A 115,343-nucleotide genomic window follows, 5' to 3' on the forward strand; every position below is an offset into this window, starting at 1 on the left:
GGAAAAATCGGTTTTCCCAACACTTAGTCCGGCCGAGGCATCCATGGTAATATGATTTCGCGGGTTGGAAGCGATTATAGCAGGAATTCCCAATCCGTCAGATTCACACAGGGCCTGAAGGTTGTTGGCCCATTGGGCAATAGTTTTGGCAGAGGGATTGGCTCTTAATATAAAGTGTCGTTCATGAAATTCGGTGACTGCTTTGGTGGTTCCTGCTGCAAACATATTGGGGTAATCAAGTTTGACGCGTGTAAACATATTTTGATCCATTACCAGATCGGATTCATTGAAGCCACTGGATACAGGCTCACTGGAGGTTGTTTGTTCAAACGTATGGTCGTTTTCCATCCGGGTGGTACTGATCAGCATAAAACCTGCTTTTTGTTTCAGGCTCATTCTGGTTACAAGGTCTTTGCTTCGCTCTGTAGATGATAAGCGCCAGTCTTCGTAAGGATCCAGTTTTCCATTTCGGTTCAGGTCTTTGAACTGAAGATTATCTACATTCAGGATTTTTGCTGAACGATGTCCCAACTCAGGTTGAGTTTTGGAGGTAGTTTTGGATTGATTACAAGCCATCATTGTGAGGGATGTTAATAATACTACTCCTACGCATGTAAATTTTTGATTTGCATTTTTCATAACTTTCAGATTTTTCAATTCTTTTAACAAGATTATCCATAAAAGCTATTTCAATCGTCTCAAAAAGTTTTTTTTTTGTAATGGGACGTCCCATCCGATCGGCTGGGACTTTTTCAAATTGCAAAACCCGCCTGAAAACCAACATATCCTGTTGATTTCAGTTTTGTAACTTTCGTTTAAAAGAGGAGGGTGTTTCTCCAGAGAATTCTTTAAATATTCTGTTGAAAGAGGATTTTGAATTGAATCCGGCATCAAAAGCCAGTCCCAGAAGGGTGATGTGACTGAGTTTGGGATCAATTACCAGTTGCTTAAATTCTTCTACTCTGAATTCATTGATAAGCTGGAAAAAGTTTTTTCCGATGGATTCATTGATAACCAGAGAAATATTCTGACGGGTAATGTTGAGATCGCGAGCCATTTGTTCCAGACTGTAATCCGGATTTAAATAGGGTTTTTGCAGGGTGAGATATTCCATGATTCTATTGGAAATTTCGGTCATCTCTTCACTGCTTAAACCCGATCGTCCCGATTTAATTTTTTTTGAGTTTCTTCTTTCTTCCTGATTTACGGGGGTGCCAGTGTAGATGACCGGTTGCAGTAATCCAAATATCAGCAGGATAAACCCCAGCAGGGCCAGGTTGAATTGATTGAACCAGAATACTTTTTTTCCGGGAGAAATGGGAATGAAATCGAAAAGAGGAATAAAGATCAGAAGTATATAACTGATAGAAATGATGGTTATTACAATCAAAAACCAGTCGAGTGTTATTTCCCTGGAGGTAAATGAAAAGTAATTTTTTATTTCTTTCCGGTGTTTGATCAGCATGAAAAATATAGCAACCAGGTAGCCGGTGATGGAAACGCTGATGGAGATATAGACCAGGAGAATCCTGTACGGCATTTGGGCACCATAGTAAAAAGAGGGTGCAAACGATTCATTGTATATCAGGAACCTGGACAAGCTGAACAGAACAAACGGAATCAGGTGTAAACTATGAATCCACTTGAATCTGAACTCAATTTTAATAATGCTTTGAATGTAAAAGAAAAAAATGGGACCATTTAAAAAAAGAAATGGGAGATAACCAATTCCGATAATTTCGGTTAGGTTACCGGGAATAATGAAGCCAATAAAATTGAGAACATTGATGCAATACCAAAGAGCCAGCAACCGATTGGAGGGATGTCCGGGTTTGAAAAAAACAAAGACCAGGGCACTCAGCAAAAATTGTATTGTCACCAGCTGCAACATAAATCTCAATTTAGATTAGTAAAAATATCAAAAATAACAAAAGCCGGTTGCAAACCGGCTTTTTAATTCTAATCTCTAACCTCTGATTTCCAATCTCTAATTATAGCTCCAGATCTACATCGTGCAGCTCATGCCAGGGCAATCCGCGTTGGTTGAGCTCTTCCAGAAACGGATCTGGATTAAACTCCTCTACGTTGAAAACGCCGGGTTTCTTCCACAATCCTTTGAGGAACATCATAGCACCAATAGTGGCGGGTACGCCGGTGGTATAACTGACCGCCTGGGTACCTGTTTCCTTATAGGCATCCTCATGGTCACAATTGTTGTAGATGTAGTAAGTTTTTTCTTTTCCGTCTTTTAATCCTTTGATGCGGCAACCGATGGATGTCTGTCCTTTATAGTTTTCGCCCAAATCACCGGGATTGGGCAATACGGCTTTCAGAAACTCAATGGGAATGATGTCCATGCCCTTGAATTGTACTGGTTCGATACCTGCCATACCGATGTTTTGAATCACACGCAGATGAGTCAGATATTCCTGACCGAAAGTCATCCAGAAACGGGCTCTTTTCAGCGTGGGGAAATTCTTTACCAGCGATTCCAGTTCCTCATGATAGATAAGGTATGACTCTTTGGGCCCAATTTCGGGATAATTCAGCGGTTTATGAATTTCGTGTGGCTCGGTGAGTTTCCATGCTCCGTTTTCCCAGTATTTTCCTTTCTGCGTCACTTCCCTGATGTTGATCTCGGGGTTGAAGTTGGTGGCAAAAGGTTTACCATGATCTCCTGCATTACAATCCACAATGTCGAGATAATGCAGTTCATCGAAATGGTGTTTGGCAGCATAAGCCGTAAATATGGACGTAACCCCCGGGTCAAAACCACAGCCCAGAATAGCGGTGAGTCCGGCTTCTTTAAACTTCTCCTGATAAGCCCATTGCCATTTGTATTCAAATTTGGCTTCTTCTTTGGGTTCATAATTGGCGGTGTCCAGATAGGATACACCTGTTTCCAGACAGGCATCCATGATGGTCAGATCCTGGTATGGAAGTGCAACATTAACTACCAAATCGGGTTTGTAATTGTTAATCAGTTCTATCAGTTCCGGCACATTGTCGGCATCTACTTGTGCCGTTTGAATGCGGTTTCCACCAATTTTTTCTGCTATAGCATCGCATTTGCTTTTTGTGCGACTGGCCAGCATTATTTCTGAAAAAACTTCAGGAATGGAGGCCATCTTATGGGCCACCACAGTGCCGACACCTCCGGCGCCAATAATTAAAACTTTACCCATTTCAGATTTACATTTTGTAATTTTAAAATACCCTTTTATTGTGGCAGCAAAGAAATGAATTTTTTTAATCTCTTTGCCGCATAGGGTGATTAATATAGCAATTTTATATTTTTACTGCGAATTTAAACCGTTAAAATAATGAATAACTTAATGAAAGGACTCCTGCTTTTGCTGGTGACAATTGTGTTTTTGTCTTGTCAGTTAGATGAAAATAAGCGGGTTGTAGGTTTTTACAATCTGGAAAACTTATTTGATACCATTGATGCACCGGATGTAAGAGATGAAGAATTTACGCCTGGAAGTGAAAAACAATGGGATGCCAACCGGTATGAGCGAAAGCTTCAAAATATGGCGGCTGTAATTTCCGGAATAGGCGCTGCAGAGGGAGTGGATGCACCTGCAGTGATGGGACTATGTGAAATGGAGAATCGGGGAGTGCTGGAAGATTTGGTGGTAACTGACCGGTTGAAGGCATTCAATTACGAGATTATCCACAAGGATTCCCCGGATAATCGAGGTATTGATGTGGCATTGATTTTCCGTCCGGATTTTTTTAAGCCTGAATCCTACCGTGCTGTTCCTTTGTTTATCGAAGATGAAGAGGGAGAACGACTTTTTACCAGAGATCAACTGGTGGTGACCGGCACATTCGATGGTGACCGGTTGCATTTTATTGTAAATCACTGGCCTTCCCGTTATGGTGGAAAGGAGAGGAGTATTCCGTTGCGAAATGCTGCTGCAGAATTGACCCGTTCACTGGTTGATTCTATTAAAGGGTTGGATGCAGATGCGCGTGTCATCATCATGGGAGACTTAAACGACGACCCGGTGGATGTTAGTGTGAAGAAATATCTTCGTGCAGGGGTTACTTCTCAGGATGTTAAAAGCGACAGTTTGTTCAACGCCACCGCTCCCTTGTTTTTTCAGGGACGGGGAACGTTATGTTATCGCGATTTTTGGAATTTATTTGATCAGATTATTGTTACGCCAAATCTGATGGATGCTAATTCCGGGAAACACCATATTGTTAAAACAGAAATTTACGATAAGCAGTACCTTCGTCAACAAGAGGGGGATTATAGTGGCTATCCTTTTCGGACTTTTGTAGGTGACTGGTATCATGGCGGGTACAGCGACCATTTTTCCAGCTATGTTGTGTTGAAGCAAAAGTAGGAATCGGTCTAAAACTCAATTCCCTTTCTTGCTTTTACATCCTTTTGATAATAGTGTCTGACCTCGTGCATCTCGGTGACGAGGTCAGCTTTTTCTATGAGTTCCGGTGGGGCGTAGCGACCGGTAATGACTATTTCTGTATTTTCCGGTACGTCATTAAGCATGGTCAGCACCTCTTCAGTTTTTATCAGGTGATAGTAAAGGGCTATGTTTAATTCATCCAGCACAATCAGGTCATATTTTCCTGATGCAATCAGTTTCTTAACAGTTTGCAAGCCTTTCTGAGCAGCCTTGTAATCTTCAGGTTCCGGATCCCGTTTAATAAAACACCGGCGTCCAAACAACTGATGATCTATCTGTGGTATTTGTTCATGGATGAGCGTAACTTCACTATAGGCCATCCCTTTTACAAACTGGCCAAAAAATATTTTCTTGCCTGCTCCTGCAGCTCTTACCATAAGTCCCAGTGCGGCTGTGGTTTTTCCTTTTCCGTTGCCTGTATATATATGAATCATGATGGCAAAGATAGGGAAATTTTGCATGAGGCATGGGGCCAGGGGCTATGAGCTGCGAGCTAACAGCCAAGAGGTAACCCATCCCTCATAGCTCGTTCCTCATCCTTCTACTGTCTGAAACGGACCTCAATTTCGTCAACCTCCTCCATCAGTTGGGCAAACTTCTCTGTATCGGTTTCTCCCATTTTGTAATGATAGGGAAACAAAACGGTTGGCTTTACCATTAGGGCGGCTTCTTTACACATTTCGGGATTCATGGTGTAGGGCAGATTCATGGGCAGAAAAGCGATGTCTATATTTCCGAGGTTGTTCATTTCCGGGATATTTTCGGTATCTCCGGCCACATAAACCCGGGTGTCTCCGAATTCAATGACATAGCCGTTTCCCCTGCCTTCGGGGTGGTAGGGGGTGCCATCGTCACGCATGTGGACAATGTTGTAAGCCGGAACAGCGCTGATTTTCCATCCCATACTTTCAGTTTCATCCCCGTTTTTTAGCACCTTACCCTTTTTGAGAGCATCGAATCCGGCCTGGTTGATGAATATAGGGGTGTTGTCTTTCGATATCAGTTCAATGGTTCCTGCATCTAAGTGGTCTCCATGCTCATGTGTAATAAGAATAAGGTCGGCTTTAGGCATGGATGTGTAATCACCCATTTGACCAAAAGGATCCACATGAATGATCTTGTTGTTGATCTCGAACCAGAGAGAGGCGTGACCGACGTGATGAATGGTAAGTGTCCCTCCGGAGGTTTCAAAACTATCCTTTTTAGTTTCCTGTGCATTGGAGGCAACGGTGCCTGTGAAAAACAAGGCAAGTATCACACTAAGCAGTTGTAAGGTATTCTTTTTCATAGTATTCATGTTTTTAATGTTCTCGTTATTATAACTGCTTTTTGGCGTAAATGTTTTGGGTTTGGGGGAGAATGAGCACAGGGCATGGTGCATGGTGCATGGTGCAACGGAGCCTGAGGGGCTCCCAGGTTTATAGCTGTTCGCCAAATTGTAGAAAACCGACGCTGAAAGTGTCGTATGTTTTAAGTGATAGTAAGATGTGATTGTCTGAATGAACGAAACGAGCATGGCAGCGATTGCCACAAGAGAACATGTATAAATTCCTGCATGCGAGTTCCATCCGACCTTAATTAATAAATTTTATACGGATGAAATAATATTTGGTACTCATACTTGTGATGAGTCACAGGAATAAGCCAAAAAAAAGGACACCAATACTGATGTCCTTTTAAAATTATATTGTTTCAGCTTTTTACTGCAAGCTTGCAATTTTATCTCCCTGGTATTTTCCGGCAGCCAGTTTCCCTTTGATTTCAGCGAAGGCTTTAACCGTAAATTCCACATCCTCGAGTGTATGTGCGGCAGTAGGAATCAGACGCAGCATAATTTGTCCTTTAGGAATGACGGGGTAAACAACGATGGAGCAGAAAAGATTGTAATTTTCACGCAGGTCCATGGTAAGATTGGTTGCTTCTGGTATCGTTCCGTTCAGGAACACAGGAGTAACCGGTGATTCAGTGACCCCAAGGTTGAAACCTTCTTCACGCAATCCTTTTTGGAGAGCTTTCACCACTTTCCACAGTTGTTCTTTCAGTTCAGGACTGTTTTTCAACAATTCCAGACGCTTCAAAGCCCCGATAACCATTGGCATGGGCAATGACTTGGCGAAAATCTGGGAGCGCATATTATAGCGCAGATATTGAATGACATCCTCCCGGCTGGCAACAAATGCACCAATTCCGGCCATTGATTTGGCAAATGTTCCGAAAATTACATCTACCTTATCTGTAACGCCGTAATGTTCGGCGACTCCGGCTCCGGTTGTTCCCATGGTTCCAAATCCGTGGGCATCGTCAACCAAAAGGCGGAAGTCATATTTTTCTTTCAGCGCAGTGATTTTATGCAAGTGACCCAAATCTCCTGCCATTCCGAAAACACCTTCTGTGATTACAAGGATACCACCTCCTGATTCCCGGGCACGGTTGGTAGCCATTTTTAGCATTTTGTCGCATCGCTCAATGTCGTTGTGCGGGAATACAAAGCTTTTTCCTCCTTTGGCCTTATGGAGAAAAATACCATCCATAATGCAGGCGTGCGACTCGGAGTCATAAACGATGACGTCTTTGCGGGTTGCCAGGGTATCAATAATAGAAACCATCCCCTGATAACCGAAGTTGAGCAGGTAAGCATCGTCTTTACCAACGAAGTCTGCAAGTGCACTTTCCAGCTCTTCGTGTTTGCTGGTATGGCCTGACATCATACGGGCTCCCATTGGATAACCAAGTCCCCATTCTTTAGCCGCATCAGCATCTGCTTTGCGAACTTCGGGATGATTGGCCAGGCCAAGATAGTTGTTCAGACTCCAGGTAAGAACTTCTTTTCCACGAAAAATCATGTGCGGATTTATCTCACCTTCCAGCTTTGGGAACGCGAAATAACCGTGGGCGTCTTTGCCATACTGGCCAAGTGGCCCCATGTTTTGACTTATTTTATCAAAAATATCCACTTTACTATAGCTTTTTAGATTTTACGGGCAAAGGTAATGTTTTTTGTTTATTTTTATTGTTCCTGCTAAAGGAAGTGTATTCTTGTGTTGATTATTTCTCTGTGGCCTGGTTTTTGATATCAATGAGCAGTCATTATAGAAAAAGAAAAAACACTTCAAGAACTGTTTTTTTAAAGTAAAACCGTATCTTTGCACGGAATTTTGTCAATACTTGTTTTGGTTATTGAACCTGATTCAGCAAATGCACAAAAAGCGCATATTTACAATGAAGAAATTGCTTTTATTATTGGCCGTTGTATTATTGGCCTCCTGTAGCGAATATCAGAAAATATTAAAAAGTACCGATTACGACCTTAAATATGAAAAGGCGTTGGAGTATTATGAGGAGGGCGATTATATGCGCGCTTCCACTCTGCTTCAGGAGCTGATTTCTGTTTTTATGGGAACTGCCCGGGCAGAAGAGGCTCATTATAAATATGCCAATTCGCTTTACAAAATGCGTGATTACATCAGTTCTGTTCATTTTTTCAGAGAATTTGTAAAAAAGTATCCAAATAGTGAATATGCTGAAGAGTCACAATTTATGGTGGGAGCCAATTATTATCAGATGTCTCCCAAGCCACGGCTGGATCAGACAGATACTCAGAACGCCATTGAATCGCTGGAATTGTTCCTGAGCTTGTATCCGCAGAGTGAAATGGCGGACGAAGCTGTTGTTATGATCGAAGAGATGGAGGAGAAACTGGTTTATAAATCTTATTTAAGTGCTAAACTTTATTATCACCTTGGCACTTATATGGGAAACAATTACCAGTCGGCCGTAATTACCGCCCGCAACAGTCTGGATGAATTTCCCGATACCGAGCATCGTGAGGAACTGTCTTTTCTGATTCTGGATTCACTGTTTATTCAGGCAACAAACAGTGTAAAGGAAAAGGAAGAAGATCGTTTGCGTCGTACGCTGGATGAGTATTATGCTTTCATAAATGAATTCCCCGAAAGTTCATACATGAAAGAGGCCAATAAGATTTTTGAAGATGTAACATCGATGTTAGAACCATATAACAATTAAATTTTCATTGCAATGGATTATAAAAAGTCAAATGCACCATTGAGTACTATTACCTGGGATACTCAGGAGATGTCGGCTCAAACCGGAAACATCTATGAGACGGTGATGATTATAGGTAAAAGGGCCAACCAGATTGGTGTTGAGATGAAAGAAGAGCTCAATAAAAAATTGCAGGAATTTGCTTCTTATACCGACAACCTGGAAGAGGTGTTTGAAAACAGAGAGCAAATTGAAATCTCCAAATTTTATGAGCGTCTTCCAAAGCCTTCTCTGCTTGCTGCTCAGGAGTATGAGGAAGGAAAGATTTATTATCGTAATCCCGCCAACGATAAGGCTGAAGACGAAGAATAGAGGATATCTCACAGAGGCTTCCCTGCTTTATGCGGGGAAGCTTTTGTTGTTTTCAGGATTGTTGAATCTGTTCTGCTTTTAAAAGAACATTAAATTCCCCGGATGCTGAAAGGAAAGAAGGTTATTTTAGGTGTTACCGGCAGTATTGCTGCCTATAAATCTGTTTTGTTACTTCGCCTTTTGGTGAAAGCTGGTGCCGAAGTTCAGGTGATTATCACTCCTGCCGGCAAGGAATTTATTACTCCGGTCACATTATCAGCCCTTTCGGGCAAAGCAGTACTCTCCGATTTTTTTGCCAATAGCGATGGCACCTGGCACAGCCATGTGGATTTGGGCTTATGGGCCGATATCATGGTCGTTGCTCCTGCAAGTGCCAATACCATGGGTAAAATGGTTAATGCCATTTGCGACAATTTGTTAATCACTACCTATCTTTCAGCCAAATGTCCTGTTCTTGTGGCTCCTGCAATGGATTTGGATATGTATGCCCATCCGGCCAATCAAAGGAATATTGAACAGTTGCGCACTTTTGGGGCTCACATTGTGGAGCCCGGCACCGGAGAATTGGCCAGTGGTCTTGAAGGAAAAGGACGAATGGAAGACCCGGAGGTAATTGTTCAGCGAATGGAGGAAATTCTGGGCAGTCAAAAAAAAAAGACTTTGACCGGTAAGAAGGTGCTTGTTACCGCAGGTCCTACTTACGAAAATATTGATCCTGTCCGTTTTATCGGAAATTTTTCATCCGGGAAGATGGGGTTTGCTATTGCTGAAGCCCTTGCCAACCGGGGGGCGGTGGTGCATCTGGTAGCAGGGCCGGTAGGTCTTTCGGTTTCCAATCAATTGATAGAACGAACCGATGTGGTTTCGGCAAAGGAAATGGACCAGGCCTGCCGGGAAATATTTCCGCAGTGTGATGCTGCTGTTTTTTCTGCGGCAGTGGCCGATTATTCGCCGGCCAATCTTTCTGCAGAGAAAATTAAACGAACCGGTGACGATTTGAATCTTCAACTTACACCCAATCCAGATATTGCTTCGAATATGGGGGCTCTGAAGAAAGCTCACCAGGTGACTGTTGGTTTTGCACTGGAAACTTCCAATGAAGAGGTCAATGCATTGAAGAAAATCGGGAAAAAGAATTTTGATTTCATAGTGCTTAATTCACCGAATAACGCCGGAGAGGGCTTTATGACCGACACCAACCGAATCACAATAATTCACAAAGACCATAAAAAAGAAAATTTTCCGTTAAAGAGTAAGAAAGAGGTTGCTGAAGATATTGCTTCAGCCCTGGAAAAAATTCTTTTGAAATGAGAAAACTGATTTTTGTATTTTTCTTTTTGCTGATGCCTCTGATGAAGGTTTCCGGACAGGAGCTGCGCTGCAATGTTCAGGTAGTTGCCCCGTCCGTTCAGGGAACCAATCGCAATGTTTTTCAGACATTGCGTGAAACCATCTATGAGTTCATGAACAATCAGCAATGGACCGGTCATGTGTATGAGAATTCTGAACGTATTGAGTGTACTTTCCATTTCACCATCGATGAGGTGATTGGAGTGGATCAGTTCAGAGGATCCTTGCAAATACAGGCTCGCCGGCCGGTTTACAATTCTGCATATTCCACTACCACATTAAATCTTAAGGATGATAATGTGGATTTCAGGTATGGTGAATATGAGCAACTTGTTTACAATAAAAACAATCTTGAATCCAATCTGGTGGCTCTTCTTGCCTATTATGCCAATATTGTTCTGGGGTACGATTATGATACTTTCAGTCCTGAAGGAGGAACTCCCTGGTTTGAGGAGGCTGAGCGTATTGTCGGGATGATGCAAAATGCCCGTGAAAGTGGATGGAAACAATTTGAAAGCCGGCAGAATCGCTACTGGCTGGTTGATAATCTGCTTGAAGAGGACCACAGGCCACTGAGGGAGTTTTATTATGAATATCATCGATCCGGTTTGGATCAAATGTCCGAAGATCCGGAGGAGGGAAGGGCTAATATTGCCGAATCGATGGATTTGTTGAAGAAAGTTTACCGAACCGATCCCAGTTCGTTTGCTTTGCAGGTGTTATTTGATGCCAAGCATCAGGAATTTGTAAATATTTTTTCGGAATCTTTCTCTATGGAGAAGGCGGAGGTGGTTAATACCCTCTCAGAAATCAATCCTACCAATTCGGATGCTTATCAGAAATTACTTAAAGATAATTGATGTAATATGCTGAAATCTTTATCCATAAAGAATTATGCGCTGATTGATAAGGCCGTTATCGAATTTGGTTCCGGTTTTACTGTTATTACAGGTGAAACGGGTGCCGGAAAGTCTATCATGCTTGGTGCGCTCGGCCTTGTGTTGGGGCAGCGGAGTGATGTTTCTGTAATTGGAGATAAAGAGAGTAAGTGTGTTATAGAGAGTGTTTTTGATGTATCGAAATACGGATTGCGGGTACTTTTTGAGGAAGAAGATGTGGATTATGAGGAGGAAACCGTTCTGAGGCGGGAAATTCTTCCTTCCGGAAAATCTCGTGCTTTTGTCAATGATACTCCGGTGAATTTGAATTTTCTGAAGTCTTTGTCCGACAAACTGATTGATGTCCATTCGCAACATCAGAACCTGCTATTGGGCGATAATCACTTTCAGTTAAATGTGGTGGATACTGTCGCTTCGAATAACCAAATAGTTGAAGGTTACCGCGAAGCATACCATAAATACAGGAAATTACTTTCGGATAAGAAAAAACTGGAAGAGCTCAACGCCCGTCAGCGTAATGATCAGGATTATTGGGAATTTCAGTTTAGGCAATTGGAGGAGGCCAACCTTCAGGCCGGAGAGCAGGCTGAGCTGGAGCGTGAGTTGGAAACGCTTGCACATGTGGAAGAGATAAAATCGGCATTGTCGCAGGCTGCGTTGGCACTTTATGAAAGTGAACAACCCATGGTTCAGGAGTTGTTTCATCTGAAAGAGACATTACAGCGTATTTCATCTTACCTGCCGCAGGGGGATGAATTGTCTGACCGAATGAATTCTGTTTACATTGAACTTAAGGATATTGCTGAGGAAATAACAGAACGTGGTACTGAGGTTGAGTTTGATCCGGGGCGTCAGCAGTTAATTCAGGAACGTTTGGATATGATCTATTCGCTTCAGCAAAAGCATCATGTTGATTCAGTGGAGGCACTTTTGGAAATAAGAGAGGATCTCTCTTCCAAACTTGAGCAGCTTGCTTCCTTTGATGAAGAGTTGGTACGTGTTGACAAAGAAATTGCTTCAGCCCTGAACATACTGCAGGATCTGTCAAAATCTTTGACAAAAAGCCGCGAAAAGGTATTCAAACAAATTGAGAATTTTATTCAGGGACAATTGCGTGAACTGGGGATGCCTAATGCCAGATTTTCTGTGTCCAACAAAAAAAATGCAGATTTTGGTCCTGAAGGTCAGGATGAGATCGCTTTTCTTTTTTCTGCCAACAAGAGTGCACAGTTGACCGATATTCCCAAAGTTGCTTCAGGAGGGGAAATTTCCCGGGTAATGCTATGTATCAAATCTCTTTTGTCCGATGCAAAGGGACTGCCAACCATCATCTTTGATGAGATAGATACCGGTGTCTCCGGTGAGATAGCTGACCGGATGGGACGCATTATGCAATTGATGGGGAAAAATATTCAGGTTATCAGCATCACACACCTTCCACAGATTGCCGGAAAAGGCAATCGTCACTTCAAAGTTTTTAAAACAGAAACTGATCATCAAACCATTTCCTCTGTTAAGTTGTTAAGTAATGATGAAAGAGTGAATGAAATTGCAGGCATGCTTAGTGGTTCCAGCGTTACGGATGCAGCTCTTGAAAATGCCCGCTTTTTGATGGAAAACTGATGTAAATAAGAAAAACACCCGCTTTTGGCGAAATTTCAACCAGAAAAGATGCTTTTTAATGTCTAATTGGTGTGTAATTTTGTTAAATGTCTTGTGCGGTCTTTTATGCAAGGTTTTGTGGGTCAGGAGTTAGACTTATTTTTAAATAGATTCTATAAATATAAGATGACCGGATTCTTTTACCGGCAGTGAATTTGCAATATATTTGCAGCCTGAAAAACATTTTACCGATATGGGAAATAACTTGTTAAAAGGGAAACGGGGGATTATTTTCGGCGCCCTCAATGATATGTCTATCGCCTGGAAAGTTGCCGAACTGGCCCACGAAGAAGGAGCCACTTTCACTTTGTCCAACACGCATGTGGCCTGCCGCATGGGGGAGGTGACCAACCTGGCAGAGAAAACAGGAGCAACCTTGCTTCCTGCTGATGCCACCAATGTTGAAGATCTTGAAAATGTTTTCAAACAATCAACAGAAATTCTTGGCGGCAAAATCGACTTTGTGCTGCATTCTATCGGGATGTCTCTTAACGTACGAAAGAAGAGAGTCTATCACGATCTGGACTATAATTATCTTCAGAAAACACTGGACATTTCCGCTATTTCATTCCACAAAATGTTGCAGGTGGCTTTCAAGCTGGATGCAATGAGTGAATGGGGATCTGTGCTTGCACTTTCTTATGTGGCCGCTCAGCGCACCCTTTACGGATACAATGATATGGCCGATGCAAAAGCTTTGCTGGAGTCTATCGCCCGGAGTTTTGGATATATTTTCGGCCGTGAGCGTAAAGTCAGAGTCAACACCATTAGCCAGTCACCTACTGTAACAACTGCCGGTAGCGGAGTAAAAGGATTTGACGGTTTGGTGGATTTCGCCGATCGTATGTCACCTCTTGGCAATGCCGATGCACAGGATTGTGCCAATTTCTGTGCCCTCATGTTCTCAGACTATGCTCGAAAAGTTACCATGCAAAATCTTTATCACGATGGAGGATTTGCCAGTATGGGGATGAGCATGCGCGCTATGAAGCAATACAATAAGAGTTTTGATTCCGGAGAGTTGAGCGACATGTATTAAATGAATGCCCCGATACTTGTTCCTGAACTCAGGTTGTTGTTTGTCAGGCTTTTAGTGTCGACGGGGGACCTTGGTTAAAAGATCAGGATTCAGATTTTTTTGATTTTACTGATTTTAACCACTAAGAATCTAACATTCTATTGTTTATATGGCCATTCCAATTTTTGGGAATGGCCTTTTTATTAAGTATATTTGGAGCCGATTTTCAAAGGATGTATTTATTTCAAAGATTAACCGGGACTGGTGATTTTTTTAACCAATCGGATAATCTCAGCAAAAGAATAAAGATAAATGGACAAATACCAGATTAACCACCTTAAAGAGTTGGAAGCTGAATCCATTTTTGTGATTCGCGAAGTTGCCGCCCAGTTTGAGAACCCGGTGATGTTATTCTCTGGCGGGAAAGATTCTATTGTGATGTTTCATCTGGCCCGAAAGGCTTTCTGGCCTGCCAAGGTGCCTTTTCCGTTGATGCATATCGACACGGGGCATAACTTCCCGGAGACAATAAAATACCGCGACGATTTGATGGAGAAAACCGGTGCCCGCTGTATTGTGAAATATGTTCAGGACACCATTGATCAGGGTAAAGCGGTAGAAGAAACAGGCGTAAATGCCAGTCGCAACAAAATTCAAACCATCACTTTGCTGGATGCCATCGAACAAGAGAAGTTTGATGCTGCCATGGGTGGTGGACGACGCGATGAGGAAAAGGCACGTGCCAAAGAGCGTTTCTTTTCACATCGTGACGAATTTGGTCAGTGGGATCCTAAAAATCAGCGTCCCGAACTCTGGAACCTTTTCAACGGTAAAAAAAATATGGGAGAGCATTTTCGTGTATTCCCCATCAGTAACTGGACAGAGATGGATGTCTGGCAATACATCTATATGGAAGAGATTGAGCTTCCATCGCTTTACTTTACCCACAAAAGAGAAGTGTTTCAGCGAGATGGTGTGTGGATGGCGAAGGCTCCTTTCATGCAACTCAAAGAAGGTGAGAAACTCGAAATGCGTGACGTTCGTTGCCGTACCATTGGCGATGTAACCTGTACCGGAGTTACTCTTTCTACGGCAAATAATCTTCAGGACATTATTCAGGAAGTGGCAGCAACCCGCGTTACAGAACGCGGTGGTCGGGCCGATGATAAACGTTCTGAATCCGCCATGGAAGATCGCAAACGCGAGGGATATTTTTAGGGTTCAGGGTTCTGAGTTCAGGGTTTCGAGTTGAATCTCAATAAAAAATAAATTAATAATTGATCATTGATAATTGATCATTGATAATTGAATAAAATGAGTGGAAAAGAATCCGGATATTTAGATATGGAGCTTTTGCGTTTTACCACAGCAGGTAGCGTGGACGATGGCAAAAGCACACTAATTGGTCGTTTATTGTTCGACTCTAAAGCCATTTTTGAAGACCAGATGGAAGCCATCGAAAAGGCAAGTCTTCGTTCGGGTGGCGAAGATGTAAACCTTGCTTTGCTGACCGATGGTCTGAAGGCTGAAAGAGAGCAGGGAATTACCATTGATGTGGCTTACCGATACTTTGCCACCCCCAAAAGGAAATTTATTATCGCCGATACTCCCGGGCATATCCAATACACACGGAATATGGTAACGGGTGCCAGTACGGCCAATGCAGCCATTATTCTGGTGGATGCACGTCATGGTGTTCTTGAGCAGACCCGCCGGCATACTTATATTGCTTCATTGCTCCAAATCCCGCATATCATCATCTGTGTGAATAAGATGGATTTGGTGGATTATAAGCAGGAGGTATTTGAGGAAATAAAATCTGATGTAGAGGCCATTTCTTCCAAGCTTAGTGTGAAAGATGTTCGTTACGTCCCCATTAGCGCCCTGGTAGGTGACAATGTGGTGGATCGCTCTAAAAATATGGATTGGTATGAGGGGCCAACCTTGATGTATCTTCTTGAAAATCTGCATATCGGAAGTGATATCAATCGTGACGACTTTAGGATGCCCGTACAGTATGTGATTCGTCCCCAGTCGAAAGATTATCCCGATTATCGTGGTTATGGTGGTCGTATAATGAGCGGTAGCCTCAATGTGGGTGATACTGTGAAGGTATTGCCATCAGGGTTTACTTCTAAAGTTAAAACCATCGACTTGTTTACTGAAAGTCTGCAGAAAGCCTTTGCTCCTCAGTCGGTTTCGGTACAACTGGAAGATGACATTGACATTAGTCGGGGAGATATGCTCGTTAAAGAAACCAACGGACATGAGCCGATCGTCAGCCAGGATATTGATGTGATGCTTTGCTGGTTCAATGAGCGGAAAATGATTCCGGGAGGTAAATATACTTTGCGTCAGACAAGTGCCGAAATGCGTTGTATGATTAAGAGTGTTGATTACAAGATGAATATCAATACACTTGAAAATGATCCTGATGATTTGGAGGTGAACATGAACGATATTGTTCGCGTGAAGCTTAGAACCACTAAACCTTTGTTCTACGATTCCTACAATGTCAATCGTAATACCGGAAGTCTGGTGCTTATTGATGAGACTACCAACGAAACAGTTGCCGCAGGAATGATTGTGTAACGCAATTTTTGAATGAATATATAAAGACCGTCAATACCGCAGGGTGTTGACGGTCTTTTTTTTGGACATATTGAGATGACTATTAATAAAAGTTAATTGCCGAAAACTATTTTGGTTTTTTTAGTTTTCGGCATACATTTGTTTTTCTCAAAATTACTGGATGGATATCAGAGAACGCATAATCACGGGAGCCGGTAAACTCTTTTATTCCAAAGGGATAAAGCGGGTTACGATGGATGATATTTCCACAGAGATTGGTATGTCCAAGCGAACCATTTATGAAAATTTCCGCGATAAGACCGAAATACTCCGTGCAACGGTGGATTTTCTGAGTGATAAACACCGTCAGGAGGTGGATCAGATGCAGAGTGGGTCAGGGAATGTGATGGAGGTAATCATTAAAATTCTTCTTTACGGTTTGAAAAGCATCGATTTGGTTTCTCCCATGTATCTGGAGGATATGCAGAAATTTTATCCACTGCTTTGGGAGGAGACGATTCAAAGGGGCCGGATATCTGCTCAAAAGCAGTTGCAGGATTTATTGGAACGCGGAAAAAAGGAGGGGCTTTTCAGGTCTGAAATTAACACCGGGTTGGTTGCCAGGATTTTTTATGAGCAACTGAACCTGATTCACAGCAATGAAGCTTTCCCTATCGAGGAGTTTCCACGTAAGGAGTTGTTCGAGAATATGTTTCTCAACTTTGCACGTGGAATCTCTACCCGCAAGGGTGTGGAGGTGATGGAGGAGTTGTTGGTAAGATCCAGTTATTGATTCATTGTTGGCAGGGGTGGTTCCCGGTTATTGACTGAAGTAAAAATCAGGACCGGACTGTTTTGGGTGACCATTTTTTATGTGCGAAGTTTTAGGATTTATAAAGAACTTGAGAATATGACACAAATGAGATCATTAGGAAAATTTTTTCTGCCGCTGGTTTTGAGTTTGTTGGTGTTTTCTGCCAAAACTATGGCTCAGGAAGAGGCCGGGAACGATACACTTTATCTTTCCATTGGGGAAGCAGTGGAGATTGCATTGTCGGATAACCCGGGAATAAAGGTAGCGGACAAGGAGATTACAAAAGTGGATTACTCCCGAAAAGAGGCCTGGGCTGGGCTTATCCCCTCTGTTTCTGCAGAAGGGAGCTACAACCGGAATGTAAAAAAACCGGTTATGTTTCTTTCGGAGGATATGGCTGCCGGGTTTGGAGGTAACACTACCATCGAGATTGGTTCGGACAACAGTTATTCCGGGGCCATCACAGCCGCCATGCCATTGTTTAATATGTCGCTGTTTCGTAACATTCAGATGACTGAGGTGCAAATGGAAAGCGCTCTTGAGTCGGCACGTCAGTCAAGAATAAATATGATCAGTGAGGTTAAAAAGGCTTATTTCAATTGTTTGTTGGCCAATGATTCTTACAATGTTATGAAACGCAGTATCCGGAACGCCCGGGAGAATTATGACAATATCAAACGGCTTTTTGAACAGGGAGCTGCGGCCGAATATGATGTGATTCGTTCCGAAGTACAGGTTCGGAATCTGGAACCGTCACTGACAGAAGCAAGAAACGGGCGTGAAGTGTCGGTTTTGATGCTAAAAATTTTATTGGGACTGGAGCGGGATATGCCTGTTAAGTTTAAGGAAGATCTGTTGACTTTTAATCAATTAATTGAAACCATGCCACCGGCACCACAGCAGGATATTTCCAACAATAGTGATATCAGGCAACTCAATGTTCAGGAACTTCAACTGGACAAACAGTTTGATCTTACAAGGGCACAACGTTTTCCGACATTGTCCGCTTTTGTCAATTTTCAGTATCAGACGCAGGCCAACCACTTCCGGTTTAATGAATATGAATGGGCAAAGCCTGTGGTTGCCGGTTTGCAGTTACAAGTGCCCATCTTTAGCGGGTTCTCAAAGCGTTATCAGGAGAAGCAGGTGGAAATCAGTATGGAACAACTTTCTTTTCAGCGCGAAAACGTGGAACGACAGGTTTCTGTGTCGGTTCTTAATGCACATTCACAAATGGAAGCTGCAGCCGAAAAGGTGGAGTCAGGAAAAGTGGGAGTTAAACAAGCCGAGCGAGGTTACAAAATTGCCCAAACCCGTTACGAAACAGGGGTGGGAACATTACTTGAGCTGAATGATGCAGAGGTGGCTCTCACCCAGTCACAACTGAATTTGAATCAGGCGCGTTTTGAGTTTTTATCTGCCCGGGCAGAGTATGAGAAACTTCTTGGTAATTCGTTGCCCGGGGAAAATTGAATTTCATCAATTAATAAAGTATTTAGGTCAGTAAACCAATAACTCATAATACAATAAGACATGAAAACCAGTGTGTTAAGCTATAAAGTTCTGTGGTTATCCATCCTTTTATCGGGTGCTGTGGCTTGTTCTGGACCGGCGGAAGAAAAAAATGAGGATTCTGCGGAAGAGATTAAGAAAGTGGAAACAGCCTTTTCCGAAATTAAAGAGGTGGATCAGAAAATGACTTTAACCGGAAATGTGGAGCCCTTGGAACAGAATATTATCAGTCCTTCCATGCAGCTGCGCATTCAGAAGATATTTGTTGAGGTCGGAGATCCTGTTCGAAAGGGACAATTGTTGGTGCAAATGGATCCGTCGCAGTTGGTTCAGACCCAGTTGCAACTGGCGCACCTGGAAAAGGAATTTGCCAGACTGGATACATTACACAAAGCGGGAAGTGTCTCTCAGCAACAACTTGATCAGATGCGCACTGAGCTTGATGTGACGCGATCTGCATATGAAAACCTGAAAGAAAATACCAGACTGGTTTCTCCCATAACTGGAATCGTTACCTCCCGAAATTTCGAAAACGGAGATATGTACTCCATGGCTAAGGGGGCTGGCATTCTTACTATTATGCAAATTAATCCCGTTCAGGTGGATGTGCATATTCCGGAAGCTTTTTTCCCGCTTGTTAAAAATGGAATGCCCGTTTCAATGGAACTGGATGTTTATCCTGAGGATGATTTTGAAGGAAAGGTTTATCTGAAATATCCGACCATTGATCCCAATACCCGCACTTTCACTGTCGAAACCAGGTTCTCCAATCAGGAAGAGAAGATTCGCCCGGGTATGTTTGGCCGTGTGAATATGGTATTTGAAACTCTGGAGCGGGTTACCGTACCCGATTTGGCAGTTCAGCGACAGCAGGGGACCAATGATAAGTTTGTATTTGTTGTGGAGGATGGCAAGGTAATCCGTCGCGTTGTGGAGTTGGGACGGAGAATTGATGATTTTTATGAAATAACCGGGGGGCTGTCTGCCGGTCAAGAAGTGGTTATAGCAGGTCATGCCGGATTGCTGGATCAGACACCCGTGGAAGTCGTCAAGTAACCAGGAAGGATGCCGGTGAAATGACAATCACAAAATATATAGAAAGTTCTGAGTCATCGTAGTGTCCTTTTTAATTGATTTATTAATCAGATAATTATCAGACAATGAGTATATACGAAAAGGCGGTAAAAAAGCCGATATCAGTGATTTTGATATTTGTCGGGGTAATCATCATGGGGATGTTTTCGCTTCGGTATCTTCCCATTGATCTCTATCCTGAAATTGACCCGCCCATTGTGAGTATTTTTACCTTCTATCAGGGTGCCAGTGCGGCAGATATTGAAACCAATGTTACCCGGATTCTGGAAGACAACCTAAATACGGTGAATAACCTTAAGGAGTTGACTTCCACATCAAAGGATAATACTTCTTTGGTGATGCTGGAGTTTGAGTGGGGAACCAATCTGGACGAAGCAACCAATGATATCAGGGATGCTTTGGGCAGGGTGGAATCCTATCTTCCCGAGGGAGTTGAGAAACCCATTATTTTCAAGTTCAGCACCAGTATGATTCCCATTATGCTGCTTTCTGCCACGGCGGAGGAGAGTTATCCTGCCCTCACAAAAATTCTGGATGAAGGAATTGTGAATCCGCTCAACCGCATCGAAGGGGTAGGGGCTGTCTCTTTATCCGGAGGTCCGAAGCGGGAGATACAGGTGAATGTTGATCCACGGAAAATTGAGGCATACAACATGTCTGTGGAACAAATTGGAGCGGTTATCGGTCAGGAAAACATTAATCTTCCAGGAGGTAACCTTGATATTGGGAGTCATCGGTATCCCGTGCGAGTGGAGGGAGAATTCAAATCAAGTGATGAACTGAAGCACCTGGTTTTGGGGAACTTTCAGGGACGCATCATTCGTTTGTCTGACGTGGCTACTGTAAAAGATACGCTGGCCGAAACAACCATCGACGAACGCGCCAATGGTCGTGTGGGGGCACGAATTGTGATTCAGAAGCAATCGGGTGCCAATTCGGTGGAAATTGCTCAGGAGGTGAGAGACCGATTGCCGGTGCTGATGAAAAATCTGCCACCGGATGTGGAGATTGAGACCATTTTTGATACCTCTGAGTTTATTGAAAACTCCATCAGCAGTCTGGCCAACACCGTGATGTATGCCGGGATCTTTGTGGTTCTGGTGGTTCTGTTTTTTCTGGGACGCTGGCGGGCAACCTTTATCATTATCTTAACGATCCCTGTTTCACTGATTGTTTCTTTTATTTACCTGTATGCAACAGGGAATACCTTGAATATCATTTCTCTGTCATCACTGTCTATTGCTATTGGAATGGTGGTGGATGATGCTATTGTGGTACTGGAAAATATAACCCACCACATTGAAAAGGGGAGTTCTCCCCGTGAAGCAGCCATTTACGGGACCAATGAGGTGGGGCTTGCCGTTGTGGCTACCACACTTACAGTTGTGGCTGTGTTCTTTCCTTTAACGCTGGTTCAGGGATTGAGTGGTATCATGTTTCGCCAGTTGGGAATGATTGTTACTTTGGTGGTGATTGTATCCACCATAGCCGCATTGACTCTTACACCCATGCTTTCTTCGCAGATGCTGCGACTGATGCCGCCGCGTAAAAAGGGAATTGCTAAAGCTGTATTTGGAACTTTTGAAAAATTTCTGGTATGGCTCGATAATGTTTACGAGAAAACACTCGGTTTTGCCGTCCGACATCGTGTGATGGTGGTTATTGTTTCCGTAATCATCTTTGTTGCCAGTATTTCACTGGTTTCATTAGTGGGAACGGAGTTTATTCCACCTGCTGACAATGCACGGATTGAGGCAACTGTTGAGCTTCCCATGAGTTTACGGCTGGAGAAAACTCAAAAAGTTGCCCGTGATCTGGAGAATATCTGGCAGGAGAAATACCCTGAGATAGAGGTAATTTCCACGAGTGCCGGTGTGGCAGACGAAGAAAATATTTTTTCGGCATTTGGAGAGAACGGGACCCACGTGATTAACTTCACCATGCGATTGTCCAACAGTTCGGAGCGTGAAAGAGATATTTATCAGATAGGAGATTTGATGCGTCAGGATTTGGACAGCGTTACTTTGCTCAAGGATTACACTGTTTCTCCGGGAGGTAGCGGAGGCGGTATGGGCAGCGGTGCCAGTACTGTTGAAGTTATTGTTTCCGGATACAATTTGGAGGAGACCGGAAAGGTAGCTGATCATTTTATGGAGAAATTAGAAGATATGGAGGGGCTTCGCGACGTTGATATCAGTCGGGATGATCCCAAAATGGAATATCAGCTGGTGCTTGATCGTGAGAAGCTTGGTATCTACGGACTTAACACAGCCACTGTTGCAAATGCCATGCGAAATCGAATCAACGGACTGATTGCAGCTCAATACCGGGAGGATGGTGATGAGTATGATGTGAGAGTTCGTTTTTCAGAACCCTTTAGGGAATCTATTGAATCTGTTGAAAATATTTTGGTTTATAATCCGCAGGGGGAAGCTATTCGGATCCGTGAAGTAGGAAGCGTGGAGGAATATATGGCGCCTCTTTCTATCGAGCGCAGAAACCGTCAGAGGGTAATTACCGTTACGGGATCTCTTTACGATGCTTCCATTACTGATGTAGTAAACGAGATAAATGCCGAAGTAGAACGAATGGATCTGCCACAGGGAGTGGGGATTGATATTGGCGGAACTGCAGAAGATCAGCAGGAATCCTTCGCAGATTTGGGTTTGTTGTTGGTTTTGATCATCATTCTGGTTTATATTGTAATGGCATCTCAGTTTGAGTCCCTGCGTTCGCCGTTTATTATCATGCTAACTCTGCCATTTGCTTTTACCGGAGTTTTTATTGCCCTCTTCATCACGGGTACTACGCTCAACCTCATTTCAATGATTGGAGGAGTGATGCTGGTGGGAATTGTGGTGAAAAACGGTATTGTGCTCATCGACTATATCAATTTGTTGCGCGACCGGGGTATGTCTTTGGTTCAGGCTGTGGTTGCCGGAGGTAAATCCAGACTACGACCCGTATTGATGACAACACTTACCACCATTCTGGGAATGTTGCCTTTGGCCATTGGCATTGGTGAAGGAGCCGAAATCTGGCGCCCTATGGGTGTTGCTATTATCGGGGGACTGACAGTTTCCACCATGCTTACATTGGTACTGATGCCTGTGGTTTACACCATGTTTGGTGCCAACCGCATGAAGAGTGAACGAAAACGAATCGCTAAACTGGAAGAAAGTATTTGAGGGTTGAGGGGTGAGGGATGAGTCCCCAAACTCAGAACCCCGAACTCAGAACTCCGAAACACAAAACTAATTAAGATGAAGACAGTATTTATCACATACAACCAGGCGCTTACTGAGAAAATCGAGCACATTCTTGATAAGCTTGCCATTCGTGGCTATACCCGATGGCCGCAGGTACAGGGACGGGGAACTAATGACGGGGAACCCCATCAGGGCACACATACCTGGCCGGCCATGAATGAGGCAATCATCACTGTTGTGGAAGAAGATCGTGTTGCCGGACTGCTGGAGCATCTGAATCACCTGAATGATAAGGCCGAAATGCAAGGGCTTAGAGCTTTTGTCTGGGATGCAGAGATCGGAGTTTAAAAGTGTTGGTAGTTTATTAAGCGGACACCAATGATCACCATATAAAAAGCAGGATTCCTTCATCTTGAAGAAACCCTGCTTTTTTCTATTCTCTAACTTCTATTCTCTAATTTCTAATTGCCATTCTCTAAGTCCTCTTCCCTACTCTAAAACCTCCACCCCAGAGTTACCGCCAAATGATGGTCTTTTGCAGTCATTTCGGCGGGTTGCTGAATGTCATCGGTCAATTCAGGCGAATAATACAGTGAGTGAATATAAGTTTCATGATTGTAGAGATAAGCCACATCAATGGTCATATTTCCGTTTCTGAAGCCAATACCTCCCGTAACATTGTAATGCTCGCCATCTGCATTCAGCAGGTTTTTATCCTGTTTGTAAGGATTCTGAAACATAGCGTAGCCACCCCGGAGTGATAACATCGGAGATACACGGTATTCGGCTCCGAATCTTAGATTGTGGGTTGCCCGGAATATTTCATTAATGGCGGTGTTGGTCGCATTAAACTGGGCTGTTTCGTTGATGTGGTTGTTTTTGCTGTTGTATTTCATGGATGAATAATCGGTGTATTCATAATCAACCGATACCAACCCTTTGGTTCCTATGATGTAGGCAAAACTACCAACGGCTTTTAGGGGGGTGCGGAAATTATAGGATATTTCGCCAAGATCAGAGGTTATCTCATAGTTGTCGGCATCGAAAAAATTTGCACGCGCTTTTGTATCATATTCCGTTTTCATTGAATAGTATGTCGGGGTATGCAGCGATGCCCCAATACGAATGCTGTTAATAGGTTTGTAGATGGCACCAATTTTAAAATTGAGACCTGTACCGGATGTCCGTTCATATTCGTCGAAGTAGAAATCATCCAGAATTTCAAATCCATTATCCAGTCTGTAATCAATGTATGCGTTGTAAACTTCATCACTACCCTGTTCGTAATGTTGAGTTTCAATTTTATTTTCAAGGGTAGCTATTCCCAGGCTGGCTCCCAAATAAAACTGATTGCTGAAGTTTGCACCAAAAGAGAAATCAAACAAGCCTGAATATCCCGATTCTGTCATCAGTTTCATTTGATTAACTCCGTTTACCGTACCCATCTCCAGGAATCCTTCCTCATTAATAAATTCAAAGGCCTGTATGTATTCATTAAGCTCACTGCCAGGGACCAATTCCGTCAGACGGGCGTCATACGCTATGCCTGTATAAAAATTATCCAGTTGCTGAGGTGCATAACCCAAAGAATTGTATGCGAAGGAGTGAAGTAGTGATGATTCAACGCCATCGGCCTGGATGAAACTTTTCCGGTTGTAATTATTGGTCCGGTTGTATCCGATTCCAAAATGAGTGCTGACCAGTCCGTTCTCAACTTCCCTCATCAGGCGGGATGTGCCTACATAGGAAATCTGATTAATTGGCACACTGAATTTATCGTCATTGGAAAGGTTTCCGTAGTAATCGCTTTCGGTTTGACCGAATATCAGGGAGGGGGTAAAGGAGAACTCACTGCTCCGATAAACGGCTATTCCTGCCGGGTTGATGCCAATGGCAGAGTAATCACCGCCAAGTGCCCCCATGGCACCACCAAGGCCAATGCTTCTGGCGGTTCCCGTAGGCTTTTGTGCGGAAAATCGCAAAGCATGATCCTCTGTTTGTGCATTGATGGAGGTGGTTATTAGCAATAATGCTGTTGCAAAATACAAATACTTTGTCATAGTCATAGGTTTGAAAGTTTCTCTCACGCAAGTCGATGTATGATTTGCGTGAGAGAGAAAATATTGTGTAACGAGCCTGGCAATGGTTGCCTCAAAAGAACCTATAGGCGTTTCTCTATGCGGGTTCTATCCGGCTTAAATAGTTGAAATAAATCCGGATGCAACAAGGATACCTGTCTTTATCGTCTTCCGCTGCGTACAGTACTTCCGCTGCTTGAACCGCTGCTGCTTCTGGATCCTGATGAGGAAGAACTACTTCCGGAATAGGACGATCTGCTTGAGCTGCTACTTGATCTGCTTGGCGTATAGCTACTGTTAGATGAGGAGCTACGCTGGGCAGGTGTGTAGGTGCTTCGTTGCACACTGGACCGCTGACGGGTGCTGCTGCCACTGTTGTATGTTCTTGTGGGAGTAGAGACCGACCGCTGTTGGGTTGAACTTCCGGTTTTCAATGAGCTTTCAGAGCGTGTTCTTGTATTGGTTCCTGTTGGCCGGGTGTATGTACTTGTCCTGTTGTACGATGGTTTGGAAGCGTTTTCCGGCTGACTGTAAGTCGGGGCGGAGCTTCTTCTTGTTCTGGATTGAACGGTTCCGGTTGAAGCTCCTGTACTTCTGTAGCGGGTTACACTTCTATCCTGAGAGTCCTGACCATCAGACTTAAGAGTGGCAGATCCCCTGATGATTCGTTGTGTGTTTCGATCCGGATTGGTAACTGTTGTACTTCCGTTTGAGTTACGAATAATTCGGGTGCCACTATCAGTTGTTCTGACGACACGTTCTTCACTTGTGGTACCCGTACGCTTAAGCGGAGTATAAGCACCACCTGATGATGTGTTGGAATATCTGGTGTTGGTTCCCATTGATGGTTTTATACCACGTTCCACATTTCTGTAATCTCTTTTACTGTCATTGCTATAATACCCGTGGTTGTAATAGGGTTGATGCCAATAACTGTAATATGAGTTGTGATAGTAAGGGCGATGATGGTAACCCCATCCGTAATAATAAGGGTCATAAAACGGATCGTAATATCCATATCCATACCAGGAGCTGTAAGAGGGATATCCCCAGGAGCTGTAACCAAACGACATGCTCCATGGACTTGACCACCGGTTGAAACGATAGGTGTCGTACCAGCGATTGCTCCAGGTAGGAAATGCATAGGCATAGTTTCCGTCCACATAAACATTCCAGTCGGGATCGTTGAAATAGACAAACTGGTTGTAAAGTGGTGAATAATATGGTATGCGATTAAATGGGCCGTGGAATCGAATCAGTCTTTCAGCATAATCACGGTCCATGCTGCTTCCATCGAAACCATCTACCCAATATCCGGTTTCATCGTTGTAATAAATCAATGTATCTACCTCTTCTGACTGGTCATCAGACAAAACAGATGCATATTTTTCCTGAATTTCAGAGAAGTCACGAACATCTTCCTGTTGACGGGCAATATTACTGTTTTCATATTCCCGAATCTGTCTGTTTTCTTCTCTTCTGGCTTGTTTTAGTTCCTCTTTGGCAATGGAAGGCACCGGAGCAAATGCCTGCTCACGGGTTTCCTGTGTCAAGTCCGGTGCATAGTAGATATCATCATAATACACTCCGGTTGATGCCATTTGGCCGGTAGTAGTGCATCCACCTGCCACTATCAGCAAAACAGCTGCGGTTGTTGTTAATAATAAGTTTTTCATAAGGCATCCTCCTGTTTGTTTCTGTTTTTTATGAAGCAAAATCTATACCAAAAGGTCATTTTTTTTGGTGAGTGTTAAAAAATGTTTTATGTTTCTTTGATTTGCTCCATTTTTTAAGGCTTCGTCCTATAAGTTGGACAGTACCGGTGCGGTTAGGTTTACTGGTCAAATAAAAAGGCCGGCAAGCATTGTAGTTGCCAGTCCTCCCACAGCAATGATGGATTCCATTACCGTCCATGATTGTAGTGTTTGTTTTTCGTTCATACGCAGATATTTTCCAACCAGCCAAAAGCCACTGTCGTTGACGTGCGATAAAAGGGTTGCTCCTGATGCGATGGACAATACTACCAGGGCCCGATGGGGATCTGTGAGCCCCATTTCCTGAATAAGTGGAGCCATAATTCCGGCAGCCGTAATCATCGCTACTGTTGCCGATCCCTGGGTTATTCTGACAATCGCTGCCAAAAGCCATGCCAGAAATATGGGAGGCAGAGAGGAGCCCGCCATTGATTCGGCCAGAATCTTCCCAATTCCGCTGTCCACCAGTACCTCTTTAAATACCCCGCCTGCTCCTGTTATTAAAATGATGATACCCGCCGGTCCAAGCGCTTTGGTGCTTAACTCTAAAACTTTATCCCGTGACATTCCTCTGCGAAGACATAAAAAATAGATGGCCAGTAAAGTTGCTATGATTAATGCTGAAAAAGGGTGCCCCAGAAACCGGATGGTATCGGTGAGTGCTGTTTTATTTAATATTCCCTGATCAACCAGAACTTCAGAGAGGGTATTCAATAAAATCAGGAATAGCGGAACACCTATTAAAAGGGCAATCAGTCTGAAGGAGGGCGGTTTCTGGGATATATCTTCCTGTGCCTTCTCTTTGGCAGAAATAATGTTTTCTTCCGGTGGTAAAACCATTATTTTCCTGGAAATATACTTGCCCCACACCGGCCCTGCAAGTACGGCTACCGGGAAGCCGAGGATAACTCCGAAAAGAATGACCCACCCCAATTGAACATTAATGATTTCTGCTACAGCCACCGGCCCCGGAGTTGGTGGTATGAAACTGTGGGTTACTGCCAGGCCGGCCAGTAACGGGATTCCGTAATACAATAATGATTTTTTGGTGTCACGAGCCATGGCATAAATGATGGGAACTAAAATGATGAATCCCACATCGAAGAACACAGGGATGGCTACGATGAATCCTGTTAGAACCATTGCTGAAGGAGCCCGTTTTTCTCCAAATTTTTTTATTAAAGAATGAGCCAGGGCTACAGCACCGCCGGAACTTTCCAGCATCTGCCCGAAAATGGCCCCCAAACCGACGACTGTGGCGACAAAGCCCAGTGTTCCTCCCATTCCATTCTGAATGCTGTTGATGACTGACTGGGGAGACATACCCGATAACAACCCCACATAGATGGAGACCATCAACAGGGATATGAAAGCACTGATTTTTAGTTTTAGTACTAAAAACAAGAGAACAGCAACTGCGGAAACAACAATAAAAATAATGTACGGGGTTGACATTTCAGGTTGTTTAGAGTTTTGTAATCCGGATTATTTCACATAAACATCATTCGTCTCTGTAAATTAGCATTGTAAAATAACAAAAAGTTTGCTCATTTTTATTATTTTCGTGCCGCTTTAAGGGCATCTTTTTGTATAGTTATTTCATATACTGAGGATGTTTTGAATAGAAATTTCACTTATGTTGGATGAACCGGTATTGGTGCTTTTTTCCGGTTTATCTGACACAAATATCTTAAATATATCATGGCAAAAGTTTTGACCCCAAGAAGTGAGAGTTATGCGCAGTGGTACAATGATTTGGTAATTAAAGCCGGATTGGCAGAGAATTCTGCTGTTCGTGGATGTATGGTTATCAAGCCCTATGGTTATGCAATTTGGGAAAAAATGCAGCGGGTGCTGGACGATAAGTTTAAGGAAACCGGTCATCAGAATGCATATTTCCCGTTGTTTATTCCAAAATCCTTTTTTAGTAAAGAGGCCGACCACGTAGAGGGATTTGCCAAGGAGTGTGCCGTGGTAACTCATTATCGTTTGAAGAATAATCCGGATGGCAGCGGTGTTGTGGTGGATCCTGATGCTAAACTGGAGGAGGAGTATATTGTTCGTCCGACTTCGGAAACCATTATATGGAATACTTATAAGGACTGGATACAGTCATACCGGGATCTCCCAATTAAAATAAATCAGTGGGCCAATGTGGTTCGCTGGGAAATGCGGACCCGATTGTTTTTACGTACTGCCGAGTTTCTCTGGCAGGAGGGACATACTGCACATGCCACAAAAGAGGAGGCTATTGAGGAAGCTGAAACAATGCTGAAGGTATATGCCGATTTTGCCGAAAATTATATGGCGATGCCTGTTGTCCAGGGTTATAAGACTGCCAGTGAGCGTTTTGCTGGTGCGGTGGAGACGTTAACCATTGAAGCTTTGATGCAGGATGGAAAGGCTTTGCAATCAGGTACTTCCCACTTTTTGGGACAGAACTTCGCAAAGGTTTTTGATGTTAAATATCAGAGTAAAGAAGGCAAAGAAGAGTATGTGTGGGCTACTTCATGGGGTGTTTCTACCCGTTTGATGGGGGCGCTTATTATGGCACATTCCGACGATAACGGTTTGGTACTTCCTCCTAAACTTGCACCTATTCAGGTGGTTATTGTTCCCATTTACCGAAAGGAAGAAGAACTGAGGCAGGTGGTGGAGAAAGCTGATAAAATTGCAGCAGCCCTTAAGAAGTTCGGTATTTCGGTTAAGGTGGATGATGACGACAATCACAAGCCGGGATGGAAGTTTGCTCAGTATGAATTGCAAGGGGTCCCATTGCGGATAGCTATTGGACCGCGTGATTTGCAAAACGGTACGGTGGAGCTTGCACGCAGGGATACACTGACCAAAGAGGTGGTTGCGGTGGATGGCCTTGAAAATCACATTAATGATTTGTTGGAGGAGATTCAGGACAGCATTTATCAGCGAGCCATTGATTTCAGAAAAGAGAATACCCGAACTGTTGAGACCTATGAGGAATTTAAAAAGGTTCTTGATGAAAAGGGTGGCTTCATCATGGCGCACTGGGATGGTACTGAGGAGACAGAAGAGAAAATCAAACAGGAAACTAAAGCTACTGTGCGGTGTATTCCTATCGATGGTCCCAAAGAACCCGGAAAGTGCATGGTAACAGGAAAACCTTCCGAAAGAATGGTGGTTTTTGCACGTGCCTATTAATTTTGAAGATAATAACAAGATTATTATAAGTCTGTAAGTGTTTTCCACAGCCGTTTTCAACGTGACTGTGGAAAACATAAAACGGATTTTTTACCTTTCTTAGAGAAGCCGGCTGTTTCGAAGCTTTGTACTTCCTAACATGGGGTTGTCCCAAAAGGTACAAAGCACAAAAAAATGTCATGTTTAGCGTAATCGAAACATCTGTCTTTCAAACAATCAGATTCTTCGACAAGCTACCAATGACAGATTAGGTGCGGCGGATTCCGATCCGCCGTTAGAGACGAAACGGCGGATCGGAATCCGCCGCACCTGCTCAACAAATAACCTTTCCTCGAGTTTTAACATTGAGCATATCAGCTTGTTATCTTCCAAAATTTAATTGAGGTAGGTACTCAGAATGATATCAAAACCTGCCTTTTTGGACAGCCTCCTATTCTCATGATCTCTTTAATCCGGTTAATTCCTTTTAATTTTGCGAAAAGCCGGCTATATTGGAATCTTGATCTGCACATGTATTTCATGGCTCAGGCAGAGGAGAATTCACGTCAAGCATTCTCCTGACAGGCCTTGGCACAATCATTTTACCTCAATTACAGCCTCAACCTCAACCTCAGCCTTCCTCTCACTTAATATTATGACTTCCCTCAATACAGAGTTCGTCTTATTTTTTTATCTTGCAGACAACAAATAAAAACTTATATTATGACTTCTATAGTTGACAGATTTATCAAATACACCAAAATCGATACCCAGTCGGATCCCAATACAGGTCTGACACCCAGCACTCCCGGTCAGATGAAGTTTTCCCGAGAATTGGCTGAAGAACTCAAAACCATCGGCCTGGAAGATGTGGAGCTTGATGACAACGGATACATTATGGCCACTGTTCCTTCCAATATTGAGGAGGATGTTCCGGTGGTTGGTTTTATTGCCCATGTGGACACGAGCCCTGATTTTTCGGGTAAGAATGTTTCTCCGAAAATTGTTGAGGAGTATGACGGTGGTGAAATAGTGCTGGATGCGGAGAATAATATTTCGCTTAAACCGGCTGAATTCCCGGAGTTGAAGCAATACATCGGACAAAAAATTATTAGCACGGACGGAAGCACCCTTCTGGGGGCAGATGATAAAGCAGGTGTTGCAGCGATTGTATCTGCCATGGAATACCTGATTAAACATCCGGAAGTAAGGCATGGAAAAATAAGGGTTGGTTTTACCCCTGATGAGGAGATTGGAGAGGGAGCAGACCTGTTCAATGTGGAGAAATTTGGAGCGGAATTTGCTTATACCATTGATGGAGGTGAGATTGGTGAACTGGAATATGAAAATTTCAATGCAGCCATGGCTAAAGTTACGGCACATGGTCGCAATGTACATCCGGGGTATGCCCGGGGGAAGATGCGCAACTCCATCAGGATTGCCAACCAGTTGATTGCAATGTTGCCTCGTCATGAAACACCTGAACATTCTGATGGGTATGAGGGTTTTTATCATTTGATGTCTTTTAACGGAGATGTGGAAAAAACGGAGATGCAGTTTTTGATTCGTGACTTCAAACGGGATCGTTTCGAAGACAGGAAAAAAGAGATGGAACACCTTGTTAGGAAGGTAAACCATGAATTTGGCGAAGGTGCCATGGACCTGGACATCAAAGATCAGTATTACAATATGCGGGAGAAAATAGAGCCCGTGAAATATATCGTTGATTTGGCCGAACAGGCTATGAAAGACGTTGGTGTTGTTCCTAAAATTAAGCCTATCAGAGGGGGAACCGATGGCGCACGCCTGGCCTTTATGGGCTTGCCAACGCCCAACATCTTTGCCGGAGGACACAATTTTCACGGACGCTTTGAGTTTCTGCCTGTTCCATCCCTGGAAAAGGCTATGGAGGTGGTGCTGAAAATTGCAGAACTGGTACCTTCGGTAAAAAAAGTGTAAATTGAGTATATGAAGAGATTAATTTTAGTAAGACATGCCAAGACTGAACCGCTGACTGATGCGGAAAATGATTTTTCGCGTCAGTTGAAAAAGCGGGGACATAAAGATGCAAGAATGATTGCTGATCATCTGATTGGTAAAAGTCTGGTACCGGACGTTGTTATTTCAAGTCCGGCCCGGCGTGCCTTGCAAACGGCCAGGATTATGGCAGGCTCTTTCAGTATCCCGGAGGCCGATGTTCGGGAGGTGCCGTTTATTTATGACGGGTTTGCACTGGATGAACTTGTTAGTAAGATTGCCGAGCTTTCAGGAGATAAGGATTCTGTGATGGTGGTTGGGCACAATCCCGACATTGCTTTAATGGCCATCCAGTTTGCAGGTGACAATTTTTTCCATTTTCCTACTTCGGCTACTGCTGTTATTGGTTTCTCCGTTTCTGAATGGAGCCAGATAAAGGCAGGAGCGGGAAGAACGGAAATGTTTGTTTATCCCAAAGAACTGAAAGGAAAGAAAGATTAAAGAAAAAGCCCCCTCTTTATTACCGGGGGCTTTTAATTTTGTCAAAAAGATGTGTCAGGCCAAAACGCCCAGCTCAACCCGAAACTCAAAACCCTCAACTCCAAGCTCCAAAACTCCAAACTTTCACTGCCTGAGCAGTTTGCTCATCAACTTATTTTTGTTTACCAGGTTGTCGGGCATCAATTCCGGTGAACTGGTTCTGACCGGGCAAATATCAATACCTCCCCGTCGCGTATAAATGCAAGACACCATCAATTCTTCCGGTGAAAATTTATCCCACAAGCGCTTGTATATCATCTCACAGATCTCTTCGTGAAAATGATTTTCATTACGGATGGAGACCAGGTATTGTAACAGAGCAGTTTTGGCTGGAATGTTTTCCCCTTTCAGATGAATAAATGCGCTACCCCAATCGGGCTGAAAAGTTACCTTGCAGTTGCTGCGGAGCAGATGAGTGGCAACTTTCATGCTCTTTTCCTGCGTGTAGGGGGCTTCTTTCAACAACTCAGGTGCTTCCTGAAATTTTGAGAACGATGTTTCTTCAATTCCCGGTTGTTCTTCCAGAATTTCATAGTCCGTGAAATCGGCTTCTAAAGATTCTTCTTTTGAAAAAAAGGTGACTTCCGCCTTGGTTTCCAGAATTTTTTCCAGATCGGTTTTTATAATCCGGAGCACCATTGCAGTTCCTTCGGCAGGATTGTTTCCATATCGTTCCATGTTGAACCCGTTCAGATAGAGCTTCAACGACTTACTCTCCACAATGTTGGGGCTGTTGGCCGGATAAATAATTTTCAACAGTCCTGCTACCGGCATTCCTTTTTGGGTAAGAAAGCTTAGTTCGTAGGCATGCCATACATCAAATCCGGTGAAAGGAAGGTTGTGATCTTCCAGACCGTATATTTCCCGGTTGAGATGGCGTGGTACAGGTACCAGCACCTCCGGGGCATATTGTTTTGGGTATCTGGAAACTTTACCTAGATATTTGGCTTCGTTGCTCATAGTCCTTCGATAATTAGTGGCTTGCTGAAAAACTATTTAAATGCTAACAATGAATTAATTATAGTCAATGAATTCATTCATAGTGCAAGGTTTTTCAATTAAATCATACAAAAAGTATGTGCCTGAGTGATAAATAGTCAAAATGTCACTGTTCAAAATATTGTTTTTTTGCTAAACGATTCTTACCATTTGAAAGGCGCGGTGGCCTGTCCGTTTTCCGGGCCGGCGGATAGCGGGAAGCCAAAATGGGCGACTTTCAAGGCCTTGCGCAATGGCCGGAAATTTTGGCTTTCGCGGGCGGATAGGTTTAAACGGACTAGACCTTTTTAGTTCTTTTTGGGGCAATGCCAAAAAGGACAATAAAAAATATATTTTAAATAGGTCTGCTGACTTTTTCAGCAGACCCTAATTAAAGAGGCGAAAAATCTTATACCCCTGCTTTGGACCCAAACAGATCGATGTGTAATCGTGGGGCATAACGCCAACCATTGCTGATGGCCATTTCTGCTACCATGGCGGATGTGGTTTTCAACTCTTCGGGAGTGGCTCCCAGCGGCATCAGGAGAATATCCGCCGGGTTCCAGTTATTAAGATGAGCCAGAAATTCTTCCTTTATTTCGATGTAATCGTTGGGTTGCCCTACAACAAATTTAAGCTGCAATTCTTTGCCTGAAGCGTTGCAAAAGTCAATGTATTTTTGGAGTACCTCAATATTTCTTCGTTTTTCGGCGTGATAAGTCAGCGGTCCGTTGGGTTTCAATCCGTAGGCGGCCAGTTTTTGGGCTGAAGGATTGGAGTTCTTCAGTTTGGGGGAAATACTGAACAGGTCAATGTGTTGTGCCACATCTTCAGCAAAGATTGTTCCGTTGGTTTCGATGCTCAAATGTAGCTGTAATTCTTCCTTGAGGCGTGCGGAAAGCATTGCAAGGTGTCTGTGCTGAAGCATTGGTTCTCCACCTGTCAGAACCACGTGGTTGAGGTTTCCGATATTGTGTTGTACCAGAGTAAAGATGTCCTCCTGACTTAATTGGAGTTCCTGTTCTGCTTCAAATGAGGCATACGGAGTATCGCAGCGGCAGAATGAGCCGTCTGGAAGCGACCACATACAACGCAGATTGCATCCGGCAAGTCGTATAAACAATGAAGGAACCCCTGCCAGTTTGCCTTCGCCCTGTATGGTGCCGGAGGTTTTCATTCCAGTGGCAGGTATCGATTTCAACGGTTTGCCATGTTTATCCTTAGTTATGGGAAAAACGCCCTCGTTGGCCAGTACTATCTTGTTCATCGTATAAGTGCTTTATCTTCTATTCCGGCTTCTGCAAAGGCTTTGGCCCTCAGAAGACAGCTGTCGCAGGTTTCACAAGGCTTTTCACCACCCCGATAGCAACTCCAGGTCAACTCAAAGGGGACCCCCAGTTCCCGGCCCAATTGGATCTCCTCGGCTTTGGTCTTGTGCACAAACGGGGCATGAATCCGGATGGGGCGATTTTGCTCAGCGCCCATTACCGTACCTTTGTTTACCGCATTTTCCATAGCTTCAATGAATTCCTGACGACAATCCACGTAGCCGGAATAATCCACCTGACTAACCCCGATAAAGATCTCTGTAGCCTGAATGGCTTCGGCGTAAGATGCCGCAACTGATAAAAATACCATATTTCGGGCCGGTACGTAAGTAACAGGAATGTCCTGACGTGTGACGTCGCCGTTTTCCACTTCCATAGACTTGTCAGTAAGGGAAGAGCCTCCCCACTGATCCAGCTTCAGGGAAACTACCTGATGAGCTGCAACACCGGCTTCTTGTGCAATGGCTTTGGCCGCATGTAACTCACGATCGTGACGTTGACCATAGTCAAACGACAAGGCATGAATCTCAAACCCGCGCGATTTAGCCAGGTAGAGGGCAACGGCACTGTCGAGACCTCCCGATAATAACACAACTGCTCGCTTCATTGATGAAAAAGTTTTTAAAATATACCATACATCCGGCCATTTGGTCGGTGTAACCAATTAAAAACAGTTTCTTAACTTTTCCTGAAAAAAACATTGGGGAATGGAAGAACCGGAGAGAAATCTCCTGCAAAAGCACAGTTCCCGGCAACATCTGAAAAATACAGACGCCGGAAAATCAGCATTTATGCACATGCAGTCCATGGCCCATAGTTTTTTTTAGAGACAGGATGGTTTCGAACTGTCTTTCTGATTTAGGGTGCAAAGATACGAAAATATGAAATCCACAATCATGGTTTCATTCAAAATGTGCATTTTTGCACCTGATTTGTTTAAGCAGCCAAAAGATTTTGTATTGTGAGAAGTTGTATTCTGTTTTTAATAACGTTTTTTCTTATGTTTTCCGGGGTTGGGAAGGCACAACATGTACCGGTTTCGGAGGTAGGACTACCTCCTAATCAGCAACATGTGAGTGTTCTTTATCATCATGGAATCGTTATTCCTCATCATGCGAATATGATCTATTTTATAGACGATTTCTCACGAGGTGTGGAAGTGAATTATGGTTTGTGGCGTTTCGACCGGGCTGGTTGGCAACAGTATTACAATTATCCTGAGGTTGGGGTGGGATTTTTTTATAACTCCTATGGCAATCCTGATATTTACGGACAGGGGATGGCGGTTTATCCTTATCTGAAATTTCCCATTGTCCGGACCTCCCGTTTTACATTAAAGAATAAGGTGGCAATGGGACTGGGTTATACCAACAATCCGTTTGATCCACAGGAAAATCCATGGAATCAGATTTTCGGCGCTAAGCTCAATGCATATGTCGGTTTTGGGCTTTATACCGGTTACCGGATTTTGGATCACTGGTCCTTGTATGGTTCAGCTTCATTGAATCATATGTCGAATGGTGCTGCACGTAAGCCCAATAATGGTATCAATACCCTTACTTTCAGCCTGGGAACCCGCTATCATTTTCTGGATGATAAAATGCCACAGTTGAAGCGGCATGATGCGCCCCGCAGAAATAACAGGGAGATAGAGGTGTTCGTAAATTACGGACGCAGTCAGGCCAACGATTACAATTTCAATATTTATTCCTCGGGCAGTTTGAGCATCAATCACATTTGGTACCGGTCGGTTAAGTCTGCCTGGAGTGCCGGATTGGATGCCATATATTTTGGAGCTGCTCCATATGCATATCCTGATATAAAAGAGTACATTGATCATACCGACAGAATGTTTTATGGTGCATTTGGGGGCCGCCACTGGATTATGGGGAAAACCTCTCTTTTTGTTCAGGTGGGGGTTTATCTTTATTCACATATAAAACCACCTCAGCCGGTTTATCCCCGGTTAGGTATCCGCCACCGGATTACGGACCGATTGGTGGCTAATTTCAGTGTGAAAGCAAGTTTTTTCAGGTCTGAATTTATGGAGTTTGGATTGGGATACCGTATTCCATATAAAAAGAATGAATTATGAAAGGTATTTGGACACTATTGATATTGGCAATTCTTTTTTCTGGGTGCGACTATACCGATGCTTTGCTTAAAGACGGGAAAATGATCCGAAAAGAGGTATTGCTCGGGTCCATTGAGCGGATAGAGATAGATACCTCCGTTGAATTGGTTCTTACCAATGGGAGGGATTCGGTGGTTGTTGTGGAGGGACTTGACTTTCTTGTGCCCCGGCTGGTGTTAAATCAGGAGGGGGACGTGTTGAAAATTGAGTCGGAAGGTTTGATTGGTTTTAGAGAAAAACAGCTGCCAACCGTTACGGTTGGAGTTTCCGGGCTTAAACGAATTACCTCTAACTTTCCATCCAGGATAACCAACACGGATACATTGAAATTATCCTCGCTTTCGGTGGTGATTAACGGTCGCGGAACTTTTACACAGTGTGATTTGTTGGTTGATGCAGGAACGCTCTCTCTGGCCGCCTATGGCAGCAATGTTGGGAACCATATTTTCAGAGGGAAAGCCGATAAGCTGATTGTCAATGCAGAAGGGTTATCAACGGTTGATGCGTTGCAGCTGAAGGCAAAAACGGTTCGTATGGTTCAAAAATCGGTAAACTCGTCCTACGTAAATGCTGTGGAAGCGTTGAGTGTGGATATTTTTTCTTCCGGTAATGTTTATTACATCGGTAACCCTGATACAACGCTTAAAATAGGTGATCCCTTGTATGAAGTGGAACTTGGTACATTAATAAAGTTGACGGAGTAATGTAACCGCGTTATTGATTGGCGGTTTCCTTTTTCTCAAGCTCCATTTGTTGCTCCAGTAAATCCTGCAGCGTATTGTTTTGGAAATAATCGGCAATGATGTTGTTGAGTCCTGACCAGAACTTCTTGGCAGAACAGGTATTCTCCCGGTCGCATTTGTAATTCCTTTCAATACAATCGATAACACAAATGCCGGGCTCAAAAGCATTGTTGATGTCCAGGATTCTTATTTGATCTGCGGGACGTGTAAGGATGTATCCGCTTTTCTTACCTTTAACATTGGTAATCAGTCCTGCCACTTTAAGTGCATAGATGATGTGATCCAGGTATTTATTGGAAATATCCTGGCGTTCGGAAATGTCTTTCTGAAAAATACCGTTATTGTTGGTTTCGCGGGCAATCTCGACCATGGCTCTGAGGCCGTAACGGGTTTTAGTGTTAAATTTCAATGCTACAGATTTTTACTTGTTTAAAGTAAGCCCAAAGTTAATAAAAACTTCATTATTAACCTTTACCATGCCCATGAATTTGGATGGTGGTTCCAGGTTGAAGTCTTGCAGACTGATATTAACCTTGCCGTTAAGGTGGACGGATTCCTCTCTGCAGTCATGTATGCGGCCAGGTATTTCATAAGTGTTGGATGTTCCGGCAAGTCCTACTTTTATTTTCGGAACCACCGTGCTTTCAGCACCGGCCGGTAATTTAATGTTTTCAAAGAAGATGGTAATATCGATGTAGGGATATTCAGAAGCTTTTATGAGTTTTAGAAAATCATCAAGCATCATGGGATTTGACGGGTTGAATTCGTTTGCGGGAATTTTGAGCTTTATTATTTCCCCTGAATGACTTTCTTCTTCAATAATCTCATCCTTTTTGCGGAAGACCTGCTCAAAGTGAAAATGGTTCACATTGGTTGAACCTTCTATTTTTATATAGTTGTCGCACTCTTCAACGATTGATTCATTGTGATGAGGGAGGTGTTTCTCCGCCATTGGTTGCCCGACAACATGGAAGAAACAGAATAAAAAACTTATTACCATCACCATACGTAATCTCCGGTAATGCTTGAACTCATTCTGGGAAATCCGTTTAACCGGTTTTGTATAGCCGGCTGGTAACAGTAATAAGTTTTTTAACTTCATATGTCTGATTTTTTGTTTTTGAAAATCAGCTGGTTGTCTTGATTAGAAACTGATGGCAGCTTCTAACAGCAAGCCGTTGAATTTGCCCTCATTGAGAATGTCTCCGGTAGCAAATCCGTCATATTTCTGACTTACATATTCTACCTTGGCAAGAATATTTTTGGTCATAAACCAACCACCACTTAACTGCACCCGGTTGATGTCAACGTCTTCTCCGGTGGCAGTTTCACCGCCAACTGTATTGTAGCGTCCGCCTACGTAAAAGTTCTCTTCATTGCCAAAGCGGTATATTAATTCTCCTGACAGTTGTGTGAAGTTTCTTGTGTCAGCTTCGCCGTTGGATTTTCCGCTGGCAGATTCTATTACTCCGAAAAACTCCAAGCCGCCTAACTTCACAAATGGGTTGACCATAAAAGCAGTCAGTTCGTTATTGAAACCCGGATTCCATCGTCCTGAGCGGAAGTTTCCTGAAGCTGAAGCATCCGGAGCTTCCATTACATAATAGTAACGTGATCCTGCACGGTCGCCGGCATACAGATATGTCCTTGCACTTTCTCCGGTAGTGTAAACAGAACCGGTCAGGCGGAATCTGAAGTCTTCATCAATTTGTTTGTCATAACCAACTTTTCCAACGAATGATGCTTTTGTGGTGCCGGGATTGGTGACCGATTGGTTCAGCTTTCCGTTTGTCAGACCCACCATTCCGATAAAGCCATTGCTTCGGTAATATACCTCTCCACCCACTTCTGTGGTAAAGGCATCCATGATGAGGTTGCCCACAAATGGGTTGTAAATGGCTCTTGCATTGTCGGTTCTTCTGAAGTGTGCATCACCGTAATTGTTTTCCATATGACCTATTTTGATGGTTACTTTATCCATCAGGTCAGCCATAAATCCTTCGCGAATGAAATCCAGTTTGTCGATTTGGAAGTATCCGCCTTTTACGTATGGCTCTGGGTGGTGACGTGATGATAAATAGGTGCGAAGGTGCATTTTTACACCATCATAAAGGTGCACATCAAGGTCCAGGTTGGCTGTTGCCAAATTGAAGTTATCACCAATCTCAATCAATTCCACATCTCCTGAGTTTTCATGATCTACTGCCTGGAATTGAATGGTGGATGCTCCACCAATTCTTACCTGAACACCGTCGAAATTATCGGCTGTGTCTTTAGGCGCTTCAAAGTCATTGATTCCACGCTGATCGGGAAGTCTGAAATTCTTAAAGTCTCTGTCGTTTTGTGCGCTGGTGGTAATACCTGTTGCCAGAAACGCCAGCAATACTAAATATTGAAATTTCATATTTACTTTTTTTATTGGTTTGTAATGCAATAAGTTGAATGATGATTGTTACTTCAATTCAAGATTGATATTGACTTTTACTTCATCTCCTGTTTTTATCGTTCCGAACATTGCTGTCGGTGGATCCATTTCATAGTCACTCATTTGAATGGTGGCCGTTCCTTTTACCGTAATATTTCCACTCTCCTGATAGGAAAGGTTGATGGGTAAGGATACAGGTCTGGTTTCCCCGGCAATTGTAAGGTTGCCTTTGATCTGAACTTTTTTGTCATTGCCTGCCTGAATATTCAGTGGAGCCGACTGACGAAAAGTCAATGCAGGAGCTTTTTTTGCTTCCAGAGCTTCATGAGCTTTTTTGTCCATCATTGAGTTGTCGCTCGATAGTTTATTGGCATCACCGGTTAAACCGGCTTTTGTCAGGGTAAAGGAGCCGTCATCGTTTTGGGTAACTTCAGCCGTAGCCCTGAAATCTGACAAAACCATTTCCCAATCGTGAAGGGAGGAGGTTCCGGTAACTACAACCGAATTCTTGTTCCCTGTCAAATTAAGTGTTTGAGCTTTGGTTGCTGTAGTACTGATAATTGTCAAAGCAATGATCAGCAGTGTCTGTAATGCAAATCTGGTCATATCTTTAGTTTAAAACATTAATCCTATTGCAAAAGTAGTATAAAATGATAAAGTTTTAAATACTTTGGAGTCTTTTTTTTTATTTTATCGATTATTGCCCTGTGAAGTTTTAAGGTAAATGAATGCTTCGCCTTGCTTACAATGATCTTGTTTTCCCGATTAGAGTATGATGGAGTGGGTGATTTTCCCTGTAAGATTCATTCGGTTGGCGATTGTAGAAAATTGAGTCAAAATGTGTCTGTTACAGAACTGTGTCGTTTATGATGAGCCCAAGTTTGAATCGAAGATTGGCCCGGTCATTAACCGGGATTACGTTGAAACAAGAAGGAAAGATCCCCCAATGGGAGTGAAGTTGATTACATTCCCAGTGGAATCATCTCCATTAGCGGTTGCAGAATATTCGAAGTTTGACGTAAATGTATCGGAGGCACCACCACTTTAAGTGCCAAAGGCATGATGTCTATGTTCACGGTTTTGCCCAGATTGACCGGTTCTCCATCCACATGTCCCAACAGGGGGTGTGGGTGGTTGATTGTTATTTTTCGTGCTTTAACAATCTTATCGTATTTGCTTTTGTCGATAGATTGATCGACCAGGCTTATTAGCAAGGCCGGAGCGGTATATTTCGGAAAATCTTTGATCAGACAAACATCAATCAATCCATCGTCAATACGGGCTTGTGGAGCTATGTGGAAATTGTTTCCATATTGACTGGAATTGGCAAAACTTATAAGAAAAGCATCCAGTTCTGTTAATTCTCCGTCAATCTCTATTTTGTAATGATCTGATTTGTATTTGGGGAACTCTTTGGATATGAGTTGCATATAGGCCAGGGGGCCCCGCTTTTTTTTATGGGCAAACTGATGACTGATGTAGGCATCAAAACCAATGCCGGCAACGTTTAATGAGTAATAGTCGTTGATTTTGATGGCATCAATGGATTTTATATTTCCATGGTTGATGACATCCAGGGCTTTATTGACCTTGAATGGCATTTGCAGAAAGCGGGCAAGTCCATTGCCCGATCCGGTAGGGAGAATGCCAAGTGCTGTTTCGGTATTGAGCAACCCGCGGCCAACTTCGTTGACAGTTCCATCGCCACCAACAGCCACAACAATGTCGAAATTTCCGGCTGCCTGCCTGCTTATTTCGAATGCGTGATCAGGGTGCTTTGAAAAAAGAATCTCAATGTCCAGACGCGAAGCATCTGTTTCATTCTGAATAAGCTTTGCCATGTCTTTCTGGCGTCCAATGCCGGAAGCCGGATTGATAATATATAAAGCCTTCTTTTTCATTCAATACCTGTTGGTTTTGCGGCCACAAATTTACATATATATTTTTGAAAATACCTCATTTGTGTTAGTCATGGACAATTTTTATGAGAAAAGTGAGATAATTTTATTTTCTTTGATAAACTAAAATACAAAGTCGTGGAAACATTAATTCAATTGGATCAGGAGCTTTTGCTGTATTTAAACTCATTCACATCACCTTTGTTTGATGCTGTTTTCTGGTTGATTACCAGTAAAACCATTTGGGTTCCGATGTATGTAATGATACTCTATGCAATTTTTAAGAGTCAGGGAATTAAAGGTTTTGTGACCATTGTTTTTCTTGGTTTGATGGTGCTTTTGTGTGATCAAATCTCCACCAATATTTTCAAAGAGGGATTTGAGCGTTTTCGTCCGTCACATGAACCTGCCCTGGAAGGATTGGTTGATCTGATCAATGGCAAAAAAGGAGGGAAGTATGGTTTTGTCTCCTCTCATGCAACCAACTCCTTTGGTTTAGCAGTGTTTTCATTGCTTCTGTTCCGATTTCGATGGTACACCGTATTTATTTTGTTTTGGGCAGCGTTGAATAGTTATTCCCGTATTTATATGGGGGTGCATTATCCGGGAGATATTCTGGGTGGCTTAGTATTGGGATCCGTTATAGGTTGGTTTGTTTATTGGATGTACCGGAAAGTTGCTTCCAGATTCCTTTTGATTCCTGACAGCATAACCCCAACAGCCGGAAGACGGGAGTTCTCATTGTCAAATGTACGCTTGGTCGTTTTTACGGGACTCATCACTATTGTTTTAATATTGCTGTCGGGTAAAATAATTCTGCCGCTCACGGTTTAGGATTTCTTTTACATTGGTGCCTTAATTGGATTGATATTGAGCGTGTTATTTAAGAAACAAGAAGGGGTGAAGTATAATTTTTGTTAAAACCAATATTTTTGATGTTAAATCTGTTTTAAACCTTCCTTTTTTTTCTTATTTTTATATCACATCAATATCAATAACCTCTTTAAATCATTTCAATTATGAGCACTACAATAACATTCAATCAGCTCAGGAAGATTAAGGATAGTCTGCCTGAGGGAAGTATTCGCAGCATTGCCGACTCGTTAAACCTCGACGTAGAGACAGTCAGAAATTATTTCGGAGGGGCCAACTACGATCGGGGCAGAAGTATTGGAATTCATCTGGAACAAGGCCCTGATGGTGGCGTAGTGGAACTTGACGATACCACCATCCTGGATATGGCCAGAGAAATCATTGAAGGAAAAAGAGAAGTGCATATGAGTAACTGATTGAAGCGTTGCCTTACCTGAAAGGGTGAGGTTTTATTATGATACTATGTGGAACCCGGGGGTGTTTTCAGAATTATGAGAACACCCCCCTTTTTATGGTCAGGCAGCAGTTATGCAACTTCTTTTTTTAAGGATGATTTTAGAATATAAAATCCGATAAGCCCTGCCGCAATGGAGCCAAAGAAAATACCGATTTTGGCTTGATTCATCAGTTCCTGGGTTTCAAATGCAAGACTTGAGATAAAGAGCGACATGGTGAATCCGATACCTCCTATAAACCCGAGTCCGACAAAAGCTTTCCATGGAATGTTACGAGGCTTCACAGAAAGTTTCAGCTTTACGGCCAGCCATGAGAAGAGTGAAATTCCGATGGCTTTTCCAAAAACCAGACTTACTGCAATGGCGATGGATAAGTCGTTGAGAATGGCCCCGCTGGACAGCGGAGAACCCGGGGACAGAATTGTCACCCCTGCATTGGCCAGCGCAAAAAGTGGAAGAATAAGATAATTGACCACTCCGCTGAGATTATGTTCAATCATCTGCAGCGGGCTTTGGGTTTTCTTTACCAGCGATTCTACTTGATCGATTGCAGCCAACTGCTTGTTGGTCATTACAAATTTTTTATCATCACGTGGTAAGGTCGAAAAATGCTTTAGCCCCTCTTTTATCCTAGGCATAAAGTCATTGATGTGAATTTTAGGACGCATTGGTATGCTGAAGGCTACTAAAACACCTGCAATGGTGGGGTGAATTCCTGATTTGAGGAACAGAAGCCAGATGATAAATCCCACGTAAGTGTAGAGATAGAGATTTTGTATGTTAAAATAATTGGCGGCAAATAAAATCATTAATAATCCCAGTGCAAAGAACAAATAGTACCACAAAATGGTGTTGCTGTAAAACATGGCAATGACCAACACTGCTCCGAGGTCATCGACAATAGCCAGGGCTGTAAGGAATATTTTCAAACTTAAAGGAACCTTTTTCCCCAGAATTCCTAAAATGGCCAGAGAAAAGGCAATATCTGTGGCCATGGGTATTCCCCATCCCTGAGACATCTCCCCGGAGAAACCAAATGAGACAAATAAAAGAATCGGGACAACCATGCCCCCAATAGCTCCGAAAACAGGGAAGATGGCCTGGCGGAACGAACTTAACTCTCCCGCGATAAATTCCCGTTTGATTTCCAGTCCTACCACAAAAAAGAAAATGGCCATCATGCCATCGTTAATCCAGTGCAGTAATGACTTTTTGAGTTCAAAGGGCGCCAACCCCAGGATGAAATCATATTCCCAGAGTGATTCGTAATATCCTTTCATGGGGGAATTGGCCCAAAGCAACGCCAGAAAGGTTACAAATATTAACAATACACCACCACTGGTAACATGTTTTAAAAACCACTGTATGGGATCTGTCAGATTGGGTTTAGGGAATTGAGTTCTCTTCATTTTTAATGTTGGTTATTTTGTTATTCTTTTTTGTTGTCCCGGCTATTTACGAACTTACCTGTATTATGTTTCAGCTAATTTATATATTTAGAGCTTTGTATATATATGTCTTTTTACATATGTGTCTGTGTGGCATTGAATTGTCATCTTTTTTTCTGTGATAAAATAGATTTTGTCTGAATAGTGACTCCTTCCTGCGTTAAACATTCTTAAAACTGAGCCAGGGGAGGATAATCAGACGCAAAGGACTCTACCTTTGCCGGTGTCAAAAAATTACCTCTCTCTCTAATATTTATTCTTATGTTTTTCTTTTATGCGATGATCATAGTCTTTGTTCTGGGCTATGGGTTGATTGTTTTTGAACACGTCAATAAAATTGATAAAGCGGCTACGGCCCTGTTTACCGGAGCTATTCTCTGGACACTATTGGTTATTGATGCTCCACAAATAATGGGTATGCATTTAAACCGGAACTGGAGTGATTTTTCTTCCGGTCTGGGAATTCCTGAGACCGCCCAGGTCATGGAGTTTGTTACGCAGCATGCTGTTATTGAGCATTTGGGAGATGTTGCTTCCATTATCTTTTTCCTGTTGGGAGCTATGACCATTGTGGAGGTAATTGACCGATACCAGGGGTTCAGGATTATAACAGACCGAATTCATACAACAAACAGAATTAAGTTGTTGTGGATCATTAGTGTGCTGACTTTCTTCATTTCGGCAGTTTTGGATAACCTTACCACAACCATTGTGATGATTGCTTTGCTCCAGAAATTGCTTTCAAAACAGGATAATCGCTGGCTTTTTTCAGGGATGGTGGTTGTTGCTGCCAATGCGGGCGGTGCATGGTCGCCCATGGGTGATGTTACCACGATTATGCTGTGGATAGGTGGTCAGATTACAGCTGCGGGCATTGTGAAAACGCTTATTTTGCCCAGTCTTGTCACGATGTTGGTGCCCCTGGCCATTCTTTCTTTGGTGATGAAAGGAGCCACCAATCGTCCATTGCTGGAACCTGATGAATCGGCAGAGTTTATTCCCTATAAAGACCGGTTGAAAATTTTGGTTTTCGGAATACTGGCGCTTGTGGCAGTTCCGGTGTTTAAAGGACTGACTCAGTTACCACCATTTCTGGGGATGTTGCTCGGGTTGGGTGCTCTGTGGATGTACACCGATCGTCATTTGAAAAGACGAAATGTTTTGGATAAAAGGAAATTGAGTATTGTTAAGATTCTCGAAAGGGTGGATGTGGCTTCTATCCTGTTCTTTTTGGGAATACTACTGGCGGTGGCAGCCCTTCAAACAGCGGGTCATCTTAACCTGCTGGCTCAATGGCTGGATGAAAATGTTTCCAATATTTACGGGATTAATATCATTATTGGCTTTCTGTCATCTGTTGTGGATAATGTCCCTTTGGTGGCTGCATCGATGGGAATGTACGATGTGCCACAGGTAGCAGATGTGGCCATGGCTTCCGATTTCTTTGTGGATGGTAATTTTTGGTCCTTTCTGGCATACTGCTCAGGAACAGGTGGAAGTATTCTTATCATTGGTTCGGCTGCAGGAGTGGCTGCCATGAGCATGGAAGGAATTCCATTTTTCTGGTATCTGAAACGAATAAGTTTATTGGCTTTATTGGGCTATATTGCCGGTGCAGGCACTTATTTACTGATGTTTGCCTGGTAAAAAGAGCAGGTGAATCTGGAAATAATAGTTTTAGCCTGGACGATTCATGTACTTTCTTAATGATATGATCGAATACCAATAAATACTGGCAACGTAAAGAAAATTGATGAAGAGAACAATGAATTATTTTCAAATTAATTTTTTGAGGAAGTTTTTATTTGGCAGGTAGTTGAACATCTTAATAGAAAAATTGTGAATAGTTCAGTCCTCCCAAAAGCGTGGCCTTTTCCTTTTAAAGGAATACATAATGTCGCATTGGTAGGGTGAGGCTTTGTTTTATTAAGGCCGAAGGTTTAAAAGAAATTGTATTAAATCAATCCCCCCCTCTCATTATTGGTCGCGTCGCGACCAATAATGAGAGGGGGCGTGGGGGATACCTCAAAACCCAGGGCGTTGCCCTGGGCTATTTCGTTTAGGCTTTCAGCCTGTTTACATATTACCTGGTTTATGTATAAGGTAGTTAGAACAATACTCCGTTATCCCGAAGTTTCGGAAAAATTCAACTATTTGCAGAACATGGTTTTTTGTCGCTTAAAACACAGGTTATCATCATTATATGAATTGTCTTACATCTTAAATCTAATAGTCTAACGATCTATTGTTAGAACAAAGCTTCAGTATAGCAGTTTTTTATCATCTTCACTCATCTGTTCAATTGCTTTTTTGGTTGTTTCCAGTTTTTCGGGAGTGCCAATATCAAACCACAAGTCGTGTTGACTTTCGTATCCTCTGAATGTGTGGTTACGTGCCAGCCGGAGGTAAAGCTCCATAATGGGGAATTTCCCGGTTTCAAGAATTAAATCGAAAATCCGGGGCTCTACGATGTGTATTCCCTGGAAACCGAATGCGTTGTATCTGGAGGTTTCTTTGGTTATGATTTTGTCACCGGTTTTCAGGTTTTCCCATCCCGCCAGTTCCATGTGTTCATTGAAGAGCAGATGCCGGGTGGTGTGGCGTTGCTTTACCATGAGTGAAGCAAGTTCCCCGTGCGACTGATGGAATGATATAAATTTTTTTAGATTGGCGGTGGTCACAATATCCACGTTGTAAAGGAGCATAGGATTTTTATTATCGAACAGGGGACGGGCTTTAAGAAGGCCTCCGCCAGTGTCCAGTAATTGCTCCGATTCATCCGATACAACGATTTCCATCCTGTCAGAACGAAAGCGATTTATTTCCTCAATGACCAGATCACTAAAATGATGTACGTTGACCACTACTTTGCTGATTCCTGCATTCTCCATTTTGAGCAGAGCCATCTTAAGCATAGTCATTCCGTTGACTTCAATCAAAGCCTTTGGTTTATTATTGGTAAGAGGTTTTAATCGTGTGCCCAGACCGGCAGCAAACAGCATTGCGTTCATTTGGTAGATGTTAGTCAGTAGGTTGTGGTGAATAGTCTTTTGTTAGTCAAATATGGTCATAACTTATACCACAAAGCCCACCTATTTGACTAGAATTACTATCCTTTTCGTCATTTATTCGTTGCGATAAAATGAAGATATCAAAACCTGAAAATGGAATTGTGGTGTCGTGCTTTATTCAAGATCTAATACTATCTGAATGTTTTCTTTTACCAATTCTATCAGGTTGTCAGGAAGAACACCAACCCTGTTTGTCAGACGTTTATTGTCAATTGCTCGGATTTGGTCAATCATAACATCACAAGCCTGATGTAAATTTGCTGTTCCTTTTTTTATGTGTACTCTTAATATTTCAGAATCTCTTTTCACGTTTGTTGTAATCGGGCAAACAATGGTTGAGGGATGAGGAATATTATTGAGCAGGTTTGTTTGAATCGTTAAAACAGGTCTTGTTTTTCCCGGTTCAGTCCCAATTTGTGGATTTAGGTCTGCAATCCAAATTTCGAATTGTTTAATCTGCATAATCTATCTCCTCAAAATCTTTTAGTGCAGACATAGAATCAGATTTAACTATTTCCGATTCCTTCCTAAGCTTTTTCTCAAGAATATTTTTGCGCTGAACTTTGTTGTAATAGTCTAAAGCTTCATTTATATAACGGTTTCTTGGTTTCTTAATTCGAGAGAGAATTTTTTCTGTCTCACCAAAAATCGAATCATCTATTTTCAGGGATACTGTTTTCATAACACATGATTTTTTTTACTTGTATATTACAAAGGTATATCTTATTTGTATGTTTATCAAGTGTGTTTAGTTTCTGCCCATGAATTACCACTTGCGTAGTTACGCTTGCCGCCAAAATACTCATCCCGATAGTGCTTTTTGTTGTTTTTTTGCTCAAAAACCTTACATAAGCTATTTCAGGACTACGTTTTTTGCGTCTTGCGCCACCTATCGGTCGCCAAAGGCTTGCTGACGGCACGGTGCTAAAGCTATAGGCGGCACGCGGTCGCAAGCCTCGAAATTCGCAATTTCTGACAAGAAATTAAAAACAAATTTTACCGGGTTGATGGACAGACTCTATTAATAGATGTTGCCTCCCAATAATATTACCCAAAAAAGAGCAATCAACGTTCCTTTCTGCTTTCATCAGAAATGCCGCTTTCCGGTTCGTCGGTAGTTCCGGGAGTGCCAATGCTGCGGGCTGCGCGGGCAATTACATGCGCTGCAACGGGTGAGAGGAATACCAGTACTCCGAATACAATGGCAGATTCAAGCAATACAAACCAATCGAGAAACAACAGATTGACACCAATGAGCAGCAGCAATAATCCCAGAGATGAAACTTTGGTAACGACATGCATTCGTGCATACAAATTTTTAAATCGCCAGATACCGACAGAGGCAATTAAAACAACGATTGCACTGATTAACAATATGGCTCCTACAATATATTCCATCATTGGTCTTTGTTTTGTTTATACAGATAACGGGCAATAATCATTGATCCAAAAGCCAGAATAAAGGCTACAACCAATACCACATCCAGAAGGAGTTTCTCCCTGGTGTAAAGGACGTCGCATACCATCATTCCAACAATAATAACTCCGATCTGATCGAGGGCCACAACCCTGTCGGGCAGGGTAGGTCCTTTGAAAAGACGTAAGAAGGGGAATATGAGACTTATAGAAAAAATATACAAAGCAATGAGTGCGGCATATTCCAAAAAAACATCGGCATGGGTCATATCACAAAGCTTTAGATAACAAACTTTCAATTTTACCGGTCACTTTCAAAAAATCGGCATGGTCACTCCTGTTGAGCAGATGAACCAGTATTTTATTGTTCTCAGAGTCAATGTCAATACTCATAGATCCGGGAGTCATACTAATGAGGTTAAAAAGCAGAACAACCCTCCATCCTTTCTTAAGTGTTGATTGATATTCGATGAGCATACCATCTTCTCCACGACTTCCCTTCACCACTTGCATGGCAATGGCCAAACCGGATTCGGTGACCTTGAAGGCGTAGTAGATGAAAAAGTATATGAAATAGAGTGGTTTCATTTTTAGTTAATTAGTTGTTCTTTAGCTTATAGTTCTTGGCTCATTGCTTTTAGCCCCCTGTACCCTGCTCCTTGCTGCATGCCCCTTGCTCCATGGCTTTGCTCCTTATTGTGGAACCGGAAGTCCTCCCTGGGGGGGATTTAGGGGGCTGTTAGTTATTCTCCAATACAAAGTTGATGTAATCAGAGGGTTGCATTAGGGATTCTGCCGCAAGCGTGCAGTATTCTACAATTGGTGTGGCAAAAACTCCGGCCAGTATAATAATAATCGCCATCGCACCTGATGACCATTTCATCCAGTTGATGTTAACAGGCTTATCGTCCAGCAGGGCTATTTTAATGATGGGGGCAGGAATTTTATCGGGTGTTTTTTTCCAGAATACTTCCATCCAGATCTTTACCATTGAGAAAAGGGTAAAGAAACCAACAAAGAGGGCGGTAAAAGCAATTCCCAACTGCTGGGCTTCGATGCCTGCTTTGATGAGCAGGTATTTTCCGATAAATCCGCTGAGGGGCGGTAATCCGGCCAGACTGAAAGCGGAAATAAAAAAGAAAATGGCCCAGAGGGGGTGTTCTTTATAAAAATCGCCCAATATTTTGAGGTTGAGCGTTCCTTTCTGTCGGTGAACATATCCGGCCACTAAAAAAGCATTGGTTTTTGAAATCATGTTGTGCGCCAGGAAAAATATGGCTCCGGCGAGACCGCCTACCGTAAAGAGTCCCAGTCCCATTACCACGTAGCCCACCTGACTGATGATGTGAAACGATAATACTTTGCGAAATTCAAACTGGGAGGTTGCCGTAATGACCCCGATTACCATGCTGAGCCCTGCAATCCATAAGATCAGGGGTTGCCAGAATTGACTGTTCTGATGCAAAAACAGGGCATAGAAACGGATGAGTGAGTAAATGCCAACCTTGGTCAGCAATCCGGCAAATAGCGCGGTAACAACCGGGGGTGGGGTGTGATAGGAGGCAGGTAGCCAGAAAAAGAAAGGCACCAGGGCTCCCTTGATGGCAAATCCCACAAAGATGAGGATGAATGCCGGATTTAATTCCGGTGGCATTGTTTCAAAATTCATCAGTTTTTGCGCAATGTCGGCCATATTGAGGGTTCCCATTTTACCGTACAAAAGACCGATGCCTGCCACAAAAAAGAATGAGGAAATGAGGTTGAGAATCAAATATTTGATGGCTCCTTCGAGTTGGTTCCGTTCTCCGCCATGACTCATCAGAATGAACGAAGCCATCAGCATAACTTCAAACCAGACATAGAGGTTGAAGATGTCGCCGGCAAGGAAGCTGCCGTTGACACCCATTAATATGCCAAACGAAAAGAGATAAAATCCAAAACTTTTTCTGCGAGTGTCAACCGATTGGATGGAGTAGGCCATGGCAGCCATAAATACAATGGCTGATACCAGTACCATCAAAGCACTAAGCCGGTCGGCAATAAGGGTGATGCCGTAAGGGGCGGGCCAGTCGCCCATCTGCATTTTTACCATTCCTTCGGTGTTCACTTCCACCAAAAGAAATACCGCAACGAGCAGGTTGAGGGTGGCGGCACCCAAGGCAACATATTCCCGGCCATGAAAATGGCGAAACAGAAAAGCAAAAATCATGAATGCCAGAGGCAAAAAAACAGGTAAAGCTATTATCATTTCTGGTCGGTCTTACTCAGTTGATCCAGGTCGTGTGTCCCGGTAGTTTCAAAATATTTATATTTCAATGCCAGTATGTAGGCGGCAATGCCCAATCCTATTACTATGGCTGTAAGTATCAATGCCTGTGGCAGAGGGTCGGTCATGGTTTCCAGAGTGGCTTTTTCGGCTTCGTCGCCAATGAAACTGACACCGCTGCGGGTAATCCCTCCCGATAGAAAGATGATCAGGTTGGTGGCATTACTGATAACAAATACCCCGAGGATGAGCTTTACAATACTGCGGCGAAGAAGCAAATAAACACCGCTGGCATATAACAATCCGATAAATATTGCAATTACGAGTTCCATTTCAGTACATCCATTATGTTGGTGAATATTGACACAATCATTCCCACTACCAGCACAAAAACTCCAATATCAAAGAGCAGCGGTGTGCCCAGGGCGATGCCGGCCAAAGAGGTCCAAACACCTGTCAGCGGAGGTTTTCCCAGCGTCATAGGAATCAATGCTGCGAGCAGGGCAATGAGCAGACCGCTTCCCATGATGTAACGTGGATTAACTCTGATTTTTTCAAGTACTTTTTCCGAGCCAAAGACAATTCCATAGAGCAGAAATCCTGCGGCCGCAATAATACCACCGATGAATCCTCCTCCGGGACGGTTATGGCCTCTGAACAGCAGGAAAAGAGCAAAACCTACCATGACATATAAAAAGAGACTTACGATGCGTTCCAGTACAATATTTCTCATTTCTCAGATTTCTTTTTTATGGGGTTGAATCGAAGCAGTGTAAACACACCTGCTGCAGCCAGGGCCAGAACAGTTATCTCCCCCAGGGTGTCGAGGGCCCTGAAATCAACCAGAATTACATTTACAATATTGCGTCCATGACCTTCCAGATAACTTTTTTCTGCAAAAAACTGCGAAATGGGCTCTTCCAGGTTGATGAATCTGGCTTTGAGGACTATCATTGTCATCATGGCCCCAACGGACAGGGCTATGATGGCATCGCGAATGCGTGATTTTTTACTGGAAAGTACTGCAAAATCGGGCAAATAGAATATTACCATGACGAAGATGACCATGATAATGGTTTCGGCCAGAAACTGTGTGATAGCCAGGTCAACCGCTCCATAGAACATATAAAGAACTGCCACACCATATCCCAGCACTCCCATGGAGACAATGGCTGAGAGCCGTGACTTGCTGAAAACGGCAAACAATACTGCCATGGCCGATATTATCAGGACCAGAACGACATGCATTCTCACAGGGGAACTTTCTGAGGGGTGGAACCATTCTCCACCGGCGCTGAGCAATTGATAGACAATCAAAAGCAGGGTGGCCATAAAAAAAGTAATGAGGTAGTATCGATGATACCCGTGTTGTATGCGGTTGGTATGTTTACCGGCAAAACTCAGGTAATTGCTGATGAGATTGTTGAATTTTTCCGGCAAATGATACTGGTCGGTCCACGGAATGATGATTCCTACCAGTTTGCCAACGGGGCGCCGAAGAATAAAGATGACGGTTCCCATGGCCACGGTAAAAATACTCAGCAATAAAACCTGGTTGAACCCATGCCAAAGAGTCAGATGAACATCCACTGCCTGCGACTGCACGTAAAACATGGCGTTGGACAGAATGTTATTGAGCCATCCAGGGGCCATTCCGAGACCTAATCCGATAAGGGCCAGTATTACAGGTCCTGCCAGAAAGTTGCCCGGCAGCTCTTTTTCTTTGTGAAGAAGGGCGATGGCGGGTTTATTTTTGCGTGGGATGAAAATTTCGTAAAAAACCAATATGGAAATGGCTACCATCATCATATTGGCGGCAACGCCCAATGGAACCACAAGCCAGGATAATTCGGGCATCTGGACCTTGGCATCGTAAATCAGTTCTTTTCCGATAAAACCAAGCATCGGCGGGAGTCCGGACATACTCAGAAGGGCCAGAATGCCTGCTATACTTGTCACCGGCATGCTTTTTAACAGTCCGCTTAACCTGGTTATGTCGCGTGTGCCGGTATTTTTGTCGATGATACCGGCTACCATGAACAAACCACCTTTGTACAAACCATGGACTATGAAAAATATCAATGCTGCCTTGATGGAAGCGGTGGTATTCATCCCGATGAGCATAACCATAGTTCCCAGAGCGCTGATGGTGGTGAATGCCAGAATGCGCTTCAGGTCTTTTTGACCCAGGGAAAAGAATGCACCAATAAACATGGTAATACCACCCGTCAGGATTAATGCTCCTTTCCAGGCGATGGTACCGCCCATGACCGGGTTCAGACGCAATAACAGAAAGATTCCCGCGTTGACCATCGTAGCAGAGTGCAGATAGGCGCTGATGGGAGTCGGGGCATTCATGGCACCGGGAAGCCAGAAGTGAAATGGAAACTGTGCCGATTTGGTGGCTACGGCTACGAAAATCAGTAAAAAAACTGTTTGATATTGTGAATGAGCGCCGAAGTGAAAACCTTGTGAATAGAGTTCACTAAGACGGAAAGTTCCGGCAAGGTTACCTATCATGATGACGGCAAACAGCAGACAAAGTCCTCCGAGAGCAGTGATGAGCAGTGCCTGAAGAGCTGCCTGACGTGGCTTGTCCTTATCGTGATCGAACCCTATCAAAAAGAATGAAGTAATACTGGTCAGTTCCCAGAAAATAAAGAGTGCCAGAAGGTTGTCGGCAAATACAAGCCCCAGCATGGCTCCCATAAACAGGATCAAAAAGAAGTAGAATTTTGTCTTTCCTGCGTATTTGGCCATGTAAAACGAAGAATAGCCGAGCACCAGTCCTCCGATTCCGCTTACCATCATTCCAAATATCAGACTGAGACCGTCTATGCGGAACGAGAACTGCATTTCAGGCAGGAAGCCAAAACCGGTTTCTACAATGCGTGCTGTTTCATCCGGCAGCGAAAAAAACAGGAAAGTTAGTGCCCCGAAAAGAGCAAAGGGTACCAATGCCAGAATTCGTCCGGTATAATTTTTAAGCAATGGACGAAGAACGGGAACCATTAGTCCCATCAGAAAAATAAGAACTATTAAAACAATTGCCAGCTGCTCCATGCTGTAGTGTTGAAAATTTAATTTTTGTATTGTTACAATTTATCCGGTTTGCACAATTTATCTTTCTTCTTTGCCGAATGACCGCATTTTTTACATTCAAATTTGTGTGATGGCTTCAGCTCTTTTTCTTTTCCGGTTTTACACTTTTTCTTGCTCATAAACGGTTATTTATTGAGATGTAGGGAAGTAACCGCTCATGCTTTGTTTTATTGGGGCCAGGAGGCTCTTTCCATATGCTTTAGCTCCACGTTTACCGGGAAATGTTTTCGCAGGTAAAGAGCCAGCTTTTCGGCACAATATACCGAGCGGTGCTGTCCTCCAGTACAACCAAAGCTGAACATTAAATGTTTAAAACCTCGATTCAGATATTTTTGTACTGCCTGGCTTGCCAGGGTGTAAACACTTCCCAGGTATTGATCCATCTCATCCTCCTTTTCGAAAAAGGCAATTACCTCCGGACTTAATCCTGTTTTACTTTTGTATTCCTCATACCGTCCAGGGTTGTGAATGCATCGACAATCAAATACAAAACCGCCGCCGTGGCCGGAATCATCAACCGGAATTCCCCTTCGGTATGAAAAACTGTTGATACTGATGGTGAGCTTTGGTGAATCACTTAATTGCTGCAGTTTTTCTGATTTTGTAACCTGCCACAAGGCAGCTTCCAGGGCGGGAAATTTGACCGGAAGCGAAAGATTGGTGAGGATGAATTTGAGATTTTCTATGGCGTAGGGAATACTTTTGAGAAAATGTTCTTTGTTTTCATAGAATCCCCGAAATCCATAAGCTCCCATGGCCTGCATGATGCGGATAAGTACAAATCCCTGAAAGAAACTTTTGAAGGATTCTTCGTCCACGTCTGTTTTCTTTTTAAGGGCGGAGATATAAAAATCCAGAAGTTCCCGACGCAGTTCGTCAGGCAAATCTGCTTTGGCATCATAAAGCAAAGATGCCAGATCGTATTGCAGCGGGCCTTTGCGGCCTCCCTGGTAATCAATAAATGCCGGACCGTTATCAGTAACCATAATGTTGCGCGATTGAAAATCACGATACATAAAATAGTTGCTGTCGGCCTGTTGCAGGTATTCCGAAAAAGCATTGAAATCGTCTTCCAGCAACTGTTCATCGAATGGGATGCCTGCCAGCTTCAGAAAATAATATTTGAAATAGTGCAAATCCCACAGCATTGATTGTTTATCGAAACTGTGACGTGGATAGCACAATGAGAAATCCAGGTCCGCAGAGGCATCCACTTGAAAGCGAATGAGATACTCTAAGGATTTTTTGTAGAAACGGACGATGTCACCGGAAATGTTTTTGCCTAATCTGGTCGTTGAGAGCCAGTCGAACAAAGTGGTGTTACCGAAATCTTCCTGCAGGTAACTGTCGGTGGAGTCACTCACACTGAATATCTCGGGTACCGGGAGCTTCAAAGCTTTGAAATGACGACTGAATTCAATAAAAGCCCGGTTTTCTTTCTTATTGTGATTGATGGTGCCGATTGCACTTCTAGTGGCTCCGGAAATGCGAAAATAGCGACGGTCAGAACCGGAGGGAGGCAGCGGAGTGAAACTTTCGGTCTCTTCACCGGCCCATTTTAAAAATAGTTCTTCCAGATGTGGTGGATATGAATTTTTCAATGTCAATCAGTTTAAAATAAAGAAAAAGGAAAAATCTGGCGATACTGCATCCATGCAAAAAGCACCACGAAAAGAAGGGAGGGTAAAAGGTCGGTTATTTTTAGTTTTCCCAAATTCAGGATGTTGATGCCCAGACCAATCAATAATACCCCGCCCGTAGCTGTCAGCTCATTGACAACGGATTGTGCAAAGAAATCGCCCAGCCACATAGACAATAAGGTTATGCCACCCTGATAGACGAGAAGAGGAATCACCGAAAAGAGAACGCCTACGCCCATGGCTGCGGCCAGTGCCATGGAAGAGAATCCGTCCAGTACCGATTTGGTAATCAGTAGTTCCGGGCCTTGTCCCATGCCTTCGTTGATGGCACCTAATAAAGTGAGTGACCCCATACAAAACAGAAGAAATGAGGTAATCAATCCTTCTGTAAATCGCTCATCGGTAAACCGAAAACGGCTTTTGATATTTTCAGACATGTTCTCAACCCGTTCTTCCAGTCGAAGCAGGCCGCCTGTAATACCTCCGAAGAGCAGGGAAAGAACTACTGTGATGATCCATTGACTTTCCAGAAACATGGAAACACCCAAACCCATGGTAAACAGGCCGATGCCATGAAATACAACTGTTACCACTCGTCGTGGCAGTCGCTGCTTAAAAATAAGGCCGAGAATGCTTCCGGCAATTACGGTGGCTACATTGACAAGAGTACCTGTCATTTTCTGGTTTTTTTTGATGTCCTGCAAAAATAAGACACACAGGGTTAAGAAAAAAGAAAAAGTGAGAAAAAGGAACAGGGGGCATTTAGCAATGACCAATGAACAATGATTAATTAGCAATGACCAATGAACAATGAGCAATGAGCAATGAGCAATGAACAATGAGCAATGAGCAATAAACAATAATCAATGACCAAAGGAAAGTTAGTCTGACGTTGCTCACCAACTCGCCAGCTTTTTTATCCCGGGGATTGAAATTTCAGACAACAAAATAGGTGGTACCTATGGCACTTTTTGGGAATACCCCGGCTTTCAGATTTTTTTCCCGATGTAAAATGCATAACCGTAGAACTTTTTGTACTTATAGTAAAGTTCGGTTTCGTGTTTTTGGTTAGCAATAAAGTCTATTGCTGTCTTGTTTCCTGCATTTTTATTGAGGAATATCTTCTCTGCCCTGACTTGTGGTTTGTAAAAATGGTCAATCCAACAATCCTTAGGAAGAATAAATGAAGCTATAGGGATGTATCCTGAATCCTGCATCTTTTGCATGTTGCCCGGGATCGTATCTATACCCGGATAGGCGTCTTTCCAGAATGAATCAATCTCTTTCGGTCGTTCGGTGGTAAACCAGGAGGCTTCGCTTACTGCCACATAACCTCCCTTTTTAAGGAATGGTCTCCATGTTTTCAGTCCGTTTTCAAATCCGATGTTGTAGATGGCCCCTTCGGACCAGATAAGATCTAATGATTCTTTTTGAAACGGAAGATTGTCCATGGAGCCGATGATTCCTTTTACCCTGTTCTCAAGTCCTGATTTTCGTATATTAGAATTGAACAAGTCAATGAATTTGGGAAAGAGATCCAGTCCGGTGATCTGCCCCGGAGCGTTTTGAGCCAGCACAATGGTTTGTCCGCCGGTGCCGCATCCGAGGTCAGCAATTTGTGATTCACTGCTCAGGTTGTCGATAAAACTGAGGGCTTTGAGGGTGACGTCCGGACTTCCGGGGCCCTGACGTTCCAAAAGTGAGAAATATTCACAGATCAGTTCGATTTCAAAATCGTGAATGGAGCTATTGTCGTTACTCATGATGTTTAAAATTGATAGATTAGACATGAAACCACAAAAGAGGGCAATAAGGTAATTGCTACACGGGAAAAATGTGGAAAACAATATTGATAGGTGTAATTTTTAGATAATTTGAATGCTGCCGGTAAAACTCACAACAACATATAAAATTAACGTAAAATAAACACTCCGGCATGAAAATGCCGGTTTTTTAAGGAGGGATAACCACGGGCAAAAATGCCTGAGGTTATTTACTTTACCAGATCCGAAGTAATTTTAAACATCCAAAGATTTTAGTACTTTAAAGATAAGAAATATTTCTTTGTGAATGCAAGAAAAAAAGTTGTTAAGTGATGAGGATGTGATAAATGGGTAGAAAAAGTTATCTTTAGTTGCTGGATATAAATTTGATGGTTTATTGTCAAGATAAAATACCTATGTTAAAGACCCGAAATGACAGATATGACGGTGTGATTGTGGACAACCAAACACTTCCGGTGAACAGTGACGCCTTTAAAAGAGAAATAAAACAGCTGATTGAATCCTCTGGTAACAAAAAAATAATCTGGATTAGCATTCCGCCTCACCAGGCCGATTTTATTCCGATTCTTATCAAACTGGGTTTTGAATTTCATCATTGCGATGATCAAAATCTTATGCTTCTGAAGAGAATGAAGCCTGATGTGGTGGTTCCTACCACAAAAAACTATATAGTAGGAGTGGGAGCTATTGTGGTGTGTGATGGAGAATTGTTGGTGATTAAGGATCGCTTTTATCCGGGATATAAACTCCCAGGAGGACATATAGAACGGGGCGAATCAATTAAAGAGGCCCTTAGAAGAGAGGTTTTTGAAGAAACCGGTGTCCATATTGAATTTGAATCTATTGTAAACCTGGGGCATTTTCAGAATGGGCAGTTTGGTGAGTCTAATCTCTATATTGTTTGCACTGCCAGAGCAAAATCGAAAGAGATTTCTGTAATGGATGCTTCTGAAATTGCTGAAGCCAAATGGATATCTCCTGAAGAGTTTTTAGGCTCTGAGGAAGTAAATACTTACAACAAAAGTGTCGTGGAAGCTGCCATCAATAATGGTGAATTGAAGTTGACAGAGCAGAAAATAGAGTTAAGAGTGGCTTCGGGAGAGGTATTCTTTTAAGTGTTTCCCGATTCTTTTCAGGCTCTGTTGTCTTGAAGCCTGGTAGTTTCAATACATTGACAGTCAACTCGTTACAGACAAGGCAAACCTGCTGCAATTCACTCATAATAAAAACTTTGCGTCATTGCGTTAAAGTTTCCCTTAAATGAGGGCAGTCTAAAGTCTCTAAAGGTTTTTCCTTGCGGGGGGTATGGTCTTGCAGATTCCTAACAATGAGATTCTTCACTGCGTTCAGATTGACAAAAACCACGAAGCTCCTGATTTTTGGACAATCGCTGGTGAAATTTTTGGGGAAGCAGGACTTGAAAATCTTAACAGAAAATTTATTCAGGCTTAAAACCAATCTTTGAACTTAGGTGTTTCTTTGGTAATGAAAAAACAATCACACACAATACAATTATTCTATGAAAGAAGTCCCGATTGTTTGTGAGTTGTTCTCCCGAAGCAACGGGAAACTTATAATTAAATTTTATACTGATGAAAGCAATCATTCCTTTTTTGATTTTCTTTTTTCCCGGAGTTATTGACGGTATTGCACAAAATCAGGCAACCGGATTTGTTTATGAGGACATCAATCAAAATGGCAAAAAGGAGAAGGGAGAATCAGGTATTCCTAACGTGGCTGTATCAAATGGCCGGGAGGTGGTGTTGACTGATTCCGATGGGAAATACAAACTGCATGTAGGGGCAGATCATACTGTTTTTGTAATAAAACCTTCAGGTTATTTGCTGCCTGTGGATGATTACAATTTGTCACAGTTTTACTATACTCATAAGCCTGATGGTTCTCCTGATCTGGACTACAGTGGCGTTGTTCCGACAGGCGACTTGCCCCGGTCCGTTGACTTTGGTCTTATTCGCGGTTCTGAAAAGGAAGATTTTACCATGTTGGTTTTTGGTGACCCTCAACCCTATACCCGTGAAGAGGTGGAGTACTTCTACAAAGGAATTGTTAAGGAACTGGAAGGAGTGGAGAATGTTGACTTCGGATTAAGTCTCGGAGATTTGGTTGGGGATGATTTGAACCTTTTTCAGCCTTATAGGGAAGTTGTTAAAAAGGTTGGTGTTCCCTGGTTCAATGTGATGGGGAATCATGATATGAATTTTGATGTGAAAGCTGATTCGTTGTCGGATGAAACTTTTGAAATGCACTTTGGCCCGGCCAACTATTCGTATAATCACGGAATGGTTCATTTTATTGTGCTTGATGATATTCTTTATCCTGATCCGCGTGATGGAGAAGGGTATTGGGGCGGATTTACGGAAGATCAACTGGCCTTTGTAAAAAATGATTTGCAATTTGTTCCCAAAGACCGTCTGATTGTTTTGGCTTTTCACATTCCCCTGAAGGAAGGAGAATCCGGGGATTCGTTCCGTGATAGTGATCGTGAACAACTTTTTGACTTGTTAAAGGATTATCCGCATACCCTGTCACTTTCAGCTCATACCCACATTCAAAACCAGTATTTTTTCGGACCTGAGGATGGATGGCAGCAAGACCGCAGACATCACGAATACAATGTAGGAACGACCTCCGGTGATTGGTATGGTGGGCATTTTAATGAGCAGGGAGTGCCTGTTTCCACGATGCGAGATGGCACACCGAAGGGATATGCTTTTCTGCATTTTAAGGGGAACCAATACTCTGTAAGGTATAAAGTGGCCGGGGAATCAGACGATTATCAGTTGAGCGTTTATGCCCCAAAAGTGTTGCCTCAGAACGAATGGCTGAGTGCACCCCTGATGGTTAATTTCTTCATGGGCAGTGAACAGGATTCTGTTTTTTACCGAATTGATGAGAGGGGGTGGCAGCCTATGGTTTTTGTGCAGACATACGACCCCTCTTATATTTATATGATGCAGGAATGGGACTATGTGGATGAATTGTTTCCGGGTAAACGGCCCTCCAATCCCTCGGAATCCACCCATCTTTGGATGGGGCGTCTCGATAACCATCTGGAGGAGGGCAACCACACCATCGAAGTAAAAGCAAAAGATATGTTTGGTCGGGAATACAGGGCTACAAAGGACTATAGAATCGTAAAACGCAAATAGAAAGATTATCGCGTTCTGAGTATTACTCCATGGAGAACTCAATCTACATAGAAAGGGATTTTGGTTGGTTTCTGGGATGTTTTGAAAACAATCGTCAGCATCGTCATTATGCCATTCAGTTAAGCATCCCCATTAATAGTTTTGTGGATGTTGAACTTACCGAAAAAAACATCTCTACGGAGTCTCCTGTTTTAATTAAACCCAATATTTCTCATCGGATAACTTCAAATGAAGAACAGTTTTTATTGCTCATCAATCCTGCCTCAACCATTGGTCATTTCTGGAATAAAACCGCTGCCAATACTGTTTCGGAAATTAATCATCCCGTTATAGCGGCATTGCTGGCTGTTATAAAAGATGGGGCATTAGATACAGGTGAGCGTAGGTCGAAGATAAATAGTCTGATTAAATCGTATGATTGTTTTTGTGATTCCTTCATTCATCAAGGAGATGACCGGATAAACAAAGCTTTAGGGTATTTGGCCAGCCAAACAAATCGTGTAGTTCCGTTGGATGAGATTGCCGGTGTTTGTGCCTTGTCGCCCGACAGGTTCCTGCATTTGTTTAAAAAGGAAACCGGTATGACCTACCGACGGGCTCAACTATGGGCTAAGCTTGTTGATGCCATTCCATTAATGAGAAACTATTCTGTCACTGAAACAGCTCATGAAGCAGGATTTGCTGACAGTGCGCATTTCAGCAGAACTTTTCGGGAGAATTTCGGCTTTAATCCCCGCGAAGTTTTGAAGTTTAGCTGGTTTATTCAAGTTTAAGAGAGCAGTGTTTTCGATTTTTGTACTCAACAGAAATAAAAATCAAAACACTATGAAAACGTATTTAGAAAAAACTCCGATTCTGGACTATGACCATTCAGATATTCAGTCGCTTATCTCCAGCGAAGGATGGTGTGAGCAGGATGCATTCACCAAAATAAGCAGTATCTACAATTTTGTGCGGGATGAGATCCGGTTTGGATATAATATAGATGATAATATACCGGCATCAAAGGTATTGGCTGATGGATACGGCCAGTGCAATACCAAATCCAATTTGCTGATGGCGCTTCTCAGGGCGGTCGGCATACCTGTCAGGATTCATGGTTTTACCATCCACAAGGCTTTGCAAAAAGGAGCGATTACAGGCTTGTGGTACCGGCTATCGCCTGAAAACATCTTACACAGCTGGGTTGAGGTGTACTTCGAAGATGAATGGTACAACCTTGAAGGTGTAATACTTGATAGATCTTATTTTTCCGCATTGAAAAGAAAATTCCCTGATTGTAAAACTTCTTTCTGCGGATATGGTGCTTACACCGATTCATTTGCCAATCCTCCAATCGATTGGAACAGGAATAACACCTACATACAACATAAAGGAATCAATCAGGATTTTGGCCTTTTTGACTCTCCGGATGAGTTTTATAAAATGCATGGCCAGCAACTAAACCTCATAAAAAAATGGATTTTTCGAAATTTTGTGCGACATTTAATGAATAGAAATGTGGACAGAATAAGAAAGAAGTTCAATTAACGATCGATGAAACAAGTTTGTATCATGTTGGGATTGCTTTTCCTTGGGATATCCTGTAAAACAGGAACCGAGGAAGCCAATCAGGTAGAAAAAATTTCCGGTTCTGATGAAATGCTGATTCGGATTTCAGAAATCCAAATCTATCAGAATTATCTGACGGAATATATTTCCATTCTTAAAGAAGAAGCTGAGGCATCTGTAAGGCTGGAACCGGGCGTAATCTCCATATTTCCCATGTTTCAGAAGGAAGATTCAACAGAATTTCGGATACTTGAAATTTACAGAAACAGGGAAGCTTATGAGTCTCACTTGAAAACCCCTCATTTCAAGAAATATAAAACCACTACACTGGATATGGTTGAATCTTTGAAACTGACAGATATGGTAGCAATAGACGAAGAAACCATGCTCGATATTTTTTCGAAATTGAACTTAGAAATGGCGGCTCAATAATTTTTGAAATTTTACTAATCAACTTTTTTTATGAAAACCAAGCGGGATCAACAATTACTTAACATCATGAGCCGGAATCCGGATAACTGGAAAGGTGTATTCTATTTCAACAGGAAAGACCCCCGGCTGGTGGTTCCCAAACAGATTCCATCAATGGGATGGACATTAAATTTTGCCAGCCCTTATTCCTGGATTACATTGATAGGGATTATTCTGATTATTATTGCTTCATCTTATTTCCTGTAGAAAATTAGCTTAATTATGAGACTGGATAAAAAACTTTTTCTTTTGATTATTTCCATCATGATTTTTGGATTCATTTCCTGCCGTACCATTCCCAAGGAAGCAACGGCTGTAAAGCCTTTTTACATAGAAAAGTATCTGGGTAAGTGGTACGAAATTGCCCGTTTGGATTTTAAATACGAGCGGAACCTCAACAATGTCACGGCTGAATATTCGTGGAATGATAACGGAACCATCAGGGTGGTCAACCGAGGTTACAATACCGTTGAAGAGGAATGGCAGGAGGCTATAGGTAAAGCCAAATTTGTAGGCGAAAAAAATGTAGCCAAACTGAAGGTTTCCTTTTTTGGCCCGTTTTATTCGGGCTATAACGTTATTGCCATCGATGAAGATTACCAATATGCGCTGGTTGCCGGTAAAAACCTGGATTATCTCTGGATTTTGTCCAGAGAAACGACCATTCCTGATGAGGTAAAAAAACAATACCTCAAAATTGCCCGGGACATTGGCTATGATACTTCTGATTTGTTATGGCCGGAGCATGATTAATTTTGCAACCGATCCATTTTCAACTGATGCTTGATGGATTTACGAATGCTTTTGAATTTTGGATGCAAGGCTTTAGGTCGCAGGGAGCTGGCCTTGAAAAGGAAGACCATAAGACTCAGCAGGCTCAGAATAACGAGCCATCCGTACAACTCTTTCATACTCACCATTATTGCTTGCTTTTGTAATACTCCAAACAACTCACCTTGTCCTATTTGGTGAACGCGCTGGTTCACACTGTCCAGGTTGGTGGAGAGCAGCATGAAATTTTTCTTTGCGGTAATGTTGAACAAATGGTGCAACAATGTAGATCCCAATAATGCTCCCAGAGAAGCACTTACAAATGCTTGAATTGTGATAGTTTGGGGGAATATCTGAAAAGAGATTCCCGACAAGGCTGTGATAAATGTGATAGCGATGATTACGTATCCTGCAGCTCTTAGCAGCAATGGGATAACCAGCATTTTTTTAGGTAAATCGAAATCTATGGTAAAATACATCATCATCAGGTAACCGGCAATCAGCATAAAACCAATGATGGTCATGGTTTTGTATCTCCATTTGCGAATGGCAAACACACGGTATGCAAAGATGGCACCCACAAAGGTTCCTGCCAGTACGATCCAGTTGAGCGAAGCCAGGTGCAGCGCATCATAACCAAGTATGGCTTCGGTGTAGATGTGCTCAAACAGGTGTACCGGACTCAGCAAAATATCTACCAGAATGTAAAGTAAAAAGGTCAGCCAGACATTCTTGATAGTCCAGGTTCTCAACTCTATGAGCGGGTGTCTGATGAAAGAAGCCCGCCACAGGTTAAGGATCAGGGAGATAACTCCCAGTGCAAGTCCTGCGCGAATATAATCTGAATCAAACCAGTCGTAATGTTCTCCATAGTTGAGGACAAAAATAAATGCCATGATGGTTGTGGCCCAAAGAATCCAGCCTGTCCAGTCGATTCCATACAGTGGGAGTTTTTTCATAAACACAAAACGTTTGAAAATGCCCTGTGTAACCAACACCACCATCAATAGTAATGCTATAATGACCCAATGCATATATTCCCAGGTACTGAGAAATGCTGTATATAGGGTGGCAATTCCGGATAGTTGAATGGAGCCCTGAACTAGTAAATAAATGTACACAAACCAAACGGCCATATCGCGTTTGGGGGTTATCCAAAGCTGGATTGTCGTGTTGCAGGCAAAGGTGCCCCACATTCTGAAAAATCCTGCGATGAAGGAAACCCCAACAAGGATGGGGACACTATCCGTGAAAATAACAATCAGGTTACAAAGAATGAGTGCTCCGGCAGTCATCAGCAGAGACGATTTTATGGTATAGGCAAATTTAAGCCGGAACATAACCACAAATGTCAGCGAAAGACCTACCAATGATGCATAACCGGCCATCAGAATATCTTCCTGTCGGAGCCCTAGTGAACCGGTCATGTCGCTAACAGCTGCCAGGTAAACACCACCCGACAACTGGTATATCAGCACAAAAATGACAAGTATCCAGGGTTTTATTTTCTCCGGAACAAAATCGTAGATGTCATGTATTTTAAAAGGTCTGTTGTCCCAGCTCATATTAGTAGATTACCTCACATTCCACATTCATTCCTGCTCGTAAAAGTGCCATATCTTCTTTGCTGTTGGCAGCCGAAAATTCAATACGAACCGGAATTCGTTGAGCGACCTTTACAAAGTTGCCGGAGGAGTTGTCTTGCGGAAACAAAGAGAAACTGGCACCGGTAGCTTCAGAGATTGCCTGCACCTGGCCTTTATAAACCCTGTCGGGGATGGCATCCACCATTATTTCCACTTCTCCTTTGGTTTGAATATTAGAGATTTGTGTCTCTTTGTAATTGGCTATAATCCAGATTTCCTCCTCATTTACCAGGTCGAATACAGGTTGTCCCGGTTGAATTAACTGTCCTTCTTCGATGTTTTTTCGTCCGGTAACTCCATCACAGGGAGCTGTTATTACGGTGTAGGAGAGATTCAGCCGGGCCAGTTCCAGGGCTGCTTCAGCGAGTTTTATTTGTGCCATGGTCTGATCCACACGCAGTGTCTGTTCATCCCTGACCAGAGATGTGGTGTTTTTTTGATGTAAAACCTGCTCGTGGCGGGCTTTGGCAGCTTCGTAGTTGGTTTTTACGTTGTCGTATTGCTGTTGGGTAACGGCCTTTTGTTCCAGCAGTTGCTGGTAACGCAGAAACTCTTTTTTCGCATTTTCCATCCGGATGCGGCTCTCTTCAATTCCTGCCTGAGAAACTTCAATGTTGCTGCTGGCTGTTCTGACAGCTGTGCCCATGGCTTCTTTGCCTGTTAGGGCTCTTTGATAATCAGCTTGAGCTTGTGCCAGACGGTATCGGTATTCCACATCTTCAATAACCACCAGCGTGTCGCCTTTCTTTACGCGTTGATATTCATCGGTGCAAATATTTTTGATGTACCCCTGAACCCGGCTGTGTACAGGGACTATTTGTTGTTTGATCTGAGCATTATCTGTAAACTCCACATTGCCCAGGTGGACAAAACGGCTGACAATCCATACCAGACATACTACCAGTAATAATCCAACTACGGTGTTATAGGCAATTTTCATCTTTTTGTTCTTCATTTCTTCAGGTATTTCTATGTTGTGTTTCTTGATAGCAGTTTGGGGATTGGCTTATAAAGAGCCCATTTCTCTCATCAGTTTGAAATAGCAAAAGACAACATCCAGACGGGCATTCACCACTTGTAATTCGGCTTTGAGTTTCATATTGCTGGCATCCAGCATTTCGGTAATCAGCACCAGATCGCTTAGATATCGCTTGTTGATTACTGAATAGTTTTCACTAGCCAATTGATAGCTTTTTTCGAAAGCATGGAGCTTTTCAAATGATTCTTTGTATCTGGTTTCTGCAGCATGCAAGGCTGTTTTTGTTTGTTCAATTTCGGCCTGATAAGCATGAGTTGCTGTATTGTAAGCCAATTTCGCGAGCCTGGTTTTATCTTTTGATTTATAGAGGGAGGCCAAATCGTATTTTAATGCCACTCCTACGTACCAGTAATTAAAATTTTTGTCGATTGGTGGAACCTCAATTGTGATAGGACCATCGAGATGGTCTCCACCAATAATTGCAATGGAAGGATACAGATTTGCTTTGGATAACTGTACATTTTTTCCGGCTAACTCTTGTTTTAGGGCCTGCATTCGGATGTCCTGTCGATTGGTTAAAGCTTCTCTCAAATAATCATTTTCCGAAGGAGTAATGACAGCTGCATGGTTTTGCACCGATGAGTCTGGCAGAATGATGACATCTTCTGTTAACCCAAGTGTTATTTGCAGGTGTTTGTTGATGATGCTGATGTTGTTTTCAATTTCAATGACTGCCAGTTTCAGGTTTTGCAGCATCAGTTCATAACGGGTTAGGTCGTTTTCCAGGGCCATTCCCTGGGTTAGCTTTGCTTGTACCTGGCGAACAACTTCATTGGCCTGATCGATGTTTTTGGCAAAAACTTTCTTCTGATTGTACAGTTTGTAAAGATCCAGGTATTGTCCGGCCACCAGAAATCTGATGTTTTGTGCATTTTTTGCATGTTCAAGTTCTGCAACCTGAGCTTCCAGACGAGATTTTTCTATAGTGTTGGATATTGCTCCACCTGCAAATACAACATAAGAGGCTTCAATGGAGAAATTGTTGCCAAAGTCGGGGATAGGCGCAGTGATGGAATTGGAGAAATTACGATCACTTATGGTTCCATCGCCCAGATACATTGCTGATACCCCTAGTTCAATGGAAGGTAGTTGTTGGTTTTTAGCGACCTTCACCGCCTGGCCGGATGTCTGAGTTGCCGATTTGGTGATTTTCAGGTAAGTACTGTTGCGTTCTGCGAGTGCAAAGGCGGAATCCAACGGTACTATTTGTTCTTTTTGTGCCTGCGCATTGCTTATTGTGCCTGCAAACAGAAGCAGGAATATTCCGTATTTTAAATTTTTCATTTTCTATTTTGATTGAAATATGTTTATGAAGTCCCTTTCAGACTGATCTCTTGTAGGCGATATAATTCCCTGGTTTCAGGGGATTTTCACTTACCGAGGTTGTACCAGAAATGGAACCTGTAATATTTTAAAAGACATAAGATTTTTTGGATATTGCAGTGATTTATTATATCTGGTATTTTGTGAGGGGCAAAGGTCGGTTCTTTTTAACTTTTTCTTTTTATCATTAGTTCCTCAATATTTGTCAATATTTCCTCATCTTTGTTTTTTGATTTTATAGATAAGTCTGAATTGAATGGTTCTGGAAAGATTATTTTTTGTAAAAAAAGGGGGGGGATAATGCTTATGCTCATGATGTAGGCTTTCAGAGGTTGATGAACTTTTTTATAATTCTAGTTAATGATGATTCTCAGATTTTATGCAAAAAAACATTTTATTTGTTAAAAAAAGAATAAGGCATGGGTTTTCAGGATGTTTTTCCAAACTCCGAATTGGCAGGTGATGATTTTCTCATTTCATTATCAGACAATCAACTGCCACTGGGAAGTTTACTGGCCAAGGCAGGAAGATGTTTTATTTGCTATTGTGTAGAGGGGAGTGCAGATGTTGAAGTAAATCTGACCAAACATCGGTTTGAAAAGTCAGAAATAATGGTGTTGTTTCCCAGTCAGATTGTGGAGCAGAAAAATGTTAGTAACGATTTTGAGGTCATGCACTTTTCTTTGGCACCTCATATTTTGCAGGAAGTTACTTTTCGTTTTCCACCTTCATTTCTTAGTTTTTTGCATCAGCATTTTTATTACAAAGTGGGCGAGGAAGCTATCAGGGAGGAACAAATACGATTCAATGTAATTCGGGAAAAATTTTCGGACACTCAAAATTTTTGTCGTAGAGAGATTCTTATTAATTTGTTACGTATTTATTTTCTGGAACTATATGATAAAATTCTGAAGAAGGATAGCTCTCAATCTCTTACTCGGCATAATCGTAAGGCTGAATTGTATGAGAATTTCTGTAATTTAGTGATGCAGCATCATAAAAAGCATCGAGATGTTAGGTTTTACGCAGATGCATTGAATATTTCTTCGAAGTATTTATCAATCATAACTTTCAAATATGTTGCCCATGGAGCCAAGCAATGGATTGATGATTATGTACTTCTGGAACTAAAGATACTGTTGAAATCTAGCAGTGACAGCCTTCAGAAGATTGCAGATGATTTTAATTTTGCGGATCTGGCTTTTATGTCCAATTATTTTAAAGCTCGGGAAGGAATGTCTCCCGGTCAGTACCGCAAAATATTTGGTTGAAAAAAGGTCGCTCTGGTTGGAGCGACCTTTTGAGGGCTTTGGGAAAAGGGTTAGGTTACTTAAGGAATTTCAGGTTAAAGCTTTGGTTATCCACACTAATCAACAAAAAGTAGATTCCACTCGGTAAGTCATTTAGGGTAACAGGATTATTGCCCGGTTGAGCCAGGAATTGCTTTACTGCAGCTCCATTGGAATTGTATATAATGGCTTCGAAGGGACCCTCTTCTTCGGCAGCAACTGAGATATTCAGCAGATTTACTACCGGATTGGGGTATATACTTACATTTGTTTCCTGCTTTTCCTGTTCCATGGTTGCTTTGTTGGCGGCAGATGCACTTCTGAGAGGGTTAAAACCGATGTAACCTCCGCAATGCATCCATTCGCTGTAAGAACCACCGCAACTTCCATCCTGCCAGACGCCGGTATTGGTTCCCTGGTCTTCCGCCTGCCAGGTAGCTCCGTCCACCTGAATATAGTCCACCTGGACATCGCGTCCGTCTCCGTCGTTTGTAAATTCCACATTGATTCCTCCTGTGGCCGAGGTGGTAATGGTGCGATTGGAAAAGCTTGTTCCCAATGTATAGTTGGCAACTTCAGTTCCACCTACTGTTACTCTCAGGTTTTCGCCACCGGAGGTACCTCTGGCTCTTACTACGATGCTGTGAGCACCTGAACCTGTATCACCGCCTGATGAGTCACCGCTGTCACCCTGATAAGTAATGTCTCCAAAGCCGATAACCCCGGAGCAGTGCATCATCTCACTATAGGAGCCCCCGCAACTGCCATCCTGATATACGGCAGTATTGTATTCCATATCTTCGGCTTGACGGGTCTCTCCGTGAATTTCAATCCAGTCAACCTGCACATCCCGGTCACCTCCGTCATTGTCGAATTCGAGGTTGAGATCTCCACGATCCACATACACCTCATATTCCTGCCAGCTGGTGGAAAGATTAATCCCTGCCTGCGCCTGGTTATCGATTAATACATTCAGGTGTTCGCCGCCTGCCATACCGCGGGCCCTTACTGTCAGTGTATATTCTCCGTCTCCCTGATCGCTGGTTCCTCCGCCGGTATCACCACCGGTATCACCGCCAGTGTCACCACCGGTTCCATCGGTACTCATGGACATACTGTAAACATCAGCAGTGCCACTGCTTTGATAACCTTCAACACAGAAAGATACTTCGTAGAAATTACCGAGATTCATCCCCATGCGCTCCCAGGCAGCAAAGTGATTGGCACAGGTAATGGTGCCACTGGTACGCTTTGAAGTACGTACACTCCAGTATTGCTGAAAAGTTTGAGTTCCCTCGATTGAAGGTTGCTGGGTGCGGGTGGTTTCATAAATTTCATAAGTTCCGCCATCGGTGGAAACGGTTCCTTTGGATGTTGCTCCCGGTGGACGCCAGCTTCCCCAGCTTTCTACAATGTAATATTCAACCAGAGGATTGGTTGTCCATCCATAAACACATAAATAGGAGTTACCCGATGGCTGGTAGTTGGCGCCATAATTAATTACCACATTTCGTCCTCCGGGACGTAGCCCCTTACGTGCAAGCAGGTTGCCAATATTGCTCCATTCAACACTGAAGGTTCCTCCGGAGCCCAGCGTCATACAGCCATTGCCATTGTCTTTCCAGTACTCATAGGTATAGCCTCCCTGACTGCCCTGATCATTTGAGCAGATGGTTTGAGCCTTCATCCCGCTAAACGAAATTAAGGCAATTACCCCGGTCAGGAGTAATGATTTTTTGTAGTTAAATTTCATAAGCATAAATGTTTGTCTGAAAATGATCTTTTCAGGATGGTTAGACAATTGTTAAAACTTGTTTGCAAATCTAAGGGTGAGTTAACTTTTGCGGTTGTATTTTTGTCTTTTAAGCTTGTATTTTTGTCTTTCTCTTTTGAAGTATCAGGTAAACAGGGGGCTTGCCATTAGCGGAAATGAGTAAATGAGCAATTTCCGCTTATGGCGTAACACAGTAAACGGGACTTTATGGACAGACTCTACTTTGTGCCTGTCCATAAACTAAGCAAATTCTGTTTTTAGAGCTGTTTCTGGTCAGAAAGTGCCAATTGCCAGGCTTGCGAAGCCGCCAAAAACTGAGTTTACTAATCGTAAATGAGTATTTTGGCGGCAAGCGTAACGACGCAAGTGGTACTTTATGGACAGAAACTACTTAGTCTGATTCTATACCGATGAAGAGTTGATTTTCAGTAATTTTTGGTTGTGGACGGCAATCAGGACAAGGCCTAAAGATATTTTTTCGGATAAAAATTTCAGATTTATTGTTGCAGGAAAAAATTTAGTTTCTATATTTGCACCGCTGTTAAACGAAACGGCATCACATAATAAATATTGGCCCAGTTGGCGGAATTGGTAGACGCGCTAGTTTCAGGGACTAGTATCCGTAAGGATGTGAAGGTTCGAGTCCTTTACTGGGCACAAAAAAAGCTCTTAATCAGATGATTAAGAGCTTTTTTTTATTTGTGCTTTTGTTTCAGGACATATCAAGAATGGTTTTTTTGATTATCCCGATGGCTTCCCGCAGTTGCTCTTCATTAATAACCAATGGAGGGGCAAAACGGATGATATGTTGATGAGTGGGTTTGGCAATCAGTCCGTTTTCTTTCATGGCAACACATACATCCCAGGCTTCTTTACCATTGGTGGGTTTGATGACAATGGCATTGAGTAGCCCTTTCCCTCGTACCAGTTCAATCATCCCGGAATCGATGTTTCTCATCTCTTCACGGAATATTTCACCTAAGCGCTCTGCATTTTCAGTCAGCTTTTCATCTTTTATTATCTGCAGGGCCTCCATGGCAACTTTGCAGGCCACCGGATTTCCGCCATAGGTGGAACCGTGTTCACCGGGCTTAATCACCAGCATGATGTCATCGTCGGCCAAAACAGCGGATACCGGATAGACGCCGCCTGAAATGGCTTTTCCAAGAATTAGTACATCCGGACGAACTCCCTCATGGTCACAAGCCAGCATTTTGCCTGTACGGCCAATTCCTGTTTGTACTTCATCGGCCATAAACAGTACATTGCGGGCTTTGCAAAGTTCACTGGCTTTTTTCAAAAAACCATCATCAGGAACATAAACACCTGCTTCTCCCTGAATGGGTTCTACCAGAAATCCGGCCACATTGGGATCCTCCAATTCACGCTTCAGAGCCTCTATGTCGTTGTATGGGATGGTGACAAAACCCGGTGTAAAGGGACCGTAATCACCATAACTGTCGGGATCTGATGACATACTGACTATGGTAATTGTTCGTCCGTGAAAATTACCTTCACAAACGATGATCTTAGCTTTGTTTTCAGGGATTCCTTTCTTTTTGTATCCCCATTTCCGACAAAGTTTCAGTGCGGTCTCATCAGCCTCGGCACCCGAATTCATCATCAATACCTTGTCATAATTGAAGTAACGGGTTACATACTCTTCAAATTCTCCCAATACGTTGTTGTAAAAGGCGCGTGAAGTGAGGGTAAGCTTTGATGCCTGTTCGTTCAGGGCTTTAATAATTCGTGGATGACAATGTCCCTGATTGACGGCGGAATAAGCGGAAAGGAAGTCAAAATAACGTTTGCCTTCCACATCCCAGACAAATATTCCTTCTCCTTTTTCCAGTACTACCGGAAGGGGATGATAGTTGTGGGCGCCGTATTTGTCTTCTCGTGCAATGTAATCTGCGGGGGTGACTGGTTGTTTCATAGCTACTGATTTAAAAAAGTGTGTAGATTATAGACTTGATTACCTACTCAAAATACGGAAATCTAAATGTCAAAAAAACTGAAATTTGTCAGTCAATTTGGAACCTATAAGGCATTTCAGATGAAAGGAAATTAGTCGTTAGGTAATTAGGTAATGGTTAGTAATGAGTGATTTTCTACTATCCTCAACCTGAACCTCAATCTCAGTCTCAACCTCAGCCTCTTAAAACCCCAGGTTCAGCGAAACATTAATCCTGCGCCCGGTAAGGTAATTGGGCACGGCATACTGACGGTTTTCCACATCACTTACCCAATAGTGAGAAATGGTGTTGCTGATGTCGAAAAGATTGAAAACTTCAAATCCCAGCCAGAAATCTTTGATCAATGGAAAGGAATTGTTTTTGTTAAGCCAGGGTTTAAGGTCTTTGGAAAACCCTATGTCCACCCGTCGATAGGGGGCCATTCGGTAGGTAGCCTTGTAACGGGGAGAGCGGGGAGGCCCAAAAGGGAGCCCTGTTCCATAAAAAAGACTCAAATGAACTTTAAATGTGGGATTGTTAGGGAGGTAATCCTGAAAGAAGAGAGAAAAGTTGAGCCGCTGATCCGAAGGTCTTGGAATATATCCGGGTTCACCTGGTTTGTTCCATGTATCCGTTTTTAAATCCTCTTCTGTTTTTAGCAGTGAAAGTGTGGCCCATGACTCTGTGCCGGATACAAATTCTCCGTGGAGCTTTAGATCCAGGCCCGTGGCATAACCAGTGGCTTCATTTTTACCTGAATAAAGAAGTCTTACATTGTCCACCTGGTAGGGAATGAGGTCATACAGATGTTTATAGTACGCTTCGGATGAAAATTTGAAGGGGCGTTGAAAAATGTTGAAATAATGGTCTATACCGCCCAGTATTTGTCTGGATTTTTGAGCATAAATGGTGTTGATTAGGCCCGATTGAGCCGGCCTGTATTCCTTATAAAAGGGCGGTTGAAAATACCATCCTCCGCTAAGTCTAAATCGGGTGTTCGGGGTTGTTAACGGGCGAATGGTAACCTGGAACCTTGGTGTCAGGTGAAGTTTCTCTTCCCGGTCGGAATAGATCAGGCGTGCTCCATAGTTTAACCGTATATTTCCCCATCCGGGTTTTAAGGTAGTTTGATGTGCTACATAAGTTTTTATATGGCGTGTTGCCAGTTCAATATCTGCGTTTCGGCTGTAGCTTAGCTCCAGATCAGGATTTCTGGGAATTGAGTATCCTGCGGAGTCAATTAACTCCCATTCATTAATGCGGTCCTTAAAATTTTCTTCTTCCAGGGATATACCCCAGTTGAGAGAATGATTTTCGCTGAACTGATGGTTTCCCTTAACTGAAATTGTATTGACTGTGGCAAAAAGATCGTTTCTTGCGTGTTGCAGGTATTCTCCAATACCAATGTTGGTGGCTGCCTGTGCATCGTCAAGCCCCTGGATTTCCTGCAACCAGTAAGCCCCTGCAATGTCGAATGTTTCTTCCTCGAAGGCACGGTAGTGACTAAGCATTAGTTCGTACCGATTGGTTGCCGAGGGCGTGAAATTTAACTTTACGGCGCCCATTCCTGTTTCGAATTTGTCTTCTTCCTGTCCTGCAAAATAAATTTTCAGTCTTTTGACATCACTCATCGTACCAAAATCTGTTTCACGGTCGGTGGGAATAAACCGGTATTTGTTGAGCGCATAATACCCAAGTACATTAATGGAAAGATATGTGTTGATTTTGTAGGAAAGGAATGCCTGAATATCGGTGAAATCGGGTTGATAATCTCCTTTGGTGTCCAGACTTCCCAAAAGGTAGCGATTGGTTTTGTGGCGGGCCCCGGTAAGCCATGTCATTTTGCCATTTGCTGCAGTACCTCCGGCATGAGCACTCATTCCCATCATGTTGATGTTCGCTCCTGCCGCAATGGAGTCCGGTTTTTTGTAACGTACATCCAAAACCGAACTCATTTTATCCCCATAATCCACACCAAAACCACCTGACGAGAAGTAAACCGATTCAACAAGATCGGGATTGACTATGCTGAGCCCCTCTTGCTGACCACTCCTTACCAGCTGTGGCCTGTGCAGTTTAAATCCGTTAAGATAAACCAAATTTTCGTCGAAGTTGCCCCCACGTACCCGGTATTGGCTGCTTAATTCGTTGTTGGAAGATACGCCCATCTGCGATTTTACTACTCCTTCAATTCCATATCCGGCAGCAGAGGGGAGTTGCAGTGTTAAATCAGGGTTTAGGCGTTGTGATGATTGGTCTGTTTCTGAACGGGCCGTTACCTCCACTTCGCCTACTTCCCGAATACGCTTCTCTAAAATTACCATCAAGGGGCTTTCCCCTGATTCAATGCTTTTTATGGGTAATTCTTTGGGGAGGTATTCAAGGTGGGAAAACTGTAACGCACCAGTAAAACCGGGGGGGACTGTAATTTCAAAAGAGCCGTTTGCTGCGGTTGTGGTGCCGGTGGAACTCCCCTGTATTATGATATTCACAAGCTCCAAAGGTTCTCCTGATTCATTGACTACACGACCATTAATATGTATGTTGTCCTGGGCCGAGACAGTTAAACCAAAAATCAGAAGAAATATAAGTAGTTGTGTTATTTTCATATTACAGGGAGGTGACCTAATACGTTTTGAACGTAAAAATAACCAAAAAATTGGCAGTAGAGAGAGATTGATTCTTTTTACATAAAAGTTAGAGATTGCTTCGCTTGCCTTCAATGAGTTGTTTATCCGGTCTTTATACGATGAGAGGGAGTGCTTTTTAGGAAAACCGATGGTTAAATCCTCAGGAACTTGTAAAGCTTTGTCATTGGTGGCATAGTGAAACAATCTCTTTGGGAACAGGAAAATGGTAATTAATAATTGATTGTTGCCGTTTCCTTATCATTTTTCACGGCACACAGATTGCCACACATGCTGCAGTGGTCTTCATCGTGGCTTTCTGATTCCTTTTTGCGTTTTCGGGCCATCTCCGGATCCAGGGCCTGATTGTACATGGTTTCCCAGTCCAGGTCGCGGCGTGCTTTCGACATCGAAAAATCTTTCTCCGCCACACCGGGAATTTTGTTGACCAGATCGGCACTATGGGCCGCAATTTTGCTGGCGATAACTCCATTTCTGACGTCCCCGGCATTGGGAAGACACAAATGCTCGGCAGGGGTTACATAACAGAGAAAATCCGCTCCGTGGATCGCAGCGACAGTTCCTCCTATGGCACCTGTAATATGGTCATATCCCGGTGCGATATCTGTGGTCAGTGGCCCTAATACATAAAAAGGAGCCTCGTGACAAACCCGTTTCATGAGGCGCATATTGGTTTCAATCTGGTCGAACGGCATGTGTCCCGGACCTTCCACCATTACCTGCACGCCTCTTTTCCGTGCACGGTCCACCAACTCTCCCAGTACCAACAGTTCCGCTATCTGGCCCCGGTCGGTGGCATCAGCACCGGCACCCGGTCTTAAGCCGTCACCCAGACTAATGGTTACATCATATTTTTCGCAGATGTCGAGGATGCGGCCATATTGTTCGTAAAGAGGATTCTCGGCATTGTTTTCCGCCATCCATCGCTTGATGATGGCTCCCCCTCGACTTACGATGCCGCAAACACGCTCATCTTTTTGCATAAAAGAAACTGTGGAACGGGTAACTCCGCAATGAAGGGTCATGAAATCGACACCTGCTTCTGCCTGAAATTCTATTTCCCTGAATAATTCTTCCGGATCCAGTTGGGCTACATTTTTTTCATCTGTCAGCAGACGTGTGGCCACACTGTAAATGGGCACTGTTCCCACCATTACCGGGGATGTTTTCAGTATGGTTTGGAGTATCTTTTTTAAATCACCACCGGTAGAAAGATCCATAATGGCATCGGCACCGTGTTTTACAGCGATATACATCTTTTCCAGTTCCTCCTTCAGGTTACAGTGTTTTTCAGAAGTTCCCAGATTTGCATTTATCTTGGTGGTTAAACCGGCCCCTATGGCACGTGGTTCAAAATGGTGATTTGTGTTTTTGGGGATAACAATTCTGCCTTGGGCGATTTCCTGACAGAGCCATTGTTCATCTACTTTTTCGTGGTTGGCAACAGCTTTCATTTCGGGAGTGATTTCTCCAGAAATGGCGTATTGAAGTTGTGTAGGCATCTTTTGGATTTTAAGTGTTTGATGTTGATTATTAAAAGGCGGATTGCAATCGTTTTTGCAGTTCCTTTATCCGGCCTTCAAAATTTTTGGTTTGCATGAAATGTCTTACCATAGCAATATTGCGAGCTCCGGTTTCTAATACTTCATCCAGATTTTCCGGAAATATGCCACCAATGGCAATTACCGGAACATTGGCAAGCTTCAGAACTTCTGACAGATGCTTTGTGCCCACCGGAGGATCGGGATTGGCTTTTGCATTGGTAGGATAGACGGGCCCGAAACCAATGTAATCGGGCTTTTGCTCCAGGGCCTTTCTGGCCTGATCCAGTGAGTGCGTGGATAAACCGATCTTAATATCTCCAACAATTTTTCGGGCATCTTCCGGAGTCAGGTCATCTTGTCCCAGATGAAGAAAATCGGCATTACACAACCGGGCGATATCGGGTCGGTCATTGATTACCAGTCGGGTGTTGGTGCTCCTGGTAACGGCCCGCAGGTCTCGTGCAATTTTTAAAAGCTCCCGGTCAGGGAGGTGTTTTTCACGCAACTGCATCATGCTGATATTGTTTTCCACACATTTTTCAGCGATGGTCGTGTAGGGGAGAATAGGCCGGGTGATTATGATATAAACACCCGGGTCTTGAATGTTTGAATCTTGCATCATCATTTAATTATTTGCAGATTCCATGATCGCTTCTTTGGCGAGTTTTTCAGAAATTATCCCGGCCACTTTTTGCCCCGAAAGCAGCATCCCTCCAAAGATTGGCCCCATGCGATAACTCCCGCTGGTTCCGTTGGCCGCCATGCCTGAAACAAATAGTCCGGGAAAGACTTCTTTGGTATTGTCAACGGTGGTTCTTTCTGCTTCTTCCACCGCCAGGGAGCGTTCTCCCATTACTTTACCTGAGGGAGTATCGATCTTAATGTCGTTTTTGCGTGCCACCGTGTGTACGATTTCACAATCGTGACCTGTCCCGTCAATAACGGCTTTGGCCATGATGATAAGTGGATCCACATGCATCCCTTCGCGGTGAACCGGGGCCCAGTTGATTACAAGGCCGCTCACTATGTTGTTATGAAAGACCACATCTTCGATGGAGGTGCAGTTGAAAATCCTGGCTCCGGCTTTGGTGGCATGATAGGTTAGGGCTGAGGTTGCGTGCACCGAATCAACGGTGTAATAATCGTCGCGGTAATGTTTGTATTCGATCCCCAGTTCCTTAAGTATGTGCAGTGCTTCTTTCTGTACCATGATCTCGTTGAACATCATGGCACCACCCCACATACCACCTCCGGGAGCGAGTTTGCGTTCAAAAAGAGCCACTTTTTTTCCGGTTTTGGCCAGATAATAAGCAGCAATCAGTCCTGATGGTCCCCCGCCAACAATGGCAACATCAACAGCAAGGTTTTCTTTGAGTTTCGAAAAGTAGGAATCGATGATTCCTGAAGAGACAATTTGTTCCATAGTAAATGATTTTTAAATATTAATCAAAAATCTATGGAGTGCTAAAGTAAAAGGAGAGCATACGACGAAACACGTCTTCCCTTCGCAGGCATTACCCTGAGCAGGTTTAAAGGGTATGATCTCAGCCTTAAAATAAGGCACCCCCAGATTGTTTTGGTATTACAAATGTAGCGGTAGTTTTTTAATAACAAAGAGTAGTAGCAGAAAAAAAGACCCTGTGTGGATAACACAGAGTCTTTATTCTTAAGAGTTTTATTTTCTACCAGCGTTGGTGTACATCAGCCTTGATGTATTTCTCATAAATGTCATTCATCGCCTGAAATTTGTCCTGCGACAGAGTGGGTAAATCAAATACCGATAAGTTGGATTTTACATGATCAACCGAGGAAGCACCGGGGATGATACAGCTGACTTCCTTGAATTGCAAAATCCACTGAAGGGCTATTGGAGCCAGATTTTCCTGACCGGGGAATAATTTTTTAAGTTCATCCACTGCTTTGAGTCCTTTGTCAAAGTCAATGCCGGCAAAGGTTTCTCCTTTGTCAAAGGCAGCTCCGTCCCGGTTGAAATTCCGGTGGTCTTCTGCATTAAAAGTTGTGTTGGAATCGAATTTTCCGGTAAGCAAGCCACTGGCCAAAGGTACTCTGACAATGATACCTACGTCCTTTTTAGCAGCCTCTTTGAAGAACAGCTCTTTGGGACGTTGGCGGAAAACATTGAAGATAATCTGTACAGTGTTAACATTGGGATATTCAATGGCTTTGATGGCTTCTTCTACTTTCTCTACACTGACTCCGAGATTTTTGATTTTTCCCTGATCTTTCAGTTTGTCAAAGCGTTCGAAAATTTCCGGACGATAAAAAACATCGGTGGGAGGGCAGTGCAACTGGATAAGATCCAATGCTTCCAATCCGGTTCTCTTCAGACTGTCTTCCACAAATTTTTGGAGCACATCGGGTTGATATCCTTCGTTGACATGAGGATTGATCTGGCGTCCGCACTTGGAGGCCACATAAATATCTTCGGAGCGTGAGCGAACCACACGCCCTACTGCCTTTTCGCTTAAACCGCTTTCATATACATCGGCGGTATCGATAAAATTTACACCATTGTCAATGGCTGTATTGATGATTTCGTCAGCTTTTTTATCGTCAAAGCCGGAACCCCATTTTCCTCCGACCTGCCAGGTTCCAAGAGAAATTTCAGAAATCTTAAGTCCTGTTTTTCCTAATGTTCTGTAATTCATGATTAAGTGGTTTATTTTGATTTTTTGAATTGACTGCAATAGGTGTTGCATGAAAATGCAATCGATTGCTTTGTTTAGTAGGTCAAATTTACAAAATAATAGTGAGCTTAAAAATGGAAAGCCGTCTGATTATATTTCAATTTTTTTTTCAAAAACTGAAATGCTATTTTTGCCACTCACTTTTTTCAGGCAACATGAGTATTTCTTCTTTTATTATTCTCGGGGTAGGACTTTCTGTTGACAGTCTGGCAGCAAGTATTACCACAGGGGCATGCTCCATAAAACTCAGGGTTTCACAGATTTTTAAAGTGGCTCTTTATATGGCAGTTTTTCAGGCCTCCATGCCCTTGCTTGGTTGGTTCATCGGGAGCAGTTTTAAAGGTCTTGTTGCAGCATATGATCACTGGATAGCACTTCTTTTATTAGGTTCTATTGGGGGGAAACTGATTTATGATGGATTGAGAAAAGCAGAAGAGGAATCTTCTTGTCTTTGTCCATCCAGTCATTTCGTTCTTGCAGGTATGGCCCTGGCAACAAGTATAGATGCTCTGGTGGTTGGTATTGGGTTCGGGGTATTAAGTATTCACATCTGGATGGCTGTTTTCATAATTGGAATCACTACTTTTTTCTTCTCTGTTGCTGGTGTGTTATTAGGAATGACCATCGGTGAACGACTCAATAAAGGACTTGAAGTACTGGGCGGACTAGTGCTTATTGGGATGGGACTTAGAATTTTTCTTTCTCACACTATTGAATTCATTAAATAAATATTATAATTTAGGAAACCCTTTTTGAACGGTATTGTTATTCGGACAAAGGAATTTTGTCTGTTGATTATTAGTGGGTTGCTTGTTTTTTGATGTTTGCATTTATTTCTGGTTTTCGGATTTTTTCCGTTTAACCCTTTATTTTTAATCAAAAAGAGTCATTATGAAGAAACAAGCGATTACTTTAGGACGCATTGGTATTCTATTGCCTATAGCGGGTTTTATTCCCATATTGGGTTCTGTAGCCGGATTAGCGTCTTTTATTTTACTTTTGATGTCTTATCATCAGTTTTCAAAGGTATTTGAGAATCCACCTATTTTTAAGAAAACATTGATTGGATATTTGGTGCCGATAATTGCTACAATTATTGGAACCATAGTTATTTTAATTGGAGCCGGATCTGCCTTGGTAACCTTGTCCTCCGACGGATTTGATCCCGAAAATATGCAACAGTTGATAACCGTGTTGTTTGAAAGTGGTGTGACCATTTTTGGTCTATTATTGCTTTTAGTTGGTACGATTATAGGGGCCTATTATATGTTCCAGGGATTGAAAGCGCTGGCTGCATCCTCTGGTGTTAAAACTTTTAGAACAGCGGGATTGCTTTATTTTATCGGAGCTATTGGTCTTCTGCTGTTTGGTTTAGGAGCCTTTGTGATGTTTGTTGCATGGATTATCCACGTTGTGGCTTATTTTTCCATTCAGGCTGAAGAACCGATTGTTGAACAGGCAGTATAAAGGCTATTTTTTATTTTATACAAAGCCCGGCTGTCACCAGTCGGGCTTTTTTCTATTTTAGATCACTATTGTCCGGGAATGAAAGAGGATTGTTGCGCTCTGCTATCAATGACAGATTAGGTGCGGCGGATTCCAATCCGCCATTTCGTCTTTAACGGCGGATCGGCTTCGGCTTTGCCGCTTTCCCAAGAAAGAATCCGCCGCACCTGCTTTACAAATAATCTTTCCTGGAGTATTAATTGAGCATCTCAGCTTGTCATATTCCCATTATGCCTCAAAATTTAATTGAGGTGCGAACTTGCGATGCCCCCTGCCAACGCTGAATATCCTGCAAAAGCCCGTCATTGCGAAAGTAATGAAGCAATCTCAATTTTTTAACCGGACACCAATGATTTTATATTTATGGGGAAATTTTTCTGAGAATAATAAGAGGTCCTGTTTTTTTTGGCATAAAAAAAGCCCGTCAACAGACGGGCTTAATATTTTTAGCGAAGTAGAAAAATCTGACTAAGCTAATTTCACATCTACAGCATTAAGTCCTTTTCTACCTTCGGTAAGTTCAAAAGTTACTTCATCGCCTTCGTTGACTGTGTCAATCAAACCTGTGGCGTGTACAAAATACTCTTTCTGTGTTTCGTCTTCTTTAATAAAACCAAAACCTTTGCTCTCGTTAAAGAATTTTACTGTTCCTTTGTTCATGATAAATATTTAATAAAAATTTGATGGGTGCAAGGTATGGTTTATTTTTGAAAATCACATCTTTTTCCAAAAAAAATGACATTTTTCTCCCTGATTTAGTCTTTTTTACAAAGCGGGAACTTTCCTTTATAACTATTGTAATCCCGGCCAATAAGTTTCGAATAAATCCCGGGTAAACCGATCTGAAAGGAGCATTGCTCCGGTTTTATAATACTTTAACGTTCTTTTAACCCCCTTTGTTTATCGGGGCATTACATTTGTTGCGTTCACTATCATAGAGTTAAGTGAAAGAGAAACGTGAACTTTTTGGTGGTAATTGCGTAATTATCCTGGTTAATAGAAATTTTTACTGAATGAGATATCATCTGGCTTTTTTGTGGGTTTTAGTGTTGTTGGTTGGAACCATTGATTGGTTTTTGTGGCGAATTTTAATGACCGAAGAAGCACGTTCAGGTTGGCGTAAATGGTTGGCTATTTCCGGATTAATAGTACTTCCGGTATTGTTCTTATCCGGTTTTCTTTATTTCGGAACTCAAATTCCGGAGGCTGCTTCGCATGAAATTTACAATGCTTTCGGTACTTTTCTGACTTTATTTCTTTTGGTGTATCTTCCAAAAGTTTTTTTTCTGGTGGTTTATGGTATCGGGCGAATTCCTGATGCTATCCCCCGAAAACCGGCCCGTCAACCAGAGCGTCATTATCCCCGCATTACAAGAGCGAAATTTTTGAGTCAGGTAGGCATCATCATAGCCACGGCCCCTTTTGTGTCACTTCTTTTTGGTGTGCTAAAGGGTCGGTATGCCTTTTATACCCGCCATGTAAAACTTAATTTTCCCAATTTACCCAGGGCTTTTGACGGTCTTCGGATCGTTCAGATTTCTGACCTGCATTTGGGCAGTTTCGGATCCAATCGGGAACCACTGAAAGAGGCAGTCTCGTTAATAAATGAGGAGAAACCTGACCTCGTGCTTTTTACGGGTGATCTGGTAAATAATTTTGCAGGAGAAACCCGTGGTTGGGAAGAGATATTGGGAAAAATTAATGCTTCTATGGGTAAATATTCCATTCTCGGGAATCATGATTATGGTGATTACAGTACCTGGCCTTCGGAACAAAGAAAAGCAGCCAACTTTAAAAGTATTGTTGCGGCTAACCGGAAATTGGGTTTTCAGTTGTTACGTAATGAGTCGGTTACTCTGCAAAAAGATGGAGAATCCATTGCTGTGAGTGGTGTTGAAAATTGGGGACTCCCCCCATTTCCTCAATATGGAGACTTGGAGAGTACCTGGAATCAGACAAATGGAGAACCTTTTAAAATTTTGATGTCGCACGATCCCGACCATTGGGATGCGGAAGTAATCGGCAGAAAAAAGTATGATCTTACACTCGCCGGACATACGCATGGTATGCAGTTTGGTTTTGAAATTGGAAAATACAACTGGAGTCCTGCCAAGTATAAGTTTAAGCGATGGGCCGGATTGTATCAGGTCGGCAAACAGTTCCTCTATGTGAACCGAGGACTGGGTTATCTGGGAATGCCTGCGCGTGTGGGTATGCCTCCGGAAATTACCGTTTTCACTTTGAAGAGGGGATAGGGCTTTTTATTGCAGGGCGTGGTCAGTGGTCAGTAGTCAGTAGTCAGTAGTCAGTAGTTGAGGCAGAAGGCAGAATTGATGGCTGCGTGCTGTGACTTGTTCTAAAAAAGGTTTACAACAAAAGAAAACAAGATAAAGAATCATTTCTTTCTGTTGTTCACCAAAAAACTATCGAAACTCGTTGAAAACACCGCTTCATGAAAAAATGTATTGTTTGCTTCTCTCCATCCTCCGCGGTATCCAATGCTGAATGGCAATACAAATCGAAACAGGTGAAGATCCGTCATTAATTCTATTCCTGACGTAGTATAAGTATCCCGATAGGTTTGTGTTTGCCCGCTTTCAATAAAACTAAGCTGGTAATTGGTCCGGGCAGCATCAAGAAATAGATTCAGTCGGAAGCGTTTGATATAGGCAATGCCCGACAATGACCAGTCCGGGTTCCACAAAGGCATTTGGTAGGTTGTATTCAGCACAAATAGCTGGTCGTTGTATATGTTGTTATAGCCACGGGGTAATGCTATGGCATCCCCAAATCTCTGAAAAGTACGGTAGGGAAGACTGGTGGCAATTTCATCACCATTACTTCTCTTTTGCCAACCGCCACCAATGGTAAGGGCATCATGTCTGCCAATTCCCGGAAGATAGAGTTTGCCTGAAGCGGCGACTGCTTCTCCTGAATTATAGTTTCCGGCCGGAGTGTGTTTGTATATGAAGCTGAGGGCTTGGCCCCATCGCGTATTAACATCCCTGTAAGTGCCTCTCTGTTTGTTGTGAAAATAGAGAGAATAATCTATAGCCCAATAATCCAGCTCAGGGTATTCGATGACATTGGTTTCACCGGTTTCGTAGTATTGATCACCGGGTAAAACTTCAATGATGTTTTGCTGATACACTCTGTTGCTGATATTTTGCCATGAAAGACCTGCCCGAGGTTGAATCAACCTGGACCATTCTCCTGCACTTAGGTCTAAAGGCACTCTGATACCTGTTTCTACTTTTATATGATTTTCTTTGCCGATTTGCTCAATGGTGAAAAGATTATCCTGCCCGATATAAATGTCGTTAAACGTACCGTTGAAATCTCCCCATTTGACATCGAAATCAATGATTGGAAACCAGCCCCTGTAGGTAAATCCAGCGTTGAATTTTTCGCGGCTTTTGGATCCGGCAGCATTGTAAGCCACTCTGGCAACTGCTGTTCCCAGAAGGTTTTGGCTCATAAGTGTGAGACCGGGATACAGTTCACGGTTGTCGATGTTGGTGTAAGCCGGAGCCCAGCTGTGCAGGTTTAGGAGGTTCCACTTGCTGTAATCATCAATTTCCGGGTTAAAATTGTTGTTGATATTTACCTCAACGGGTTCCTGGTTTGTTAGTTTCTTTACTAATGGGCTATTCAGCGACGATGGTTGGATGTTCTTTTTTAAAGTCTGGAATTTATTGGTCTTTGTAATTTCATATCCCATCGGCGTGTAATGTGCATAGTAAAGTGAACTGTCAGATGGAATTACCGTGGGGGACGTTGCTCCGAATTTTGATTGTGTGACCTGGCGCGTGGTATTGTTCTTTAGATTCAGGCAAAAAATTTCTTCGGAATGAATCGTTGAGGCTGCAAACCAAAGGTTATTTCGGCTTTTTTGGGGATATTTGGGTTCATCGAGTGCTGGTGCTCTCAATGTTTTCCATGTTTTCTCAAAGGTGTTCAGTGAAACGATGCTTTTTTTATTGTCCTGAAGTAGTACCATGACCAATTCTCCGCGAACATCACCCCATGAGGGATGTATTGGGAATGCATTGTCCGGTGTTGGTATGCGTTCAAAGGTTTTTCCAGTATTCAAGTCAATCAGGGTAATGAAAAACTCGTATGATTTGGTTGTTTCAACAACTGCCAGTGTATCGCTTTGGGATGCAAGCGCAGGAGCAAAATAGCGGGATTTGTGCGTTAACGTTTGTGTTTTCTCGTTTTCAAGATCGTAAATCCTGATGACGGAATGATCGGCATTGGGCCAGCGAATGTGCGGCATTGTTTCGCTCCATGCAACCCATCGCTCATTGGCAGTAATGGGGTCTTCATCCCGGTATCCGGTATAGGACAGTGTTTTAGGCTTTTTTGGGGGGTGTAACGCGACTATTTGCTTTCTAATGCCCGGACCACTCATCTCCGCAAAGAGCTGCCCCTTTCGGGTAATAACCGGGAACTGAAAATCTGTGTGTGTACCTTCAGAGGATGCGACAGGGGTTTGTTTTGTTAAATTTATAGTATCTTCGTATTTCCCCCATTCGTTTGCAATGCTGTCATATACAGATTTGTAAAGTTCATTTGGGGAGTTGTGTCCAGTTTTTCTTAAACTCCTGCGAAAAGGAATCAGGGACCAGCTGTTTTTTCCCACATTATCGATTACATTTTCCCATATCCCGGCTCCATAGCGGTTTCTTACTTCCGCTGTAAGATGATACCCCATTTTGTAATAATCTGGCACAAAATCTTTGTATGATCCCAGATAAGCCTTGTCGTAACTGTCTGGGCCGAAACCGGAAATTCTTGCCCGTAGGGGTTGCGTGAAAACCGGAAGTCTGCCACGTCCGCTTTGACTCAGGGTCGTTTCGGTAATTACAGCATCTCCTTCGATAAACCACATGGGCAGATAAGCTCCCAGGGCAGCACCAACGGCCTGTTGCCCGGTGAGCCAAGATGCCACTTTTGTAAATCCCTGATTTAGCTTGTCAATCTGCACAATATGTCTGTATTCGTGTACAGCCAGTTGTTGCAGCCAGTCGGTACTGTAATTGCTCTGAGATGGGTTGGGGTAGAGCTCAATTCGTTTTGGAGCCCAGGAAACAAACCCGTTGGTAAAGGTGGAATGGCTGTGAATGAGAATATCAATTTTGCCGGGACTGTGGTTTAGTGTGGCTTCAATTGAAGGTATGATGCTGTCCATAAAAATGGCTAGCTCTCTGGCCGGTTTGGAGAACTCTTCGGGGAATACCAGCTTAAACTTATCATGGTCAATTTTTTGCCAGCGGATGGAGGCTGGGTCGGCTCCGGAGGAATAATATTGTGCAGAGATTCCCTGAAAGAGGAACAGAAAAAGCAGGAGGGGAAAAACAATTTTTTGGTACATAAGTGTGGACTGTAGTCTGATGGTATTTGATTGTTTTTAAACAACGGGGTGATAAAAATGGTTGATTTTAATTCAATAAGGTTCCGGGTCTCACAAATGTAGTGTTTTTGAAATAATGGTGGAAAGAAGGGAGAAAGAAAACCACAGAGGACACAGCGTGACACAGAGGTACAAGCAGAAACAGTGGTTTCTTCCCGGCCATTCCCCTCCGTGTTTCCCCGTGCTCTCCGTGGTAAAAAATATAATCACAGAGGACACAGAGAGGCACAGAGGTACGAACAGGAAGAGTGGTTTCTTCCCGGCCATTCCTCTCTGTGTTTCCCCGTGCTCTCCGTGGTAAAAAATATAACCACAGAGGACACAGAGTGGCACAGAGGAACTACCGGGAACAGTAGTTTCTTCCCGGCCATTCCCCCTCTGTGTATCCCCGTGCTCTCCGTTTAAAAAAATAAACCACAGAGGACACAGAGAGGCACAGAGGTACGAACAGGAAAAGTGGTTTCTTCCCGGCCATTTCCCTCTGTGTTTCCCCGTGCTCTCTGTGGTAAAAAAATAAAACCACAGAGGACACAGAGTGGCACAGAGGAACTACCGGGACCAGGAGGTTCTTCCCGACTTTTCCCTCAGTGTTTCCCGTGCTCTCTGTGGTGAAAAATATACCACAGAGGAAACAGAGAGGCACAGAGGTACGAGCAGGAAGAGTGGTTTCTTCCCGGCCATTCCTCTCTGTGTTTCCCCGTGTTCTCTGTGGTGAAAAATATACCTCAGAGGACACAGAGAGGCACAGAGGTACGAACAGGAAGAGTGGTTTCTTCCCGGCCATTCCTCTCTATGTTTCCCCGTGCTCTCCGTGTAAAAAAAATATACCACAGAGGACACAGAGAGACACAGAGGAACAAACTGGAACAGAGGTTTCTTCCCGTTCATTCCCCCCTGTGCTTCCCCGTGCTCTCCGTGGTAAAAAAATAAACCACAGAGGACACAGCGTGACACAGAGGTACAAGCAGAAACAGTGGTTTCTTCCCGGCCATTCCCCTCCGTGCTTCCCCTTGCTCTCAGTGGTAAAAAAAAATAAAGACAGGTTCCTGAATTTTTACATGTTTTGGTTTAATATATTTGTTCAAATTTACCGACGCTGTAAGAGTTAACTTTATGAAATGAAATCATATATAAAAATGACAATAGAACAACAACATAGACGCCCCGTAATATATCAATTGTTGCCCAGGTTGTTTGGGAACAGGAACACAACCAATACCCCCGACGGAACTTTAGAACAAAACGGTTGCGGAAAATTTGATGACATCAGTAGTAATGCGTTGGAGAGCATCAAAGAACTCGGAACCACCCATTTGTGGTACACTGGAATTATTGAGCATGCACACCTAACCGATTATTCCAAATACGGCATTGTGAAAGACTACCCTGATGTAGTAAAAGGTAAGGCAGGTTCCCCTTACGCCACTAAAGATTACTATGATGTGGATCCCGACCTGGCCAATTCGGTGCCCGACCGGATGCAGGAATTTGAGGCATTGGTCAGGCGCACTCATGATGCAGGACTGAAAGTTATCATCGACCTGGTGCCAAACCATGTTGCTCGTCAGTATGTTTCGGATGCAAAGCCTGAGGGAGTTACTGATTTTGGTGAAGATGATAATCCATCCAAAGCATTTCAGCGGGACAATAACTTTTACTATCTGCCGGGAACAACATTTCAATCGCCTGTAGCTTCATTAGGCAACGAAGGATGGAAAGAGGAACCGGCTAAAGCAACCGGAAATGATTGTTTTAAGCCCAATCCGTCGGTAAATGACTGGTATGAGACCGTGAAACTGAACTATGGAGTGGATTACGAAACCGGAGAGAAACATTTCTCGCCTGTTCCGGATACCTGGAAGAAAATGCGTGACGTGGTGCTTTTCTGGGCTTCCAAAAAGGTGGATGGTTTTCGCTGCGATATGGCAGCAATGGTACCTGTGGAGTTCTGGACCTGGATGATTGATGAGGTGAAACGCCAGTATCCTTCGTTACAGTTCATCGGAGAAATTTATGATACGGATCGGTATCATGAATTTATTTTCAAGGCAGGGTTTGATTTTCTATACGACAAGGAGTTGTTTTACAATACTATGCGCGGTGTGATTACCGGCAACCGTCCTGCCATCGAACTGACATCCTGCTGGCAATGTACCGAAGGTTTTCAGCATCACATGGTCTATTTTTTGGAGAACCACGACGAACAACGAATCGCTTCCTCATTTTTTGCCAACGACCCATGGAAAGCCCTTCCTGGAGCGGTCTTGATGGCCACCATGCAGCGGAATCCTCTGCTTATTTATTTCGGACAGGAACTGGGAGAGAAAGGAATGGATCAGGAAGGATTCAGTAGCCTCGATGGCCGTACCTCTATTTTTGATTATTGGAGTCCTGAAAGAATTCAAGAGTGGACAGGAAAAGGAGATTTCCAGGCAGAGAACCTTCCGGATGAGGTCCGGCAACTAAGAAAGGAATATTCCACCATTTTAAATTTGTCTCATCAGGCTCCGGCACTTGTTAAGGGTTTGTTTTACGACCTTTCATGGAGCAATGTTCGGAATGAGGCTTTTAACACTTCATCTCTTTTCGCTTATTTCAGGTATTGCAGCGAGCAAATATTATTGGTCATCGCTAATTTTTCGGATAATGATCTGGATTATCGGCTTCATATTCCATCTCATTTTTTCGAACTTGCAGGATTGTCCGACCGTTTTTACTTTACCGGACACAATTTGTTGAAGAAAAACAAAATGATTCAGTTCCCGGCCGAGGTAGCCCAAAATGCCGGAATAGGAGGGCATTTGAAAAAATATTCAGCCTCGGTTTATGAACTCAAATATGAGATAATGAAACGAGGGTAATTGTTAATTATCTGATGATTTTTCTATTTTTGTGAATTGAAATTTCCGCAAAGATTTTAAATTTATCATGAAAACCTTTGCAGAAATTGGATTAACCCCGATTTAGAAAATCACTTATTTGGGTAAAGTATTAGACCAAATGAGACGATTTACTTTATCGAATCTGCAGGGGATACATCACAATATTAAACAATTCCGTGCAGATTTAGGGTGATAGAAAAAATATACTACTGTCTTATGATAGATTACTCACAGGTTACTATAGAAAATGTTGTGGTTCACCAGATTGGAAACCGAACCGAGGGCGAACCGGTAAAATTTTCCAAAAGTCCGCTGCGACTCTTCGACGAAGAAGTGGTGGGGGATGTTTTGTTGTCCTACTTTTTTAAGCCATTCAAAACGGAAGCTTATTTCAATTTTACCGATGAGAATGAGGAACCTGAAAACAACCCCGTTTTTAAATGGGTCTCTGCTGTTTTCGACAGTCCCGATAAGTTGTACGATACTTCCATTGAGGTGGCAGAATTTTTACACGAAAACTCCAACCATCCTAAAATAAGAGGTGGAGAGTTTTATATGGCTTATTTCAGCAATTGTGTGGTCGATGGCGAAGTAACCGATGGCATCGGAATCTTCAAAAGTGAGAACAAAGAAACTTTTCTTAAAGTCTATCTGAAGGACCAGACCTTTGAACTGGGGGCCCAGGAGGGTATCAATATCAAAAAACTGGATAAGGGATGCATTGTCTTTAACACCGAGCGCGAAGCTGGTTTTAAAGTTTGTATGGTCGATAATATTAACAAAGGACATGAAGCACATTTTTGGAAAGACGATTTCCTGGGGCTCATGCCACGGGAGGACAATTACTATTTTACGCGCAATTATCTGAATCTGTGTAAGGATTTTGTGACCGATGTGTTTAACGACGACCACGATGTGCCCAAGCCCGACCAGATTGATATGCTCAACCGTTCCATCGACTTTTTTGATAAAAATAACAACTTCAAAAAAGAAGACTTTGAGCAGCAGGTGATTCGTCAACCCGAAGTTATCGAGGCTTTTAACGATTACCAGGGAGAATTTGAAACAGAGAAAGCTCTTCCGCTTAATGACAACTTCGACATCTCAAAAAGTGCCGTTAAAACCGAGAAAAAACACTTCAAATCCATTCTGAAACTGGACAAAAACTTTCATGTGTATGTTCATGGCCGGCGTGAGCATATCGAGCGTGGCTTCGACCGCGACCGGGGTATGAATTACTATAAGCTGTATTTTGATGTGGAGCATTGATGTTTTTGCACTTGCTAATTGTACTAACATAAGATACAAAAGGTAGCGAGAGAGGGATTTATTATGTAAATCAAGTCAGGAGTTATTATCCTACTAGCATACTTTCGGAATCGCTCAAATTGGAGGCGCCAATAACAAATACCGCTACAACGGCAAGGAGTTGCAGGCTGATAAGATAGGGAATGGTGAGTTGGATTGGTATGATTATGGGGCACGGTTTTATGATGTGGCGTTGGGACGGTTTCATACTGTTGATCCCCTTACTGAAGACTTTTTTCATCAGTCCCCTTATGTATATGCAGGTAACAATCCTATTCGTTTTATTGATTTTATGGGGATGAATGCCAGTCCTTATTACGATAAAGAAACAGGCGAGCATTTGGGTAATGATGAAGAGGGTTTAAAGGGGATATAATGGTAACCACGAAAGAGACTTACAAAAAAGCTGATAAAAATGAAGATGGTTCAGTCAGCAGTGAAAGTATACAAGCAGATAAATAAACCCATGGAGTTCAGGAAGGGGGAGAATTGAAAGCAGAGGTTTATAGTAATATTTTTACAGATGTTTTAAGTCAAGGAGGTTATAATAATCCATCACCCAATGTTCGTAATCAGATGACTACAGGAGTAGGTAAGCCCGGATTTAAAATATTAGTAAATCAGACAGGAGCGGATGCCAAGATTGAACTGACATTTTGCAAAATATTGTCCACCACATAGAAAAGGTGGTTTTTATCTTCCTGCGGAAGTTTTTGAATCTCCTGAATTTTTTTGATGACATCGGTATCGAGCAGAAATTCGGTATTGCCTACCAGATAATCGAGTGAAACACCAAGAGCCTGAGCTATTTTACGGGCAATTTCTACCGAAGGTTTACGCCCAATACAAAATATGTAGGCATTACCGAACGCTACCATCTGAATAATCTGGATGAACTTCAGAGCAAACTTGAAAAATTACATCCGCTAAATAGTGCCAAAAGTGATTATTAATCTTTAAATTTGTAGGAGATAAAGCCATGGAAATTATGAATGTAGTTGAAAAAAGAGACTTTATACACAGTCATTTGCATCGTGCAAATGAAAAGACAATTAATGAATTATATGAGAAACTTCGTAATGAAGAAGTTTTAAAAGCAAAGCTGGAAAGCAGGGCTCAAAAATCGGAAGATGACATCCAGGCAGGAAGAGTTTTTTTAAGAGAAGAATTAGAGCAAAGAATCGCAAACCCCGGCTGTAAATGAAACTTGTTTATACGGAGCAAGCGCTTTTTAGTCTTGAAGAAGCCTTGAATTTTATTGCCCCTAAAGTATCACCTGAGAAATTGAATGATATCCGTGATGAAATCCTGGATGCAGCTGACACTTTGCTTTTGCAGCCTTTTCAAGGGCAGGGAGAACCTTTTTTAGAGCATTTAAATTTAGGACATCGTCGCTTGATAGTAAGTCACTATAAAATAATCTACAGAGTTGTAGAGGAATTCATTTACATTACTGATATTTTTGACTCCAGACAGAATCCTGACAAGATGAAAGGATAATTCAACTGCACAGACCCGAACAAGCGGTGTTCGCTCGCCGTCAATCAACAAAAAGTCACCCCAAGCCGTCCGACACTTTTTTTATTCCCTTTGTTCGTATCTACCCTAGCAAATACTTATTCCTGAAGTAAATTTTTATCAATAATTTTCGGATTGTGTAATGTGGATGTTTTCCATAACGTACTTCAACCACTCTTGAGGATCCATGTCGAGTTTCCTGCAAGTTCAGAAGAAGCTTTAGAAAATCGCGATGTTTTTGGCGGCATTGTGTGGGCCGGCAAACAAATAGTTCTTACATTAATAAAGCCAGGAGGCGAATGGAGTTTTTTACCAGGTTGCTGTTTATCTCTGGTTTTCTATGGCAAGACAGATCGGAAGGCTGATTCATCGATTCTTGCAAAAGTCCAGGACAAGTCCAATACATTGCCGGGCATAAATGTGTGAGCAGTACAGAATGATAGCAGATGAACAACCTTGATGACCTTCACGTAAATTAGAAAAATAACATCCTCTAAATGGTACCAAAAGTGTTTATTAATCTTTAAATTTGTAGGAGATAAAACAATGAATGCTATGAATCTTCAAGCAAGAAAACTGGAATTGGTTCAGATGATATTAAATACTGACCGCCCCAACTTGTTGGAAAAAGTCAGTCAAATACTCAAACAGGAGCAAGAAGCTGACTGGTGGGATGAATTACCTATATCTGTTCAGCAAGCCATTGAAGCAGGGAGCAAGGAAGCAGACAGAGGAGAGACTACTCCTCATGAAGAAGTAATGAAAGATGTTCGTTTAAGGTATGGCCTTTGAGATGGAAATATTCTGGTCAAATCAAGCACGAAAAGATTACTATAAAGTACTGGACTACCTTCATGAAAATTGGGGGCTAAATGAAGTGAAAAGCTTTGTGGATAAGACAGAGGAAGTTCCCGGGGTCATTAAGAAATATCCTAAAACCTTTGTTGAATCCCCTCGAAAAAGGAAATCCGAAAAGGCTTTGTTACCAAGCACAATAGCTTGTTCTATAAAGTTAGACCTTACAAGAAGGAAATAATTTTACTTACATTTTGGGACAACCGAAAAATCCTAAGAAACTCAAATATTAATCCCACCGCACAGACCAGGTTAATCGGTGTTCGTCATCACTTGTGGGCAAGGTTAGTGCCATCTTGTCCAGCCTTAATTCTCCTAAACAACTGATTTGCATTTAGTACGCAGCAGCTTCGGTTTCCCAGCCCGGCTTGTTTGAAAGCCAATGCCACCCAGGTATTGCAGGTTCTGAACAAATGATATTTCCTTTTGGACAGGAAAAAATAGCGGCTTTTGCCGTACATTTCGCTGGCGACGGGGGCGCTGGATTCGTCGCGTATCAGGCTACTGGAAAAGAAGAAGGTGAGTCGGTCAAATTGTTGTTTGTTCAGTTCCAGTTCCAGAAATCTGGCTTCACTGGTATAAGCCGATGAGATAGATATGCTAAACGGGTGAATTCGCATTACACTCTGAGTGGGCCAGAGCATTGCTCTTGCAGCCAGTAAAACGGGACTTCCCGAAGCCTGATAGAATTTTTCGTCACCCCAACTGACATCCACATACTGTTTATCCTCAAAAGTGGAGACTTCAGGCCATATTTCCGGATTAATTTTGTTAAAGGGAAGTACAATTCCGGTATGCCAGGCCTGTTGCACAACGTAAACCGTTATTTTATCGGAATCAAGGCTTGCTTTCTCCTGCCCGCTGAAAGGCTGGTTTATGAAGAATAGGATTATTAGTATGTGTTTTATCTTTGTCTTCATGAGTATTCTGTTGCTTAAAAGAAAAATCAGGACTATCATTGGAGAAACCAATTCCTACCCTTGTAATTTCGGGGTTAACACAATAAAATCCAAACCGGCCTTAAGCCTGATGTTTGTTAAAAAACCATATTGGGGTTTAAGGGATGAAATTCATTTGAAATAAAGTTTCTGGACAGTATAGAAACAAAAATCATGTACCGGAATTGAGAAAACAATTTCATAGTGATATAGACCATTTGAGTAAAATGACATTGGCCGTTTACAGATTCTTTCCAATCTGAATATTCCGGTAGGTTTCCATCTTTTCATAATGCTTTTGCTCCGTTTGAATAAAACCCTATTTTTGTTCGTTCACAAATAATCAAATTGATGAATCAACCACTTCCTGAGGATTTTTTGTTGCGGATGCAGCAACAGCTCGATAAAGATGAATTTAATTCTTTCGTGGAGAGTTTTGCAAATGATTCGCTGCCTTCGGTGCGGTTGAATCCTGCCAAAAAAGAAGAGTGGTTTTCTCAATACGAGCAGGTTCCCTGGTGCCCTCATGGTTTTTACTTAAAAGAGAAACCTGTTTTTACCCTTGATCCTGCTTTCCATGCAGGAGCATATTATCCCCAGGAGGGCAGCAGCATGGTGCTCTGGCATATTCTGGAAAAAATAGAAAAGGAAGAAAACGGCCGGGACCTCAAAGTACTTGATCTTTGTGGAGCTCCCGGTGGAAAATCTACTCTGATTGCCTCTTTCCTTGCGGGTGAAGGACTTGTGGTGGCCAATGAGGTGATTCAGTCCAGAGCGCGTATTCTTCGTGAGAACATCATCAAATGGGGAGCACCCAATGCAGTGGTCACGCAGTCCGATCCATCGGCTTTTGCCAAATTGCCCGGTTTGTTTGATGTGATGGTGGTGGATGCACCCTGCTCGGGCGAGGGTATGTTTCGCAAAGGAGAGGTGGCTCGTCGCGAGTGGTCGGCGGAGAATACCCGGCATTGTGCCGTTCGACAACGCCGCATTCTTTCTGATTCCTGGGATTCACTGAGGGAAAACGGCTGGTTGATTTATTCAACCTGCACTTTTAACCCCGAAGAGAACGAAGAAAATCTCAAATGGTTGATGGACGAGAAGAGGGCAGAGATAATGAAATTGGAAGTGCCGGACGATTGGGGCATTACATCGGTAGAAATCAGCGATGGCAACGGACTGGCTTTTTATCCGCACAAAGTTAGGGGAGAAGGCTTCTTTGTAGCTTTGCTGCAAAAAAAGGAAAGTCCCCGTTCTTTTAAAACCAACAGTGCCAAGCGCAAACCGGTGAAGTTCCCTCATGAGTTACGCTCACTCATCAGCAATCCTGACCGATATACTTATTTTGAGCGAAACGAGCTTTGGTCGGCTTTCCCGGAAAAATACATGAATGCGTTGCAGTCCATGCAAAAGCAACTCTATTTGTTGCATGCCGGGATTCCTCTTGGCACTGTTGGCCGCAAAGGCTTTGTGCCCGACCATGCGCTGGCAATGAGTTGGGAATGCAGCGACAATTTCCCGGAACTGGAACTGTCCGAAGCGGAGGCATTGCGTTATTTGAAAGGAGAACCACCGGTTACGGAAGAAAGTTTAGGCCGTGGGTTTTTTCTGATCTCCTGTAACCGAAACCGGCTTGGATTCGTTAAAAACGTGGGAAATCGATTTAATAACCTCTATCCAAAAAAGTGGCGCATCAGAATGAGGATTAATGAGGATGATTGAATCACAAAACCATTAAAAAGTTGCCATATTTCAACTATTTTACTTTTTTTGTTTTATAATCGGAGTATAATACTACCGGCCCAGTTGATAAGTCCGGTGAGTGTATGAGGGTTTTTGTATTACAGATGAAAAAAAATTTTTATGAAAAAATCTTTGTTTTTTTTACTGACATTCTGGTTTATACTGGGTTCTTGTGATAAAGATACCAATGGAACCGTAAATAACGACAGTCCTTTTGCCGGGTGTGTGGAGAGTTTTGAACCGAATGATGATCTGGAAATTGTGACATTTAATCTGGAGAACTTCCCAAAATCAGGAAATACCATTATGCATACTGCCGAATTGCTGGAGCATCTCAATGCAGATGTGGTGGCTGTTCAGGAAATCTCCAGCGAAGGTGCTTTGGTCGAACTGGCCAATCAAATGGAGGGTTGGGAAGCTGTTTTTACGACTGCACCGACCAGTTACGGCCAATCATTGGGATATCTGGTAAAAGCAACCGAAGTGGAATTGCTGGCGGAATCTACTCAGGTTTGGTTTGAGGATGATACCTACAATTTTCCCCGCACACCGTTTGTAATAAAAGTCAGACATCGTGAGAGCGGGCAGGAAACATTGCTTGTGAATCTTCATCTGAAGGCCATGGGAGATGATCAGTCTGTTGGTCGTCGTCGTATTGCCTCAACAATGCTTCAGGAATATATTGATGTCAATCATCCGGATGATTTTGTGATCGTGTTGGGGGACTGGAATGATGAACTGAATGAGGATAAAGCCATTGACGATGTTTTTTCAAATTTTTCCGATGCATCTGAACTTTACAGATTCGTTGATGAGACTATTGCCGACGGGGGAGAGCAATATTGGTCCTACCCGTCATGGCCAAGTCACATCGATCATATTCTGATTACTGATGAGTGGTTCAGTTATTTTGAATCGGTAATGACTGTCCGCGCAGATCAGTGTTTTGAAGATTATGAAGACTTTATCTCTGATCACCGGCCTGTGGTTGCGGTTTTTGATGTGGATTAGTTTATCGAAAAACCTGAATGGGGAAAACAAATTTGTTCTCAAGTCCACCGCAACATTAAGAATCTGACATATTTTCAAGGGATCTTTTTTAAGTCAAAAAGAACCCAGGCTGAAAGCTCAACTAAAATAGCCCTGGGCACCCCCCCGGGAATAGTGAGTTTCCAAAAAAAATCGTTTTGCTGACCGCGCCGCGGCCAACAAAACGGTTTTTGGGGTTTGGTTTGAGCCCCCGGGACGTTGCCCCGGGTTAAAGTCAAACCCGGCCTTCAGCCTGATGATTGTTAATACAAAAACCATAATCGTGATTAACGATTTAGTGATGAAGTCCTTTTTGGAAAATGGTTAAAGTAATTTGGTTTATTAAAACCATCACAATATCTGGAATCTGACAAATTTTTAATTGACGCTTTTTTTGTCAAAAAGAACCCAGGCTGAAAGCCTAACTGAAAATAGCCCGGGGCACCACCCCGGGAAAAGTAAATTTCCCATAAAATCGTTTTGTTGACCGCGCCGCGGCCAACAAAACGGTTTTTGGGGTTTGGTTTGAGCCCCCGAGACGTTGCCCCGGGTAAAAGTCAAACCCGGCCTTCAGCCTGATGGTTGTTTATTTGAAAACCACAATCGGGATTAGGGTTTAAGGGATAAAGCACTATATTTGCCGCGGCAAAATCAGACAGGCATGAACATTCGATTTGTACTGAACATATTGGGCAGGGTATTGATTATCCTGGGGCTTTTTATGTGCACCAACTTTATCTGGGTTGGGGTGTATGAAGAAGCTACCTTTTGGGGGCATTTTTATGCCTGCATAATCACCCTGCTGGGAGGTGCCGGGCTTTTTCTTGGTACATCCATCAATCTGAAGCCCAGCCTCGGGTTACGCGAGAGTTATCTGACGGTTACTTTTGCCTGGGTGGTGATTTCTGCTTTCAGTACATTACCATATTTGTTTACACAATCCATTGCCACTTTTGAAGATGCCTTTTTTGAATCGGTTTCCGGACTTACCACTACCGGTGCCTCTATATTGAATGACATAGAAGCATTGCCTCGCAGTGTCCTGTATTGGCGCAGTATGACACATTGGATCGGGGGTATGGGAATCATTGTTTTGGTGGTTGCCATTCTGCCAATGCTGCGGGTTGGTGGTTACAATTTGTTCAAGTCGGAAGCCACCGGCATATCCTATGAGAAACTTACCCCCCGAACAGCCAGTACCGCCAAACGTCTTTGGGGAATTTATCTGGGACTTACCTTTTTACAAGTGGTTTTTCTGATGTTTGGCAATATGGATTTTTTTGAATCCCTTTGTCACAGTTTTGGAACGATCGCGACAGGCGGGTTTTCCACGCAAAATGACAGTATTGCCGGGTATTCTCCTTATATTCAGTATGTCATTACTGTATTTATGTTGCTGGCTGGTGTTAATTTTACCCTGCATTACTTCCTAATAAAAGGGAAGTTTAAAAAGTTGAGGCGCAACGATGAGTTGAGGACCTATCTGGGGATTATTCTGGTTGCAGGTGTTGTCATCACTGTAATATTGGTTCGACATCTGAACCTGGGAGTCGAAGAAGCATTTCGGAAAGCATTCTTTCAGGTAGTTTCCATTATTACATCCACCGGTTTTATTACCGATGATTACTTACTTTGGCCAACAAGAGGCTGGTTTGTCATTTTTCTGCTGTTTTTTGTAGGTGCCAGCGTTGGGAGTACTGGTGGGGGTATTAAGGTCATTCGTTTGGTGGTAGCCTTTAAGAGTTTTTATGTCAATTTCCTGCGACTTTTGCATCCCAACTCTGTTATTGTTTTGCGCGTAAACGGAGAAGTGGTGGATGATGAGAAGGTCAGTACAATTCTGGGCTTTATCGTTCTTTATTTTGTGACTGCTTTTGTGGGAACAGTTGTGATGATCTTTATGAATGTGGATGCCATTACTGCCATGGCGTCGGTTATTTCCTCCATGGGTGCGATAGGACCTGCTTTTGGGGAGGTAGGGCCGACAAGTAATTTTGCCATGATTCCTGATGGGGGCAAGTTTTTCCTCTCTTTTCTGATGATTCTTGGACGTCTGGAACTTACCACCGTTTTTGTCTTGTTTACCCTCGATTTCTGGAAGGACTGATTTTTTATTCCACTTTATTTTTATTTCCTTTGCGCCCAAAATCAGGTAGATAGCAAAAAAAAGGAAGTGATGAACGTAGATGTTGAGCCAAAACCGACAAGAGAAATTATTCCGACCAATGTATTGCAGCAGACTGCTTTTTGGGCACGGTTGAAAAATAAGCAGGGCTGGGGAACCCATGCTTTTGATCTCTCACTGGGAAAAAGTGAGGCATTTTCAGGCACCCGGTTTGGAAAGCATGAGCGTGAGGGTGATATACTGATTACTTTGCGTGCCATCGGTGGGGGGCGGTATATGGCTTATGTCCCTTTTGGTCCGGAACAGCTGCCCGATGAAGAACGACGCGGCATCTGGCTGGAAGAGATATCAGAACAGCTGCGGAATTTTCTTCCTGAGGATTGTCTCTTTATTCGTTATGATCTTTGTTGGGAATCTCCCTGGGCAAGGGAAGATGAATATTTTTCTGAAGATGGTATCTGGCTGGGGCCTCCTGATGCATATGTTCAGGAGATGCGTATGAATTTTGATACCCGAAACTTTAATCTGCGCAAAGCACCTTCTGATATGCTTCCTGCACACACGGTGATGTTGGATCTGGATAAAGAAGAAGATACCCTGCTTTCCGAGATGAAATCAAAAACACGCTACAATATTCGATTGTCTCAGCGTAAAGGTGTGGAGGTGCGACGTGCGGGTATGGATGAACTGGATAAATGGTTCCGGTTGTATGATGAAACTTATTCGCGTAATCGATTGGCAGCAAATGATTTGTCATTTTTTAAGCAGGTTTTTCAGACACGGGCAGATGATACAGATTCACCGGGTGAGGTGGATTTACTACTTGCGGAGAAAGACGGCGAGGCTTTTGCCGGTATGTTCCTGGCCCGATCGGGAGAAAGAGCAACCTATCTGTACGGAGCCTCCAGTGGTCAACACCGAGATCTTCAGGCCAGTCATGCACTTCAGTGGGGAGCCATCCGGCACAGCAAGGAAGCCGGTTGTAAAGAGTATGATATGTTTGGAATTTCCCCTACACCCGATCCGGAACATCCAATGTACGGACTTTACCGCTTTAAAACAGGCTTTGGCGGAACAAAAATACATCGCCAGGGATGCTGGGACTATTCCCTTGATGAAGAGGGATATGAGCAGTACCGCCTGGCGGAAATGAATGCTACCGGTTATCATCTTGGGTAAAAGGTGTAAATAAAATAGGGCACTTAAGTTTTTTGGGTATGTAAACCATTTTTGGGACAAGTCACTGCACTCTGCCCCGGCCCCTGGCTCCATGCACCATTCTCTCGGCTCCCGGCCCTTTGCTATTGCAGCACCAAATAGATCATATATCCCGTAAAGAATGCCACAAAAAGGGCCGCTTCCCATCGGTCAAGTTTTTTTCTAACACCGGTGAACATAGCCACAAAAAGGGCAACGGTTCCTACCAACAATATGGTTATATCTGTATTGAAGGCAGTGCTAAAGGGCATTGGTCGGATGGTAGCACTAATTCCGAGAATAAGAAAGATGTTGAAAATATTAGACCCAAGGATGTTGCCTACTGCTAAATCGTTGTTTTTCTTTTTTACAGCTATCAGTGAAGTTACCAGTTCGGGCAAAGAAGTCCCTGCGGCTACGATTGTTAGCCCGATAATTTTTTCACTCAGTTGAAAGAAACGGGCAATCTCTATGGATGAATCTACTACGAGGCGTCCACCCAGAATCAACCCTGCTAATCCTCCAACAATCGATAAAATTGTCTTTATTAAAGAGTGCTGTTTTTTTGTTGATTCATCCGGTTGTGGTTCAGTTCTCATATTTCGGTAGATGTAAAATAGAAACAGAGCGAAAAGTGCCAATAGAATGACGCCGTCGATGCGTGACAATACCAATGCGCTTTCACCGAAAAGCTGATCGTTGGCCAATAAAAGCAGTGCAACGGCAGCAATAAGTGACATAGGAATTTCTTTCCAGACAGTGCCTGCTCCGACAGCAATGGGAGCTATTAATCCTGATAGGCCCAGAATCAGCAAAAGATTAAAATTATTGCTGCCAATAACATTACCGAAGGCAATGTCGGCATGCCCATCCACGGAGGCGAGAACATTTACCACGAGTTCGGGAGCCGAGGTTCCGAAAGCCACGATGGTGAGTCCTATAGCGAGTTCCGAAATACGATATTTTCGGGCCAGGGTTGAGGCCCCGTCCACAAGCCAGTCACCTCCTTTGAGCAGCAGCGTCAATCCAAGTATCAGCAATAAAGATGTGAAAATCATATGGCAGGTATTTTAGAATTTGTTGTAAACGCTTGGAGGGTAGTTTTTAGCTTCTTGTTCGCAGCTCTCAGGGCTGGGGAGTGATATATTTTGGAAATGTTTCAATTATGAGGGAAAATCCCTGGAACAATCCATATTGAACAGCCATGGTAGTGATGACAGATATCTGTTTTTGTGCTGTTTTATCTGCAATAAGCTTTTTTGACCTGGTTCACTATGTTCGAAAAGCCTCGTCATTGCAAGTGCGCACCTAATATGTCATTGCTGGCAGAACGAAGCAATTTTCTTTCATGATAATAGTTTTTCCGGATTATAGTGAAAAAAATCTTATTTGTTTCATTGTTGCAAAAATATGATATAAACGCTTTTTCTGCTATTTTAGAGAAAAATATTTTTCATGAGTCTCAGAAACAGATTAAATATAATTGTATTTTACTCCAATACGAAGGCAGGAAAAACCTTTGATGTGATTTTACTCTGGGCAATTCTTCTCAGTGTTCTTACTGTATTGCTGGAAAGTGTACCTGTTTTAAATGAACGTTTTGGAAAGCTTTTTGAGGGTGTGGAATGGTTTTTTACGACACTTTTTACTCTTGAATATTTATTGCGAATCTATATCAGCCCCAGGCCTCATAAATATGTCTTCAGTTTCTGGGGGGTGATAGACTTTCTGGCTGCCATTCCTTCCTGGTTAAGTGTTCTCTTTCCTGCAGCACAGTTGTTGTTTGTAATTCGTTTTTTACGTTTCATCAGGGTATTTAGAGTGCTCAAGCTGGCCCGGTTTACCTCAGAGGCCAGATCTTTGGCAAGTTCATTAAGGTCGAGCCTTTATAAGATTACCATCTTTTTTACTGCAATTTTAATTCTTGTATTGTTTTTGGGAACACTTATGTATGTAATTGAAGGTGCAGAAGAGGGGTTTGACAGTATCCCCAAGAGTATTTACTGGGCAATCATTACCATTACTACGGTGGGGTATGGTGATATAGTCCCTCAGACCGATTTGGGTAAGTTTATCGCTTCCTTCATCATGCTCATTGGATATGCTATTATTGCCGTCCCTACAGGTATTGTTACTGCCGAAATATCCCGTCAGAACAATACTCGTGTCAGATGTACGAAATGCGGAAGAGAAAATCTCTCAGATGCAAGGTATTGCAGTCATTGCGGTGAGACAATATAGTGTAAGAATCGTAATGTCCCGTACAAATTTTTGCGCTGTAATCCTGTTTTCTTCGTTAATCTTTTTCGCTGTAGCTATGGCTATACCTGTAAAGATGTCTTGAAAAAATAAAAACTTTATCCAAAAACCCCCGTTCGTTCTATTAAAACTCTTATCACCAATGATTTTCTGTTCAAGAATCCATATTTGGTTCCTGTTATGCGGTTTGTTATTTTTGCAATCGATTGTTAAGCGTCGAAAAGAACTTTTTTCTATCGATTTCGTATCCATCCAAATATTAAATTATTGATTTATGATTCTTGCTTTCAGATGGTTTGGTGTCTCCGTTTTTGTAAAGGTTTTTTCTGTTATTTTATTGGTGCTATCTTTTGGGTTTTCGAATCCGGCAAAAAGTTGTGATGAGCCGGGAGAGGTTTATTCTGCAGATATCATTTCGGTTTTTCTGGATTTTCCTTTTTTCAATCAGTATATCCGGGAATCCCTCCCTGTGATTAATTATGTCCGCGACCGCCAGGTATCGCAGGTGCATGTGAAAATCAATCGTCAGAGATCAGGAGCAGGCGGTGAAAACTATGTCATAAGTTTTTTGGGGCGTCAAAGATTTGAGGACATGAATAACGAGATTACTTATTGGGCACCTGCGTCCAATACTGAGGATGACACCCGCAGGGGACTGGTCGAACGACTGAAATTGGGATTGGCGCCCTATTTGGCCAACACAGGTCTGAATAGTTTGATTACCGTGAACATAAGTGACAGCATAATGTCTATGGAGCGTAAACCTGTTGATGACCCATGGAAAAACTGGGTTTTTGAGGTTTATGGAGGTGCCAATTTCTATAAAGAAGCATCACAAACGAAGTTCAATTCAAGGTGGGGGTTTTATGCAGATAAGGTTTCTGATGATTGGAAAATAAGGATGCGTCCCTATTTTAACTTAAACAAGAGCAATTATACTTCAGAAGAGGACGGGGAGATAGAAAGCAATAATTACCGTCATGGATTTGAAGGGTATATGATTCGAAGTCTCAGTCAGCATTGGTCTGCCGGTTTGTTTTTGAATATGCTGACCAGTACTTTTCACAATATGGAGTTCAATGTTGAACCAACTCCGGGTATCGAATACAGCCTATTCCCTTATTCTGATGCCACAGAAAAGGCAATTACTTTCGCTTATACCATGGGTGCTGCACAAAATTACTATCTGGAAGAAACTATTTTTTTAAAAAAGCAGGAAACACTTTTTAAGCAGGCGCTTCGTATAGCTGTAGATTTTGATCAACCCTGGGGATCTCTTTGGGGGGGCATTAAAGGATCGCACTATTTTCATGATTTCGACGCTAACAGACTGGAGTTTTATTCCGGTTTCAGCTTGAGGCTGATTAAAGGCCTTTCTTTGAGTTTTCACAGTGATCTTGACTTAACCAATGACCTTTTGACCATCCCGGCGGGTGAAGCAACCCTTGAGGAACTTCTGCTTCAGGAAAGAGCTCAATCTACCAGCTACCAGATTTATACCAATGTGGGAATTTCATATCGTTTTGGTTCTGAGTTTTCGAATGTGGTAAACACCAGATTTTAAGGTTGGTAATTGTTTCATTTAATAGATAATCCCATTTTTCCCCATGCCCCATTATCGCAAAGGGAGAGTGGGTTTTTGTTTTTTGAAGGTTGAAATATTTTTGTTTAGAGGTATTTTTCTGCAAAATTAGTTTAAAAAGTAAAAAATACTTTTTAAATTAGCAGGCTTAAGAGCAGACTCATTTAATTGTTGCCATACTTGTTTCATCAAGTATTCTCTTTAAGGGAAAAGCGGAGAAACTCAGTGAGCGAAAATGATCGGAATAGAATCATAAGTGTTTAAAATAACGTTACCGAATCGGTAATCTAAAAAAATAGGTGTTTTATGGCTAAAATAGAATCTCTTATTCAGCAAATTAATAATGGTAACAATGAGGCTTTTAAGCGTTTGTACGGCACTGATGCCGGCGAACTGAAATCTCAGGCTGAACGATATGCGGAATTGATGGAGGAGTTCAAATCCATCTTTGACCAGGATGATGTGGAATTATTTTCCTCACCCGGACGCACTGAGATTGGAGGTAATCATACCGATCATAACCATGGGCGGGTGTTGGCCGGAGCTGTCAACCTGGACAATATTGCAGTAGCTGCTGCTAACGGAACAGACATCATCCGCATTAAATCGGCAGGATACCCTGAGTTTCAGGTAGATTTGTCCAACCTGGAACCTAATGAACAAGAGCATTACACCTCTACTGCTTTGGTGCGTGGCATTGTGGCCAAAATGAAGGCCAATGGATACAACGCGGGTGGATTTGATGCCTGTATCGAGGGTAGGGTGCCCAAAGGCTCCGGACTGAGTTCTTCTGCTTCGTTTGAAGTTTTGATTGGTGCCATCGTCAACCATTTGTTTAATGATGGAAAAATGGATGCAGTAGAGAATGCCATCATTGGACAATGGGCCGAAAACAATTTCTTTGGTAAGCCCTGTGGTCTGATGGACCAAACGGCTTGTTCGGTAGGCGGCCTGATTACGATTGACTTTAAAGATCCTTCCGATCCGGTTGTGAAGCCGATTGGTTTTGACTTTGTTTCCTCCGGATACTCACTGGTGATTACTGATGTGGGTGGAGGCCATGACGATCCGGCTTCACAGCAGGAATATGCTTCGCTTCCCACAGAGATGAAATCGGTAGCCCGGGAATTGGGCGCCGAGGTGCTTCGTGAGGTCACTCTTGAGCAAATAGTGGATAAAATCCCGGAGATTCGTGAAAAAACCGGTGATCGGGCTATTCTGCGTGCGATTCATTTTCAGGGAGATAACAAGAGGGTGGCCGACCAGGTAAAAGCACTGGAAGAAAATGATTTCCAGTCATTCCTGAAGATGGTGGTTGAATCGGGTCAAAGTTCCTATATGTACAATCAGAATATCTATGACATCACTCATAAGGAGGAACAGGTTGTATCTCTGGGGCTGGCGCTTAGTGAAATGGTGCTGAAAGGCAAAGGTGCCTGGAGGGTACATGGAGGTGGTTTTGGTGGCACCATTCAGGCATTTGTACCTCAGGAAAAATTGCAGGAGTATGTGAAAACGCTGGAACATGTTTATGGAAAAGGAAAATGTCATACCATGTTTATCCGGCCTGAAGGTTCAATAAAAGTAGTGCTATGATCACCTGCAAGGGGACATATTCCTCAAAAAGGTGAAAAAAATCATGATTTCTTTAAAGCCAGAAAAAATAACCATACTTTTGTGAAACAACCGGATGAGACAAGACTCCTACGCCGATTGTTTACACATTTTTGATATTTTGTTTATTTGCAGAAAATGAAAAACAAAGTTATTGGAATTGCTTCTGATCATGCCGGATACGACATGAAAGAGATGGCCAAAAAATACCTCGAAGAGAAGGGGTTTACGGTGGAAGATTTTGGTGCTCCATCGGCTGAAAGTGCTGATTATGCAGATTTTGCACATCCACTGGGGCAGGCCATTTCAGGAGGAGAATTGAAACAGGGGATTGCGTTTTGCGGAAGCGGAAATGGCATTAATATTACTCTGAATAAGCATAAAGGTGTTCGATCTGCTTACAGCTGGAATCCCGAGATTGCACGTCTGGGAAGGGCTCACAATGATGCCAATATCTGTGCCATGCCTGCCCGTTTTCTCGAAGCAGATCAGATCAAAGAAATCATAGATGCTTTCCTGACCACTGAATTTGAAGGTGGCCGACATCAGCGGCGGATTGATAAAATCGATTTGTAATTAGTGTCTGTCCATAAAGTACCATTTGCGTCCACGAAGAATCGGGGCAGGCTGTTACGCTTGCCGCCCAAATGCTCATTTACCCAAATAAACTCCGTTTTGGCGGCTTCGCAAGCCTTGCAACTGTCACTTTCTGACCAGACACATGCCTTTTTGCCAACTTTCCTGACTTTATAGACAAACACTAAGATAGTAGTGTGATCACAAAATACTATTTCATATTTTACATCCCTTTTCCCATTCTGCATCGTTAAAATTTTTCAACGTAGCTATGGCTATGCTTCAAAATTTTGCCTTGCAGAAAGAAAAAATGAAAGCAAAATATTTGAAATACTATTTTTCGAACGCCCTACTAGTCTTTGCAAGAAAAGACCAACAACTATTGTTTTTCAGGAACCGTAGCGGTTTGCTGCACAATTGCTGAAACCTGAAAAATTCCCAGAGCATCATTGCTGATGTTTCCCGTGATGGGGACCCCCGGAGGAGGGGTGAACGGGTTGGAGCTGACCCGGTTTTTCTCAGCGGCCTGAACAAAGTTATAGTATTCTGTGCTTACAGATAATGCATAAACATCAATGGTGTCCCCGGGATTGGCTTCTATGTTTCCAAAGAGTTGAGCATCCTCAAGCCAAAGGTTGTTGCTCAGCTGATCGGTATAATGTGACCAGACCTGCACCGAATCATATCGGACATCGTTGATGGTGTACTTAAAAAGAAATCTTTCATCTTCCCGCTCGTTGTCTTTCACCCAGCCGGTGACTTCATAAATGTTATTGTCGTCTGTTTCCCACCGGTCTTTCTGCACTTTTAGCGAATGCATGTTAACAGAAGGAGGCATGCTGGATTGAGCTGCATAAACTTCTCCATCAACTTCTATATTCAGATAATAGGTGATGTCTATTCCCGGTTGAAAATTTTCAGGAGCAATGTATTGTCCATTTCCAATCCATTCAAATGAATAGGTGGTTTGCTCATCTGAAACAGTCACCTCTGCATGATCGATTGTTGCAATTTTCGATCCGTCCATATAAGGGGCAGTGCGGGTGAGTTCAATGGTACGATAATCGGGATGCTTGCCCAATATGCCGTAAACTACCGGTAACTCCTCATTCAGAGTTTCTATACCCGGATCAAAGGCGATGCGTTCACAGGCAATGGTAGATATAATCACTAGAACAGGAAATATAATTTTCTTAAACGAATTCATTACTTCAAAATGTTTATTTTTCATATTTTCAAATTTCTAACTTCTAACCTCCAGCTTCTAACTTCTAAGATCCAGCTTCCAACCTACAACGTCTAACCTCCAACTTCTAACATCTAACCTCTAACTTCCAACATCTAACCTCTAAGAATCAGTCTCTAACTTCAAAACTTAAAATTATAGGTGACCGATGGCACAATGCGAAACATAACCGTTTTGTAGGCATTCATTTTATTGGGGGTATCCGGATCCTCTTCGAATTGCACCGAATAGGCGTTGGCACGGTTGTAGGCATTGTAGGCTCCGATGTGCCATTCACCTTCCCATTTACGGTCGGGTTTGTTTTTTCCTTTGATGGTGACTGATAAATCGAGTCGGTGATAGTCGGGCAGTCTGGCACTGTTTTTATCTCCATAAATGGGCAGGCTGGAATCGGCGTGTCTGAATCGCATGGTGGGATAGGTGATCGGTGCTCCTGTGCGATAGGTCCAGGCCGATGATATTCCGACTCTTTGAGATACTTGATAATTGAGGATGATGTTCAGGTTGTGTGGAATGTCGTAGTTGGCCCGGTATTCTTTTCCATTGTTGATGTCGGGAAACTGACGGAATGCCCGTGACCAGGTATATCCAATCCAGCCGGTGAGATTGCCTTCATTTTTTCTAAGAAGAAATTCAGCTCCGTAAGAGTGTCCCTCACCAAATCGGATGTCTTTTTCCAATTGGTTGTTGAGCATCAAATTGGCATTGGGATCAAAATCTATTTGATGATCCATCCATTTGTAAAAGGTTTCCACAGAAACCTCGTAACTGTTTTGTCGGAAGTTTCTGAACCATCCCACAGAAACCTGATCGCAAATTTGCGGTTTTACATGCTCCGAAGCCGGAAACCATACATCCAGTGGCGTACCGCTGGTTGAGTTGGAAGCCAGCTGTATGTATTGATAGGTGCGGCTGTAGGAGGCTTTGAGGGAATTTTTTTCATTGAGCAGGTAGCGCATACTTATTCGGGGTTCCCAGCCGGTGTAGGTGTTGAAAATTTTGTTGTGTTCATAGTTGATGGTGTCTGTCACCTGAAAGTTTTCAGCGATGCGGTAAACCGTTGCTTTGCCCATATTTTGAAACGCGGAGAATCGTAGCCCTGCATTTATTTTTAACTTGTCGCCAATTTTTTGTTCCCCAAGAAGATAAATACCATACTCAAGGTCTTTATTGTCCGGCACTTTGTAGGCACTCACCTGGTTGGATACTTCGAAGCGTCCCGGCTGAATAAAGTGCTTGATGGCCTGGCCTCCGAAACGGACAGTAGTTGCAGGGCTCATCAGCCAGCTAAAATCGTATTTGGCACTCAGGTTCTCCATGTATGAGGTCCAGTCAAATGTGGGGCTACCATCATTGACCTCCACCTGGTAATTGTATTTGCTGTACAGAAGTGTGAGGTTGGAGAACAACTGATCGGAAAAAAGGTGATTCCAGCGGGCCGTAAAAGTGGCATTGCCCCAGTTCATTCCCATATCATCGGCATATCCGTATTTGTCTTTTCCAAAATAGCCACTTAGAAAAATCCGATTGTTGCTGTTGAGTTCATAATTGAGTTTGGCATTCAGATCATAGAAGAAGAGGGTGTTGTTGTTGATGGCAGAATCAGGAGATAATTTCAGGAATACATCGGCATAAGTTCTGCGTCCTGAAAGGATGAAGGAGCCTTTGTCTTTTTTGATCGGGGCTTCTATTGTTAACCGACTTGATATCAGTCCCAGGCCTCCTTCTGCACTGAAATCTTTCTTGTTGCCATCCCTCATCTTTACATCGAGTAAAGATGATAAGCGTCCTCCGTCAGATGCCGGGATATCTCCTTTGTAAAGGGTCACATCTTTCACCGCATCAGAATTGAATACAGAGAAAAATCCCATCAGGTGACTGGGATTGTAAACCGTAGCTTCATCCAACAAAATCAGGTTCTGATCCATGCCTCCTCCACGGACACTAAAACCGCTGCTTCCTTCCACAGGCGTTTGAATACCTGGCATCATCTGGATAGATTTCATCAGGTCGGACTCTCCAAAAATCACCGGGAGATTTTTCAGGGTTTGGGCATCCATTTGCACCATACTCATTTGGGTGCTTTTGAGGTTATGGTCACTGGCTCTCCCTTTAATTTCGACGGCCCCCAGTTCAATGCTGGTGGGAGCAAAGTCCACATTCATCTTAATGTTGCTTTGCAAATCTATGGTCTCCAACCGATTGGCATATCCTACAAATCCATACTTTATATTGTATTTACCGGCAGGGATGGTCAGGGAGTAAAAGCCATAGTCGTTGGAGGTGGTTCCTGCCTGAAGTTCTTTAACGTAGATGGTTGCTCCAATCAGTGTCTCTCCTGTATCCTTGTCCTTTACATATCCACTGATGGTAAAATTATTTTGTGCGAAGATGATTGGGGAACAAAGAATCCAAAATAGGAGCGTCCATAAATATCGTTTCATAAAAAGGTATTAGGTTACTCTGGTTTAAGAGGTTATTGTGAAAAAATATGCTTTTCACGAAAAGATTAAAACCATTCGTGATTTCTTCCTGTTTATGCCTGCAAAAGTAGAGAATATATTACAGCATTGATAGGCAAATTGGATGAGCAGCCTATTGGGCCCGATGAACTGCGAAATTAACCGGATAGGATATTTTGCTACCTTTGCAGGCAAAATCTGGTGTGCTGATGAGGTACCAGCCGTCACACCATTTATTGAACACTGATATTTGCACTCTGAACATTGATAATTGAACACTGATAATTGCACCATGTGGCTGATACTAACACTTGCATCTGCATTTTTTCTTGGATTTTACGATATACTCAAAAAGGTTTCTCTGAAGGAGAATGCGGTGTGGCCGGTGTTGTTTTTTGGAGCACTTACCAGTAGCATTATCTTTCTTCCTTTACTGCTATTGTCTAATTCCGGTGTTTTGGAGGCCGGTGATATGGTATTTGTTCCGCGACTAACTGCCAGGGAGCACTGGATGGTGTTGCTAAAAACGGCCATAGTCCTTACCTCCTGGGTGTTTAATTATTTTGCACTGAAGCATTTACCACTGACAATCGTGACGCCTGTCAGGGCTACCGGACCACTGTGGACTTTAATCGGAGCCCTTATCATTTTCGGAGAACAACTAAATTTTTACCAGTGGGCGGGGTTGTTAGTGACCCTCTTTTTCTTTTTCAGGTTTTCTACGGTCGGCAAACTCGAGGGGCTTTCCTTTCGTAATAATAAATGGATGTGGTTTGTGATTATCGGAACTCTTGCAGGGGCTGTCAGTGCATTGTACGATAAACATATTCTACGTCAGATGGACAGAGTAGCTGTTCAGGCCTGGTTCTCCTTTTATCAGGTTGCGTTGTTGCTGCCCATTTTGTGGATTGTTCGTCGCAAGCGACCATCGCGCACACCTTTCTTCTGGCGATGGACCATTCCGCTCATCGGACTCTTTCTTGTCATTGCCGATTTTTTTTATTTCTATGCCATCAGTGAACCGGAATCGCTTATTTCAGTTATCTCAGCCCTGCGAAGAAGTAGTGTTATTGTTCCGTTCGTTTTTGGTGCCCTGATGTATGGCGAGAAGAATGTGAAGAAAAAGGCTGTTTACCTTGGGGGAATTTTGGTAGGTATTGTGTTGTTGTTGCTGGGGTAGTTTTAAAACACAAAAAACACCACAACTCCTGCCACAGCAATAAAGGCCCCGACCACCTCTTTAGTGGTAATTTTCTCTTTAAAAATATACCGGGCCGGCAGGATAATCATTACGGGAGTGAGTGCCATTAATGTGGAGGCAATACCTGTGGTGGTGTATTTTACTGCCAACAAGCTGAATGAAACCCCCAGAAAGGGACCAAAGAATGCTCCGATACCGATGCGTCCCATGGCTGATTTGTTCTTCAAGGCTGTCCATACATTTCCCCATTTGCGCCACCCAAAAAAGACAAGCACAAAACCAATGATTCCGGCAATAACGCGTATTTGGGTGGACATAAAAGCATCCAGATCCCCCATCCCCAACTTGCTAAGGACGAGTCCGAGAGCCTGGCCGGCAGCACCACCAAAAGCCAGCAATAGTCCCGCCAGAGGAAAGTTGAATGACAGCCGTTTTCCCTTCATTGGGCGACCCAAAATTACCAGAGCAATCCCCAAAATCGTCAGGACCATTCCAAAGGTATTGATCAGTGTCATTTGTTCGCCCAAAATGAGCCAGCCAAACAGTGCCGCCAGAGGAGGGGTAAGGGCCATAATAAGCATGGACACCCTGGCACCAATTACCACAAAAGCCTGAAAAAGCAAAAGATCGCCAATCACAAATCCTACCAGTCCTGAGAGACTTAGCCAAAACCACGCGTGCATCCCGGCATCCACAGGCCAGAAATGACCACGAGTGATGGTGGTAAAAATGCCCAGCAATACCAGGGCCATCACCAAACGGATGAGGTTGACCGATAATGACCCTACTTTTTTTCCGGCCGACTCAAAGGCCATGCTGGTGGCTGTCCAGCAAATAGCGGTGACAAGGGCTGCCAGCTCGCCAAGATGCGATGTGATGTATTCCATGTGAACTTAATTCTGAACTTTGTATGGTTTGAGGCGTTAAAGAAAGTAATTTTGGGGCAAATTAAACCCGATATTCACAGAAACTAATTTGTGTCTGTCCATAAAATAACATTTGCTGCGTTACGCTTGTCGTCAAAATACTCATCCCGATTGTGCTTTTGGCGGCTTCGAAAGCCTTGCAATTGGCACTTTCTGACCAGAAACAGGACCAAAAAAAATTGCTCAGTTTATAGACGGACTCTAATTTGGCTTTGCAAGAAAACACCAATTACTGCATTTCGACAGGCTCAATGTGGCACATTGTTCTCTGTTTTGAATCAGTTGTTTGCGAAAAATGTAAACTCCCTGGATTCAAGAACTTTGAAAGCTTTATATTTGGCAATTCTTATCAAAGGCTAAAAAAGCCTGGTTTTATTGTTGGTACTAATTAAACGATTTGTGTTTTTGCAGGTCTATGCTAACTGTAAAAATATAACCGGTGCAGATATTTTTGAGCATAAATAACGAGCATGGAAAAGCTGGCCACAATAGGAATATGTTTAAAGAATATTATGCGAGAGCGATGCGGCTCCATTCGTTCTCAAGCTTTTATTAGATATTTATCAGATAATTACAAAATTTTAAACGAATGAAACGAGTACCGAATGTTCGGGACGAGTTTCATCAGACCAATAACTTAGATAACTTATATACTGATGAAAAGGAAAATCTGGATTTTCGCCATTGCAGCAGGGATTGTTTTAGCTGGTGTTGTTGTAATGTTTGTGTTGTTTTCGCTTAAAAAGGAACCCAAGCCAACTCCCAAGCCTCAGGTGGATGTTTATGTGAAAGCAGAAACGGTTCAGTATAAGGATTTGCAGGCTGTGGTATCTTCATCAGGCCGATTGCATGCTTTAAATGAGGTGGTGGTGAGTTCTGAGGTTACCGGTCGGTTGAGTGAAGGGGATGTTCCTTTTCGCAATGGCCAGAAATTTCAGAAAGGTCAGATTCTGGCAGAAGTGGTCAACCCTGAATTTCCTTTAGGCCTGAAAGCTCGTAAGAGTCGTTTCCTTCAAAGTTTGGCGGTAATCTTACCCGACTTGCGTCTTGATTTCCCTGATTCCTTTTCTCGTTGGGAATCTTTTTTTGAAAACATCAATATTGAGAAACCATTGCCGGCGATGCCTGAACCCCAATCTTCCAAAGAGCGAATCTTTCTTGCTTCACGGAATATTATCAGTGATTACTATTCCATTTTGGCAGATCAGGCACGACTGGAGAAGCATCAGATAAGAGCTCCGTTTACCGGTGCCTTCAATAATATTATGCAGGATCCGGGTGTGGTGGTCAACCCGGGAAGTCAGTTGGCAACCATCGTTCGCACGGATGTTTATGAGTTGGAAGTACCCGTAATTATGGATGAAGTCCGGTTTATATCAGTAGGTGACTCTGTGCAGGTAGAGAATGATAACTCTTCCGCCGCATGGAAAGGTGTTGTGAAGCGTATTGGTTCGGTGGTCAATCCCTCATCTCAGGCAGTCAGTGTATTTGTATCTGTTCCGGGAAGCTACGGATTGTTTGACGGAATGTATCTGACCGCTCATCTGTATGGAAGTAAGGTAAAGGATGTGATGGAGATGCCCCGAAATGCTGTATTTAATAACAATCATGTGTATGTTCTTGAGGAGATGCGTTTGATTGAAAAGCCTATTGAAATTGTGAAGCGGAATGATCAGACACTTTTCCTGAGAGGGTTGCATGAGGGAGAAGAACTGGTGGTAGAGCCATTGTTGAATGTTACAGGAAATCCAATCTATAAAATTCTTCGATAAAGAGAGTTATGCGCAGACTGATAGAAACATTTGTACGATACCCTTTTTATGCCAACCTGTTTATTGTGGTAATTCTTGTATCGGGGATTTTTGGTTTTTTGCAATTAAAAAAATCTTTCTTTCCGGAACGGGAAACCCGTAATATCTACGTTACTGTTACCTATCCGGGAGCCAGTCCAAAAGAGATGGAGGAGGGTATTACTGTTCGTATTGAGCAGGCCATCAGAGGACTGGTTGGGATTAAAGAGATTAATTCCACCTCACGCGAAAATTTCACCAGGGTAAATATTGAAACCACAGGTGAATACGATATTGATGAGGTGCTGCAGGAGGTAAAAAATGCCGTTGACGGTATTTCCAGTATGCCTGTGGATGCTGAGCGCTCGATTGTTTTTAAACGGCGTTCTACAACGCCAGCCATCAGGTTGGGATTGTATGGGGAAGCCGATATGTTGCGATTGAAAACACTTGCTCAAAGAATAGAGGATGATTTTCTGGCAAGCGGCCTGATGAGTCAGATTAATATCGGAGGCTATCCGGCGCTTGAAATAGCTGTTGAGATAAAGGAAGAGGTGTTGTTGAGATACGGTCTCACACATACTGATATCAGTAATGCCATTTCCAGAAATAACCGGGATGTGTCGGGTGGTCAGTTGCGTAGCGACGACCAGTATCTGATTATTCGATCCAGGTCAAGGACTGTTGACCCGGATGAGATAGCCGATTATGTGGTGACCGCTGACCCCAACGGAAGGCTTATTCGTATTCGTGATTTGGGAAAGGTATTTTTACAGTTTTCTGAAACCCCAAGTGGTGCCTGGCTCAATGGAAACCGGGCGTTATATTTATCCGTTGATAAACTGATTACGGAGGATTTGGAGGCCATCTCCGATTTTGTTCACAAGTACGCTGAGGAGTTCAACAGGACCCATGATGACGCCGAACTGATTGCAACCTTTGATTTCCTTGATTTGCTGAATTCCAGACTTCATCTTTTGTATAAAAACGGTGGTTTTGGTTTGTTGCTGGTAATTATTATTCTGGCAATTTTCCTAAGCTTCAGGCTTTCCATGTGGGTGGCCTGGGGGATTCCTTCATCATTTTTAGGGATGTTTCTGGTGGCCGGAATGTATGGTGTTACCATTAATATGATATCCCTTTTCGGGATGATTTTGGTAGTAGGTATTTTGGTGGATGACGGTATTGTGGTGGCTGAAAATATCTTTTCTCATTTTGAGAAGGGTAAATCTCCCCGTAAAGCTGCAGTTGATGGTACTTTGGAGGTGT

General features: G+C 42.9%; 99 protein-coding genes, 1 tRNA gene and 1 riboswitch (2 of these 101 running past the window's edge). Of the genes, 51 read left to right on the plus strand and 49 right to left on the minus strand.

What is annotated here, in order from left to right:
* The 3 genes from BY457_RS05350 to BY457_RS05360 form a co-directional block, all read right to left on the minus strand.
* Nucleotides 1-639 carry the 5' portion of a glycoside hydrolase family 3 protein gene (locus BY457_RS05350; RefSeq protein WP_106152293.1) on the minus strand. 1,413 nt of this gene lie to the left of the window's left edge, so only the first 639 of its 2,052 coding nucleotides appear in the window; the start codon lies at nucleotides 637-639; its stop codon lies off the left edge, out of view.
* Nucleotides 640-796: 157 nt separating this feature from the next.
* Nucleotides 797-1,891: a helix-turn-helix domain-containing protein gene (locus BY457_RS05355; RefSeq protein WP_106152294.1), complete on the minus strand. Its 1,095-nt coding sequence runs from the start codon at nucleotides 1,889-1,891 to the stop codon at nucleotides 797-799.
* A gap of 100 nt (nucleotides 1,892-1,991) precedes the next feature.
* Nucleotides 1,992-3,185 carry a saccharopine dehydrogenase family protein gene (locus BY457_RS05360; RefSeq protein WP_106152295.1) on the minus strand — a complete coding sequence of 398 codons (1,194 nt, stop codon included), beginning with the start codon at nucleotides 3,183-3,185 and terminating at the stop codon, nucleotides 1,992-1,994.
* A 138-nt stretch (nucleotides 3,186-3,323) separates the two neighbouring features.
* On the opposite strand from BY457_RS05360, the gene BY457_RS05365 reads away from it, so the two are divergent.
* Nucleotides 3,324-4,358 carry an endonuclease/exonuclease/phosphatase family protein gene (locus BY457_RS05365; RefSeq protein ID WP_106152296.1) on the plus strand — a complete coding sequence of 345 codons (1,035 nt, stop codon included), beginning with the start codon at nucleotides 3,324-3,326 and terminating at the stop codon, nucleotides 4,356-4,358.
* A gap of 8 nt (nucleotides 4,359-4,366) precedes the next feature.
* On the opposite strand, the gene cobO is transcribed toward BY457_RS05365, so the two are convergent.
* The 3 genes from cobO to BY457_RS05380 form a co-directional block, all read right to left on the minus strand.
* Complete coding sequence (gene cobO / locus BY457_RS05370) at nucleotides 4,367-4,873, minus strand: cob(I)yrinic acid a,c-diamide adenosyltransferase (protein ID WP_106152297.1); 507 nt, start codon at nucleotides 4,871-4,873, stop codon at nucleotides 4,367-4,369.
* Between the two features lie 107 nt (nucleotides 4,874-4,980).
* Nucleotides 4,981-5,727, minus strand: a complete 747-nt coding sequence (locus BY457_RS05375; RefSeq protein WP_106152298.1) for an MBL fold metallo-hydrolase — start codon at nucleotides 5,725-5,727, stop codon at nucleotides 4,981-4,983.
* Nucleotides 5,728-6,139: 412 nt separating this feature from the next.
* Nucleotides 6,140-7,363: an aminotransferase class I/II-fold pyridoxal phosphate-dependent enzyme gene (locus BY457_RS05380; RefSeq protein ID WP_258176626.1), complete on the minus strand. Its 1,224-nt coding sequence runs from the start codon at nucleotides 7,361-7,363 to the stop codon at nucleotides 6,140-6,142.
* 295 nt (nucleotides 7,364-7,658) lie between these two features.
* Between BY457_RS05380 and BY457_RS05385 the strand changes: the two genes are divergently transcribed.
* From BY457_RS05385 to BY457_RS05445, 13 genes are all read left to right on the plus strand, one after another.
* Nucleotides 7,659-8,465 carry an outer membrane protein assembly factor BamD gene (locus BY457_RS05385; RefSeq protein ID WP_106152300.1) on the plus strand — a complete coding sequence of 269 codons (807 nt, stop codon included), beginning with the start codon at nucleotides 7,659-7,661 and terminating at the stop codon, nucleotides 8,463-8,465.
* A 12-nt stretch (nucleotides 8,466-8,477) separates the two neighbouring features.
* The gene (locus tag BY457_RS05390; protein ID WP_106152301.1) at nucleotides 8,478-8,816 is read left to right on the plus strand and encodes a DNA-directed RNA polymerase subunit omega; all 339 of its coding nucleotides are present in this window, start codon (nucleotides 8,478-8,480) and stop codon (nucleotides 8,814-8,816) included.
* A 102-nt stretch (nucleotides 8,817-8,918) separates the two neighbouring features.
* Nucleotides 8,919-10,127, plus strand: a complete 1,209-nt coding sequence (gene coaBC / locus BY457_RS05395) for a bifunctional phosphopantothenoylcysteine decarboxylase/phosphopantothenate--cysteine ligase CoaBC (RefSeq protein ID WP_106152302.1) — start codon at nucleotides 8,919-8,921, stop codon at nucleotides 10,125-10,127.
* Entirely contained in the window at nucleotides 10,124-11,026 is a 903-nt protein-coding gene (gene porD / locus BY457_RS05400; protein ID WP_106152303.1) for a type IX secretion system protein PorD, read from the plus strand. The genes coaBC and porD overlap by 4 nt, the downstream gene beginning before the upstream one ends.
* 6 nt (nucleotides 11,027-11,032) lie before the next feature.
* Nucleotides 11,033-12,688, plus strand: a complete 1,656-nt coding sequence (gene recN / locus BY457_RS05405) for a DNA repair protein RecN (protein WP_106152304.1) — start codon at nucleotides 11,033-11,035, stop codon at nucleotides 12,686-12,688.
* A gap of 232 nt (nucleotides 12,689-12,920) precedes the next feature.
* On the plus strand, nucleotides 12,921-13,766 hold the full coding sequence (locus BY457_RS05410) for an enoyl-ACP reductase FabI (protein WP_010662477.1): 846 nt from the start codon (nucleotides 12,921-12,923) through the stop codon (nucleotides 13,764-13,766).
* 291 nt (nucleotides 13,767-14,057) lie between these two features.
* Nucleotides 14,058-14,963 (plus strand): sulfate adenylyltransferase subunit CysD, encoded by a 906-nt coding sequence (cysD, locus tag BY457_RS05415; protein WP_106152305.1) that lies wholly within the window; start codon nucleotides 14,058-14,060, stop codon nucleotides 14,961-14,963.
* A 96-nt stretch (nucleotides 14,964-15,059) separates the two neighbouring features.
* A complete protein-coding gene (locus BY457_RS05420) occupies nucleotides 15,060-16,337 on the plus strand; it encodes a sulfate adenylyltransferase subunit 1 (protein WP_258176627.1) in 1,278 nt (425 codons plus the stop codon).
* A 160-nt stretch (nucleotides 16,338-16,497) separates the two neighbouring features.
* Nucleotides 16,498-17,109: a TetR/AcrR family transcriptional regulator gene (locus tag BY457_RS05425; RefSeq protein ID WP_106152306.1), complete on the plus strand. Its 612-nt coding sequence runs from the start codon at nucleotides 16,498-16,500 to the stop codon at nucleotides 17,107-17,109.
* A gap of 117 nt (nucleotides 17,110-17,226) precedes the next feature.
* Nucleotides 17,227-18,603: a TolC family protein gene (locus tag BY457_RS05430; RefSeq protein WP_106152470.1), complete on the plus strand. Its 1,377-nt coding sequence runs from the start codon at nucleotides 17,227-17,229 to the stop codon at nucleotides 18,601-18,603.
* A 60-nt stretch (nucleotides 18,604-18,663) separates the two neighbouring features.
* On the plus strand, nucleotides 18,664-19,698 hold the full coding sequence (locus tag BY457_RS05435) for an efflux RND transporter periplasmic adaptor subunit (protein ID WP_106152307.1): 1,035 nt from the start codon (nucleotides 18,664-18,666) through the stop codon (nucleotides 19,696-19,698).
* Between the two features lie 104 nt (nucleotides 19,699-19,802).
* The gene (locus BY457_RS05440) at nucleotides 19,803-22,925 is read left to right on the plus strand and encodes an efflux RND transporter permease subunit (protein WP_106152308.1); all 3,123 of its coding nucleotides are present in this window, start codon (nucleotides 19,803-19,805) and stop codon (nucleotides 22,923-22,925) included.
* A 75-nt stretch (nucleotides 22,926-23,000) separates the two neighbouring features.
* Nucleotides 23,001-23,294 (plus strand): PG0541 family transporter-associated protein, encoded by a 294-nt coding sequence (locus tag BY457_RS05445; protein ID WP_106152309.1) that lies wholly within the window; start codon nucleotides 23,001-23,003, stop codon nucleotides 23,292-23,294.
* A 146-nt stretch (nucleotides 23,295-23,440) separates the two neighbouring features.
* On the opposite strand, the gene BY457_RS05450 is transcribed toward BY457_RS05445, so the two are convergent.
* The 3 genes from BY457_RS05450 to BY457_RS05460 form a co-directional block, all read right to left on the minus strand.
* Nucleotides 23,441-25,006, minus strand: coding sequence for an OmpP1/FadL family transporter (locus BY457_RS05450; RefSeq protein WP_258176628.1), 1,566 nt, complete (start codon nucleotides 25,004-25,006; stop codon nucleotides 23,441-23,443).
* A 179-nt stretch (nucleotides 25,007-25,185) separates the two neighbouring features.
* Complete coding sequence (locus BY457_RS05455; protein ID WP_106152311.1) at nucleotides 25,186-26,700, minus strand: hypothetical protein; 1,515 nt, start codon at nucleotides 26,698-26,700, stop codon at nucleotides 25,186-25,188.
* Between the two features lie 165 nt (nucleotides 26,701-26,865).
* Nucleotides 26,866-28,233 carry a GntP family permease gene (locus BY457_RS05460; RefSeq protein WP_106152312.1) on the minus strand — a complete coding sequence of 456 codons (1,368 nt, stop codon included), beginning with the start codon at nucleotides 28,231-28,233 and terminating at the stop codon, nucleotides 26,866-26,868.
* Nucleotides 28,234-28,479: 246 nt separating this feature from the next.
* Between BY457_RS05460 and proS the strand changes: the two genes are divergently transcribed.
* From proS to BY457_RS05475, 3 genes are all read left to right on the plus strand, one after another.
* Entirely contained in the window at nucleotides 28,480-29,955 is a 1,476-nt protein-coding gene (gene proS / locus BY457_RS05465; protein ID WP_106152313.1) for a proline--tRNA ligase, read from the plus strand.
* A 702-nt stretch (nucleotides 29,956-30,657) separates the two neighbouring features.
* Complete coding sequence (gene pepT, locus BY457_RS05470) at nucleotides 30,658-31,893, plus strand: peptidase T (RefSeq protein ID WP_106152314.1); 1,236 nt, start codon at nucleotides 30,658-30,660, stop codon at nucleotides 31,891-31,893.
* Nucleotides 31,894-31,902: 9 nt separating this feature from the next.
* Nucleotides 31,903-32,412, plus strand: a complete 510-nt coding sequence (locus tag BY457_RS05475; protein WP_106152315.1) for a SixA phosphatase family protein — start codon at nucleotides 31,903-31,905, stop codon at nucleotides 32,410-32,412.
* A gap of 123 nt (nucleotides 32,413-32,535) precedes the next feature.
* Here the strand turns inward: BY457_RS05475 and BY457_RS05480 are convergent, their stop codons facing one another.
* The 3 genes from BY457_RS05480 to queC form a co-directional block, all read right to left on the minus strand.
* Nucleotides 32,536-33,411, minus strand: a complete 876-nt coding sequence (locus BY457_RS05480; protein ID WP_106152316.1) for an NADPH-dependent 7-cyano-7-deazaguanine reductase QueF — start codon at nucleotides 33,409-33,411, stop codon at nucleotides 32,536-32,538.
* Between the two features lie 427 nt (nucleotides 33,412-33,838).
* Nucleotides 33,839-34,696 (minus strand): 7-carboxy-7-deazaguanine synthase QueE, encoded by an 858-nt coding sequence (locus BY457_RS05490; protein WP_106152318.1) that lies wholly within the window; start codon nucleotides 34,694-34,696, stop codon nucleotides 33,839-33,841.
* On the minus strand, nucleotides 34,693-35,364 hold the full coding sequence (gene queC / locus BY457_RS05495; RefSeq protein ID WP_106152319.1) for a 7-cyano-7-deazaguanine synthase QueC: 672 nt from the start codon (nucleotides 35,362-35,364) through the stop codon (nucleotides 34,693-34,695). The genes BY457_RS05490 and queC overlap by 4 nt, the downstream gene beginning before the upstream one ends.
* Before the next feature lie 393 nt (nucleotides 35,365-35,757).
* On the opposite strand from queC, the gene BY457_RS05500 reads away from it, so the two are divergent.
* Nucleotides 35,758-36,852, plus strand: coding sequence for an acyloxyacyl hydrolase (locus BY457_RS05500; RefSeq protein ID WP_258176629.1), 1,095 nt, complete (start codon nucleotides 35,758-35,760; stop codon nucleotides 36,850-36,852).
* A complete protein-coding gene (locus BY457_RS05505; protein ID WP_106152321.1) occupies nucleotides 36,849-37,595 on the plus strand; it encodes a GIN domain-containing protein in 747 nt (248 codons plus the stop codon). The genes BY457_RS05500 and BY457_RS05505 overlap by 4 nt, the downstream gene beginning before the upstream one ends.
* 10 nt (nucleotides 37,596-37,605) lie before the next feature.
* On the opposite strand, the gene BY457_RS05510 is transcribed toward BY457_RS05505, so the two are convergent.
* The 5 genes from BY457_RS05510 to BY457_RS05530 all read right to left on the minus strand — a co-directional run bounded on the left by BY457_RS05510 (nucleotide 37,606) and on the right by BY457_RS05530 (nucleotide 41,960).
* Nucleotides 37,606-38,043, minus strand: coding sequence for an RrF2 family transcriptional regulator (locus BY457_RS05510; protein WP_106152322.1), 438 nt, complete (start codon nucleotides 38,041-38,043; stop codon nucleotides 37,606-37,608).
* A 12-nt stretch (nucleotides 38,044-38,055) separates the two neighbouring features.
* Nucleotides 38,056-38,736: a YceI family protein gene (locus tag BY457_RS05515; RefSeq protein WP_106152323.1), complete on the minus strand. Its 681-nt coding sequence runs from the start codon at nucleotides 38,734-38,736 to the stop codon at nucleotides 38,056-38,058.
* Nucleotides 38,737-38,778: 42 nt separating this feature from the next.
* The gene (locus BY457_RS05520) at nucleotides 38,779-40,038 is read right to left on the minus strand and encodes a hypothetical protein (RefSeq protein ID WP_106152324.1); all 1,260 of its coding nucleotides are present in this window, start codon (nucleotides 40,036-40,038) and stop codon (nucleotides 38,779-38,781) included.
* Between the two features lie 48 nt (nucleotides 40,039-40,086).
* Nucleotides 40,087-40,665, minus strand: a complete 579-nt coding sequence (locus tag BY457_RS05525) for a YceI family protein (protein WP_106152325.1) — start codon at nucleotides 40,663-40,665, stop codon at nucleotides 40,087-40,089.
* A 356-nt stretch (nucleotides 40,666-41,021) separates the two neighbouring features.
* Nucleotides 41,022-41,960 (minus strand): diacylglycerol/lipid kinase family protein, encoded by a 939-nt coding sequence (locus BY457_RS05530; RefSeq protein ID WP_106152327.1) that lies wholly within the window; start codon nucleotides 41,958-41,960, stop codon nucleotides 41,022-41,024.
* A gap of 135 nt (nucleotides 41,961-42,095) precedes the next feature.
* Between BY457_RS05530 and BY457_RS05535 the strand changes: the two genes are divergently transcribed.
* Both BY457_RS05535 and BY457_RS05540 read left to right on the plus strand, forming a co-directional pair.
* Nucleotides 42,096-42,791 carry a phosphatase PAP2 family protein gene (locus BY457_RS05535; RefSeq protein WP_106152328.1) on the plus strand — a complete coding sequence of 232 codons (696 nt, stop codon included), beginning with the start codon at nucleotides 42,096-42,098 and terminating at the stop codon, nucleotides 42,789-42,791.
* A gap of 185 nt (nucleotides 42,792-42,976) precedes the next feature.
* Nucleotides 42,977-43,246 (plus strand): DNA-binding protein, encoded by a 270-nt coding sequence (locus BY457_RS05540; protein ID WP_106152329.1) that lies wholly within the window; start codon nucleotides 42,977-42,979, stop codon nucleotides 43,244-43,246.
* A 110-nt stretch (nucleotides 43,247-43,356) separates the two neighbouring features.
* Here BY457_RS05540 and nhaA read toward each other — a convergent pair whose 3' ends face one another.
* Nucleotides 43,357-44,694 (minus strand): Na+/H+ antiporter NhaA, encoded by a 1,338-nt coding sequence (gene nhaA, locus BY457_RS05545; protein WP_106152330.1) that lies wholly within the window; start codon nucleotides 44,692-44,694, stop codon nucleotides 43,357-43,359.
* Nucleotides 44,695-44,994: 300 nt separating this feature from the next.
* On the opposite strand from nhaA, the gene nhaD reads away from it, so the two are divergent.
* Nucleotides 44,995-46,380 (plus strand): sodium:proton antiporter NhaD, encoded by a 1,386-nt coding sequence (gene nhaD / locus BY457_RS05550; protein WP_106152331.1) that lies wholly within the window; start codon nucleotides 44,995-44,997, stop codon nucleotides 46,378-46,380.
* A gap of 614 nt (nucleotides 46,381-46,994) precedes the next feature.
* Here the strand turns inward: nhaD and BY457_RS05555 are convergent.
* The 13 genes from BY457_RS05555 to BY457_RS05620 form a co-directional block, all read right to left on the minus strand.
* On the minus strand, nucleotides 46,995-47,744 hold the full coding sequence (locus BY457_RS05555) for a nucleotidyltransferase family protein (protein WP_258176630.1): 750 nt from the start codon (nucleotides 47,742-47,744) through the stop codon (nucleotides 46,995-46,997).
* Between the two features lie 174 nt (nucleotides 47,745-47,918).
* Complete coding sequence (locus BY457_RS05560; RefSeq protein WP_106152333.1) at nucleotides 47,919-48,266, minus strand: type II toxin-antitoxin system PemK/MazF family toxin; 348 nt, start codon at nucleotides 48,264-48,266, stop codon at nucleotides 47,919-47,921.
* Nucleotides 48,256-48,486: a hypothetical protein gene (locus BY457_RS05565; protein ID WP_106152334.1), complete on the minus strand. Its 231-nt coding sequence runs from the start codon at nucleotides 48,484-48,486 to the stop codon at nucleotides 48,256-48,258. Before BY457_RS05565 ends, BY457_RS05560 begins: the two co-directional genes overlap by 11 nt.
* 383 nt (nucleotides 48,487-48,869) lie before the next feature.
* The gene (gene mnhG / locus BY457_RS05575) at nucleotides 48,870-49,205 is read right to left on the minus strand and encodes a monovalent cation/H(+) antiporter subunit G (RefSeq protein WP_106152335.1); all 336 of its coding nucleotides are present in this window, start codon (nucleotides 49,203-49,205) and stop codon (nucleotides 48,870-48,872) included.
* A complete protein-coding gene (locus tag BY457_RS05580; RefSeq protein ID WP_106152336.1) occupies nucleotides 49,202-49,489 on the minus strand; it encodes a monovalent cation/H+ antiporter complex subunit F in 288 nt (95 codons plus the stop codon). The genes mnhG and BY457_RS05580 overlap by 4 nt, the downstream gene beginning before the upstream one ends.
* A gap of 1 nt (nucleotide 49,490) precedes the next feature.
* Nucleotides 49,491-49,808 (minus strand): Na+/H+ antiporter subunit E, encoded by a 318-nt coding sequence (locus BY457_RS05585; protein ID WP_106152338.1) that lies wholly within the window; start codon nucleotides 49,806-49,808, stop codon nucleotides 49,491-49,493.
* A 151-nt stretch (nucleotides 49,809-49,959) separates the two neighbouring features.
* On the minus strand, nucleotides 49,960-51,468 hold the full coding sequence (locus BY457_RS05590; RefSeq protein ID WP_106152339.1) for a proton-conducting transporter transmembrane domain-containing protein: 1,509 nt from the start codon (nucleotides 51,466-51,468) through the stop codon (nucleotides 49,960-49,962).
* Complete coding sequence (locus tag BY457_RS05595; protein WP_106152340.1) at nucleotides 51,465-51,818, minus strand: NADH-quinone oxidoreductase subunit K; 354 nt, start codon at nucleotides 51,816-51,818, stop codon at nucleotides 51,465-51,467. The genes BY457_RS05590 and BY457_RS05595 overlap by 4 nt, the downstream gene beginning before the upstream one ends.
* On the minus strand, nucleotides 51,806-52,219 hold the full coding sequence (locus tag BY457_RS05600) for an MnhB domain-containing protein (RefSeq protein ID WP_106152341.1): 414 nt from the start codon (nucleotides 52,217-52,219) through the stop codon (nucleotides 51,806-51,808). The genes BY457_RS05595 and BY457_RS05600 overlap by 13 nt, the downstream gene beginning before the upstream one ends.
* Nucleotides 52,216-54,549 carry a hydrogen gas-evolving membrane-bound hydrogenase subunit E gene (gene mbhE, locus BY457_RS05605; protein ID WP_106152342.1) on the minus strand — a complete coding sequence of 778 codons (2,334 nt, stop codon included), beginning with the start codon at nucleotides 54,547-54,549 and terminating at the stop codon, nucleotides 52,216-52,218. Before mbhE ends, BY457_RS05600 begins: the two co-directional genes overlap by 4 nt.
* A 206-nt stretch (nucleotides 54,550-54,755) precedes the next feature.
* Complete coding sequence (locus BY457_RS05610) at nucleotides 54,756-56,189, minus strand: RapZ C-terminal domain-containing protein (RefSeq protein WP_106152343.1); 1,434 nt, start codon at nucleotides 56,187-56,189, stop codon at nucleotides 54,756-54,758.
* Between the two features lie 11 nt (nucleotides 56,190-56,200).
* Nucleotides 56,201-56,905 (minus strand): DUF554 domain-containing protein, encoded by a 705-nt coding sequence (locus BY457_RS05615; protein ID WP_106152345.1) that lies wholly within the window; start codon nucleotides 56,903-56,905, stop codon nucleotides 56,201-56,203.
* 312 nt (nucleotides 56,906-57,217) lie between these two features.
* Nucleotides 57,218-57,991 carry a class I SAM-dependent methyltransferase gene (locus BY457_RS05620; RefSeq protein WP_106152346.1) on the minus strand — a complete coding sequence of 258 codons (774 nt, stop codon included), beginning with the start codon at nucleotides 57,989-57,991 and terminating at the stop codon, nucleotides 57,218-57,220.
* A 416-nt stretch (nucleotides 57,992-58,407) separates the two neighbouring features.
* Between BY457_RS05620 and BY457_RS05625 the strand changes: the two genes are divergently transcribed.
* The 7 genes from BY457_RS05625 (at nucleotide 58,408) to BY457_RS05655 (ending at nucleotide 63,957) form a co-directional block, all read left to right on the plus strand.
* Nucleotides 58,408-59,127, plus strand: a complete 720-nt coding sequence (locus BY457_RS05625; RefSeq protein ID WP_181256390.1) for an NUDIX domain-containing protein — start codon at nucleotides 58,408-58,410, stop codon at nucleotides 59,125-59,127.
* A 477-nt stretch (nucleotides 59,128-59,604) separates the two neighbouring features.
* Nucleotides 59,605-61,182, plus strand: a complete 1,578-nt coding sequence (locus BY457_RS05630) for a calcineurin-like phosphoesterase C-terminal domain-containing protein (protein ID WP_106152349.1) — start codon at nucleotides 59,605-59,607, stop codon at nucleotides 61,180-61,182.
* A 29-nt stretch (nucleotides 61,183-61,211) separates the two neighbouring features.
* The gene (locus BY457_RS05635) at nucleotides 61,212-61,955 is read left to right on the plus strand and encodes a helix-turn-helix transcriptional regulator (RefSeq protein ID WP_106152351.1); all 744 of its coding nucleotides are present in this window, start codon (nucleotides 61,212-61,214) and stop codon (nucleotides 61,953-61,955) included.
* A 52-nt stretch (nucleotides 61,956-62,007) separates the two neighbouring features.
* A complete protein-coding gene (locus BY457_RS05640) occupies nucleotides 62,008-62,712 on the plus strand; it encodes a transglutaminase-like domain-containing protein (protein ID WP_106152352.1) in 705 nt (234 codons plus the stop codon).
* A gap of 6 nt (nucleotides 62,713-62,718) precedes the next feature.
* Nucleotides 62,719-63,165 carry a putative quinol monooxygenase gene (locus tag BY457_RS05645; protein WP_106152354.1) on the plus strand — a complete coding sequence of 149 codons (447 nt, stop codon included), beginning with the start codon at nucleotides 62,719-62,721 and terminating at the stop codon, nucleotides 63,163-63,165.
* A gap of 30 nt (nucleotides 63,166-63,195) precedes the next feature.
* Nucleotides 63,196-63,411: a DUF5808 domain-containing protein gene (locus tag BY457_RS05650; protein WP_219885138.1), complete on the plus strand. Its 216-nt coding sequence runs from the start codon at nucleotides 63,196-63,198 to the stop codon at nucleotides 63,409-63,411.
* A 15-nt stretch (nucleotides 63,412-63,426) separates the two neighbouring features.
* Complete coding sequence (locus BY457_RS05655) at nucleotides 63,427-63,957, plus strand: lipocalin family protein (RefSeq protein ID WP_106152356.1); 531 nt, start codon at nucleotides 63,427-63,429, stop codon at nucleotides 63,955-63,957.
* Here BY457_RS05655 and BY457_RS05660 read toward each other — a convergent pair.
* From BY457_RS05660 to BY457_RS05670, 3 genes are read right to left on the minus strand one after another with little or no spacing between them, the layout of a single operon-like run.
* Nucleotides 63,954-65,540 (minus strand): hypothetical protein, encoded by a 1,587-nt coding sequence (locus BY457_RS05660; protein ID WP_106152357.1) that lies wholly within the window; start codon nucleotides 65,538-65,540, stop codon nucleotides 63,954-63,956. The genes BY457_RS05655 and BY457_RS05660 overlap by 4 nt on opposite strands.
* A gap of 1 nt (nucleotide 65,541) precedes the next feature.
* Entirely contained in the window at nucleotides 65,542-66,576 is a 1,035-nt protein-coding gene (locus BY457_RS05665; protein WP_106152358.1) for an HlyD family secretion protein, read from the minus strand.
* 51 nt (nucleotides 66,577-66,627) lie between these two features.
* Nucleotides 66,628-67,944, minus strand: coding sequence for a TolC family protein (locus BY457_RS05670; RefSeq protein ID WP_106152359.1), 1,317 nt, complete (start codon nucleotides 67,942-67,944; stop codon nucleotides 66,628-66,630).
* A 458-nt stretch (nucleotides 67,945-68,402) separates the two neighbouring features.
* Between BY457_RS05670 and BY457_RS05675 the strand changes: the two genes are divergently transcribed.
* Nucleotides 68,403-69,254 (plus strand): AraC family transcriptional regulator, encoded by an 852-nt coding sequence (locus BY457_RS05675; protein WP_106152360.1) that lies wholly within the window; start codon nucleotides 68,403-68,405, stop codon nucleotides 69,252-69,254.
* Between the two features lie 55 nt (nucleotides 69,255-69,309).
* Here the strand turns inward: BY457_RS05675 and BY457_RS05680 are convergent, their stop codons facing one another.
* Complete coding sequence (locus BY457_RS05680; RefSeq protein WP_181256392.1) at nucleotides 69,310-71,025, minus strand: glycoside hydrolase family 11 protein; 1,716 nt, start codon at nucleotides 71,023-71,025, stop codon at nucleotides 69,310-69,312.
* Nucleotides 71,026-71,619: 594 nt separating this feature from the next.
* On the opposite strand from BY457_RS05680, the gene BY457_RS05685 reads away from it, so the two are divergent.
* Nucleotides 71,620-71,703: transfer RNA gene (locus BY457_RS05685), tRNA-Leu, on the plus strand.
* A 55-nt stretch (nucleotides 71,704-71,758) separates the two neighbouring features.
* Here the strand turns inward: BY457_RS05685 and rocD are convergent.
* The 6 genes from rocD to BY457_RS05715 all read right to left on the minus strand — a co-directional run bounded on the left by rocD (nucleotide 71,759) and on the right by BY457_RS05715 (nucleotide 79,862).
* Nucleotides 71,759-72,982, minus strand: a complete 1,224-nt coding sequence (rocD, locus tag BY457_RS05690; protein WP_106152362.1) for an ornithine--oxo-acid transaminase — start codon at nucleotides 72,980-72,982, stop codon at nucleotides 71,759-71,761.
* 222 nt (nucleotides 72,983-73,204) lie between these two features.
* Nucleotides 73,205-75,610 carry a TonB-dependent receptor gene (locus tag BY457_RS05695; RefSeq protein ID WP_106152363.1) on the minus strand — a complete coding sequence of 802 codons (2,406 nt, stop codon included), beginning with the start codon at nucleotides 75,608-75,610 and terminating at the stop codon, nucleotides 73,205-73,207.
* A 251-nt stretch (nucleotides 75,611-75,861) separates the two neighbouring features.
* The gene (gene thiC / locus BY457_RS05700; RefSeq protein WP_106152364.1) at nucleotides 75,862-77,151 is read right to left on the minus strand and encodes a phosphomethylpyrimidine synthase ThiC; all 1,290 of its coding nucleotides are present in this window, start codon (nucleotides 77,149-77,151) and stop codon (nucleotides 75,862-75,864) included.
* Between the two features lie 31 nt (nucleotides 77,152-77,182).
* Nucleotides 77,183-77,815, minus strand: coding sequence for a thiamine phosphate synthase (thiE, locus tag BY457_RS05705; RefSeq protein WP_258176631.1), 633 nt, complete (start codon nucleotides 77,813-77,815; stop codon nucleotides 77,183-77,185).
* A 3-nt stretch (nucleotides 77,816-77,818) separates the two neighbouring features.
* Entirely contained in the window at nucleotides 77,819-78,616 is a 798-nt protein-coding gene (locus BY457_RS05710; protein WP_106152366.1) for a sulfide-dependent adenosine diphosphate thiazole synthase, read from the minus strand.
* A gap of 60 nt (nucleotides 78,617-78,676) precedes the next feature.
* Nucleotides 78,677-78,771, minus strand: a riboswitch (TPP riboswitch).
* 104 nt (nucleotides 78,772-78,875) lie between these two features.
* A complete protein-coding gene (locus BY457_RS05715; RefSeq protein WP_106152367.1) occupies nucleotides 78,876-79,862 on the minus strand; it encodes an aldo/keto reductase in 987 nt (328 codons plus the stop codon).
* 194 nt (nucleotides 79,863-80,056) lie between these two features.
* Here BY457_RS05715 and BY457_RS05720 point away from each other — a divergent pair, with 194 nt between their 5' ends.
* Both BY457_RS05720 and BY457_RS05725 read left to right on the plus strand, forming a co-directional pair.
* Nucleotides 80,057-80,629, plus strand: coding sequence for a manganese efflux pump MntP (locus BY457_RS05720; protein ID WP_181256395.1), 573 nt, complete (start codon nucleotides 80,057-80,059; stop codon nucleotides 80,627-80,629).
* A gap of 163 nt (nucleotides 80,630-80,792) precedes the next feature.
* The gene (locus tag BY457_RS05725; RefSeq protein ID WP_106152370.1) at nucleotides 80,793-81,368 is read left to right on the plus strand and encodes a DUF996 domain-containing protein; all 576 of its coding nucleotides are present in this window, start codon (nucleotides 80,793-80,795) and stop codon (nucleotides 81,366-81,368) included.
* A 507-nt stretch (nucleotides 81,369-81,875) separates the two neighbouring features.
* Here the strand turns inward: BY457_RS05725 and BY457_RS05730 are convergent.
* Nucleotides 81,876-82,067 carry a cold-shock protein gene (locus tag BY457_RS05730; RefSeq protein ID WP_106152371.1) on the minus strand — a complete coding sequence of 64 codons (192 nt, stop codon included), beginning with the start codon at nucleotides 82,065-82,067 and terminating at the stop codon, nucleotides 81,876-81,878.
* Between the two features lie 353 nt (nucleotides 82,068-82,420).
* Between BY457_RS05730 and BY457_RS05735 the strand changes: the two genes are divergently transcribed.
* Nucleotides 82,421-83,662 carry a metallophosphoesterase gene (locus BY457_RS05735; protein ID WP_106152373.1) on the plus strand — a complete coding sequence of 414 codons (1,242 nt, stop codon included), beginning with the start codon at nucleotides 82,421-82,423 and terminating at the stop codon, nucleotides 83,660-83,662.
* A gap of 140 nt (nucleotides 83,663-83,802) precedes the next feature.
* Here the strand turns inward: BY457_RS05735 and BY457_RS05740 are convergent, their stop codons facing one another.
* The gene (locus BY457_RS05740; protein ID WP_106152375.1) at nucleotides 83,803-86,784 is read right to left on the minus strand and encodes a hypothetical protein; all 2,982 of its coding nucleotides are present in this window, start codon (nucleotides 86,782-86,784) and stop codon (nucleotides 83,803-83,805) included.
* Nucleotides 86,785-87,959: 1,175 nt separating this feature from the next.
* Between BY457_RS05740 and BY457_RS05750 the strand changes: the two genes are divergently transcribed.
* From BY457_RS05750 to BY457_RS05760, 3 genes are all read left to right on the plus strand, one after another.
* The gene (locus BY457_RS05750) at nucleotides 87,960-89,684 is read left to right on the plus strand and encodes an alpha-amylase family protein (RefSeq protein WP_219885139.1); all 1,725 of its coding nucleotides are present in this window, start codon (nucleotides 87,960-87,962) and stop codon (nucleotides 89,682-89,684) included.
* A 237-nt stretch (nucleotides 89,685-89,921) separates the two neighbouring features.
* Nucleotides 89,922-90,974: a nucleoid-associated protein gene (locus tag BY457_RS05755; protein ID WP_106152380.1), complete on the plus strand. Its 1,053-nt coding sequence runs from the start codon at nucleotides 89,922-89,924 to the stop codon at nucleotides 90,972-90,974.
* Nucleotides 90,975-91,083: 109 nt separating this feature from the next.
* A complete protein-coding gene (locus BY457_RS05760; RefSeq protein WP_106152382.1) occupies nucleotides 91,084-91,389 on the plus strand; it encodes an RHS repeat-associated core domain-containing protein in 306 nt (101 codons plus the stop codon).
* 244 nt (nucleotides 91,390-91,633) lie between these two features.
* Here the strand turns inward: BY457_RS05760 and BY457_RS05765 are convergent, their stop codons facing one another.
* Nucleotides 91,634-91,891 (minus strand): helix-turn-helix domain-containing protein, encoded by a 258-nt coding sequence (locus BY457_RS05765; RefSeq protein WP_181256397.1) that lies wholly within the window; start codon nucleotides 91,889-91,891, stop codon nucleotides 91,634-91,636.
* A 110-nt stretch (nucleotides 91,892-92,001) separates the two neighbouring features.
* On the opposite strand from BY457_RS05765, the gene BY457_RS05770 reads away from it, so the two are divergent.
* The 3 genes from BY457_RS05770 to BY457_RS05785 all read left to right on the plus strand — a co-directional run bounded on the left by BY457_RS05770 (nucleotide 92,002) and on the right by BY457_RS05785 (nucleotide 93,323).
* Nucleotides 92,002-92,217, plus strand: a complete 216-nt coding sequence (locus BY457_RS05770) for a hypothetical protein (RefSeq protein ID WP_146130953.1) — start codon at nucleotides 92,002-92,004, stop codon at nucleotides 92,215-92,217.
* Nucleotides 92,214-92,513 (plus strand): type II toxin-antitoxin system RelE/ParE family toxin, encoded by a 300-nt coding sequence (locus BY457_RS05775; RefSeq protein WP_106152385.1) that lies wholly within the window; start codon nucleotides 92,214-92,216, stop codon nucleotides 92,511-92,513. Before BY457_RS05770 ends, BY457_RS05775 begins: the two co-directional genes overlap by 4 nt.
* A 573-nt stretch (nucleotides 92,514-93,086) precedes the next feature.
* Nucleotides 93,087-93,323, plus strand: a complete 237-nt coding sequence (locus BY457_RS05785) for a hypothetical protein (RefSeq protein WP_146130954.1) — start codon at nucleotides 93,087-93,089, stop codon at nucleotides 93,321-93,323.
* A gap of 332 nt (nucleotides 93,324-93,655) precedes the next feature.
* On the opposite strand, the gene BY457_RS05795 is transcribed toward BY457_RS05785, so the two are convergent.
* On the minus strand, nucleotides 93,656-94,306 hold the full coding sequence (locus BY457_RS05795) for a DUF2459 domain-containing protein (RefSeq protein WP_106152389.1): 651 nt from the start codon (nucleotides 94,304-94,306) through the stop codon (nucleotides 93,656-93,658).
* Nucleotides 94,307-94,675: 369 nt separating this feature from the next.
* Here BY457_RS05795 and BY457_RS05800 point away from each other — a divergent pair, with 369 nt between their 5' ends.
* The 4 genes from BY457_RS05800 (at nucleotide 94,676) to BY457_RS05820 (ending at nucleotide 100,400) form a co-directional block, all read left to right on the plus strand.
* On the plus strand, nucleotides 94,676-96,046 hold the full coding sequence (locus BY457_RS05800; RefSeq protein ID WP_106152390.1) for a methyltransferase RsmF C-terminal domain-like protein: 1,371 nt from the start codon (nucleotides 94,676-94,678) through the stop codon (nucleotides 96,044-96,046).
* Nucleotides 96,047-96,187: 141 nt separating this feature from the next.
* Nucleotides 96,188-97,078, plus strand: coding sequence for an endonuclease/exonuclease/phosphatase family protein (locus BY457_RS05805; protein ID WP_106152391.1), 891 nt, complete (start codon nucleotides 96,188-96,190; stop codon nucleotides 97,076-97,078).
* A 679-nt stretch (nucleotides 97,079-97,757) separates the two neighbouring features.
* Nucleotides 97,758-99,203, plus strand: coding sequence for a TrkH family potassium uptake protein (locus BY457_RS05815; RefSeq protein ID WP_106152393.1), 1,446 nt, complete (start codon nucleotides 97,758-97,760; stop codon nucleotides 99,201-99,203).
* 69 nt (nucleotides 99,204-99,272) lie between these two features.
* Nucleotides 99,273-100,400: a lipid II:glycine glycyltransferase FemX gene (locus tag BY457_RS05820; RefSeq protein ID WP_106152394.1), complete on the plus strand. Its 1,128-nt coding sequence runs from the start codon at nucleotides 99,273-99,275 to the stop codon at nucleotides 100,398-100,400.
* A 122-nt stretch (nucleotides 100,401-100,522) separates the two neighbouring features.
* On the opposite strand, the gene BY457_RS05825 is transcribed toward BY457_RS05820, so the two are convergent.
* On the minus strand, nucleotides 100,523-101,476 hold the full coding sequence (locus tag BY457_RS05825; RefSeq protein ID WP_106152395.1) for a calcium/sodium antiporter: 954 nt from the start codon (nucleotides 101,474-101,476) through the stop codon (nucleotides 100,523-100,525).
* 397 nt (nucleotides 101,477-101,873) lie between these two features.
* Between BY457_RS05825 and BY457_RS05830 the strand changes: the two genes are divergently transcribed.
* From BY457_RS05830 to BY457_RS05850, 4 genes are all read left to right on the plus strand, one after another.
* On the plus strand, nucleotides 101,874-102,659 hold the full coding sequence (locus BY457_RS05830; RefSeq protein ID WP_106152396.1) for an ion transporter: 786 nt from the start codon (nucleotides 101,874-101,876) through the stop codon (nucleotides 102,657-102,659).
* Nucleotides 102,660-102,951: 292 nt separating this feature from the next.
* Nucleotides 102,952-104,241, plus strand: a complete 1,290-nt coding sequence (locus tag BY457_RS05840; RefSeq protein WP_106152398.1) for a hypothetical protein — start codon at nucleotides 102,952-102,954, stop codon at nucleotides 104,239-104,241.
* A 324-nt stretch (nucleotides 104,242-104,565) separates the two neighbouring features.
* The gene (locus BY457_RS05845; protein ID WP_106152399.1) at nucleotides 104,566-105,855 is read left to right on the plus strand and encodes a galactokinase; all 1,290 of its coding nucleotides are present in this window, start codon (nucleotides 104,566-104,568) and stop codon (nucleotides 105,853-105,855) included.
* Between the two features lie 156 nt (nucleotides 105,856-106,011).
* Complete coding sequence (locus BY457_RS05850; RefSeq protein ID WP_106152400.1) at nucleotides 106,012-106,449, plus strand: RpiB/LacA/LacB family sugar-phosphate isomerase; 438 nt, start codon at nucleotides 106,012-106,014, stop codon at nucleotides 106,447-106,449.
* A gap of 379 nt (nucleotides 106,450-106,828) precedes the next feature.
* Here BY457_RS05850 and BY457_RS05855 read toward each other — a convergent pair whose 3' ends face one another.
* Nucleotides 106,829-107,680, minus strand: coding sequence for a DUF4249 family protein (locus tag BY457_RS05855; protein WP_106152401.1), 852 nt, complete (start codon nucleotides 107,678-107,680; stop codon nucleotides 106,829-106,831).
* A 137-nt stretch (nucleotides 107,681-107,817) separates the two neighbouring features.
* On the minus strand, nucleotides 107,818-110,139 hold the full coding sequence (locus tag BY457_RS05860; protein ID WP_106152402.1) for a TonB-dependent receptor: 2,322 nt from the start codon (nucleotides 110,137-110,139) through the stop codon (nucleotides 107,818-107,820).
* Nucleotides 110,140-110,449: 310 nt separating this feature from the next.
* Between BY457_RS05860 and BY457_RS05865 the strand changes: the two genes are divergently transcribed.
* A complete protein-coding gene (locus BY457_RS05865) occupies nucleotides 110,450-111,337 on the plus strand; it encodes a DMT family transporter (protein WP_106152403.1) in 888 nt (295 codons plus the stop codon).
* 2 nt (nucleotides 111,338-111,339) lie between these two features.
* On the opposite strand, the gene BY457_RS05870 is transcribed toward BY457_RS05865, so the two are convergent.
* Nucleotides 111,340-112,245, minus strand: coding sequence for a DMT family transporter (locus tag BY457_RS05870; protein WP_106152404.1), 906 nt, complete (start codon nucleotides 112,243-112,245; stop codon nucleotides 111,340-111,342).
* Between the two features lie 695 nt (nucleotides 112,246-112,940).
* Here BY457_RS05870 and BY457_RS05875 point away from each other — a divergent pair.
* Nucleotides 112,941-114,056, plus strand: coding sequence for an efflux RND transporter periplasmic adaptor subunit (locus BY457_RS05875; RefSeq protein WP_106152405.1), 1,116 nt, complete (start codon nucleotides 112,941-112,943; stop codon nucleotides 114,054-114,056).
* Between the two features lie 8 nt (nucleotides 114,057-114,064).
* Nucleotides 114,065-115,343, plus strand: the beginning of a protein-coding gene (locus tag BY457_RS05880; RefSeq protein WP_106152406.1) for an efflux RND transporter permease subunit. 1,889 nt of this gene lie beyond the right edge of the window; 1,279 of the gene's 3,168 nt are visible here — the first part of the coding sequence; its start codon is at nucleotides 114,065-114,067; the stop codon falls past the right edge of the window.

It is taken from the genome of Marinilabilia salmonicolor (genome assembly GCF_003003035.1).
GTDB lineage: Bacteria > Bacteroidota > Bacteroidia > Bacteroidales > Marinilabiliaceae > Marinilabilia > Marinilabilia salmonicolor_A.

Coding starts and splice junctions, on each gene's coding strand:
- BY457_RS05355 (WP_106152294.1), bottom strand. CDS start 1,891: ATGTTGCAGCTGGTGACAATACAATTTTTGCTGAGTGCCCTGGTCTTT.
- BY457_RS05360 (WP_106152295.1), bottom strand. CDS start 3,185: ATGGGTAAAGTTTTAATTATTGGCGCCGGAGGTGTCGGCACTGTGGTG.
- BY457_RS05365 (WP_106152296.1), top strand. CDS start 3,324: ATGAATAACTTAATGAAAGGACTCCTGCTTTTGCTGGTGACAATTGTG.
- cobO (WP_106152297.1), bottom strand. CDS start 4,873: ATGATTCATATATATACAGGCAACGGAAAAGGAAAAACCACAGCCGCA.
- BY457_RS05375 (WP_106152298.1), bottom strand. CDS start 5,727: ATGAAAAAGAATACCTTACAACTGCTTAGTGTGATACTTGCCTTGTTT.
- BY457_RS05380 (WP_258176626.1), bottom strand. CDS start 7,363: ATGGGGCCACTTGGCCAGTATGGCAAAGACGCCCACGGTTATTTCGCG.
- BY457_RS05385 (WP_106152300.1), top strand. CDS start 7,659: ATGAAGAAATTGCTTTTATTATTGGCCGTTGTATTATTGGCCTCCTGT.
- BY457_RS05390 (WP_106152301.1), top strand. CDS start 8,478: ATGGATTATAAAAAGTCAAATGCACCATTGAGTACTATTACCTGGGAT.
- coaBC (WP_106152302.1), top strand. CDS start 8,919: ATGCTGAAAGGAAAGAAGGTTATTTTAGGTGTTACCGGCAGTATTGCT.
- porD (WP_106152303.1), top strand. CDS start 10,124: ATGAGAAAACTGATTTTTGTATTTTTCTTTTTGCTGATGCCTCTGATG.
- recN (WP_106152304.1), top strand. CDS start 11,033: ATGCTGAAATCTTTATCCATAAAGAATTATGCGCTGATTGATAAGGCC.
- BY457_RS05410 (WP_010662477.1), top strand. CDS start 12,921: ATGGGAAATAACTTGTTAAAAGGGAAACGGGGGATTATTTTCGGCGCC.
- cysD (WP_106152305.1), top strand. CDS start 14,058: ATGGACAAATACCAGATTAACCACCTTAAAGAGTTGGAAGCTGAATCC.
- BY457_RS05420 (WP_258176627.1), top strand. CDS start 15,060: ATGAGTGGAAAAGAATCCGGATATTTAGATATGGAGCTTTTGCGTTTT.
- BY457_RS05425 (WP_106152306.1), top strand. CDS start 16,498: ATGGATATCAGAGAACGCATAATCACGGGAGCCGGTAAACTCTTTTAT.
- BY457_RS05430 (WP_106152470.1), top strand. CDS start 17,227: ATGACACAAATGAGATCATTAGGAAAATTTTTTCTGCCGCTGGTTTTG.
- BY457_RS05435 (WP_106152307.1), top strand. CDS start 18,664: ATGAAAACCAGTGTGTTAAGCTATAAAGTTCTGTGGTTATCCATCCTT.
- BY457_RS05440 (WP_106152308.1), top strand. CDS start 19,803: ATGAGTATATACGAAAAGGCGGTAAAAAAGCCGATATCAGTGATTTTG.
- BY457_RS05445 (WP_106152309.1), top strand. CDS start 23,001: ATGAAGACAGTATTTATCACATACAACCAGGCGCTTACTGAGAAAATC.
- BY457_RS05450 (WP_258176628.1), bottom strand. CDS start 25,006: ATGACAAAGTATTTGTATTTTGCAACAGCATTATTGCTAATAACCACC.
- BY457_RS05455 (WP_106152311.1), bottom strand. CDS start 26,700: ATGAAAAACTTATTATTAACAACAACCGCAGCTGTTTTGCTGATAGTG.
- BY457_RS05460 (WP_106152312.1), bottom strand. CDS start 28,233: ATGTCAACCCCGTACATTATTTTTATTGTTGTTTCCGCAGTTGCTGTT.
- proS (WP_106152313.1), top strand. CDS start 28,480: ATGGCAAAAGTTTTGACCCCAAGAAGTGAGAGTTATGCGCAGTGGTAC.
- pepT (WP_106152314.1), top strand. CDS start 30,658: ATGACTTCTATAGTTGACAGATTTATCAAATACACCAAAATCGATACC.
- BY457_RS05475 (WP_106152315.1), top strand. CDS start 31,903: ATGAAGAGATTAATTTTAGTAAGACATGCCAAGACTGAACCGCTGACT.
- BY457_RS05480 (WP_106152316.1), bottom strand. CDS start 33,411: ATGAGCAACGAAGCCAAATATCTAGGTAAAGTTTCCAGATACCCAAAA.
- BY457_RS05490 (WP_106152318.1), bottom strand. CDS start 34,696: ATGAACAAGATAGTACTGGCCAACGAGGGCGTTTTTCCCATAACTAAG.
- queC (WP_106152319.1), bottom strand. CDS start 35,364: ATGAAGCGAGCAGTTGTGTTATTATCGGGAGGTCTCGACAGTGCCGTT.
- BY457_RS05500 (WP_258176629.1), top strand. CDS start 35,758: ATGTTTTCCGGGGTTGGGAAGGCACAACATGTACCGGTTTCGGAGGTA.
- BY457_RS05505 (WP_106152321.1), top strand. CDS start 36,849: ATGAAAGGTATTTGGACACTATTGATATTGGCAATTCTTTTTTCTGGG.
- BY457_RS05515 (WP_106152323.1), bottom strand. CDS start 38,736: ATGAAGTTAAAAAACTTATTACTGTTACCAGCCGGCTATACAAAACCG.
- BY457_RS05520 (WP_106152324.1), bottom strand. CDS start 40,038: ATGAAATTTCAATATTTAGTATTGCTGGCGTTTCTGGCAACAGGTATT.
- BY457_RS05525 (WP_106152325.1), bottom strand. CDS start 40,665: ATGACCAGATTTGCATTACAGACACTGCTGATCATTGCTTTGACAATT.
- BY457_RS05530 (WP_106152327.1), bottom strand. CDS start 41,960: ATGAAAAAGAAGGCTTTATATATTATCAATCCGGCTTCCGGCATTGGA.
- BY457_RS05540 (WP_106152329.1), top strand. CDS start 42,977: ATGAGCACTACAATAACATTCAATCAGCTCAGGAAGATTAAGGATAGT.
- nhaA (WP_106152330.1), bottom strand. CDS start 44,694: ATGAAGAGAACTCAATTCCCTAAACCCAATCTGACAGATCCCATACAG.
- nhaD (WP_106152331.1), top strand. CDS start 44,995: ATGTTTTTCTTTTATGCGATGATCATAGTCTTTGTTCTGGGCTATGGG.
- BY457_RS05555 (WP_258176630.1), bottom strand. CDS start 47,744: ATGAACGCAATGCTGTTTGCTGCCGGTCTGGGCACACGATTAAAACCT.
- BY457_RS05560 (WP_106152333.1), bottom strand. CDS start 48,266: ATGCAGATTAAACAATTCGAAATTTGGATTGCAGACCTAAATCCACAA.
- BY457_RS05565 (WP_106152334.1), bottom strand. CDS start 48,486: ATGAAAACAGTATCCCTGAAAATAGATGATTCGATTTTTGGTGAGACA.
- mnhG (WP_106152335.1), bottom strand. CDS start 49,205: ATGATGGAATATATTGTAGGAGCCATATTGTTAATCAGTGCAATCGTT.
- BY457_RS05580 (WP_106152336.1), bottom strand. CDS start 49,489: ATGACCCATGCCGATGTTTTTTTGGAATATGCCGCACTCATTGCTTTG.
- BY457_RS05585 (WP_106152338.1), bottom strand. CDS start 49,808: ATGAAACCACTCTATTTCATATACTTTTTCATCTACTACGCCTTCAAG.
- BY457_RS05590 (WP_106152339.1), bottom strand. CDS start 51,468: ATGATAATAGCTTTACCTGTTTTTTTGCCTCTGGCATTCATGATTTTT.
- BY457_RS05595 (WP_106152340.1), bottom strand. CDS start 51,818: ATGGAACTCGTAATTGCAATATTTATCGGATTGTTATATGCCAGCGGT.
- BY457_RS05600 (WP_106152341.1), bottom strand. CDS start 52,219: ATGAGAAATATTGTACTGGAACGCATCGTAAGTCTCTTTTTATATGTC.
- mbhE (WP_106152342.1), bottom strand. CDS start 54,549: ATGGAGCAGCTGGCAATTGTTTTAATAGTTCTTATTTTTCTGATGGGA.
- BY457_RS05615 (WP_106152345.1), bottom strand. CDS start 56,905: ATGACAGGTACTCTTGTCAATGTAGCCACCGTAATTGCCGGAAGCATT.
- BY457_RS05620 (WP_106152346.1), bottom strand. CDS start 57,991: ATGAGTAACGACAATAGCTCCATTCACGATTTTGAAATCGAACTGATC.
- BY457_RS05625 (WP_181256390.1), top strand. CDS start 58,408: ATGTTAAAGACCCGAAATGACAGATATGACGGTGTGATTGTGGACAAC.
- BY457_RS05630 (WP_106152349.1), top strand. CDS start 59,605: ATGAAAGCAATCATTCCTTTTTTGATTTTCTTTTTTCCCGGAGTTATT.
- BY457_RS05635 (WP_106152351.1), top strand. CDS start 61,212: ATGGAGAACTCAATCTACATAGAAAGGGATTTTGGTTGGTTTCTGGGA.
- BY457_RS05640 (WP_106152352.1), top strand. CDS start 62,008: ATGAAAACGTATTTAGAAAAAACTCCGATTCTGGACTATGACCATTCA.
- BY457_RS05645 (WP_106152354.1), top strand. CDS start 62,719: ATGAAACAAGTTTGTATCATGTTGGGATTGCTTTTCCTTGGGATATCC.
- BY457_RS05650 (WP_219885138.1), top strand. CDS start 63,196: ATGAAAACCAAGCGGGATCAACAATTACTTAACATCATGAGCCGGAAT.
- BY457_RS05655 (WP_106152356.1), top strand. CDS start 63,427: ATGAGACTGGATAAAAAACTTTTTCTTTTGATTATTTCCATCATGATT.
- BY457_RS05660 (WP_106152357.1), bottom strand. CDS start 65,540: ATGAGCTGGGACAACAGACCTTTTAAAATACATGACATCTACGATTTT.
- BY457_RS05665 (WP_106152358.1), bottom strand. CDS start 66,576: ATGAAGAACAAAAAGATGAAAATTGCCTATAACACCGTAGTTGGATTA.
- BY457_RS05670 (WP_106152359.1), bottom strand. CDS start 67,944: ATGAAAAATTTAAAATACGGAATATTCCTGCTTCTGTTTGCAGGCACA.
- BY457_RS05675 (WP_106152360.1), top strand. CDS start 68,403: ATGGGTTTTCAGGATGTTTTTCCAAACTCCGAATTGGCAGGTGATGAT.
- BY457_RS05680 (WP_181256392.1), bottom strand. CDS start 71,025: ATGAAATTTAACTACAAAAAATCATTACTCCTGACCGGGGTAATTGCC.
- rocD (WP_106152362.1), bottom strand. CDS start 72,982: ATGAAACAACCAGTCACCCCCGCAGATTACATTGCACGAGAAGACAAA.
- BY457_RS05695 (WP_106152363.1), bottom strand. CDS start 75,610: ATGAAAATAACACAACTACTTATATTTCTTCTGATTTTTGGTTTAACT.
- thiC (WP_106152364.1), bottom strand. CDS start 77,151: ATGCCTACACAACTTCAATACGCCATTTCTGGAGAAATCACTCCCGAA.
- thiE (WP_258176631.1), bottom strand. CDS start 77,815: ATGATGCAAGATTCAAACATTCAAGACCCGGGTGTTTATATCATAATC.
- BY457_RS05710 (WP_106152366.1), bottom strand. CDS start 78,616: ATGGAACAAATTGTCTCTTCAGGAATCATCGATTCCTACTTTTCGAAA.
- BY457_RS05715 (WP_106152367.1), bottom strand. CDS start 79,862: ATGAATTACAGAACATTAGGAAAAACAGGACTTAAGATTTCTGAAATT.
- BY457_RS05720 (WP_181256395.1), top strand. CDS start 80,057: ATGAGTATTTCTTCTTTTATTATTCTCGGGGTAGGACTTTCTGTTGAC.
- BY457_RS05725 (WP_106152370.1), top strand. CDS start 80,793: ATGAAGAAACAAGCGATTACTTTAGGACGCATTGGTATTCTATTGCCT.
- BY457_RS05730 (WP_106152371.1), bottom strand. CDS start 82,067: ATGAACAAAGGAACAGTAAAATTCTTTAACGAGAGCAAAGGTTTTGGT.
- BY457_RS05735 (WP_106152373.1), top strand. CDS start 82,421: ATGAGATATCATCTGGCTTTTTTGTGGGTTTTAGTGTTGTTGGTTGGA.
- BY457_RS05740 (WP_106152375.1), bottom strand. CDS start 86,784: ATGTACCAAAAAATTGTTTTTCCCCTCCTGCTTTTTCTGTTCCTCTTT.
- BY457_RS05750 (WP_219885139.1), top strand. CDS start 87,960: ATGACAATAGAACAACAACATAGACGCCCCGTAATATATCAATTGTTG.
- BY457_RS05755 (WP_106152380.1), top strand. CDS start 89,922: ATGATAGATTACTCACAGGTTACTATAGAAAATGTTGTGGTTCACCAG.
- BY457_RS05765 (WP_181256397.1), bottom strand. CDS start 91,891: ATGGTAGCGTTCGGTAATGCCTACATATTTTGTATTGGGCGTAAACCT.
- BY457_RS05770 (WP_146130953.1), top strand. CDS start 92,002: ATGAATGTAGTTGAAAAAAGAGACTTTATACACAGTCATTTGCATCGT.
- BY457_RS05775 (WP_106152385.1), top strand. CDS start 92,214: ATGAAACTTGTTTATACGGAGCAAGCGCTTTTTAGTCTTGAAGAAGCC.
- BY457_RS05785 (WP_146130954.1), top strand. CDS start 93,087: ATGAATCTTCAAGCAAGAAAACTGGAATTGGTTCAGATGATATTAAAT.
- BY457_RS05795 (WP_106152389.1), bottom strand. CDS start 94,306: ATGAAGACAAAGATAAAACACATACTAATAATCCTATTCTTCATAAAC.
- BY457_RS05800 (WP_106152390.1), top strand. CDS start 94,676: ATGAATCAACCACTTCCTGAGGATTTTTTGTTGCGGATGCAGCAACAG.
- BY457_RS05805 (WP_106152391.1), top strand. CDS start 96,188: ATGAAAAAATCTTTGTTTTTTTTACTGACATTCTGGTTTATACTGGGT.
- BY457_RS05815 (WP_106152393.1), top strand. CDS start 97,758: ATGAACATTCGATTTGTACTGAACATATTGGGCAGGGTATTGATTATC.
- BY457_RS05820 (WP_106152394.1), top strand. CDS start 99,273: ATGAACGTAGATGTTGAGCCAAAACCGACAAGAGAAATTATTCCGACC.
- BY457_RS05825 (WP_106152395.1), bottom strand. CDS start 101,476: ATGATTTTCACATCTTTATTGCTGATACTTGGATTGACGCTGCTGCTC.
- BY457_RS05830 (WP_106152396.1), top strand. CDS start 101,874: ATGAGTCTCAGAAACAGATTAAATATAATTGTATTTTACTCCAATACG.
- BY457_RS05840 (WP_106152398.1), top strand. CDS start 102,952: ATGATTCTTGCTTTCAGATGGTTTGGTGTCTCCGTTTTTGTAAAGGTT.
- BY457_RS05845 (WP_106152399.1), top strand. CDS start 104,566: ATGGCTAAAATAGAATCTCTTATTCAGCAAATTAATAATGGTAACAAT.
- BY457_RS05850 (WP_106152400.1), top strand. CDS start 106,012: ATGAAAAACAAAGTTATTGGAATTGCTTCTGATCATGCCGGATACGAC.
- BY457_RS05855 (WP_106152401.1), bottom strand. CDS start 107,680: ATGAAAAATAAACATTTTGAAGTAATGAATTCGTTTAAGAAAATTATA.
- BY457_RS05860 (WP_106152402.1), bottom strand. CDS start 110,139: ATGAAACGATATTTATGGACGCTCCTATTTTGGATTCTTTGTTCCCCA.
- BY457_RS05865 (WP_106152403.1), top strand. CDS start 110,450: ATGTGGCTGATACTAACACTTGCATCTGCATTTTTTCTTGGATTTTAC.
- BY457_RS05870 (WP_106152404.1), bottom strand. CDS start 112,245: ATGGAATACATCACATCGCATCTTGGCGAGCTGGCAGCCCTTGTCACC.
- BY457_RS05875 (WP_106152405.1), top strand. CDS start 112,941: ATGAAAAGGAAAATCTGGATTTTCGCCATTGCAGCAGGGATTGTTTTA.